Origin of the sequence: Mucilaginibacter sp. KACC 22773, from assembly GCF_028736215.1 — a bacterium.
Classification (GTDB): domain Bacteria; phylum Bacteroidota; class Bacteroidia; order Sphingobacteriales; family Sphingobacteriaceae; genus Mucilaginibacter.
The window spans coordinates 6,976,675-7,092,017 of sequence record NZ_CP117883.1 but is presented as its reverse complement, the minus strand read 5'-3'; the positions used below and the strand labels follow the sequence as shown (position 1 = coordinate 7,092,017).

Annotated in this window: 108 protein-coding genes, 2 tRNA genes and 1 riboswitch (2 of these 111 only partly in view); of the genes, 50 read left to right on the top strand and 60 right to left on the bottom strand. The window is 43.8% G+C overall.

Annotated elements, in window-relative coordinates:
- Positions 1–270, bottom strand: partial view of an L-aspartate oxidase gene (gene nadB, locus PQ469_RS29460; RefSeq protein WP_274210851.1) — the 5' portion only. It extends 1,323 nt beyond the left edge of the window; the window shows 270 of its 1,593 coding nt (coding positions 1–270); its start codon is at positions 268–270; the stop codon falls past the left edge of the window.
- A gap of 407 nt (positions 271–677) precedes the next feature.
- Between nadB and nadA the strand changes: the two genes are divergently transcribed.
- Both nadA and PQ469_RS29450 read left to right on the top strand, forming a co-directional pair.
- Positions 678–1,670, top strand: coding sequence for a quinolinate synthase NadA (gene nadA / locus PQ469_RS29455; protein WP_274210850.1), 993 nt, complete (start codon positions 678–680; stop codon positions 1,668–1,670).
- A gap of 69 nt (positions 1,671–1,739) precedes the next feature.
- Positions 1,740–2,141, top strand: a complete 402-nt coding sequence (locus PQ469_RS29450) for a hypothetical protein (RefSeq protein ID WP_274210849.1) — start codon at positions 1,740–1,742, stop codon at positions 2,139–2,141.
- 136 nt (positions 2,142–2,277) lie between these two features.
- Here the strand turns inward: PQ469_RS29450 and PQ469_RS29445 are convergent.
- A tRNA-Gly gene (locus PQ469_RS29445) sits at positions 2,278–2,350 on the bottom strand.
- A gap of 76 nt (positions 2,351–2,426) precedes the next feature.
- On the opposite strand from PQ469_RS29445, the gene PQ469_RS29440 reads away from it, so the two are divergent.
- Positions 2,427–2,939 (top strand): gamma carbonic anhydrase family protein, encoded by a 513-nt coding sequence (locus PQ469_RS29440; protein ID WP_274210848.1) that lies wholly within the window; start codon positions 2,427–2,429, stop codon positions 2,937–2,939.
- Here the strand turns inward: PQ469_RS29440 and PQ469_RS29435 are convergent.
- The 5 genes from PQ469_RS29435 to PQ469_RS29415 all read right to left on the bottom strand — a co-directional run bounded on the left by PQ469_RS29435 (position 2,929) and on the right by PQ469_RS29415 (position 9,875).
- Positions 2,929–4,575, bottom strand: a complete 1,647-nt coding sequence (locus tag PQ469_RS29435; RefSeq protein ID WP_274210847.1) for an Ig-like domain-containing domain — start codon at positions 4,573–4,575, stop codon at positions 2,929–2,931. The genes PQ469_RS29440 and PQ469_RS29435 overlap by 11 nt on opposite strands.
- Positions 4,576–4,690: 115 nt before the next feature.
- Positions 4,691–6,553 carry a tRNA uridine-5-carboxymethylaminomethyl(34) synthesis enzyme MnmG gene (gene mnmG, locus PQ469_RS29430; protein ID WP_274210846.1) on the bottom strand — a complete coding sequence of 621 codons (1,863 nt, stop codon included), beginning with the start codon at positions 6,551–6,553 and terminating at the stop codon, positions 4,691–4,693.
- 553 nt (positions 6,554–7,106) lie between these two features.
- Positions 7,107–7,352, bottom strand: coding sequence for a CBU_0592 family membrane protein (locus PQ469_RS29425; protein WP_274210845.1), 246 nt, complete (start codon positions 7,350–7,352; stop codon positions 7,107–7,109).
- 1 nt (position 7,353) lies between these two features.
- Positions 7,354–9,222, bottom strand: a complete 1,869-nt coding sequence (locus tag PQ469_RS29420) for an ABC-F family ATP-binding cassette domain-containing protein (protein ID WP_274210844.1) — start codon at positions 9,220–9,222, stop codon at positions 7,354–7,356.
- The gene (locus PQ469_RS29415; protein WP_274210843.1) at positions 9,219–9,875 is read right to left on the bottom strand and encodes an NAD(P)H-binding protein; all 657 of its coding nucleotides are present in this window, start codon (positions 9,873–9,875) and stop codon (positions 9,219–9,221) included. The genes PQ469_RS29420 and PQ469_RS29415 overlap by 4 nt, the downstream gene beginning before the upstream one ends.
- A 322-nt stretch (positions 9,876–10,197) precedes the next feature.
- Between PQ469_RS29415 and PQ469_RS29410 the strand changes: the two genes are divergently transcribed.
- The 5 genes from PQ469_RS29410 to PQ469_RS29390 all read left to right on the top strand — a co-directional run bounded on the left by PQ469_RS29410 (position 10,198) and on the right by PQ469_RS29390 (position 14,741).
- A complete protein-coding gene (locus PQ469_RS29410; protein WP_274210842.1) occupies positions 10,198–10,908 on the top strand; it encodes a pirin family protein in 711 nt (236 codons plus the stop codon).
- 91 nt (positions 10,909–10,999) lie between these two features.
- On the top strand, positions 11,000–11,776 hold the full coding sequence (locus tag PQ469_RS29405; RefSeq protein WP_274210841.1) for an MlaE family ABC transporter permease: 777 nt from the start codon (positions 11,000–11,002) through the stop codon (positions 11,774–11,776).
- Position 11,777: 1 nt separating this feature from the next.
- Positions 11,778–12,569, top strand: a complete 792-nt coding sequence (locus tag PQ469_RS29400; protein WP_274210840.1) for an ABC transporter ATP-binding protein — start codon at positions 11,778–11,780, stop codon at positions 12,567–12,569.
- Complete coding sequence (locus PQ469_RS29395) at positions 12,566–13,354, top strand: MlaD family protein (RefSeq protein ID WP_274210839.1); 789 nt, start codon at positions 12,566–12,568, stop codon at positions 13,352–13,354. The genes PQ469_RS29400 and PQ469_RS29395 overlap by 4 nt, the downstream gene beginning before the upstream one ends.
- A 385-nt stretch (positions 13,355–13,739) precedes the next feature.
- Positions 13,740–14,741: a virulence RhuM family protein gene (locus PQ469_RS29390; RefSeq protein WP_274210838.1), complete on the top strand. Its 1,002-nt coding sequence runs from the start codon at positions 13,740–13,742 to the stop codon at positions 14,739–14,741.
- A 123-nt stretch (positions 14,742–14,864) separates the two neighbouring features.
- On the opposite strand, the gene PQ469_RS29385 is transcribed toward PQ469_RS29390, so the two are convergent.
- On the bottom strand, positions 14,865–16,289 hold the full coding sequence (locus PQ469_RS29385) for a DNA/RNA non-specific endonuclease (RefSeq protein ID WP_274210837.1): 1,425 nt from the start codon (positions 16,287–16,289) through the stop codon (positions 14,865–14,867).
- 348 nt (positions 16,290–16,637) lie between these two features.
- On the opposite strand from PQ469_RS29385, the gene thiL reads away from it, so the two are divergent.
- Together thiL and PQ469_RS29375 are read left to right on the top strand one after the other, a co-directional pair.
- Positions 16,638–17,684, top strand: a complete 1,047-nt coding sequence (gene thiL, locus PQ469_RS29380; protein ID WP_274210836.1) for a thiamine-phosphate kinase — start codon at positions 16,638–16,640, stop codon at positions 17,682–17,684.
- Positions 17,685–18,110, top strand: coding sequence for a hypothetical protein (locus tag PQ469_RS29375; protein WP_274210835.1), 426 nt, complete (start codon positions 17,685–17,687; stop codon positions 18,108–18,110).
- Positions 18,111–18,171: 61 nt separating this feature from the next.
- Here PQ469_RS29375 and PQ469_RS29370 read toward each other — a convergent pair whose 3' ends face one another.
- The 6 genes from PQ469_RS29370 to PQ469_RS29345 form a co-directional block, all read right to left on the bottom strand.
- Positions 18,172–19,824: a M28 family metallopeptidase gene (locus tag PQ469_RS29370; protein ID WP_274210834.1), complete on the bottom strand. Its 1,653-nt coding sequence runs from the start codon at positions 19,822–19,824 to the stop codon at positions 18,172–18,174.
- Between the two features lie 142 nt (positions 19,825–19,966).
- A complete protein-coding gene (locus PQ469_RS29365) occupies positions 19,967–21,379 on the bottom strand; it encodes a glycosyl hydrolase 53 family protein (protein ID WP_274210833.1) in 1,413 nt (470 codons plus the stop codon).
- 101 nt (positions 21,380–21,480) lie between these two features.
- Positions 21,481–22,821, bottom strand: coding sequence for an APC family permease (locus PQ469_RS29360; protein ID WP_274210832.1), 1,341 nt, complete (start codon positions 22,819–22,821; stop codon positions 21,481–21,483).
- 109 nt (positions 22,822–22,930) lie between these two features.
- Complete coding sequence (locus PQ469_RS29355) at positions 22,931–23,191, bottom strand: Txe/YoeB family addiction module toxin (protein WP_274210831.1); 261 nt, start codon at positions 23,189–23,191, stop codon at positions 22,931–22,933.
- The gene (locus PQ469_RS29350; protein ID WP_274210830.1) at positions 23,182–23,385 is read right to left on the bottom strand and encodes a DUF2683 family protein; all 204 of its coding nucleotides are present in this window, start codon (positions 23,383–23,385) and stop codon (positions 23,182–23,184) included. Before PQ469_RS29350 ends, PQ469_RS29355 begins: the two co-directional genes overlap by 10 nt.
- A 96-nt stretch (positions 23,386–23,481) precedes the next feature.
- Positions 23,482–25,284: a M61 family metallopeptidase gene (locus PQ469_RS29345; RefSeq protein WP_274210829.1), complete on the bottom strand. Its 1,803-nt coding sequence runs from the start codon at positions 25,282–25,284 to the stop codon at positions 23,482–23,484.
- 70 nt (positions 25,285–25,354) lie between these two features.
- On the opposite strand from PQ469_RS29345, the gene PQ469_RS29340 reads away from it, so the two are divergent.
- From PQ469_RS29340 to PQ469_RS29315, 6 genes are read left to right on the top strand one after another with little or no spacing between them, the layout of a single operon-like run.
- Positions 25,355–25,861 (top strand): MarR family winged helix-turn-helix transcriptional regulator, encoded by a 507-nt coding sequence (locus tag PQ469_RS29340; protein WP_274210828.1) that lies wholly within the window; start codon positions 25,355–25,357, stop codon positions 25,859–25,861.
- Positions 25,862–25,874: 13 nt separating this feature from the next.
- Complete coding sequence (locus PQ469_RS29335; RefSeq protein ID WP_274210827.1) at positions 25,875–26,954, top strand: efflux RND transporter periplasmic adaptor subunit; 1,080 nt, start codon at positions 25,875–25,877, stop codon at positions 26,952–26,954.
- A 4-nt stretch (positions 26,955–26,958) separates the two neighbouring features.
- Positions 26,959–30,087, top strand: coding sequence for an efflux RND transporter permease subunit (locus PQ469_RS29330; RefSeq protein WP_274210826.1), 3,129 nt, complete (start codon positions 26,959–26,961; stop codon positions 30,085–30,087).
- A 5-nt stretch (positions 30,088–30,092) separates the two neighbouring features.
- A complete protein-coding gene (locus PQ469_RS29325; protein ID WP_274210825.1) occupies positions 30,093–31,412 on the top strand; it encodes a TolC family protein in 1,320 nt (439 codons plus the stop codon).
- Between the two features lie 44 nt (positions 31,413–31,456).
- Positions 31,457–31,837, top strand: a complete 381-nt coding sequence (locus tag PQ469_RS29320; protein ID WP_090637883.1) for a response regulator — start codon at positions 31,457–31,459, stop codon at positions 31,835–31,837.
- On the top strand, positions 31,834–32,688 hold the full coding sequence (locus PQ469_RS29315) for an N-acetylglucosamine kinase (protein ID WP_274210824.1): 855 nt from the start codon (positions 31,834–31,836) through the stop codon (positions 32,686–32,688). Before PQ469_RS29320 ends, PQ469_RS29315 begins: the two co-directional genes overlap by 4 nt.
- A 679-nt stretch (positions 32,689–33,367) precedes the next feature.
- Here PQ469_RS29315 and PQ469_RS29310 read toward each other — a convergent pair.
- Together PQ469_RS29310 and PQ469_RS29305 are read right to left on the bottom strand one after the other, a co-directional pair.
- Positions 33,368–33,883 (bottom strand): DinB family protein, encoded by a 516-nt coding sequence (locus tag PQ469_RS29310; RefSeq protein ID WP_274210823.1) that lies wholly within the window; start codon positions 33,881–33,883, stop codon positions 33,368–33,370.
- Entirely contained in the window at positions 33,858–35,066 is a 1,209-nt protein-coding gene (locus PQ469_RS29305; RefSeq protein WP_274213851.1) for a sensor histidine kinase, read from the bottom strand. The genes PQ469_RS29310 and PQ469_RS29305 overlap by 26 nt, the downstream gene beginning before the upstream one ends.
- Before the next feature lie 182 nt (positions 35,067–35,248).
- On the opposite strand from PQ469_RS29305, the gene gltX reads away from it, so the two are divergent.
- A complete protein-coding gene (gltX, locus tag PQ469_RS29300; protein ID WP_274210822.1) occupies positions 35,249–36,769 on the top strand; it encodes a glutamate--tRNA ligase in 1,521 nt (506 codons plus the stop codon).
- A 112-nt stretch (positions 36,770–36,881) separates the two neighbouring features.
- Here gltX and PQ469_RS29295 read toward each other — a convergent pair whose 3' ends face one another.
- The 3 genes from PQ469_RS29295 to PQ469_RS29285 form a co-directional block, all read right to left on the bottom strand.
- Positions 36,882–38,573 (bottom strand): DUF3863 domain-containing protein, encoded by a 1,692-nt coding sequence (locus PQ469_RS29295; protein ID WP_274210821.1) that lies wholly within the window; start codon positions 38,571–38,573, stop codon positions 36,882–36,884.
- A 149-nt stretch (positions 38,574–38,722) separates the two neighbouring features.
- Positions 38,723–39,145, bottom strand: coding sequence for a hypothetical protein (locus PQ469_RS29290; RefSeq protein WP_274210820.1), 423 nt, complete (start codon positions 39,143–39,145; stop codon positions 38,723–38,725).
- Positions 39,146–39,175: 30 nt separating this feature from the next.
- A complete protein-coding gene (locus PQ469_RS29285; protein WP_274210819.1) occupies positions 39,176–39,736 on the bottom strand; it encodes a cytochrome c oxidase subunit 3 in 561 nt (186 codons plus the stop codon).
- Between the two features lie 149 nt (positions 39,737–39,885).
- On the opposite strand from PQ469_RS29285, the gene PQ469_RS29280 reads away from it, so the two are divergent.
- Positions 39,886–43,152 (top strand): S41 family peptidase, encoded by a 3,267-nt coding sequence (locus PQ469_RS29280; protein ID WP_274210818.1) that lies wholly within the window; start codon positions 39,886–39,888, stop codon positions 43,150–43,152.
- Between the two features lie 110 nt (positions 43,153–43,262).
- Here PQ469_RS29280 and PQ469_RS29275 read toward each other — a convergent pair whose 3' ends face one another.
- From PQ469_RS29275 to PQ469_RS29240, 8 genes are all read right to left on the bottom strand, one after another.
- A complete protein-coding gene (locus PQ469_RS29275; protein ID WP_274210817.1) occupies positions 43,263–43,676 on the bottom strand; it encodes a YeeE/YedE family protein in 414 nt (137 codons plus the stop codon).
- A complete protein-coding gene (locus tag PQ469_RS29270) occupies positions 43,673–44,233 on the bottom strand; it encodes a YeeE/YedE family protein (protein WP_274210816.1) in 561 nt (186 codons plus the stop codon). The genes PQ469_RS29275 and PQ469_RS29270 overlap by 4 nt, the downstream gene beginning before the upstream one ends.
- A 38-nt stretch (positions 44,234–44,271) precedes the next feature.
- A complete protein-coding gene (locus PQ469_RS29265) occupies positions 44,272–45,690 on the bottom strand; it encodes an MBL fold metallo-hydrolase (protein ID WP_274210815.1) in 1,419 nt (472 codons plus the stop codon).
- Between the two features lie 78 nt (positions 45,691–45,768).
- Complete coding sequence (locus tag PQ469_RS29260) at positions 45,769–46,569, bottom strand: sulfite exporter TauE/SafE family protein (protein ID WP_274210814.1); 801 nt, start codon at positions 46,567–46,569, stop codon at positions 45,769–45,771.
- A 711-nt stretch (positions 46,570–47,280) separates the two neighbouring features.
- Complete coding sequence (locus PQ469_RS29255; RefSeq protein WP_274210813.1) at positions 47,281–47,796, bottom strand: glutathione peroxidase; 516 nt, start codon at positions 47,794–47,796, stop codon at positions 47,281–47,283.
- A gap of 41 nt (positions 47,797–47,837) precedes the next feature.
- Complete coding sequence (ybeY, locus tag PQ469_RS29250) at positions 47,838–48,269, bottom strand: rRNA maturation RNase YbeY (RefSeq protein WP_274210812.1); 432 nt, start codon at positions 48,267–48,269, stop codon at positions 47,838–47,840.
- Positions 48,269–48,691, bottom strand: coding sequence for an ATP-binding protein (locus PQ469_RS29245; RefSeq protein ID WP_090637941.1), 423 nt, complete (start codon positions 48,689–48,691; stop codon positions 48,269–48,271). The genes ybeY and PQ469_RS29245 overlap by 1 nt, the downstream gene beginning before the upstream one ends.
- Before the next feature lies 1 nt (position 48,692).
- Complete coding sequence (locus tag PQ469_RS29240; RefSeq protein WP_274210811.1) at positions 48,693–52,022, bottom strand: DUF4175 family protein; 3,330 nt, start codon at positions 52,020–52,022, stop codon at positions 48,693–48,695.
- 256 nt (positions 52,023–52,278) lie between these two features.
- Here PQ469_RS29240 and PQ469_RS29235 point away from each other — a divergent pair.
- Positions 52,279–52,352, top strand: a tRNA-Pro gene (locus PQ469_RS29235).
- A gap of 146 nt (positions 52,353–52,498) precedes the next feature.
- Here the strand turns inward: PQ469_RS29235 and PQ469_RS29230 are convergent.
- A complete protein-coding gene (locus tag PQ469_RS29230; RefSeq protein WP_274210810.1) occupies positions 52,499–53,878 on the bottom strand; it encodes a voltage-gated chloride channel family protein in 1,380 nt (459 codons plus the stop codon).
- Between the two features lie 212 nt (positions 53,879–54,090).
- A riboswitch (Fluoride riboswitch) is annotated at positions 54,091–54,155 on the bottom strand.
- Positions 54,156–54,291: 136 nt separating this feature from the next.
- Here PQ469_RS29230 and PQ469_RS29225 point away from each other — a divergent pair.
- Entirely contained in the window at positions 54,292–54,771 is a 480-nt protein-coding gene (locus tag PQ469_RS29225) for a hypothetical protein (protein ID WP_274210809.1), read from the top strand.
- On the opposite strand, the gene PQ469_RS29220 is transcribed toward PQ469_RS29225, so the two are convergent.
- From PQ469_RS29220 to PQ469_RS29200, 5 genes are read right to left on the bottom strand one after another with little or no spacing between them, the layout of a single operon-like run.
- The gene (locus PQ469_RS29220) at positions 54,760–55,461 is read right to left on the bottom strand and encodes a 4'-phosphopantetheinyl transferase family protein (RefSeq protein ID WP_274210808.1); all 702 of its coding nucleotides are present in this window, start codon (positions 55,459–55,461) and stop codon (positions 54,760–54,762) included. The two genes, PQ469_RS29225 and PQ469_RS29220, sit on opposite strands and share 12 nt — an antisense overlap.
- The gene (locus tag PQ469_RS29215; protein ID WP_090637967.1) at positions 55,458–55,715 is read right to left on the bottom strand and encodes an acyl carrier protein; all 258 of its coding nucleotides are present in this window, start codon (positions 55,713–55,715) and stop codon (positions 55,458–55,460) included. Before PQ469_RS29215 ends, PQ469_RS29220 begins: the two co-directional genes overlap by 4 nt.
- Positions 55,690–56,991, bottom strand: coding sequence for a beta-ketoacyl-[acyl-carrier-protein] synthase family protein (locus tag PQ469_RS29210; RefSeq protein ID WP_274210807.1), 1,302 nt, complete (start codon positions 56,989–56,991; stop codon positions 55,690–55,692). The genes PQ469_RS29215 and PQ469_RS29210 overlap by 26 nt, the downstream gene beginning before the upstream one ends.
- On the bottom strand, positions 56,988–57,446 hold the full coding sequence (locus tag PQ469_RS29205; RefSeq protein ID WP_274210806.1) for a 3-hydroxyacyl-ACP dehydratase FabZ family protein: 459 nt from the start codon (positions 57,444–57,446) through the stop codon (positions 56,988–56,990). The genes PQ469_RS29210 and PQ469_RS29205 overlap by 4 nt, the downstream gene beginning before the upstream one ends.
- Before the next feature lie 20 nt (positions 57,447–57,466).
- Positions 57,467–58,282: an SDR family oxidoreductase gene (locus PQ469_RS29200; RefSeq protein WP_274210805.1), complete on the bottom strand. Its 816-nt coding sequence runs from the start codon at positions 58,280–58,282 to the stop codon at positions 57,467–57,469.
- A gap of 312 nt (positions 58,283–58,594) precedes the next feature.
- Here PQ469_RS29200 and PQ469_RS29195 point away from each other — a divergent pair, with 312 nt between their 5' ends.
- The 11 genes from PQ469_RS29195 to PQ469_RS29145 all read left to right on the top strand — a co-directional run bounded on the left by PQ469_RS29195 (position 58,595) and on the right by PQ469_RS29145 (position 68,559).
- Entirely contained in the window at positions 58,595–59,107 is a 513-nt protein-coding gene (locus tag PQ469_RS29195; RefSeq protein ID WP_090637980.1) for a hypothetical protein, read from the top strand.
- Positions 59,107–60,009, top strand: coding sequence for a hypothetical protein (locus PQ469_RS29190; RefSeq protein ID WP_274210804.1), 903 nt, complete (start codon positions 59,107–59,109; stop codon positions 60,007–60,009). The genes PQ469_RS29195 and PQ469_RS29190 overlap by 1 nt, the downstream gene beginning before the upstream one ends.
- A gap of 8 nt (positions 60,010–60,017) precedes the next feature.
- On the top strand, positions 60,018–61,166 hold the full coding sequence (gene darB, locus PQ469_RS29185; RefSeq protein WP_274210803.1) for a dialkylresorcinol biosynthesis protein DarB: 1,149 nt from the start codon (positions 60,018–60,020) through the stop codon (positions 61,164–61,166).
- A gap of 18 nt (positions 61,167–61,184) precedes the next feature.
- The gene (DarG, locus tag PQ469_RS29180) at positions 61,185–61,592 is read left to right on the top strand and encodes a flexirubin biosynthesis protein DarG (RefSeq protein ID WP_274210802.1); all 408 of its coding nucleotides are present in this window, start codon (positions 61,185–61,187) and stop codon (positions 61,590–61,592) included.
- Positions 61,582–62,592 carry a BtrH-related acyltransferase DarH gene (darH, locus tag PQ469_RS29175; RefSeq protein ID WP_274210801.1) on the top strand — a complete coding sequence of 337 codons (1,011 nt, stop codon included), beginning with the start codon at positions 61,582–61,584 and terminating at the stop codon, positions 62,590–62,592. The genes DarG and darH overlap by 11 nt, the downstream gene beginning before the upstream one ends.
- A 2-nt stretch (positions 62,593–62,594) precedes the next feature.
- Positions 62,595–63,341: an ABC transporter ATP-binding protein gene (locus tag PQ469_RS29170; protein WP_274210800.1), complete on the top strand. Its 747-nt coding sequence runs from the start codon at positions 62,595–62,597 to the stop codon at positions 63,339–63,341.
- Positions 63,341–64,624 (top strand): ABC transporter permease, encoded by a 1,284-nt coding sequence (locus tag PQ469_RS29165; RefSeq protein ID WP_274210799.1) that lies wholly within the window; start codon positions 63,341–63,343, stop codon positions 64,622–64,624. Before PQ469_RS29170 ends, PQ469_RS29165 begins: the two co-directional genes overlap by 1 nt.
- A 7-nt stretch (positions 64,625–64,631) precedes the next feature.
- Entirely contained in the window at positions 64,632–64,895 is a 264-nt protein-coding gene (locus PQ469_RS29160) for a phosphopantetheine-binding protein (RefSeq protein ID WP_090638009.1), read from the top strand.
- A 13-nt stretch (positions 64,896–64,908) separates the two neighbouring features.
- On the top strand, positions 64,909–66,099 hold the full coding sequence (locus PQ469_RS29155) for a beta-ketoacyl-[acyl-carrier-protein] synthase family protein (protein WP_274210798.1): 1,191 nt from the start codon (positions 64,909–64,911) through the stop codon (positions 66,097–66,099).
- Positions 66,099–67,157 carry a beta-ketoacyl-[acyl-carrier-protein] synthase family protein gene (locus PQ469_RS29150; RefSeq protein ID WP_274210797.1) on the top strand — a complete coding sequence of 353 codons (1,059 nt, stop codon included), beginning with the start codon at positions 66,099–66,101 and terminating at the stop codon, positions 67,155–67,157. Before PQ469_RS29155 ends, PQ469_RS29150 begins: the two co-directional genes overlap by 1 nt.
- 340 nt (positions 67,158–67,497) lie before the next feature.
- Positions 67,498–68,559, top strand: a complete 1,062-nt coding sequence (locus tag PQ469_RS29145; protein WP_274210796.1) for a serine hydrolase domain-containing protein — start codon at positions 67,498–67,500, stop codon at positions 68,557–68,559.
- A gap of 23 nt (positions 68,560–68,582) precedes the next feature.
- On the opposite strand, the gene PQ469_RS29140 is transcribed toward PQ469_RS29145, so the two are convergent.
- From PQ469_RS29140 to PQ469_RS29110, 7 genes are read right to left on the bottom strand one after another with little or no spacing between them, the layout of a single operon-like run.
- Positions 68,583–69,356: a polysaccharide deacetylase family protein gene (locus PQ469_RS29140; RefSeq protein WP_274210795.1), complete on the bottom strand. Its 774-nt coding sequence runs from the start codon at positions 69,354–69,356 to the stop codon at positions 68,583–68,585.
- Complete coding sequence (locus PQ469_RS29135; RefSeq protein WP_274210794.1) at positions 69,350–70,393, bottom strand: beta-ketoacyl synthase chain length factor; 1,044 nt, start codon at positions 70,391–70,393, stop codon at positions 69,350–69,352. The genes PQ469_RS29140 and PQ469_RS29135 overlap by 7 nt, the downstream gene beginning before the upstream one ends.
- Before the next feature lies 1 nt (position 70,394).
- Positions 70,395–71,600, bottom strand: coding sequence for a beta-ketoacyl-[acyl-carrier-protein] synthase family protein (locus tag PQ469_RS29130; protein ID WP_274210793.1), 1,206 nt, complete (start codon positions 71,598–71,600; stop codon positions 70,395–70,397).
- Between the two features lie 22 nt (positions 71,601–71,622).
- Positions 71,623–72,243: a beta-ketoacyl synthase N-terminal-like domain-containing protein gene (locus tag PQ469_RS29125; RefSeq protein WP_274210792.1), complete on the bottom strand. Its 621-nt coding sequence runs from the start codon at positions 72,241–72,243 to the stop codon at positions 71,623–71,625.
- 42 nt (positions 72,244–72,285) lie between these two features.
- A complete protein-coding gene (locus tag PQ469_RS29120; RefSeq protein WP_274210791.1) occupies positions 72,286–73,416 on the bottom strand; it encodes a beta-ketoacyl synthase N-terminal-like domain-containing protein in 1,131 nt (376 codons plus the stop codon).
- A gap of 32 nt (positions 73,417–73,448) precedes the next feature.
- Positions 73,449–74,327 carry a lysophospholipid acyltransferase family protein gene (locus PQ469_RS29115; protein WP_274210790.1) on the bottom strand — a complete coding sequence of 293 codons (879 nt, stop codon included), beginning with the start codon at positions 74,325–74,327 and terminating at the stop codon, positions 73,449–73,451.
- Positions 74,328–74,585 carry an acyl carrier protein gene (locus tag PQ469_RS29110; RefSeq protein ID WP_274210789.1) on the bottom strand — a complete coding sequence of 86 codons (258 nt, stop codon included), beginning with the start codon at positions 74,583–74,585 and terminating at the stop codon, positions 74,328–74,330. It lies immediately after the preceding gene.
- A 565-nt stretch (positions 74,586–75,150) separates the two neighbouring features.
- Here PQ469_RS29110 and acpS point away from each other — a divergent pair.
- Positions 75,151–75,525, top strand: coding sequence for a holo-ACP synthase (gene acpS, locus PQ469_RS29105; protein ID WP_274210788.1), 375 nt, complete (start codon positions 75,151–75,153; stop codon positions 75,523–75,525).
- On the top strand, positions 75,522–76,811 hold the full coding sequence (flxY, locus tag PQ469_RS29100) for a flexirubin biosynthesis putative acyl-CoA ligase FlxY (RefSeq protein ID WP_274210787.1): 1,290 nt from the start codon (positions 75,522–75,524) through the stop codon (positions 76,809–76,811). The genes acpS and flxY overlap by 4 nt, the downstream gene beginning before the upstream one ends.
- Here the strand turns inward: flxY and PQ469_RS29095 are convergent.
- The 13 genes from PQ469_RS29095 to flxA all read right to left on the bottom strand — a co-directional run bounded on the left by PQ469_RS29095 (position 76,792) and on the right by flxA (position 87,403).
- A complete protein-coding gene (locus tag PQ469_RS29095; protein WP_274210786.1) occupies positions 76,792–78,252 on the bottom strand; it encodes a cation:proton antiporter domain-containing protein in 1,461 nt (486 codons plus the stop codon). The two genes, flxY and PQ469_RS29095, sit on opposite strands and share 20 nt — an antisense overlap.
- A complete protein-coding gene (locus PQ469_RS29090) occupies positions 78,249–78,614 on the bottom strand; it encodes an ApeI family dehydratase (protein ID WP_274210785.1) in 366 nt (121 codons plus the stop codon). The genes PQ469_RS29095 and PQ469_RS29090 overlap by 4 nt, the downstream gene beginning before the upstream one ends.
- A 140-nt stretch (positions 78,615–78,754) precedes the next feature.
- On the bottom strand, positions 78,755–79,387 hold the full coding sequence (gene lolB2 / locus PQ469_RS29085; RefSeq protein ID WP_274210784.1) for a flexirubin biosynthesis protein LolB2: 633 nt from the start codon (positions 79,385–79,387) through the stop codon (positions 78,755–78,757).
- Complete coding sequence (lolA2, locus tag PQ469_RS29080) at positions 79,350–79,991, bottom strand: flexirubin biosynthesis/transport protein LolA2 (RefSeq protein WP_274210783.1); 642 nt, start codon at positions 79,989–79,991, stop codon at positions 79,350–79,352. Before lolA2 ends, lolB2 begins: the two co-directional genes overlap by 38 nt.
- Positions 79,992–80,125: 134 nt before the next feature.
- Positions 80,126–80,371 carry a phosphopantetheine-binding protein gene (locus PQ469_RS29075; protein WP_274210782.1) on the bottom strand — a complete coding sequence of 82 codons (246 nt, stop codon included), beginning with the start codon at positions 80,369–80,371 and terminating at the stop codon, positions 80,126–80,128.
- A gap of 19 nt (positions 80,372–80,390) precedes the next feature.
- Positions 80,391–81,641: an NAD(P)/FAD-dependent oxidoreductase gene (locus PQ469_RS29070; RefSeq protein WP_274210781.1), complete on the bottom strand. Its 1,251-nt coding sequence runs from the start codon at positions 81,639–81,641 to the stop codon at positions 80,391–80,393.
- A 109-nt stretch (positions 81,642–81,750) separates the two neighbouring features.
- Positions 81,751–82,173 (bottom strand): acyl-CoA thioesterase, encoded by a 423-nt coding sequence (locus PQ469_RS29065; protein ID WP_274210780.1) that lies wholly within the window; start codon positions 82,171–82,173, stop codon positions 81,751–81,753.
- Between the two features lie 101 nt (positions 82,174–82,274).
- Entirely contained in the window at positions 82,275–82,937 is a 663-nt protein-coding gene (locus PQ469_RS29060; RefSeq protein ID WP_090638102.1) for a hypothetical protein, read from the bottom strand.
- Between the two features lie 17 nt (positions 82,938–82,954).
- Positions 82,955–83,377 (bottom strand): hotdog family protein, encoded by a 423-nt coding sequence (locus PQ469_RS29055; RefSeq protein ID WP_274210779.1) that lies wholly within the window; start codon positions 83,375–83,377, stop codon positions 82,955–82,957.
- 85 nt (positions 83,378–83,462) lie between these two features.
- A complete protein-coding gene (locus PQ469_RS29050) occupies positions 83,463–83,720 on the bottom strand; it encodes a phosphopantetheine-binding protein (RefSeq protein ID WP_090638111.1) in 258 nt (85 codons plus the stop codon).
- A gap of 21 nt (positions 83,721–83,741) precedes the next feature.
- Positions 83,742–84,959 (bottom strand): beta-ketoacyl-[acyl-carrier-protein] synthase family protein, encoded by a 1,218-nt coding sequence (locus PQ469_RS29045; protein ID WP_274210778.1) that lies wholly within the window; start codon positions 84,957–84,959, stop codon positions 83,742–83,744.
- A gap of 103 nt (positions 84,960–85,062) precedes the next feature.
- Positions 85,063–85,791 carry a flexirubin biosynthesis SDR family reductase FlxB gene (flxB, locus tag PQ469_RS29040; protein WP_274210777.1) on the bottom strand — a complete coding sequence of 243 codons (729 nt, stop codon included), beginning with the start codon at positions 85,789–85,791 and terminating at the stop codon, positions 85,063–85,065.
- A gap of 43 nt (positions 85,792–85,834) precedes the next feature.
- A complete protein-coding gene (flxA, locus tag PQ469_RS29035; RefSeq protein ID WP_274210776.1) occupies positions 85,835–87,403 on the bottom strand; it encodes a flexirubin biosynthesis tyrosine ammonia-lyase FlxA in 1,569 nt (522 codons plus the stop codon).
- Between the two features lie 380 nt (positions 87,404–87,783).
- Between flxA and PQ469_RS29030 the strand changes: the two genes are divergently transcribed.
- A complete protein-coding gene (locus PQ469_RS29030; protein ID WP_274210775.1) occupies positions 87,784–89,136 on the top strand; it encodes a BamA/TamA family outer membrane protein in 1,353 nt (450 codons plus the stop codon).
- Between the two features lie 424 nt (positions 89,137–89,560).
- Here the strand turns inward: PQ469_RS29030 and PQ469_RS29025 are convergent, their stop codons facing one another.
- Complete coding sequence (locus tag PQ469_RS29025) at positions 89,561–90,697, bottom strand: acyltransferase family protein (protein ID WP_274210774.1); 1,137 nt, start codon at positions 90,695–90,697, stop codon at positions 89,561–89,563.
- A gap of 217 nt (positions 90,698–90,914) precedes the next feature.
- Here PQ469_RS29025 and PQ469_RS29020 point away from each other — a divergent pair, with 217 nt between their 5' ends.
- Both PQ469_RS29020 and rbp read left to right on the top strand, forming a co-directional pair.
- Positions 90,915–91,367, top strand: coding sequence for a 3-oxoacyl-ACP synthase (locus tag PQ469_RS29020; protein WP_274210773.1), 453 nt, complete (start codon positions 90,915–90,917; stop codon positions 91,365–91,367).
- Positions 91,368–91,916: 549 nt separating this feature from the next.
- Complete coding sequence (gene rbp / locus PQ469_RS29015) at positions 91,917–92,300, top strand: RNA-binding regulator (protein WP_090638138.1); 384 nt, start codon at positions 91,917–91,919, stop codon at positions 92,298–92,300.
- A 142-nt stretch (positions 92,301–92,442) separates the two neighbouring features.
- Here rbp and PQ469_RS29010 read toward each other — a convergent pair whose 3' ends face one another.
- Positions 92,443–93,663, bottom strand: coding sequence for a GAF domain-containing sensor histidine kinase (locus PQ469_RS29010; RefSeq protein ID WP_274210772.1), 1,221 nt, complete (start codon positions 93,661–93,663; stop codon positions 92,443–92,445).
- Positions 93,664–93,827: 164 nt separating this feature from the next.
- On the opposite strand from PQ469_RS29010, the gene PQ469_RS29005 reads away from it, so the two are divergent.
- The 12 genes from PQ469_RS29005 (at position 93,828) to PQ469_RS28950 (ending at position 107,403) form a co-directional block, all read left to right on the top strand.
- On the top strand, positions 93,828–94,472 hold the full coding sequence (locus PQ469_RS29005) for a (2Fe-2S)-binding protein (protein WP_090638148.1): 645 nt from the start codon (positions 93,828–93,830) through the stop codon (positions 94,470–94,472).
- Positions 94,469–95,449, top strand: a complete 981-nt coding sequence (locus PQ469_RS29000) for an FAD binding domain-containing protein (RefSeq protein ID WP_274210771.1) — start codon at positions 94,469–94,471, stop codon at positions 95,447–95,449. Before PQ469_RS29005 ends, PQ469_RS29000 begins: the two co-directional genes overlap by 4 nt.
- Positions 95,450–95,456: 7 nt before the next feature.
- A complete protein-coding gene (locus tag PQ469_RS28995; RefSeq protein WP_274210770.1) occupies positions 95,457–97,607 on the top strand; it encodes a xanthine dehydrogenase family protein molybdopterin-binding subunit in 2,151 nt (716 codons plus the stop codon).
- Positions 97,608–97,745: 138 nt separating this feature from the next.
- The gene (locus PQ469_RS28990; protein WP_274210769.1) at positions 97,746–98,594 is read left to right on the top strand and encodes a dienelactone hydrolase family protein; all 849 of its coding nucleotides are present in this window, start codon (positions 97,746–97,748) and stop codon (positions 98,592–98,594) included.
- Between the two features lie 82 nt (positions 98,595–98,676).
- Positions 98,677–99,651 (top strand): lysylphosphatidylglycerol synthase domain-containing protein, encoded by a 975-nt coding sequence (locus PQ469_RS28985; protein ID WP_274210768.1) that lies wholly within the window; start codon positions 98,677–98,679, stop codon positions 99,649–99,651.
- A gap of 85 nt (positions 99,652–99,736) precedes the next feature.
- A complete protein-coding gene (locus PQ469_RS28980) occupies positions 99,737–100,768 on the top strand; it encodes a glycosyltransferase family 2 protein (protein WP_255369733.1) in 1,032 nt (343 codons plus the stop codon).
- 95 nt (positions 100,769–100,863) lie between these two features.
- Complete coding sequence (locus PQ469_RS28975; protein WP_274210767.1) at positions 100,864–102,063, top strand: ABC transporter permease; 1,200 nt, start codon at positions 100,864–100,866, stop codon at positions 102,061–102,063.
- A 38-nt stretch (positions 102,064–102,101) separates the two neighbouring features.
- Positions 102,102–103,340: a PP2C family protein-serine/threonine phosphatase gene (locus tag PQ469_RS28970; RefSeq protein WP_090638168.1), complete on the top strand. Its 1,239-nt coding sequence runs from the start codon at positions 102,102–102,104 to the stop codon at positions 103,338–103,340.
- A 190-nt stretch (positions 103,341–103,530) separates the two neighbouring features.
- Positions 103,531–104,127: a ribonuclease HII gene (rnhB, locus tag PQ469_RS28965; protein ID WP_274210766.1), complete on the top strand. Its 597-nt coding sequence runs from the start codon at positions 103,531–103,533 to the stop codon at positions 104,125–104,127.
- A 69-nt stretch (positions 104,128–104,196) separates the two neighbouring features.
- Positions 104,197–105,414: a glycosyltransferase family 4 protein gene (locus PQ469_RS28960; RefSeq protein ID WP_274210765.1), complete on the top strand. Its 1,218-nt coding sequence runs from the start codon at positions 104,197–104,199 to the stop codon at positions 105,412–105,414.
- A gap of 101 nt (positions 105,415–105,515) precedes the next feature.
- Positions 105,516–106,595 (top strand): glycine cleavage system aminomethyltransferase GcvT, encoded by a 1,080-nt coding sequence (gene gcvT, locus PQ469_RS28955; RefSeq protein ID WP_274210764.1) that lies wholly within the window; start codon positions 105,516–105,518, stop codon positions 106,593–106,595.
- An 88-nt stretch (positions 106,596–106,683) separates the two neighbouring features.
- Positions 106,684–107,403: a 2-phosphosulfolactate phosphatase gene (locus PQ469_RS28950; RefSeq protein WP_274210763.1), complete on the top strand. Its 720-nt coding sequence runs from the start codon at positions 106,684–106,686 to the stop codon at positions 107,401–107,403.
- A 24-nt stretch (positions 107,404–107,427) separates the two neighbouring features.
- On the opposite strand, the gene PQ469_RS28945 is transcribed toward PQ469_RS28950, so the two are convergent.
- From PQ469_RS28945 to dtd, 4 genes are all read right to left on the bottom strand, one after another.
- Complete coding sequence (locus PQ469_RS28945) at positions 107,428–108,306, bottom strand: DUF4349 domain-containing protein (RefSeq protein WP_274210762.1); 879 nt, start codon at positions 108,304–108,306, stop codon at positions 107,428–107,430.
- Positions 108,307–108,426: 120 nt separating this feature from the next.
- Entirely contained in the window at positions 108,427–108,753 is a 327-nt protein-coding gene (locus PQ469_RS28940; RefSeq protein ID WP_090638190.1) for a nucleotide pyrophosphohydrolase, read from the bottom strand.
- A gap of 130 nt (positions 108,754–108,883) precedes the next feature.
- Positions 108,884–109,258 carry a GxxExxY protein gene (locus PQ469_RS28935; protein WP_274210761.1) on the bottom strand — a complete coding sequence of 125 codons (375 nt, stop codon included), beginning with the start codon at positions 109,256–109,258 and terminating at the stop codon, positions 108,884–108,886.
- Positions 109,259–109,424: 166 nt separating this feature from the next.
- Positions 109,425–109,883 carry a D-aminoacyl-tRNA deacylase gene (gene dtd, locus PQ469_RS28930; RefSeq protein WP_274210760.1) on the bottom strand — a complete coding sequence of 153 codons (459 nt, stop codon included), beginning with the start codon at positions 109,881–109,883 and terminating at the stop codon, positions 109,425–109,427.
- A gap of 226 nt (positions 109,884–110,109) precedes the next feature.
- On the opposite strand from dtd, the gene PQ469_RS28925 reads away from it, so the two are divergent.
- Positions 110,110–111,348, top strand: coding sequence for a cystathionine gamma-synthase family protein (locus PQ469_RS28925; protein WP_274210759.1), 1,239 nt, complete (start codon positions 110,110–110,112; stop codon positions 111,346–111,348).
- A 70-nt stretch (positions 111,349–111,418) separates the two neighbouring features.
- Here the strand turns inward: PQ469_RS28925 and rsgA are convergent, their stop codons facing one another.
- Positions 111,419–112,339 carry a ribosome small subunit-dependent GTPase A gene (gene rsgA / locus PQ469_RS28920; RefSeq protein ID WP_274210758.1) on the bottom strand — a complete coding sequence of 307 codons (921 nt, stop codon included), beginning with the start codon at positions 112,337–112,339 and terminating at the stop codon, positions 111,419–111,421.
- 620 nt (positions 112,340–112,959) lie between these two features.
- Between rsgA and thrA the strand changes: the two genes are divergently transcribed.
- Positions 112,960–115,343, top strand: the 5' portion of a protein-coding gene (gene thrA, locus PQ469_RS28915; RefSeq protein WP_274210757.1) for a bifunctional aspartate kinase/homoserine dehydrogenase I. Its footprint extends 67 nt past the window's final position; only the first 2,384 of its 2,451 coding nucleotides appear in the window; the start codon lies at positions 112,960–112,962; the stop codon falls past the right edge of the window.

The following is a 115,343-nucleotide window of genomic DNA, read 5'->3' as shown; positions in this document are numbered from 1 at the left end:
CCGCTCGGGGCCTTCTTTAACAACGGCTTCTACAACTTCGCGGTCGCAAAGGCCGTCGCCGCTTATTAAGGTGTCTTCGATGTGTTTTTCAAAAGAATCTTCCTTTTTATCAACAACTACTGCTACACCGCCCTGGGCATACTTAGTGTTCGATTCGTCTTCGTTTGATTTTGTAACTATCAGCACCTTACCGTGTTTGGCTGCCTTAAGGGCAAAACTTAATCCGGCGATGCCTGATCCTACGATCAGAAAATCAACATTTCGGGTCATATTTTATGTATATATGTGTAAAAGTACACTTTGTGTTAATAACGGGTATAAAAGATGTTAATTTCGTGTAAACAAATAGCTAACAAATAATCAAAGTGTGGAGAACTCCATTTTTGATGCTGAAAGTGAAAAAATTTTCAGCGACTTTTGCGCAGTTTAAACACTAAAGCTAACATTTTACAGGTTACCTAATTATTAACAAATAACTTTTTAAATTAATATTTGATTGTCATACAAATCACAGGATCAACTCAATAGAAAATAAAAACCTGTGGAAAACTGTTAATAAAAAGTGAAAAATAACTTTTATAGCATTTTTTTAAATGACTTTTGCACATAACTAACACCATAACAAACAATAGTTTTATTTATATATAAAATTAGTTGTTATTAATTGATTTGTTGAAATGGATATCTTCGAAGAAATAAATGTGACAGGATTTGTGGACGAATACATCGACCCAACCCTTGACTTGTTTGATGAAATTGAAAAACTCAAAAAGGAAAAAAATGCCGTCATTTTGGCCCATTACTACCAGGATCCCGATATACAGGATATTGCAGATTATATTGGCGATAGCCTTGGGCTATCGCAGCAGGCTGCCAAAACCGATGCCGACGTTATCGTTTTTGCCGGGGTACATTTTATGGCCGAGACTGCCAAAATACTTTCGCCTGCAAAGAAGGTATTACTACCCGACGTAAAGGCAGGATGCTCATTAGCAGATAGTTGCCCTCCACATTTATTTAAAAAGTTTAAAGAAAACTATCCGGATCACCTGGTGATCACCTACGTAAACTGTACTGCAGAACTGAAAGCTTTAAGCGATATTGTGTGTACATCGAGCAACGCAGTGCAGATTGTAGAAAGCTTGCCGAAAGATCAGAAGATCATCTTCGGCCCCGATAAAAACCTTGGCGCGTACGTAGCCAAAAAAACAGGCCGCGACCTGGTATTGTGGAACGGGGCCTGCATGGTGCATGAAATTTTCAGCCGCGAAAAGATAACCAAACTGAAGGAAAGGCACCCCGGCGCAAAGCTGTTGGCGCATCCCGAATGTGAAGAAGTGATATTGCAAATGGCCGACTATATAGGCTCTACAACGGGTATTTTAAAGTACGCGGGTACTCGCCCCGAAAAAGAGTTTATAGTGGCTACAGAGGCCGGAATACTGCACCAGATGCAAAAAGAGAACCCGGATAAGATATTCATCCCGGCGCCACCAAACAACAGCTGTGCCTGCAACGATTGCCCGCACATGAAACGCAACACACTGGAAAAATTGTACCTGTGTTTAAAGAATGGATTACCAGAGGTTACCGTACCTGAGCATATTATTGAAAAAGCAGTGAAGCCGATTGAGAGGATGCTGGAGATATCGGCGAGGCTGGGGTTATGATTTGGGATTACACTGATTTTTTGATTTCACCAATTTTTGGAGAAATTAGTGTTGGGGATAAGATAATGGATGAAAAAAAGTGGTGGAAGTTTTGGTAATATGACTCGGCTTATGTCAGTGTATTTGGTAGGTATCATGTATCACGATACTGAAAGTTATCATAGATGGAATAAGGGATTGATGGAGGATTATGAATCATCTACAGGAATTTTTATAACTGCGGAATCCGAGGCAGATGCTTTAGCTTGGGGTAATCAAATTTCGGCTATGCTTTTTAAGAAAATAAATCCGGATGAAACGGCTGATTGGAAATCATTTGGATATGATTCTTGGATAGAAAATATTGAAGACAGCCATTGGAAGCAGAACTACGGTTTCTTCCAAAGGGTGAACTATGGAGAATTGCCAAATTTCGACTTGATGGGCGATGAAGCTTATGAAAAATGGATACTTAACAGGAATAAAGAATAACTTTATTTTAAGAAATATTTCTGCGTTAGGGATCGTCACGGATACCGGCCAATTGTGGCTAAGGCCTGTGCAGTATGAGCAATGAGCCCGACCATCGCTTCTATCAGCAGTGGTAACGCCGTTATGAAGCTATAAGAGCGGAAAACGGGATTCGAACCCGCGGCCTTCAGTTTGGGAAACTGATGCTCTACCAGCTGAGCTATTTCCGCTTAAATTTGTCCTCAAACATAAATAAAATTTAAATCACTAATTCACCAAATCGCTAATTCACTAATTTTTTAAATTATGCCGCTGATATTACCTGTAAAAGATAAAAGCCCAATCTGGGGCGAAGATTGTTTCATCGCCGAAAACGCTACCATTGTTGGCGATGTAGTTATTGGCAGTAATTGTTCGGTTTGGTTTAATGCGGTTATCCGGGGCGATGTGCATTATATCAGGATAGGGGACAATACCAATATCCAGGATGGCGCGGTGATACATGCTACCTATTTAAGGGCGCCTACAAATATTGGAAGTAATGTATCTATCGGCCACAACGCCCTGGTGCATGGCTGTACGCTGCATGACCATACCCTGGTGGGCATGGGCGCTATCGTAATGGATCATGCGGTTGTTAACCAGTTTGTGATCATTGCTGCCGGCGCGGTAGTATTGGAAAATACGGTTTGCGAATCGGGTTTTTTATATGCCGGTATGCCTGCAAAAAAAATAAAGCCTTTAACAGATCAGCAAATAGAGCTGCTTAAGCAGCTTCCAAAAAACTATATCATGTATTCGGGTTGGTTTATGGAGTAAGTGGCTCCTTGGGCACTACAATAGGTTCCTCGGCCTCCCAGTTGGGCCTCAGGGTAATTTCTTTTTCGTTTACCCAGGTATTTTCGGGTTGCTTTTTTAAGTGCACGTTACCACTATCCCAACGGCCATTTTTATTTTCGTCGTAAATTACCCTGATGAAGTATTTGCCGGTTAAAATAGTTTTATAGGCAACAGGCCCGCTTCGCCTTATGGGGGTTGTCTCTAATACAACTTTTTGATCATTAAGCAACTCAATAACATAGGCTTTTGAGGTATCGGGCAATGTAACTTTCAACGTAAGCGAACTATAGTTTTCGGGCTTATCAGGCTGGAATTTTTTTGAAGCGTATTTATTTTTGTCACCATATATATCCGTAAATGCGCCGGGGTTAAAAATAAGCTCGTATTTGGCGTTTTGCCGCCAGCGGTATTTAAGTGTTAAGCTCTTAACATTTCCGGTATCTTTTTGTAAAGTATAATCGGATGAGCCCAGCCCGATAGAATCTTCCTTCAGCGTGATCTGAGAATTGTCAATAGCATCTACGGGCAGGTTGCTGGTAATTTTAAGATCGGTACCTGGTTTAAGCTTATCGTTGGATATATTGTATTTGAAGTTGAATACCCGGACGAAGTTTTCTTTTTTCTGTTTTAGCAGGTAGGTTGTGTCAACCGGTTTATTGTTATCATAAACGGCTACCCGGATGGAATCGAAGTTCATGTATTTTACAAATACCGATGCGGTATCTTTAGTTTTACTAAATTCTACAAACTTCTGGTTATTGATATCTGCCGGGTAAATTATTTTTAGCGATGGGTTTTGCAAAGCCTTATTAAATACCAGCAACATTTTTCCATCAACGTCAAATCGTTTTTCGGAGAATCGGAATTTTTCGGGGAATTGCTTAAAAAGGTTTAGTTTGATATTTGCTGTATCGGATTTAAGATTGATGGGTTTCTTTAAAAAAGCGATGAGTTCATTATCGTTGTTAAAAATTTTATCCGGGCTTGCTTCTTTTAACGCGTAAATACGATACTGGTCTTCATGTAAATTATTTAAACTAAAATTTCCCGATGAATCGGTGGTGGTAAAAATGGATGGCTTCTTTTTACCAAACAGGAGAGAGTCTTGTTTCAGTGGGAAAAGCATTACCGTTACATCTTTTTCATTTTCCCTGGTGAGGGTATTGGTAACCGTTCCCGAAATGCTCAGCGAATCGATATGGGGGCCGGTTGAAAAAACGTAGGTGAAATTTTTCATCACGTTACTTTCGTTTACATCCTGGATGCCTTTTCCAAAATTGATAACGTAGGTTGTATTTTTTTTAAGGGTGTCTTTGAAAACTATACGCAGGTGTTTTTTATTAGCCGAATACTCCGGTTGTTTTTCCATGGTTGGGCTCATGGTAATTTCGGTGTACTGGTTGGCCAGTTTTATAAACTCGTCAAATTCCAGGTTAATTTCTTTGGCGGCAAAATTGCGGGTCTTGTTGGCCGGCAAGGCCTTCACCAAAACCGGGGGTGTTACGTCTCGCGGGCCACCCTGCGGTTGTTGCTGGGCTGCGCAGCCCAAAATGACCAAAGAGACAAAAATATAGAAGAAAAAATTGTAAAAATTAGCCGGTTTTTGATTTAACATAGTTTTTAGGCGATATAAGCGATTTTTATATTTTTACGAATCCTACTATTAAAAATCTAAAATAATTGATTTAAAAAGACTTTTTGTAAACTATTAATTATCAGTTAGTTATAATCTATCGGGACACATGAACCATCAAAACCGAAATATCCGACGGCGAAACGCCCGAAATTCGGGATGCCTGGCCTAAAGTGCGTGGTTTTATCTTCATCAATTTTTCGCGGGCTTCTTTTGATAACGAAACTAAAGTGTGATAATCGAAATTTGGATTGATCTCGCGGTCTTCCATTTTTTTCATCCGGTCAACAATTTCCATTTCTTTTATAAAGTAACTCTCATATTTGATTTTTATTTCAGCCTGCTCAATTGTTTCTTTGTCGTAGGCCGATAATAATTCTTCCAGCCCGGTGTCGGCTTTTTTAAGATCATTAAAGCCAACCTGCGGACGGCTTAACAAATTGAAAAGTTTGGCGCCCTGGTTAATGGCCGATGTACCCAACTCCTCAAGCAAACCATTTACTACAGATGGGTCGATAGATTTGGTGCGGGTGTAGGCAACAATATCATCGGAGTTTTTAATCTTCTGTTTTACCTTATCCAAACGCTCGTCGCTTATCAGTCCTAAATCATGGCCCATAGGAGAGAGGCGGATATCGGCATTATCCTGGCGTAATAATAAACGGTGCTCTGCCCTTGAAGTAAACATGCGGTATGGTTCTTCGGTGCCTTTGGTTACCAGGTCGTCAATCAATACACCGATATATGACTCCGATCTTTTCAGGATCAGTTCATGTTTATCATTGATTTTTTGATGCGCGTTGATACCTGCTATGAAGCCCTGCGATGCTGCTTCCTCATATCCGGTGGTACCATTGATCTGTCCGGCGAAGTACAAGTTGCTGATCAATTTGGTTTCCAATGTTAACCCTAACTGGATAGGTGGGAAGTAATCATACTCGATGGCATAACCCGGGCGGAACATTTTGGCGTTCTCGAAACCGGGTATTTGAATCAGCGCTTTATACTGTACATCTTCGGGCAGGGAAGTTGAAAAACCATTTACATAAATCTCTACCGTGTTCAATCCTTCAGGCTCAACAAAAATCTGGTGACGGTCGCGCTCTGCAAAACGGTTTATCTTATCTTCAATAGACGGGCAATACCTTGGGCCTAATCCTTTGATGCGGCCGGTAAACATGGGCGATTTTTCGAAGCCTTCTTTTAATGTTTCGTGTACGTTGGTATTGGTATAAGTAATCCAGCAGCAGCGTTGCTGTTGTATCATTTCAACATCGGTGTAGGAGAAACGGCCGCGTTCTTCGTCGCCCCATTGTTCTTCCATCAACCCATAATTTAGGCTGCGTCCGTCAATGCGGGGAGGGGTGCCGGTCTTCATCCGGCCGGCATCAAAACCTAATTCAATCAGTTGTTCGGTTAGGCCGGTTGCCGATTTTTCGCCGGCCCGGCCACCACCAAATTTCTTTTCGCCTATATGGATAATGCCGTTTAGAAAGGTACCATTGGTCAATACAACGGCGTCGGCTTCTATCTCGACACCTAAGGAGGTACGTACCCCTGCGATGGTATTTCCTTTAATTAAAAGGGATGAAACAGTATCCTGCCAGAAGTCGACATTGGGCGTACGCTCCAATGCTAAACGCCATTCTTCGGCAAATCGCATACGGTCACTTTGCGCTCTTGGGCTCCACATAGCGGGGCCTTTCGACTGGTTGAGCATTCTGAATTGGATGGATGTTTTATCGGTGATGATACCCGAGTAACCACCTAATGCATCAATCTCGCGCACTATCTGTCCCTTGGCAACGCCGCCCATAGCGGGGTTACAACTCATCTGTGCAATCACACCCATATTCATGGTGATGAGTAAAACAGACGACCCAAGGTTGGCAGCCGCAGCCGCAGCTTCACAGCCCGCATGCCCTGCACCAACCACAATAACGTTATATTTCTTAAACATTTTATACCTCCATGTTCCACGTGGAACAATCAAAATTTTCACACTAATTGTTGCGAATTTTTTCGAATTGCACGAATAAAACTCAAATAATCTTTACGCTGCAATTAGTTTCAATCGGTGCCGATTAGTATCTATTTAAACTATAATTATTACTGTCTTTGTTAATTTATCACACTAATTGTCTCGAATTTTTTCGAATTACACGAATAAAATCCGAACGGTTTATATACTACAATCAGCTTTAATCGGTGCTAATTACTATCTATTTAAACTGCAGTTATTACTGCTTTTGTTAATGTCGCTCTAATAGTGGTATCCTTTTCATGTTCCACGTGGAACATGAAAAGATGCTAATTAAACTGAATATATAATAACAGGATGGTTCTCTTTTGCTATTTACGTTCCACGTGGAACGTTTTTTAAGCCACCTATATATTCCTTGTAACTTTTTGTATTTCTTTGAAATTTATTGTATTATAATGTAACTATATTGTTAATTATTAGCCGTTCTTTATAGTTGTTTCGTGTTTAAATAGCTATAAATAGACTCTTTTTATACCGACGTTCCACGTGGAACCCGCAATAAAGATACCAGTGCCACAGTGCCCCAAACACCCTCTAAAACAACAAAAGGGTAGAAACTTACCATGTACGATGCATAGCAACAAGTACCTGCACCTATAAAATTCAACAGCTTGTAAACCCTGCTTTCTGATGAAAGTTTATTTAATAAATTAAGTACAAAGGCTATCAATAAAATGATAACACCGATAGATGCTATGATATCTGATAGTTTCATTTTATGCCTCGTTTAACTCCGTTAATTCCATCCAACGGGCGCTTTTTGCATCCAGTTTTTTATTTAAATCGGCTATCTGCGCTATGGTTTCATTAAGCTTTGCCAACTCAATACCGACTTTGTTTAACTCGTCGGTTTTGGCTTTAATGCTGTTTTCTATAACGGTTATTTCGGCTTCTATAGTCTCCAATTCCTTAGCTTCTTTAAAGCTCAATTTGCTTTTTTTGGCTACAGGAGCAGCAACAGGGGTAGGGGCAGTATTGCCTTTTTTATTCTGTTGTTTGGCTTCATCCAGCTCAACCCGGTATGATGAATAGTTGCCGTTGTATATACGCACCTTACCTTGCCCTTCCATAATAAATAGCTGGTCGGTTAGTTTATCAAGCAAATACCTATCGTGCGATACCATCATTAATATACCCGAATAGTTGGTTAAAAACTCTTCCAATACATTCAGGGTATCAATATCCAAATCGTTGGTAGGCTCATCCAGGATCAGGAAGTTAGGGTTCTTCATCAGGATACTCATCAACTGCAAACGTTTCTTTTCGCCACCACTTAGTTTGGATATAAAAGCATACTGCTTGGCAGGAGGGAACAGGAACAAAGTGAGCAGGGCCGAGGCCGAAATCATTTTGCCATCGGCCATAGTGATGAATTCAGCTACATTTTTTACCACATCTATCACGCGGTCGTCCTCTTTAAATAAAATTCCAGATTGATGAAAGTAGCCGATAACCGTGGTTTCGCCTTTTACAATGGTTCCTTTATCGGGCTGTAAGCCTCCGGTGATTAAATTTAGCAAGGTTGATTTGCCTGTACCATTTTTACCGGCTAAGCCAATTCTGTCGCCTTTTTTAAATACGTAGCTAAAGTTTTCGATATAAGTATTGCCATTGAAACCCTTATAAAGGTGCTCCATCTCCATAATTTTATTGCCCTGGCGTGCTGTTTTTACACTTAGTTCAACCTTATCTCGGGCGCCGCCCTGTTTGGTCTTCTCTTCCAAATCATAATAAGCATCAATACGGGCTTTTGATTTGGTACCACGTGCCTGTGGCTGGCGGCGCATCCATTCCAATTCTTTCCTTAAAAGATTACTGTTTTTCTGGAACGATGCTTCGTCTGCCGCATCCCGCTCGGCTTTCTTTTCAAGGTAATAGGCGTAACTGCCATTATAGGGTACTATCTTACCACGGTCAATCTCCAGTATCTCGTTACAAACGTTATCCAGGAAATACCTGTCGTGCGTAACCATCAGGATGGTTTTTGATCCATCGGTCAATAACTTTTCCAGCCACTCTATGGTATCAATATCCAGGTGATTGGTAGGCTCATCTAAAATATAAATGTCAGGGTCTTCAATCAATAGCTTGGCCAAAGCCAAACGTTTCTTTTGGCCGCCCGATAGGGTGTTGATGTGCTGGTTAAGATGATGGATATCCAACCGGCCCAAAATAGTTTTTATTTTGTACTCATACTCCCAGGCATCAACCTCGCTCATCTCTTCCATGATCTTTTCCAGCGCCTTGGCGTTGTCAGGATCGTTTTCCAGCAATTCTTCGTATTTACGGATCATTTGCTGTTGTACGTCATCGGCATGAAAAATATAATCGCTGATGGTTACGGCATCTTTAAAGCCGGGATCCTGTTCCAGGTAACCCATATTCAGGTCGCGCGCCTGCACCACCTTGCCTTCGGTCGGTTTAATATAGCCGGCCAATAATTTTAATAAAGTTGATTTGCCGGCACCGTTAACACCAACCAATGCAACCCTGCGGCCGCGGTTAATGCCTATGGTTATATTTTTAAATAACCAGTTGTCATGAAATTGATGGCCAAGGTTCTCGGCAGATAGATAAGTACTCACGATAGTTGCTTTATTTGATCAGACTCGTATATAAACGTGCCAGTATTGTTTTTTGTTGATTGTTTGTACATGGCCATAGCCACCGTTTCGCCGGCTATGCTCCGGTATTTCTTCCAGCTGCCAAATAACAGGGGATCTATTATTTTATAGAAAGCGATCAGCGCTTTTTCCATTGATCGTTTTTCCTGTCTGTTGCCTGTTAGCATCGATGGGCGGTAAATATATAACTTAGGTAACCCTAATTTCCGGATATCAGCCTCTGTTTCGCCCTTAGTTTTGGTGTAAAAAAACGACGAACCAGGATCAGCACCAATGGATGATACCAAATGATACTGCCCGATACCATTCTTTAACGCCAATTGCGCCAGTTGAACAGGATAATCATGATCGATATGCCTGTAAACTGTTTTGTCCGGCGTTTTGGCATTGGTTGTACCGAGGCAACTGAATAAAGCATGCCCCGTTAGTGTATCGGCATAGCTATCCAACTGGTCGAAATTGACCACCAGCTGCGTTAATTTTTTATGATCGAAATCTATTTTTTTCCTCACAAGGATCAAAACTTCGTCGTAAAAGCTTTCGCGCAGCAAAATTTGGAGCAATTTACTGCCAATAAGTCCTGTTGAACCTGCAATAATAGCTTTATTTGCCATTGATACTTAATTTTTTGCAAAAGTACACATAATTAAATCAGTGTAAATATAAAGCGGTTTGAACGGCGGTGAAGACTCACCCGACGAGGCTGCGCCCGTCACCCTCTCTTCGGCTTTGCCGGAAAGAGGGGGCTCGAATACGGATAAATTACCGGCAATTAGTAATAGTAGTTAATATTCAAGCCCCTCTTTCCACCCGCAGGGTGAAGAGAGGGTGACGGGCGCAGCCTCGTCGGGTGAGTCTTCGTCGCCATATTAACACGCCAGGCCAGCCTCTTGGCACGCCTATTGATGTTTAAACATATAAAAAGGAACTATAACAATGAAAACAATATTTTATCCCGAAAACGAACGTGGAAAAAATGATATAGGCTGGTTAAAGGCAAATTTCTCTTTCAGCTTTGGCCCTTACTATAACCCCGAACTGATGAGTTTTGGAGCTCTTCGGGTTTTAAATGACGATATAATAGCCGGGGGCAAGGGTTTTGGCCTGCATCCGCATGATAATATGGAAATTGTTACCATCCCGCTGGAAGGTGGCCTTGAACACCAGGATAATATGGGCAACAAAGGCGTTATTAATGCCGGCGATGTACAGGTAATGTCGGCCGGAACCGGCGTTTATCATTCAGAATATAATGCATCTAAAACAGATGCCGCTAAAACATTACAGATATGGTTGTTTCCTAAAGAGCGAAATGTAGCACCAAGATACGATCAAAAGAGTTTTAGTGGTCAGTTTAAGTTAAATGAACTAACCGTGCTGGTATCACCGGATAAAAGCGAAGGCAACCTTTGGCTGCACCAGGATGCCACTTTCAGCATGGGTACTTTCGAAGCTGGAAAGGCCTTAAATTATGCTATAAACACACCCGGTAACGGCGCTTATGTGTTCCTGTTGGATGGCCTTGCTAAAATAAATGGCACCCTACTAAACAAACGGGACGCTATAGGTGTTTATGATAGTAGTTCACTTACAATTGAAGCCCAAGAAGAATCCCGTTACCTGATCATTGACGTACCCATGTCATAAATCCTGCAAGCCGACCGCCAAGAGCCGATTTTTTCTGAACTGCAAAACATTTTGACAATACGTTGTTGTATGTCAAATTATAACCTAATATATGGCAGAACAGGTAATTACCGGCTGGCGAAGGTGGATGCTAAACATTGGCGAACAATGTGTCTTCTTCGGCAGATTTTTCAGAAATATTTTTGCAGGCGGCTTCGAATGGTCGGAGTTTGTGCGGCAATGTTATGAAATTGGCTACAGGTCCCTGATGTTGGTGGGCATTACCTCCTTCATCATGGGCTTTGTACTAATTCTTCAGCTCAGGCCATCGCTGGTCTCGCTTGGTGCGGCAAGTATGCTGCCTAAAACACTCGCTGTATCGTTTGTGCGCGAAATGGGCCCTGTTATTACCGCCATTATTTGCGCCGGTAAAATAGCCTCCAGTATTGGCGCCGAGTTGGGCAGCATGAAGGTTACCGAGCAAATAGATGCCATGGAAGTATCCGGCGCCAACCCTATACAATACCTGGTGGTAACCCGCATTATAGCAACCAGTTTAATGGTGCCATTATTATCGGTAATTGGTGATGTAATAGGCTTAGCGGGTGGTTTCCTGGCCCTTAACATCAACGATAAAATAAGCTTCACCCTGTATTTTCAGAAATGTATTGGCTCGCTTGATTTTTCAGACTTTTTACCAGCTGTAGTTAAAACAGTATTCTTTGGCTTCGCGATAGGCTTTGTGGGATGCTACAAGGGCTATCATTCCAATAAAGGGACCGAAAGTGTGGGCATAGCCGCAAATTCTGCCGTGGTAACCGCTTCGCTTTGGATCTTCGTTATCGATGCTATTGCTGTACAAATCACCAGTATGTTATATTATAGGTAAGATGGCAGTAGTAAAGGAAAATATTGAAAAGGCGGAAAAATCAACGACAGCAAAGGATGAGGTGGTTATACACGCCAAAGGGATAAAGAAGTCGTTCGGGGAGAAGGAGGTATTAAAAAATATCACTTTCGACCTGAAGAGGGGCGAGAATATGGTTGTGCTGGGCCGATCGGGTCAAGGCAAATCGGTTACCATACAATGTGTGGTTGGCATGCTAAAGCCCGATGGTGGAGAATTAATGGTTTTTGACGACGAGGTAGCCGAAATGAGCGACGAAGAGCTTAAGCAACTGCGTATTAAAATAGGTTTCCTGTTCCAGAGCGGTGCTTTGTATGATAGCATGACCGTACGCGAGAACCTCGAATTTCCACTCACCAGGGTACTTAAACTAAAAGACCAGGCCGAGATTGACAAAAAGGTAGAAGAGGTGTTGGATAACGTGGGATTGCTTGATGCGATTGATAAACTGCCCTCTGATCTGTCGGGTGGGATGCGGAAAAGGGTGGGCCTGGCCCGTACGCTTATTGTGAACCCCGAGATTATGTTATACGATGAGCCCACCACCGGATTAGACCCCATAACTTCCCGCGAGATAAGTGAGCTGATACTCCACATGCAAAAAAAATATAAAACATCATCCATCATCATTACCCATGACCTGCAATGCGCCCGCATTACGGCGGACAGAATTATGATTATGAACGACGGAGAATTTATAGCCGAAGGCAGCTGGGCAGCGCTCCAAAAATCAGAAAACGAACTTGTCCGATCATTTTTTAACAAAACATCATGAAAACCACATCATCACAAAAAATAAAAATCGGCCTTTTTACATTTCTTGGCCTTGTAATACTGGCACTCGCCGTATTTTTCATCGGGAGCCAGAAAAGTATGTTTAACTCCACCTTTACTGTTTATGGTACCTTTAAAAACGTAAACGGATTGCAGGTGGGCAACAATGTACGCTTTGCCGGTATTAACGTTGGTGTGGTTCAATCCATCAACATCATAACCGATAGCTCTGTACGGGTTGATCTTACCCTGAACGATAAGGTAAGGCAATTTGTAAAAACCGACTCGAAACTGAGCATCGGCAGCGATGGTTTAATGGGCGATAAGCTGGTTGTTTTGGCTCCCGGCGGTATCGCCAGTAACCAGCAGGTTGCCGATGGTGGCCGGCTTGCTTCAGTAAACCCGGTTGATGTGGATAAAATAATAACCAAACTAACTAAGGTGGCCGATAATGCCGAAGAGATGACCGGCGACTTAGCTGAAATTGTAGGCAAAATAAACAGTGGAAAAGGGAGTATTGGCCGGCTATTAAATAATGATAACCTATCCAGGAGCCTGGAAAGCACTGTTGCCCAGGCCCGTACAACTATGAAAAATGTGCATGCTACCACAGGCACCTTAAATGAGGATCTGAAAGCTGCGCAATCAAACTTTTTATTAAAGGGTTTTTTTAACAAGAAAAAGAAACGCGAAAAAGCCAAACAGGATTCCATCAAAAAAGCGCAGGAAAAATTGCAAAAGGGCCAGGATAAGGCCGCGAAAGATAAGGCAGACGATAATAATTAAAAATATTCCGTTAAAGGGCTGTGTTATACTGAAAAATACATTAATTGGGAAGGAATCGACTTCAGATATGTTGAGGCAATCGGAACGGGTGTTATAGGCAGGGAAATCGCGTTTAGGATTTCGGCGGCGATTTCTATAGCATAATTGCACGATATCGGATTTGATATTAAGTCGGTTATTTTTTCTCGCGCAAAGACGCTAAGAAAAATAAGCAAATCTCTTTGCGTCTTTGCTTCTTACCGTCTTTGCGTGAAATAAAGTATCCTTTTTATGCTCTTTTTTGTTTGAGCTATTTAAAAGCGAATCATGGTGTTATAGCTAAAAGCCTTTACAATGCTATTGTTTTTAGTATCTTCGTTTAAACCTTGAACGGAGATACTAATTCATGGACGATAGCAATATTATCATATATCAAACCGAAGACGGCAACACCAAAATTGAAACCCGCCTGGAAGATGAAACTGTCTGGCTTACCCAAGGTCAATTAGCAGAACTTTTTCAAAAAGCTAAATCTACGATAAGTGAACATATAAAAAATATTTTTGAAGAAGCCGAACTGGATGAAAATTCAGTTGTTCGGAATTTCCGAACAACTGCCGCAGATGGTAAATATTACAACACTACTTTTTATAACCTCGACGTAATCATTTCCGTCGGCTACCGTGTAAAAAGTCACCAGGGTACCAAATTTCGTCAATGGGCCACTGCCAGGCTAAGGGAATACATTGTAAAAGGTTTTACAATGAACGACGATATGTTGAAGCAAGCCGGAGGCGGAAACTACTTTGAAGAGTTACTTGCCCGCATCCGCGATATCCGGTCGTCCGAAAAGGTATTTTGGAGTAAGGTACTTGATATTTACGCTACCAGCATAGATTACGATCCCAAACTCGAAATATCAGTCCTCTTTTTCCAAACGGTACAAAATAAAATGCATTGGGCTGCCCACGGCCATACCGCAGCCGAAATTATTTATCAGCGTATTGATGCCCAAAAAACAAACCTTGGCCTTACCCATATCAAGGGGAACAAACCAACACGGCAGGAAATAGAAGTTGCAAAAAACTACCTTAACGAAAATGAATTGAACGTACTTAACCGCATGGTAACAGCCTATTTAGAATTGGCCGAGCTGCAGGCGCTTAACCGGAAACCCATGTACATGAGTGATTGGATAGCACGTTTAGACGAATTTGTAAGAATGACCGGTAACGACATTTTACAAAATGCCGGCAGTATCAGTCACGATCAGGCCTTAAAAAAAGCGAAAGAGGAATTCGAAAAATATAAAGAGCAAACCAAAAATGGCCTTTCTGAAGTCGAAAAGCATTTTTTGACCCAGATTGACAAGACCATTAAAAAAATAAAACCTAAAAAAACCGGATAAGCACGGTGTTATCCAATTAAGGTATGCAAACAAACCCGCTTTTATTTTCAATTAAAAAAAGGGCCCATCCTTTATACTATACTGTTAGTTAAAGTAGGCCCTCTTTTGTGTTTGTGGATATTGTTACAGGTTATCCTTTTTAGTTTCTACGGCATCCTGTACCGCTTGCGGCAGGTTTGATAGCAGATTATAACCGGTAGCCTTCTCAATGTCCCTTACAGTTACCCGGTATTGCTTCCAATCGGCATTAATGGTGTTAATATTGGGGGTATTAACGGCTATTACCCTTGTGGTTGCTGTAATCCTGTTAACATCGCCATCGCCGGTTGGCACAACAACAGCTACTTTCCAAACGTTGCTTGGCACCGTTACATGGCCGCTGGTAATAGTACTCACAGACCCATTTGAACCCGTTCCGCCGGTTCCGTAACTCCCCATTATTATGTATACTTCATTCCCGGCAACAACTTGCTCGCGTAGGTAATTTTCAAGGTTTGCCCACGTTTGCTGGTTGTTTTGCGGCGCCTGTGGTATCATATTGGTCATCAGGAATGTAGCCGAATTGGCATTAACAGAGCTTGTACGGTCGGCCGAAGGACAATTATGTCCCCTATCAAACCCGGAGCCCGAATAGCTGTTGCTTTCTACTTCGTAAAAGCCCGTGGGCAAGCCGTTAAAACCGGCAAAGTTATCCAGGCGGGCTGTTGCATTGGTGATATTGGTAGCGTCAAGGTGCCAGCTTACCCAGTTTGGTGTACCGCGGGTACTGTTATATGATTCTTCGTAATATTTTTGGTCAATGAGGTAGTTATTGGCCATAACAATAGCCGGTTGCGCGTCTGAGGGGTTGCCCAGCAAAATGTTACTATTGTCGCCGGTTGCTGGCTGTGCGTCGGTGCCGGCAATAACGCCTCTGTCGGGCGCGGCTGTACCGGTGTTGCCTGTAGTATCGCTACCGCCGGTATCGGGCGGGCCAACAATAATTCCCGGATCGCCAAGGCCTTTAAAGGTTATATCATCAATGTTAATGCGGGTTGTACCCAGTTTCCTGATCTGGAAACGCACTTTTGCTGTAGTGGTCACTTTAAATGAGTCGGTAACCAGGCTGGTGCTGTTTTCGGCAATGTCTGTACCCAGTTGCGTAAACGTGGCGCCGCTATCTGTCGACATCATCAGTTGCCAGGTTGATGCTGCGTCATTACCATATTTGGCATGTTTGATGCTGATTTGCTTTAAACCCTTCACGTCAAATTTCATAGTGATATCGCCTGCGCGTAGCCTTACTGCTTTATTGCCGTCTTTAACATCAGCAGCCAGGCTACCGATCAATGCGTCGTTGAAACTCCACAAACCGGTACTTAGCTGGACGTTTGCAATGGCATAGGCCGTTTTGCTGCCGTTTTCAAAATTCTCAACAACGGTATAAGGCACAGGCTGTTGTATAACCGTGGTATCACCGGGCGGGATGTGCGGATTTTGAAGGTCTTTTTTACAGCCGGCCATAGCCAGCATTAAGCCAATGCAGATAAATAAATTTCTTAATTTCATAGGATAGTTTTTAATGAGGCAAAAATCAGTTATTTATATTAACTAAATATTAATAAACTATAGTAATGCTATAGTTGCGAGTTGTCTACCGAAATAATCACAAATTCAAGGCCGTAATATTTCTATGCGCTTAAATTGCGTAAAGCATCACTTTAGTGTTAACCATGAAAAACAATAAAATATTGATAATTAAGTCTTTGTAAAAGATTTTACTTGAAAAGTGTTAAGTTATGTTAACCCAATTTAGATGCGTTTGCCCTGAAACCCTTACCTTCTATCGCTTTACCTAATGGGAATAATTGTATTTTTGCTGATTGATGGCAAGATGCCGGCGTAATTACAAAAAACATGTTTGAAAATCAGGAAAGAACAAATCTGGAAGAATTAGGCGAATTTGGCCTGATAAGCCATTTAACCAAAAATATAAAGTTAACACAGCCAAGTACCAATAAGGGAGTAGGGGACGATGCCGCTGTGCTTGATTTTACAGGTAAAAAAGTGCTGGTGAGCACAGACATGCTGTTGGAAGGCATTCATTTTGATTTGGCTTACACTCCCTTAAAGCATTTGGGCTACAAGGCAATACAGGTTAACCTGAGCGATATTTACGCCATGAATGGTACGGCTTCGCAGGTTACGGTGTCTATCGGCCTGTCGAGCAAGTTTCCTTTAGAAGCAATTGAAGAACTGTACGAAGGCATTTACATAGCCTGCGAAAAATATAACGTGGATTTGGTTGGCGGCGACACCACATCATCAAAACAGGGGCTGGTAATTAGTGTAACATCAATAGGTTATGCCGACGAAGCTGATGTTGTTTACCGCAATGGAGCCGGCGAAGGTGATTTGATTTGCGTATCAGGCGATTTGGGCGGCGCTTACACCGGCTTGCAATTACTGGAACGCGAAAAGCTGATTTATTTGGAAAACCCCAATATTCAGCCTGACCTTGAAGGCAAGGATTACATCGTAGAGCGCCAGCTAAAGCCGGAAGCCCGCCGCGATATAGTGGAGCTGCTTAAAAGCATCGAGGTAAAACCTACGGCGATGATAGATGTATCTGACGGCCTTGCTTCTGAGATACTGCACATTTGCAGGCAAAGCGATAAAGGCTGCAATATTTACGAGGAAAAGATCCCGCTTGATCCGATGACCTACGAAACAGCCCGCGAGTTTAACCTTGACCCAACAGTTTGTGCGTTAAGCGGCGGCGAAGATTATGAACTGCTGTTCACCGTAAAACAATCTGATTACGATAAAATCAAGTTTAAAATGGATATCACCATTATTGGGCACATCACCGAGGCATCTGCAGGCTGTAACCTGATTACAAAATCCGGAAATTCGCACCCCCTTAAAGCACAGGGATGGAACGCCTTCAAAAAATCAGAATAAATGTTGGGCAGGCTTTTAAATAGGTTTTATTTAAACAATCACCCCGAGGGTAATGTACCTGTAGCCGTAAAAAGGGGCGTAGCATTGCTTTATTTAGCATTGATTATTCAAATGGCCAATAACTCGCTTGATCATATCCACCTATTTGAATTTATTACCGAATTGCTTTTGGCTATCTATATCATATTTGCTACAGGCGAGGGTCGCAAATGGGCCAGGATCGTAACATTGATTTTTATTGTTTTTAATTTACTATCGTTCATATGGGCTGCCATAGTTTTCTTTCAAAAAAATCCGGCTGTAAAATTAAGTCCGGTAGTAATGGGATTGTTTTTAGCAGAGATCCTGTTAGAAGTTACTGCCATCACCTTGCTTTTTTCAAAGGGCGCGTCCGTTTGGTTTAACAGGCCAAGGGTTGCCTTATAAATATAAAATGGCCGGATGCTATTGCGCCCGGCCATTGTATGTTGCTTTAAGCCTTTCGAGCTTATTTAGCCATAGTTTTATCCCTTATCGCTTTAAACTCCGAACCAGGCTTCCAGCCAGGGAAGATGATTTCATTACCCAATTTGGTACCTATCCTGAAAAGAATATCGGCAATTTGGGCCATACCTGTTGCGTCCATATCCGGCATGTAATTATCGGCCTGCTGATGGTAGCGGTTTTCGTTATAATCTTTTTCTTTATCGGCGCCATAGGTACCATCATGTAACTTGCTGATGCTACCTATATTAATATCAAGCGCAGGCACACCCAGTTTGGCAAAATTGAAATGATCTGACCGGTAATAGCTTCCGGAGCCGGGTGTACGGTCGCCAACCGTAGTTAGCCCGTCCTGCTGTGCGATATCACCTACGTAGTCCTCCAGTTCATTTTGCCCTTTACCGGTTATGGCAATGTCCTTGGTTTCGCCATAATCGCCAATGGCGTCGATGTTTAAATCGGCAACGGTTTTGTTAAGGGGATAAATAGGATGGGTTGCATAATACTCAGATCCTAACAAGCCTTGTTCTTCACCCGTAACCGCTAAAAATACAATGGAACGCTGCGGTTTTGCCGCCGATTTTTTAAACGCGTTGGCTATCCCGATAATGGATGCCACGCCATCGGCATTATCAATTGCCCCGTTGTAAATGCTATCTCCCTTCGCGTTAGGTTTGCCAATTCCCAAATGATCCCAATGGGCGGTATACAACACGCACTCGGTTGGCCTGGCGCTACCTTTTAAAATGCCAATGACGTTATGAGATGTAGAATATTTTAGTTTGGTGTTAACGGTTAAGTTAACAGCCCTGTTAAGCGGAATAGCCTTAAAGTTTTTATCGCGGGCAATGGCGCGAAGATCTCCATTGATGCCGGCATCTGCGAAAAGCTTTTTGGCGGCGTCTTCTGTAATCCATCCCTCAACTTTACAGCGGTTCATATGCTTGTCGGGTTGTGTTAAATAAAGTTTTGCTCCCGAGTTACTGTTTGAAACAACATTCCAGCCATAGCTTGCCGGCGCTGTTTGGTGAACTATGATAACCCCCGCGGCACCCTGGCGGGCGGCTTCTTCAAATTTATAGGTCCAGCGGCCGTAATAGGTCATGGTATCGCCTTTAAACAAATCTTTCCGGCCCGATTTAAAGCCCGGATCATTCACCAGCACCACTACCGTTTTTCCTTTTACATCCAGCCCAGCATAATCATTCCAATGGTATTCGGGTGCTACAACACCATATCCGGCAAAAACCAAAGGAGAGTTTTTAAGCTCAACAGTAGCCACCTCGCGGCGGGTGAAAGCTACAAAATCGCTGGTAACATGCAGGCTTAACGGCGATTTGCCTCCGCTGATCTCCATGGTTGGCGATGGCGTACTGGTAACCTCAACCATAGGAACATCCTGGTAGTAACTGCCATTATTTCCTGGCGCTAACCCTGCTTTTTTAAACTCAGATGAGATGTAGGCAATGGCTTTGTTCTCTCCGGCGGTAAAAGGCTTGCGGCCCATCATCGAATCGGCTGCCAGTACCGCTATTTTTTCTTTGATTTCTTCGGGGCTGATGGCCTTGGCTGCCTCTTCCGTTTTTTTATCGTGTTTACAACCCGTAAATACAACGGCGCCGAATAATAATAAAAAACAAGATTGTTTAATATTCATATAGGTGGTGTTTTGTCAAATGTAATTAATTGGGGTTGATTATAAAAGCCGCCCCAATTGTTGTATCAACGATGAATTGACGGATTGTATTTAGCCCAAAGCCCTAAGTGCAAATTCAAAAAAATCAACTTTAGACTTACCACTATTGCTTAATGCCGTATTTGCGCGCAATTTGCGGGTACACATCAATCAGCGCGTTTGATTTTCCGTCCCTGTCAAAAATCTGTTCCCAGGTGCTCAGCGGTTCCCATATAAATGAACCGATACCTTTTCCGCCAGGTACAGTAAATGCAATATCGTTAACTTCTTTTTTTAGTTGAGTATACTCGGCAACCATAACCTGTTTATGATAACGAAGGGCCATATCGGCCATGTTGGCTTTCAAATCATCCGGGGTGCCATGCCATTTGGGATAGTATGACAGCCCTATCACATCAAACGGCAAATTTCTCGCCGCCATGTTATCCATAAAAAAGCGGGACTCGAGGTTTTGACCGCCCAGGGCAATATGCACCATGATGATGGTTTTCGGGCTAACGGCCTTTACGCCTTTTATCCCGGCATAAATGAGCTGCGCCAGGCTATCCAGGTTGTTGATTTGCCCGTCGGGCCAAATCATACCATGGTTAATTTCGTTGCCAACCTGTACCATATCGGGCGTGGTGTGTTGGTCTTTCAGTTGCTGCATTACCATAGTGGTATAATCCTGCACCGATTTTTTTAGGACGATAAAATCCTGCCCAACCCAGGCTGCCGGTTTGTTTTGCTGCTGCGGATCGGCCCAGTAATCGCTGTAATGAAAATCGAGCAGTAGCTTCATACCCGCAGCTTTTACGCGTTTAGCCATTTGCCTGGTATGCTCCAGATCGCAAAATCCTTTTGTTGGCGAATATCCTTTGGGCCCGGCAGGGGCATTAAAAATACGCAGCCGGATGTAGTTGAAGCCATGCTCCTTCAATATCTGAATGGCATCTTTTTCAACGCCTTTATCACTGAATTTAACCCCTTTTGCTTCCAGCTCGGGCAGGAAAGATATATCTGCACCCAATATTTTGTCTGTCACGGATTGGGCGACATACTTATTATTGGTTACCCTGTGTGGCCTTCCGGGCTGCACGGTATGTATTTCGGTTGATCCGGTCCATAAACTGTCGCTTTTCGCTTCAAACTTTATACGGCCACGGGTACTACCGGCAATAAGCTTTACCCAGAGCTCGCCGTTTTTCATGATAGCCCGAGCCGATGTATCAGTTATTGTAGCTGCAGCATCGGCTTTGCCGGACGTTATTATCGCCGCTATCCGCGCATCACCCTGTACCGAAAAACGGATAAGGTTACGGGCCGTTTTTACTTCGTCGCCTTTACTATCAATTACCACCACTTTAATCATTACGTCGTCGGTACCATTGGCAATAACTGTAGTTTTATAAGGGGTAATTTGTACCTCGGCCGGCTGACCGGCGGCCTTCACCTCCCGGCGACGCTGGCCAAACGAAGCAGATGCTAATAAAAGCAAGGAACCAATGATAATAAAAGAGAAAGAGGATCTTAACATAACTTTATAAATGGTTAATAAAGATAATGCTTTACAGGTGTCGATGTAAAACTATCGGCAATGGATAACATGATCTTTACAAAGGCTATGTTCGGATTGTTTTATGACCAGTTTCTTTTGTACCATCGTTTTAGCCTGGCGAAAAAGGCAATGCGCTGCCAGGCAACCTCGGCACTAAGCAGGGCGATGATTGCGAATACAGACGCCTTTATGGCATCGCCCTCTGAAGAGAAGGTTCCGGCCAGGGCTATCACATATACCAGAACAGGAAGTATTAAAAGGATACAAAGCCCCGGCACACCCAAAGGGATCTTGAATGGCCTTGCCCTGTCAGGTTCTTTTATGCGCAGTTTTACCAGCGAAATATATTCTAATGAAAGACCTGCCCCATACACGGTTACGTCGATAATAAACAATTCGCCCAATTTCCATAATATCATAAAACTTACCACCAGCGAGCAAATAATGATGGATACAAAGGGCGTGTTAAACCGTTTATGTAAACGGTTGATTCCTGCCGGCAGCAGCTTGTCCTGGGCCATTACGTGCGGCACCCGCGAAACAGATAACAGCACAGCGGCGTAAATACCTAAGGAGCTTGCCATACCGCCTACTGCAACTACAACGCCGAGCCAATGTCCGGCTATTAACACGCCCAGGGCCGGCATTCCTTCATCGGTAAATTTGGTATGATTGATGCCCGATTGCTGGGCTACCCAGGTTATAAAAAAGTAAACCACTATAACCAGCGTAAACGCGATGATTATGGATAGAATATAGGAGCGTACCGGCCGCTCTACCTCTTCGGCATAGGTTGTCACGTTGTCCCAGCCCAGGCAATTCCACATCACGGTATACAATGCCATCCCGAATGATGGAAAAGTAAGGGCCTTAAAAGATGGTGCATGCAGCGTTAATGGCCCGCTATAGTGATGAAGGGCCAGCACAATTACTATAACCACGGGAGCCAGTACAATGGCGCTTAAAAATAAGCTTGCTTTGCCCACAGGTACAATACCCAATATATTTAAGCCCGCTGATGCCCAAATGACAATTAAACAAACCTGTATTTTATATTGGGCCAGTTCGGGGTAAAAAAAGGAAGCATACATTACAAACAACACGGGGTAAATGGCCAGGTCTACAAATGTATAAAGCCAGGTCCACCAGCCTTCATAAAAACCCCAGCGGATGCCAAGTGCGTGTTTTACCCATTTATAATAACCGCCATTAACGGGCATCATACTGTTTAATTCCAATACGGTTAATATGGCAGGCACATCCCATAAAAGCGGCGTAATTAACAGGATAATCAATGCGGCATGATCGCCGGCATAGCTTAACAAAGGTTCCAGGCCATAAGGCCCACCGGATACGGTAAAGAAGATAACAGCAATAAGCTGTATGGGCCTTATCTTTTTTAATGCGGCGGGTGATGGCATAGGGTATAAAAATATAACTTAAGCGGTAATAAGCATATTTTTAACTACAACTTCTATCTAAAAAATAAAAATGAACGAGTTTTAATCCTCTGGTAAGAAAAGAGCCCGGTTATTCATAATGGCCACGAAGAGAATATATATTTATAATTTCATCCACCACATCGTATATTATTCGATGTTCGGAGTTGATGCGTCTTGACCACCTGCCGGATAGTTTATATTTAAGGGGCTCTGGTTTTCCGATGCCCTCAAAAGGATGAACTTTCATGTCGGCCAATATCTGTTGAATCTTTTTCTGAACAGCTTTGTTGCCAGACTTTTTCCAATATTCAAAGTCCTTTATGGCTTTTTCATATAAATCTATTTCCATAGATTATCGGTGTCGATCCTAACGCCCTTTTTTCCGGCTTTCCTCGCAGCTACACCTTCCAGTACTTGTTCTACAAAAACTGGATTGTAAGTGTCTTTATCATGTTTCTCAAAATTAATTTTGAGGGCCTTTAAAAACGCCTTGATTGCTGCAGATTGCTCTTTGTTTTCGGGATGCACAACAATTGTTTCCATAAACAAATTTAGCTAAATTAATATGTAAATACCAGTCAGGTATAACACAAAAAAAGCCCCGATATCCCGGGGCTTTCAACAATCTAAATTGCGTAATTACAAACTCAGCCACTTCTTGCGCACGGCCAGCTGCTGTGCCGATGGGCTGTCAACAGGTACTATTTTATATTTTACCCTGTTGCTTTTCAACAGCGTTACCGGCAAGGTAACAGATTGCCCGTCGCGGTTAACGGTTACCTGTATTTTGTCGCCTGGTTTTTTGCCGGTTATCAGGTTTGAGCCATCGGATATCGGGTTGTCGTCAATTGCGGTTATTTCGTCGCCAACGTTAACCCCATCTATATATGCTGCAGTGCCACGGGTTACGCTGGTGACCATTACTTTTTTGGCTGCGGTGGTGCCGGTGGTAATACCCAGGGCTGCATCATTGTTATCGGCCAGTTCATCAACTATTTTGTATCCGGCGTAACCCAGGTATTTGTTGTAGTCAACAGGGTCAAGGCCGTTTATGTATTTTTTATAAAAATCATCCAATTTTTTACCTGCAAACATTTCAAATCCTTTTTTAAACTCAGCATCGGTATAGCCACGTTTTTTGGTTTTGTAATAGGTTACATACATGTACTTCATTACATCGTCAAGATTGTGTTTTTGGGCCGAGTTGTTAATGATCTCCAAATCCAGCATCATGCCAATTATTGCGCCCTTGGTGTAATAAGAAATGGTGGTATTGTTTGAGTTTTCGTTGGGGCGGTATGCTTTTATCCAGGCATCAAAACTCGATTCGGCTACGGTTTGCACGTTTTTGCCGGGCAGGTTTTCTAATACGTTAAACTCGTTGGCAATTTGTTCCAGGTAGTTTTCGGGGGGATAAAGATTGGTGCGACGAACGGCTACCTCCTGGTAATATTCGGTAAAGCCCTCGGCAATCCATAGGTTTGTGGTATAATTTTCATTGTCGTAATCAAATGGGCCTAATACTATCGGGCGCAAACGTTTCACATTCCAAAGGTGAAAGTGCTCATGCGCTACCAGCCCCAAAAAACCCTGGTATCCTTTTTCGTTACCGTAATTATCGCGGCCAATACCCAAAACAGTCGACGCAAGATGCTCTATGCCGCCTCCGCCACGCAAATGATTGTGTATAATAAAAGTGTAATGCTTATTAGGGTTTTCGCCAAATATGGCCGCTTCCTGCTGAATAATTGCATGCATGTCTTTTTTAATGCGCTCTTTATCATAGTTGCCGCCGCCGTACATACATACTTCATATTTAACGCCGTCAACGTCAAACCCAAAAATGTCCTGGTTGCCCACTTCAATAGGCGAATCGAACAAAATATCAAAATTTGGCGAGTGGCGTACAAAAGGGTTGCCGTTAACCATCTCCAAACTGGATGAAACTTTTGCCCAGTCACTATAGGGTGTTATGGTGATGCTTGCCGGCGAGTGCAACATATTGGCAGGATAAATAAATATCCCGGATGTTGATAAAAAAGCGTGTGTTACATCAATATAACTGGTGCGAACCGACACCTCGTTGGCGTAAACGCGGTACCTGATGGTAACGGCGGCTACACCTTTGGTAGTAATGCGCCAGGTGTTTTTATTGATTTTGGGCGAGGCTACTATTTTGCCGTTGATGCTGGCGCTAAAGGCCTCGATGTTTTTGGCAAACTCCCTCACCAGGTATGAGCCGGGTGTCCAAACGGGCATTTTCAGGTCAAGGGTGGTTTGCTTAAGCCCGGTGATATTCATCTCTATTTCGGCATAATGGGCCTGGGCTTCGGGGAACGAAACGGTGTACGATATATTTGTTTGGGGTTGCGCCTTACTGGCGTTTACATTCATAAAAAGTAAAATTAATGATACAGTCGCGGTCAGCTTAATTGGTTTCATGCGTGCAAGTTATAAAAATTATAGTTTTTTAAAATATCGGGCTGTTTTACACTTGTAAAATGGTTGATACATGCAACTAATTAACGCGGTGGCTCAGTATGTTTGCTGCCGCTTATTTAAAATGCAGCTGATAGAACCCATATCCCGAAAACTGATACGTTTAGGTAAGTTATATCTTAACGTGCTGGCAAAGCATACCGCACACCTGGATGTTACCCGGTATCATTTCATTCTATCGCTTATATATTACCATGACGGGCAGCTTACCCAGAACGCACTGGCGCAAATACTGGATAAGGACAAATCGGCGATGGTAAGCATTATTAATATGCTTACCGCGAAAGGCTTTGTGTACCGCGAAAGCAACCCGAATGACCGCCGCGAGCATTTGCTGCGGGTTACCGAAAAGGCAAAGCTGGCAGTGCCGCAGATTGTGGAAACTTTTGAGCAGATCAACGCGGATATTACCAGGGGTATATCGGCCCATGAAATGAAAATATTTGAAAGCGTATTGCAAAAAATGCAGGCGAACATAAAGCCAAGTACAACCGAACCCAATTTAAAAATCACAAAATGATTGTTGATTAAATATGAAAGCAAAATATATCATTTACACGGCGCTGGCCTTGCTGGTTGCTTACTTGGTTTACAACAAATTCTTTAGCAAAAGCGCTAAAGAAAGCGCGGCTGCCCAGGCTGGGGGCAAAAGCGGCAAAAAAAAGAACGGCCCGGTAAACGTTAACATCATGATTGTGAAGGATACCACCGTAAACAATATTATTGATGTAACCGGCAGCATTGATGCCAACGAAAAAGTGAGTTTGGTAAGCCAGACTGCAGGCAATATCACCAGCATTTATTTTAATGAAGGCAGCAAGGTGCAAAAAGGACAGCTACTTGTTAAAGTATACAACCAGGATTTAGAAGCATCATTGGCCCAAAACCAATACCAGGTAACACTGGCCAAACAGGTGGAATACCGTAATAAGGTATTGCTGCAAAAGGAAGCTATAAGCCAGGAAGAATACGATACTTCGTTAACTTCACTGAACTCATTAAAAGCGGCGGCCGACGTAATTAAAGCACAAATATCCCGTACCGAAATCAGGGCGCCGTTTTCGGGCACCATTGGTTTAAGGAATGTGAGCCCTGGCAGCTATTTGTCGCCGGCATCGCCTATTGCGCAGCTGGTAAATATCGATCCGGCAAAAATCACATTCTCAGTTCCTGAGCGATACCTAACCATACTCGGTGTAGGCAGCAAAATAAGGTTTAATACCGAAAGTTCGAGGGAAAACTTTACCGGAACAGTGTACGCCATCGAGCCATCTATTGATGTAAACTCGCGCACCATTACCGTACGGGCGAAAGCGCCAAACCCCAAAGGCTTATTAACCGCGGGCGGTTTTGCTAAAATTAATTTAACACTCGACCAGATTCCCAAAACCATCCTGTTACCAACGGAAGCCGTTATTCCTGATCTGAAAAGCAGTATTGTATATGTTGCCCATAACGGCATTGCTGTAGCAAGACCGGTAAAAACCGACATGCGGACAGACACTAAAATACAGGTTATTGATGGTTTAAAGCCTGGCGATAGCGTAGTGGTTTCGGGCTTGATACAGATGAGGGCTAAAGTTCCTTTAAAAATTATTAAAGTAATAAAGTAACGCCATGAGTTTATCCTCAGTTAGTATAAAACGGCCGGTATTGGCAACAGTAATGTCGGTAGTTATTGTTGTGTTTGGTATTATCGGCTATAAATTTTTAGGAGTGAGGGATTTTCCCTCGGTCGATCCGCCAATTATTTCGGTATCTACCAGTTACTCGGGCGCCAATGCCGATGTAATTGAATCGCAGATAACCGAACCGCTGGAAAAATCAATCAACGGGGTACCGGGTATCCGTAATATTTCATCAACCAGTTCGGTTGGATCAAGTAATATTACGGTGGAGTTTGACCTGGATGCCGATCTGGAAACTGCCGCTAACGATGTACGTGATAAAGTATCGCAGGCGCAGCGCCAGCTTCCGCAGGATATTAACGCCCCGCCGGTGGTTACCAAAGCTGATGCCAGCGCCGACCAGATCATCACCCTCACGGTAAGCAGCGACAAACGTAATATTAACCAGCTGGATGATTATGCCGAAAACGTATTACAGGAAGGCTTGCAAACCATCCCCGGCGTAAGTACCATCAATATCCAGGGCCAGCGCCAGTACGCCATGCGCTTATGGATAGATCCAAATAAATTATCAGCGCTCGGTTTAACTGCTACAGATATTGGAGCCGCATTAGCCAAGGAAAATGTTGAATTACCAGCCGGTAAAATTGAGGGCAATAATACCGAGGTGACTATCAGGGCGCTTGGCAAGCTATCAACCGAAAAAGATTTTAACAACCTGATCATTCGTGCCGATAGCAGCCGGGTTATCCACCTGAGTGATATCGGTTACGCTGTTTTAGGCTCGGCAAATGAAGAAACGATATTCAAGGAATCTGGGGTGCCTATGGTGGGCCTGGCTATAGTACCGCAGCCCGGAGCTAACTACGTGCAAATAGCCAAAGATTTTTATGCCCGGTTAAAACAGATCCAGAAAGATTTGCCGCCCGATATTAAGGTAAAAGTGGCCCTGGATAATACCCGGTTTATTAACCAGTCAATCACCGAGGTGCAGGAAACCTTAATTATTTCCTTTGTGTTAGTGGTTATTATTATTTACCTGTTCTTCCGCGATTGGCTTATTGCCTTCCGCCCGCTGATAGATATCCCGGTATCATTGATCGGTGCCTTTTTTATCATGTACGTGTTTGGCTTTTCAATCAATATTTTAACCCTGCTGGGTATTGTACTGGCCACGGGGCTGGTGGTTGATGATGGTATTGTGGTGACAGAAAACATCTACAAAAAAGTAGAGGCGGGCATGGCTATCCGCAAAGCCGCCTTTGAGGGTTCGGCCGAGATCTTCTTCGCGGTAGTATCAACTTCGGTTACTTTGGCGGCTGTGTTTTTACCCATTGTGTTTTTGCAAGGCTTTACAGGCAGGCTGTTCCGCGAGTTTGCGGTAGTAGTGGCCGGGGCGGTTTTAATATCGGCCTTTGTGTCGTTATCGTTAACACCCATGCTGAATGTAAAGCTGATTCGTAAAAACAATAAAAAATCGAGGTTTTATGAAAAAACCGAACCGTTTTTTGTTAACATGACCACTTCCTATACCGAAACGCTGGTTAAATTTATGAAAGTGCGTTGGGTTTCATTTGTTATACTGGCGGTATCGCTGCTTATAATTGGGGTATTGGTGAAAGTTATCCCATCAGAACTGGCCCCGCTTGACGACAGAAGCTTATTGCGTTACAGCGTAACCGGATCTGAAGGCGCGACATATGAGTACATGACCCGGTATATGGACAAGGTATCTAACATGGTAGCCGATTCTATCCCGGAAGCCAATATTAACCTCGAGATCGTTTCGCCTTCGTTCGGTGGCGGCGGCGCGTCAAACACCGGTTTCGGGCGTGTTGGTTTGGTGCCGCCAGATCAGCGTACCCGAACTCAGCAGCAACTGGCCGACTGGATGAACAAAAAATTAAGCAAAATGCCCGATGCCCGGGCCATTGTAGTGCAGGAGCAAACTATAAGCGGCGGTGGCAGCGGCGCACGTACATCGTTACCGGTGCAGTATGTTATACAAAACCAGGATTTTGAAAAGATAAGAAAAGTACTGCCCAAGTTTTTTGCCGAGGTATCCCGTAGCCCTGTTTTTCAGGGAACGGATGTGAACCTTAAATTTACCAAGCCCGAATTAAGGGTGGTTACAGATCGTGACAGGGCGCGCGATTTAGGGGTTTCTGTGGATGATATAGCGCAAACCCTGCAGTTGTATTATAGTGCCGGCCGTTTAGATTACTTCCTCATTAACGGCAAGCAATACCAGGTAATAGCCCAGGTTGACAGGGCCAACCGCGATCAACCGCTCGACCTGAAATCGGTATATGTGCGCAGCACCAAAGGCAACCTGGTACAATTAGATAATGTGGTGAAAATAACGGAGGGCGCTACGCCGCCGGCCATTTACCACTTTAACCGCTATAAATCGGCCACCATACAGGCAGGCCTGGCGCCGGGCAAAACGGTTGGCGATGGTATTGCCGAGATGGACCGGATTTCCAAAAGCCTGCTCGACGAGACATTCAGTACCGCCCTTAGCGGTCCATCGCGGGATTATGCCGAAGGATCATCAAATATCTTATTTGCTTTTGGCTTTGCCCTTTTGCTGATATACCTGGTTTTGGCGGCCCAGTTTGAAAGCTTTATGGATCCATTCATCGTGATGCTTACCGTGCCGCTGGCAATCTCCGGGGCGTTTTTATCATTATGGTTGTTCAATCAAACGCTGAACATTTTTAGCGAGATAGGGATCATTACCCTGGTTGGACTGGTAACCAAAAACGGGATCCTGATAGTAGAGTTTGCCAACCAGCGTATGGAACATGGCATCGCTAAATATGAAGCCGCTGTTGAAGCCGCCACAGCCCGCCTGCGCCCGATATTGATGACCAGCCTGGCCGTAGTATTAGGCTCGGTGCCAATTGCTTTCGCGTTGGGCGCCGGTGCAAAAAGCAGGGTGTCATTAGGGATTGTTATTATGGGGGGGATGTTGTTCTCGCTGGTATTAACACTTTATATTATCCCATTAATGTACGTGATCTTCGCATCAAAAACCCGCCGCGACCCTGAAGAAGAGCCGGAGGAAGAAACAGCGCCAGAAAAAAAAGAAATAAAATTGATTGAAAACCTTTAAGCGATATGATCATTAAAAAAACAGCTTTCCTGCTTTTTTGCTGCATCCTGCTGCGGATGTACACCAGCGCGCAGGAAGCCCCGATGCTTACGTTAAAAGAAGCGGTGGAAATAGCGTTAAAAAACAATTATAATATAAAGCTTTCACAAAATAACAAAACCATCGCGGCCAATAACGTCACATTGGGCAACGCAGGAGTTTTGCCAAAGGTTAACGGTAATTTTGCATCAACCAACAGCCGGTTAACTACCAAACAAACCCGTACAGATGGTACGGTTAATAATATTCACAATGCCCCCAACACAGGTATCAACTACGGTGTTGCCCTTAACTGGACAATTTTTGATGGTTTTAACATGTTTGCCACGTACGACCAGTTGAAGCAACTTGATCAGCTGGGTGCACTACGCTTGCAGGATACCATTCAGCGCACCGTGGCCAGCGTGATTACCATTTATTATGATCTCATCAGCCAAAACGAGCAGATTAAGGCTTTGAAGGGCGCGATAGATATTTCGCGCACCCAGCTGCGTTATGCCAACGATAAATTTCATGTAGGGCGGGCCTCACGGCTTGATGTTTTAAACGCCCAGGTAAACTTAAATACAGATACAGCCAACCTGGTTAACCAATACCAGGTTTTTAAAACAACCAAAATCCAGCTTAACCAAATCCTCATTCGCGATTTGCAAACTGATTTTTCTGTTGCCGATACCATTGTGGTTGATGACAAATTGTTGCTGGGTAATATTTTAAGCAGCGCGCAATCGCAAAATCCAACCATATTATCCGCCCAGTTAAACCGCCGCCTTGCCGAAATTAATCTTAAGCAGGTAAAATCAACCCGCTATCCGCAGATGGCCGTAACAACAGGATATACTTTTAGTGATAATAAAACGCCGGCTGGTTTTACTTTACAGCAAAACCAGCATGGGTTAAATTATGGCCTTACCGCAACCATTAATATTTTTGATGGCTTTAATCAAACCCGCAGGGAGCGGAACGCCAAAATCCAGATAGATAATGCCAACATTAACGCTAAACAGGTGCAGCTTAATATCGAAGCCCAGGTAAATAGTTTATATGCTTCATACTTATCGGGCCTTGATCTGATGGCTTTAGGCCAGGCAAACGTGGTTATCGCGAAGAAGAATCTCGACATATCCTTAGAAAAATATAAGCTGGGAAATATCACTCCGCTCGAAATCCGCGAGGCACAGCGCAACTATCTTGCCGCCCAATCAACTTTTTTTGCCGCCCAGTATCAATCAAAACAAGCAGAAATCACGCTAAAACAGATAACCAGCAGTATAAATATTCAGTAGCGGATTATTTTATTTTAAATATAAAAACACATATATTTGAAAACATGTCAAATCCCTACAAAACCTGTCTGTTGATTGACGATAACTACATCGACAACTTTGTTACGCGCAAGGTTTTGGAGGCAAGTAACTTTGCCGAAACGATAGTTGTGCGCCAATCGCCAACAGAAGCGATTGATTCCCTGAGATTTGGTATTGTTAAGCCCGATGTGATTTTTCTTGATATCCGGATGCCCACAATGAGCGGGTTTGAATTTTTAAAGGAGTTTGATTTGTTGGATATTGATAAAAAGGGCATTAAAATATTTATGCTTTCATCGTCACTTGACCCTGTTGACATGAAACAATCAGCCAATAACAAATATATTACCCAGTTTATCCATAAGCCATTAACTTTAAAGGCCCTTGAAGAACTTAGTGCATGATTTTAGTAGCCGATAGCGGATCGTCAAAAACAGACTGGTTACTACACATTCCTCAACAGCAACCGGTATCATTTAAAACAGCGGGGCTAAACCCGTACTTTTTGGGCGAAAAAGAGATAGCCAAAATAATTGCCGACCAGGCGCCTGCAATGCTGGCTTATGAGGATGCAATTGAAGAGATTTATTTTTTTGGTGCCGGCTGTTCCAGCCCAGACAGGCATGAGATTGTTTCAAATGCTATCAGTCAGTATTTTCCCAAAGCTTATGTATCCGTTGATAGCGATCTATTGGGCTGTGCTTATGCAACCTGCGGCCACGAGAAGGGAATTTGTTGCGTAATGGGTACCGGATCAAACATCTCGTTTTTTGACGGGGAAGAGATTTTTGAGGGCCAGCATGGCTTAGGCTACGTTTTGGGCGACGAAGGGTCGGGCACCTGGTTTGGTAAAACCCTGATTACTGATTTTTTATATGGCCGTATGCCTGCCGAAATCAACGGGAAGTTTGAAAACGCCTACCACCTTAATAAAGATATCGTTATAAAAAATGTATATCAAAAGCCCAACGGCAATACTTATCTGGCGTCGTTTTCAAAATTTGTAAGCGAGATAAAAGCAACACCTTACGGGCAGGAGATATTGGAGCGCGGCCTGTTGGAGTTTATCGAAACTAATATCAAATCGTACCCCGAATACCACAAATATAAATGCCATTTTGTGGGATCAATAGCGTACTTTTTTAAAGACGAGCTTGCCGCGCTCTGCCATTCGCATGGCGTAAAAACAGGCAAAATCATTAAACAGCCTATTACCGACTTGATGGCCTTTATTTTAAAAAGGAACGAAGGGTAGAAGTGCAAATATGAGGCAAATGTGCAGATTTAAGATTACAGATGTGCAGATGGCCGGGCCGTGAAAGATTGAATTATCTTTATTTATCGGTCTTTAAATGACAATCAAATAATTTACGCTTAAGGTTAGTTACCATTAATACTTTTTCACAGTTGAATAAAAATCGCGTTTTTTGGTAAAGAAGACTGCACAATAAAACCGCGCTTTATATTTTGAATAATCAACAAAGTGTGTGTACCGGTACGGGGTGGTACGCCCTGACACACCCTGGTACGGCCTGAAACACCCTGGTACGGGGTGGTACACCACCGATAGTTAATTTTTGTAATTCAAATTAAAAAATCCATTTCGCACAAAGAAGGTGAAAGGCAAAGCAGCTTCTTTTTTTGCTTCTTAGCCTCCGTATAAATTTGGTTTACTAATGTTTTATACTTCTAATGAAGGGACAACGGCGTAACTCGCATGTCGGCTACAACTCACCCCGGCTACGCTGCGCTGGCCGACCCGCTCTTCGGCTTACGCCGCAAAGAGGGTAAACTTCATCTTTTATTTTTTCGCCTCTCTATGCGGCGCAGTCGGATAGGAGGGGCAGACGGGCGCAGCGTAGCCGGGGTGAGTTGTAGCCGCCATGCGATATACCCCCTTCAGCATTTCGCCGGTTTTACCACTCTTGGCAAGGTTACGCAATGCCGTACCTATCCCTAAAAATATTCAGGTGATGCAACTCGTGCCCGGCCAGCATATATACAAAAGCCCGTACGGTAAATCGGCTGCTGCTGGCAATGCCATCGCGCAATAGCTGCTCATCACTAAAACCCTTAATCATGTAAAGGTTTGACAGGCGGGTAGCCCTAAACTCTTCGGCCAGGTTTTTAACGCTAATGTTGTTTACATCGTGATTTGCAACGTAAATATCCTGGTCAAAACCAGGCAACTCAATATGGTTGCGCGAAAAAACCAGGGCGCGGTATGCAAAAGTGCGCTCGGTATCAATCATGTGGCCAAGCGCTTGTTTAACTGTCCATTTGCCGGGAGCATAGGTGTACGCGCCCTGTTCTTCGGTGAGGCCGCTAAATAACTGATAGCTTGACACCATTAGCTGTTCAAGCTTTTCAATTACATTTTCATCGGGTACCAGCCCTATATAACCGGCCGCGAATGGCGAATATTCATCGCTCTTTGGTCTGCTTATCATTGCGTGTGTTTTTTAATACAATCCTAAAAGTTGTGCCTTTGCCCAGTTCCGAGTCTTTTACAAATATCTGCCCGTTATGGTAGTTATCTATCATCCTTTTGGTGAGCGAAAGGCCCAGGCCCCAGCCCCGTTTTCGGGTGGTGTAACCCGGTTGAAATACGGTGTCGAACTTGGAACGGGGAATACCTTTGCCTGTATCTGTTACATCAATAAACACCTGGTTTTTTACTTTATTACCGCTTATTTCCACTTTAATGGTGCCTTTGCCATCAATAGCGTTAACGGCATTTTTTAGCAGGTTTTCAATAACCCAGTCAAACAACGGGATATTAATGCCGGCCTTCAAATGCGGATTTCCGCTCATTTCAAAAGTGATATTTTTACTTACACGTACCCTAAAATAATCAACAAAATCTTTAACCACGGCGTAAACGCCATGCTCTTCAAGTACAGGCTTCGAGCCGATTTTTGAAAAACGGTCGGCAACAATTTCCAGTCGCTTCACATCGTTTTCCATTTCGGCAACCAGCACGTCATCCTCGGCGTTAAACTTCTCTTTCATCAACTCAATCCAGGCCATTAGTGAGGATATCGGGGTACCTAATTGATGAGCTGTCTCTTTGGCCAACCCCACCCAAACCTGGTCCTGTTCCGATTTACGCGACGAGCTGAACGCGGTATAAGCCATCAGCAAAAACACGGCAATAACAGATAGCTGTACATATGGAAAAATCTTGAGCTGCGTTAAGAGTGCCGAATCTTTATAATAAACAAAGTTTTCTTCGCCCAATATTTGCAGCCTGATAGGCTCGTGCTGCTTTTTCATATATTCCAGCTCATCCTTAAAATATTGCAGGTCGTATTTTTTACCGGGCGAAGGTAGATCGATGTAGGCTTTGGTGGTATCCAATCCCCGGGACTGCACGATGTCTCCTTTGGCATCGGTTATAATAGCCGGTACATTCAGGCTGTCGCGAACGGCAATGGTATATTTTAAAAAGTCGTTATCGTCTGAATTAAGTAATTGCCGCATGCTCATGGCCCAAACCTCCGCACGGGTGCGCTCAGATTTTGCTATGTTTTTAACCAGGTAACTGGTGTAAAATAACGAACCACTGGCAATAACAGTCGCGAACGCGAGCAGTAAATACTTCCACCTTTTTTTTTGCTGATACGGGTTTATACTGGCCACGGTTCAAATAACGGGATTTTTTTAGATTTCAGATGTGCAAATTTCAGATATGCAGATGAAAGAACGGTTTTTAGGCATTTTTCATATTACTATATACCAGGCAGTATCAAAAAAATCTGCACATCTGAAATCTGGAATTTGCACATCTAAAATAACCTTATCTTTGCCCAACTATGACCGATAAAAAAGTAAGAGTACGTTTTGCGCCGAGCCCTACAGGTGGTTTGCACCTGGGTGGCGTACGCACCGTGTTGTTTAATTATTTGTTTGCCAAAAAACACCGCGGCGATTTTGTTTTGAGAATTGAAGATACAGACCAAACGCGTTATGTGGAAGGTGCCGAAGAATATATTTTAGATTGCCTTAAATGGTGTGGCCTGCAGCCCGACGAGAGCCCCGTTGTTGGCGGCCAATATGCCCCTTACCGCCAAAGCGAGCGCAAAGCCATTTACCGCGAATATGCCGAACGCCTTGTAATGCAGGGCCACGCATACTATGCATTTGATACCGCAGAAGAGCTGGACAAAAACCGTAAGGAAATCCCCAACTTTCAATACGGGCAGGCGTACCGGGATACATTACGAAACTCGGTATCGTTGCCCCAGCATGAGGTAGATGCACTGTTAGATGCGCATACCCCGCACGTGATCCGCATAAAAATGCCGGCCGATGAAACGGTAAGCTTTACCGATATGATTCGCGGACATGTAAGCTTCGAAACCAACCTGGTTGATGATAAAGTATTACTAAAAGCCGATGGCATGCCAACCTACCACCTTGCGGTGGTGGTTGATGATTACCTGATGAAAATTTCGCACGCTTTCCGCGGCGAAGAGTGGCTGCCATCTGCACCGGTGCATTTGCTGCTTTGGGAGTATTTAGGCTGGAAAGCCGACATGCCGCAATGGGCGCATTTACCGCTGATATTAAAACCGGATGGCCACGGCAAGTTAAGTAAGCGCGATGGTGCCCGCCTTGGTTTCCCGGTTTACGCTATGAGTTGGTTTGATGCCAAAACGGGCGAATTAACACCGGGCTTTAGGGAACTTGGTTTTTTGCCCGAAGCGTTTTTAAACCTGCTGGCTACCCTTGGCTGGAACGATGGTACCGGGCAGGAGTTATTTACCCTGGATGAACTGGTAGAAAAGTTTTCTATAGAACGTGTGAGCAAAGCCGGCGCTAAGTTTGATTTTGAAAAGGCCAAATGGTTCAATGCCGAGTGGATAAAAAGGCTGAAAGCTGAAAGCTTAAAGCCGAAAGTCAAAGCAGTGCTGGCCGATAAAGGCATTGTTGTTACAGATGATGCTAAGCTGGAAACGGTTATAAATTTAATAAAAGACCGTTGTGTGGTATTGCCTGATTTTTACCAGCAGGCGGGTTACTTTTTTGAGCAGCCGAAAGAATATGACCTTAACGCTGTAAAGCCTAAATGGACAGATGCTAAAACGGAATTTTTTAACGCGCTGATTACTTTATTGACAGCCGAAGCCGGTATTGAAGCCCATGATTTTGAAACCAAATTTAAAGCCCTTGCTGAAGAAAAGGCGCTGAAGGTTGGGGATGTAATGTTGCCATTTCGCATTATGCTGGTAGGCGGTAAATTTGGTCCGCATGTATTTGATATCGCGGCCTTGTTGGGAAAGGAAGAAACGATTGGCAGGATTGAGAAAGCGTTGGCGGCGTTTACCCTGTAAGTGCCATCGTCACCAATAAACGCAGGTTACTAACCGAAATTAGTTGTCGAGATCCAGACTTACGAAGTTTTTAAAACTTCGTAAGTCTTTTCCGGGCCATTAAGCTTCATCTCTATGGCCGTGTAAGATTCCCCAAATCCAGCACAATTGCATCCCCTTCTGGTGTTAAGCGCCAGGCAGAACCGTTGGCCGGTTTCGAAAGCTTTCCTTGCAAAGCCTTTAATTTATAATTTGTTTTTTCAAACCTGCAGTTCAGTTGTTTCGGGTTGATGTTAATATAGGGTGTTGCAGCACCGGGAGCTACATCCATATCCAAACACCAATTATAGCTGGCCTTGTTATCCATGTATATTTTAATTTGCTTCTCGGTCAAATCAATTTCCAGCATGCCGCCTTCATTCAGCCGCCATGATATGTGCATGCCGCTTTTTCCGGTATTTGTAAACACCGGCGAATATCCTTTTACCAGGACTTCCTTTCCATCCACCATTTTTTTCAGCCTTAAGCCGGCAATATGATCGGGCTTGCTCCAAATGTAGCCATCCACAACAGGCAGGGTAAAAAAGGTGCATTCGTTTGATGTCGCAGCTTTGGTTTCGTATACCGATGGAAATTTTTCGTCAAACAGATGAATGTCGCGAATGCGCAGACTGCCATCTTCCCACAGCATATTGATACGATAAAAGCGGCTGTTGTACCAAACGGTTTTCAAATCGCTGCCCGGGATGTCGTTGCTTACTGTAAATGAGGTTGCCGGGGTAACCGGGTATTTCTTTTTAAACCAGCGGCCCGATTGCTCCAGGGTTTCAACCCTCACTTTATGCTCATCGCGTAGTTTGGCAATCAGTGGCATCTGTATTTCTAAGCCTTTGGCCATGGCATCCCAGGTAAAAGAGTTTTCCTGTCCGGCCTGGGTATAATTAAAGCCGAGCGAAGGATCATCGGTAAATGATTTGAAAAACCAGTTTACCCAGGTTGAATCGCCGCCGCCAAATTTGTAAACGGGCTCCAATGTAACAACGCCTTGCCGGGTTGTACCAAGGCCGTTATCGTACTGCCGTACCGGATCGCTGCCCAGCATCCGGAAGATGGGAACAGGGATCTGGTTCTGCGCGTGCTGGGCGGGCATATAAGAGTTTATTTTGCTTGGATAATAGGCCTGGTTCCAGTAGCCGCCCCACAAGGTATACCCGTCGGTGCCATACTGATCTTTACAGTTTGCCGAAGCCACGATATGGTATTTTTGATACATATAGTTAATGCTGTAGGCATCAATAAACCACGAAGCCACCGATTGGGGGTAATAGCCAAAAATCTTTTTAAAATCGTGGAAGTATACATCTATCAGTTTTTCACGCTCCTTAGGTGTATACCCGGTAGAAAAGCCAATGTTGGCCCGCCAATCCCAGGGATAACGGCCGCGCCATTTAAGGCCTGCGTTTTCCACCATAGGCTGCGGTATCTCCCACCAGGCGCCAATCTCAAAAGCTCCTTTTGGCAGGGTTGCCAACAGTTTTTGATATCGCTTATCCATTAGCGCATCATATTGTAAAAGGAATGTGCCACCCAGGTGATATTTTTTCATGATCTCTATCTGTTTTACCACTGTTTGGTACAATACGTCTTCGGTAATTGCCGGATCCCGTGGCTCCAGCAGGCGAATGAAGTTAACGATGTTAACAATCTTAGGCGTACTATCGGTGGGTATTGGTTTTTTATTTTGGGCGATTGCGGTTATCGCCATTGAAATAAATAAAGCGCAAAAAATGAATTTGCAGGCAGCATTAGCTTTTGTAAAAATCATAGGGTAGGTAATGTATGGTCAAATTGGAAATCAACTCACTAACGTAGTAAATTGATTGGCGTTTGGCATCCTTATCTGTCTGATGGTGGAAAACAGTTATATATGAGAGAGTAACGTTCAGCTGCCGGCTAAGGAAATATGTAACCGGTTTATATAAAATCAAAATAGCCCCTTTTGAATATAACTACTGATTGAGGAATAGCATTTTCTTCGTCAGGATCGTCAATTGTATTAACACCGATACCATATTTAAGAGAAGTAAATTCATCGTAGTTAATTGTTAACTCAGGATCGAAACGTTGAAAGAGGGAGACCAGATCACGGTAGTGCGTTTCTAAAAGATTAACATTATTAAAAATGGGATTGGGCTTGAAATACTCAAATGCGTTTATATTTCCTTTTTCATCATAGTAAACAAATAATTCGCTTTGCTTAAAGTAATCGTAATAATCCTTGTAGTTATCTTTCCCCTTAACGCCCGACGTGAATTTTTCATTTAGTTTTTTCCTTACATCTTCTCTGGTATCAGAAAAATGCAAGCTGCCAACCGATTTAAAAGGAATAATTATCATAACTCAGCGAATTATTTGCAATCGAGTTTATCATTTCAACACCAAAAACAAATAAAGATACACCCACAAAATATCTATAAAATGCCAAAAGGTGGTGCTCATTTCCATGCGGTACAAAATCCTGTAACGGGGTTTGTTTTTTAACGAGCCGGATAGGGTGTAGCCCAGCAGCGCAATGCCGGTTATGATGTGTAAAAGATGAACGGCCACAAAAACATAAATAAACGATTGATAGCTTTTATGCATATCAAAATAAACTTTTTGATGAAGCAAAATACCCCAGGCAACAGCCTGCAGTAACATAAACAGTAGCCCCAACACCATCGTAATTTTTAGGTACAGGTGGAATTTTGCATTTTGCAATTGCTTTAAACTTTTGCCGGCTACATGTAAAGTGCCACTGCTACCAAGTATAACAACGCTACTAATGATAAAAACAAACGGCAATTGAGTATGTATGACATCGCCTGCCGAGGTTGATATCAGGAACACGCTGGTTAGTCCGGCAACCAACATAAACGAAGATGCTATGGCTAGCCAAACCATAAACTTGCGGGCATTCAGGTTTTGTATATCCTTGCGTTCATCCATGCCGAAAATTAGCGAATTGTTGTGTTAAAAGTGCAATTGCCGGCGTATTTTCCGCAACTGGCATTAAACAGGCCGGGTACTTTTACGCGTAAAATCAATCAAATTGCTTTTGAGGTGTCCATTATTTATATTTGGTAAAAAAGCTACTTATGCGTACCAAACTTATCGCTCTAACTGTGTTAACACTCAGTTTTTCATTTGCTTACAGCCAGCAAAAAGGATATTACAGAACGCCCTGCATCAGCAAAAACACCGTAGTATTTACTGCCGAAGGAGACCTTTGGAAGTACGACCTTACCAGTAATGAATCAACCCGGTTAACCACCAATGCCGGGGTTGAACAAAACCCGGCTATATCGCCGGATGGAAAGCAGCTGGCATTTACAGGGCAGTATGAAGGTGTTGCCGAAATTTACCTGATGGATATTAATGGCGGCGTGCCTAAACGACTCACTTACGACTATGACGGCCGCAATGAATTTATTTCTGGCTGGACAAAAGAGGGCGATATTTTATACCGAACCACAGCTATAAGCGCGCTGCCCAATCCGCAGATGGTAAAGCTGAACCCGGCTACAGGCAAGAAACAGATTATACCGCTATGGCAGGCCTCGTTGGGGTGCTATGACGACAATGGCGTGCTTTATTTTACCCGTTTCCCTAACCAGGGCAGTAAAACAAAACGATATAAGGGCGGCCTGATAGAGCAGGTGTGGAAGTTTGATGGCAGGCAGGAGGCCACAAACCTCACAGGCGATTTTGACGGAACCAGTACCAGCCCCATGTACTACAATGGCCGCATCTACTTTTTATCAGATAGAGACGGCACCATGAACTTATGGTCGATGGATACCGGCGGCAAAAATTTAAAACAGCAAACTTTTTCAAAGGGCTGGGATTTGCAAACGCCGGGTATTTACGAATCGAAAGTGGTTTACCAGAAGGGGGCCGATATTTGGCTGTACGATATTAATACCAACCAGGAAAAGCTACTGGACATTAACCTCACCTCCGATTTTGATCAGCGCAAACCCCGCTGGATAAAAGGACCGGTAAACAGTATCAGCTTTTCAGATATCTCGCCAAATGGTAACTATGTGGCTATCGTAAGTCGTGGCCGTGTGTTTGTATCGCCGGCTAAAAGCGATCGCTGGGTGGAGATCAACCCCAAAAGCGGCATCCGGGCAAAGGATGTCCATTTTATAAATGACAAAAGCATCGCTGTACTATCCGACCAGAACGGCGAATTTGAAGTGTGGAAGATGAGCGCCGACGGCATTGACAAGCCGGTGCAGATGACCCAGAAAAGCACCACCACCATCTCTGTTTTCAGGGTATCGCCTAATGGTAAGTTTGTGGCCTACAGCGATAAAAACGAAGTGCTGCGGATAGCCGATGCTACAACAGGCGAAATAAAGTTTACTTACGATAAGACTTACGGAGGCATAGCTGAGCTTTCATGGTCGCCGAATAGCTTGTTGCTGAACGTTACTGAAAGCATTGAGAATACCAACATGCAGATAAGCATGGTTGATACGCGCACCATGAAGATGAAAGCGGTTACCACAACCCGGCTTAACAATTATAGCCCGGCCTGGTCGGCAGATAATAACTGGTTGTATTTTGTGAGCGAGCGCAATTTATATTCAAAAACCCGCAGTCCCTGGGGACCGCGCCAACCTGAGCCGTATTACACACAAACCGCCGGCATTTACGCAATGCCGTTAGATACCGGCGCCAAATTTCCCTTCCTGCAAACAGATTCATGGCTTACCGATTCGGTTTTTACGGCGATGGACAAAAGGAAGATGGAGAAAAAAGCCGATAAAAAAAGCAAAGGTGTGGTAGCGCCATCTAAGGTTTATGACTGGGCCACGGCCATGCAAAGCGTTTACCAGGTGCCGGTAAAAAGCGGCAATATAGCATCGGTAGCTATTGCCAACGGATTTTTGTACTGGCTGGATAGCGGCCCCGACGGTGAGAACGATGGCGGCAAAATATTCGCGCTGAAAATTGAAGAAAGTAAAAAGTACGAGCCTACCGAGGTGGCATCGTTTGTACGGGATTTCAGCGTATCGGCCAATGGCAAAAAAATACTGATCCAGTTTACCAATAAATCGTTGGCTGTAGGCGACGCCAACGGCCAGAAAATGGAACTGGAAAAAACCAAAGTTGATTTGGCTAACTGGAGTTTTTCCATCAATCCGCAGGAGGATTGGAAAGAGATGTTTGACGATGCGTGGCGCATGATGCGCGATTACTTTTACGACCGTGATATGCACAAAGTAAAATGGGCCGACGTGAAAAAGCAGTACGAGCCCTTGCTGGCGCGCGTAACCGACCGTTATGAGCTTGACGACCTGCTTGGCCAAATGGTGGGCGAGCTATCGGCCTTGCACACTTTCGTGTATGGCGGCGATAAACGTACAGCCGTAGATAAGATACCCACGGGCTTTTTGGGTGCTACATTTAGCAAAGTTGCAGCGGGTGTTAAAATAGAACATATTTATAAAGCCGACCCTGACTATGCTTTTTCTTCGCCGCTGGATAAGCCTGAATTGAAAATTAAAGAGGGCGACATCATTACCGCGGTTAATAACATACCGCTTACCGGTGTAAATGATATTGGCGAGGTTCTGGCCGATAAGGTGGGCATCCCTGTTAAACTAAACCTTTTAAGCAGGAGCAAAAAGCCGTACGAGCAGGTAGTGAAGCCATTTTCTGCAAACGATGCCTACAAATTGCGTTATGACGAGTGGGAGTATAATACCCGCCAAAAGGTAGATAGTGCAAGCAATAATGATATTGGCTATATCCACCTAAAAGCCATGGGGGGTGATGACATGGACGCCTTTGTAAAACAATTTTATCCGATTTTTAACCGCAAGGGACTGATACTGGATGTGCGCCAAAATTTTGGCGGTAATATAGATAGTTGGCTACTTGAAAAACTGTTACGTAAAGCGTGGATGTACTGGCAGGGCCGCGCGGGCGGGCCAACCTGGAACATGCAGTATGCGTTCAGGGGCCATATGGTATTGCTTTGCGATCAGCAAACCGCATCAGACGGCGAGGCTATCAGCGAAGGTTTCCGCAGGTTGGGCCTGGGCAAAGTAATAGGGATGCGCACCTGGGGCGGCGAGATTTGGTTATCAAGCGATAACAGGATGGTTGATGGCGGTATAGCATCTGCTGCCGAGATGGGCGTGTTTGGTCCCGAAGGTAAATGGCTGATAGAAGGGCACGGCGTTGATCCGGATATAGTTGTGGATAACCTGCCTAATGAATCATTCAAAGGAAAAGATGCGCAGTTAGAGGCCGCGCTGGCTTACCTGAAAAAACAAATAGCCGATAAGCCTGTAGAAGCGCCAAAGGTACCACAACACCCGGATAAATCATTTATATATAAACAATAACGGGTTAGTTTTAGGGTTTAACTTAACCGTTAAAAAAGCCTTCGTTTATTAATGGCATTAAAAGCCAATAAGCGAAGGCTTTTTTGCGGCAGTGCCCTTATAAACGAGGTTTAGTGCGGCAACCTATCCCTTACCAAACCATAAAGGTAAGTGCCGCCCAGCGCCGCGATAACCACGATGATAAAGGATACATACCCGTAGCCGATATTTACAAACATAGGGCCGGGGCATGCGCCGGTAAGCGCCCAGCCAAGGCCGAATACCAGGCCGCCGATGATATACTTTGCCCGGCTTTTTTCTTTATCGGCAAATATGATAGGGTTGCCCTGCGAATCTTTGATGTGGAACTTTTTAATGAGGTAAACAGACAATGCGCCTAAAACTACAGCGGTGCCAATAATGCCATACATATGAAACGACTGGAAGCGGAACATCTCCTGGATGCGGTACCAGGAAACAGCCTCAGACTTGGTCATGATGATGCCGAAAATGACACCGGCGATAATAAATCTTAATCCTTTCATATCGATAATATCAGCGGTAATAAAAAGTGTGTCATGATAAGTCCGCCGGCAAAAAAGCCAATGACCGCTATTAATGAAGGCCATTGCAGGTTCGACAGGCCACTAATGGCATGCCCCGATGTACATCCGCCCGCATACCTGGAACCAAAGCCCACCAGTAACCCACCGGATAACAGGATGACAATGTTTTTGAAAGACAAGCTATGAACCCCAAAAAGCTGTGTGGGATTTAGCTGACCGTCAAAATTTATACCGATAGTTTTAAGATCGGTAACGGTAGAGGCGGCCAGTTTTAATGGCGCGTCGTTTTTTAACAGGGTCGCGGATATCAATCCGCCTAAAACCGAGCCCAGCAAAAACAGCAGGTTCCATTTTTGTGCCCGCCAGTCGAAATCAAAAAGCGATACTTTTTTACCCGCGCCGGCCATGGAGCAGATGGTACGCAGGTTGGATGAAAAACCAAATGATTTTCCGAAATAAAGCAATAGAACCATGATAGCTGCAATTGCAGCCCCAGAAGTATACCAGGGCCAGGGTTGTTTGAGCAAATTAAGCATCGTTATATATTAGTCCTTATTATTAATTTACAAATTAATCAGGGCATTGTGCTTGGACACACATACGCGCTTATATTAAACCTGCCTGAATCTTTTATGGCTTTAAAGCCGCCCTGAACATCAACAAGGTTAGCAAAGCCCCGCGCCCTCAGCATCGAATTAAATATCATTGAACGATATCCTCCGGCGCAATGCACATAGTAAGTCTCATTTTTATCCAACCGGGCCATATTGCTGTTGATGTCATCCAGCGGCAGGTTTTCGGCGTCTAATATATGTTCGGCATAGTACTCTGGTGCTTTACGCACATCAAGAATTTTTACCAGGCTATGGTTGCTTACTTTATCTGCAAGTTCATCAGCAGTTAAAGATACAATGCTGTCTGTTTCGTTACCGGCAGCCTGCCACGCCGCAATGCCGCCCTTTAAGTAACCAATGGCATGGTCATAACCTACACGGGCCAGGCGGGTAACTACCTCTTCTTCGCGCCCGTCTTCGGTAATCAACAAAATTTGCTGGTTAATATCCGGCACCAACGCGCCAACCCATGGGGCAAAGCTCCCGTCTATGCCAATATTGATGGAGTTAGGCACAAAGGCCTTTGCAAAAACCTGGGGATCGCGCGTGTCAAGCAAAATGGCGCCGGTGCTGTTGGCCGCGGCTTCAAACGCGTCGGGGGTTAATGGCTGGGTTCCCTGGCTCAGTACTTTTTCAAAGCTTTCGTAACCCTCCCTGTTCATTTTAACATTTAATGGAAAATATACCGGCGGGGCGGTTAATCCACGGGTAACCTCAGTTATAAATTCTTCACGCGTCATGTTGGGGCGCAAGGCGTAGTTGTATTTTTTTTGATTGCCTAAGGTGTCGGTGGTTTCCTTGCTCATGTTTTTGCCGCAGGCAGATCCGGCACCGTGGGCGGGGTAAACGATAACATCATCGGGCAATGTCAGGATGCGGGTGCGCAACGAATCGAACAAAATACCTGCCAGGCCTTCCTGTGTCAGCCCCGATGCTTTTTGTGCCAGGTCGGGACGGCCAACATCGCCGATGAATAAAGTATCGCCAGAGAACAACGCGGTTTCTTTGCCAAATTCATCGATTAAAAGGTAACAGGCGGATTCCATGGTATGGCCGGGTGTGTGCAGCACTTTTATGGTGAGTTTGCCAACTTTAAAGGTTTCGTTATCTTTAGCTATATGCGCTTCAAAGCCGGTTACTGCATTTGGCCCATAAACAATCTGCGCACCGGTTTCCCGCGCCAGGTCGATGTGGCCCGATACGAAATCGGCATGGAAATGAGTTTCAAAAACATACTTGATGGTGGCGCCGGCCGCTTTGGCTTTAGCTATGTATGGCTCCACCTCCCTTAAGGGATCAACAATGGCAACCTCATTTTCTGATTGGATGTAATATGCACCCTGGGCCAGGCATCCGGTATATATTTGTTCTATATGCATGATATATTCTTTATACTTTAACAAAGTTGCGGTTTCGTACGCAAACAGATGGTAACCAAAGTCACCGCCGCATTAAATTTACTTAAAAAACAGTTCTTTGGCCAGTATATAAATACCCATTACCAATACAAACCAGCCAAAGGCTTTTTTTAATTTGTTGGCATCAACCCGGCGGCTAATTAAGCCCCCTGCAAATATACCGGCGATGGCTATCGCGGTTATTTTTATCAGAAATGCCCAATCTATAGTAAAATGACCCAGGTCGCCGGTAAAGCCAATCAGCGAATTCATGGCGATAACGAGCAGCGAGGTACCAACAGCCTCTTTCATGGGCAAGCCAACCAGTAAAACAAGGGTTGGGATAAGCAAAAAGCCGCCGCCTGCCCCTAAGAAGCCGGTGGCCAACCCTATGGCTATACCATAAAGTAAAAGTTTGGTAATGTTGCTTTTTTTTTCGCCCGTGTTTTGTGGCACTTCCGTCTTACTGCCGCTTTTAATCATTGCTGTTGCCGCGGCCACCATCAACAGCGCGAAAAGCACCATGGTAAGGATATTTTCGGTGAGTTGAAATGAACCTATCTGTAAAATGTTATGGGGTATTAAGGGCAACAGGAACTTACGGGCGATAAAAACCGTGCTGATAGATGTTAAACCAAAAAGCAACGCTGTTTTCACATTCACCAGTCCCTTGCGGTAGTTGGTAAAAGCGCCAACCAAACTGGTTGAGCCAACAATAAACAGGGAGTAAGAGGTGGCTAAAAGCGGGCTGGCGCCAAAAAGGTAAACCAGCACCGGAACCGTCATGATTGAGCCGCCCCCACCAATCAGGCCAAGCGAAATTCCGATTAAAGCAGATGCGAGGTAAGCGAAAACGTGCATGTTTAAAACTAATTATTAACACAAAAGTAAATGATTTGCCCACCTGCTGCGGTGACTTATGTCACCACGGATTTTTATTTTTTCCAATGCAATCCCGATATGCTTCCGGGATAGGACGCAAAGAGGTAATGATATTTTCAAACCAGGAGGTAAATCGAAAGGGGTTATTTTATTGCGGTTAAAAGGTGCCGGATACTATGGGTTGCCAACATGCGATAGCCCGAACCCGGTTTTATAGTAAATTAACCAGGCCGGGAAAAATAAAAAGCGCCGCACTCCGAGCAGGCGCTGATTAATTAACTATTAACTGAAAGTATCTTCTTAACAAGTATGAAGAAACAAGTAAAGAACGACAAGAGTACGATGATTTGCCAAAGCAAACCTCCCTTTGGGATTATAGTAGTAGTTTATTCATGCATTATTAAAATAACCGTTTTAATTTCATGGATGAAAATAGGCTAAAACATCTCCGTCAGCATATAAATATCGGTAGACGGCCTTTTTATATCGATGAATAGCGTTCCCCAGGTAGCCGATAGCGCCGATAAGCAACATTAGCTATAACAAGTAATAAACAGGGCGAAAATATGTTAGAGGCAGAAGCCCTTTAATTTCGCAAAAAATTTAACGCGGGCCCCGGCAGCGGATAAAAACAAAAAAGCCCCGGTAAAAACCGGAGCCCCTGGAGTATCTGTATTATCTAAAATCTAATTAAAGATATTTAGTAATATCTTCAGACATTGGTGTAGTTGCCGACCTGAAACGGTGGATGAGTTTGCCATTTTCGTCGATCAAAAACTTTTCGAAGTTCCATTTAATGTCGCCTGTAAAATCAGGATTTGGCGCTGTTGTAAGATATTGGAACAATGGGTCGATATCTAAACCTAAAACGCTAACTTTTCCGCTCATCGGGAACGTTACGTTAAAATTGTCATGACAAAAGGTCTTAATGTCCTGATTAGTGCCCGGTTCCTGGCCGCCAAAGTTGTTGGCAGGAAAGCCAACTACAACCAGTTTGCCTTTGTATTTTTCGGCCAACGCTTCTAAATCTTTGTATTGTTTGGTAAAGCCGCATTTTGAGGCTGTGTTTACAATTAATACCTTTTTGCCTTTGTATTTGGCAAGCGAAAAGTTATCCCCGTCGATAGTTTTCAGTTTAAAATCGTAAACCGACGATGGAGCGGCCGTCATTAAAACGAAGCCCAATATTAAAGAAAGTAATTTCATGGTTTTGAATAATTGATGGTTAAACAAATATGCAGGTAAAATTAGCCAATAAAACTACGCTTAGCTAAATACTCATCCTCTTTTTGTGTCATTTTTTTCTTTGTAACAACACTTTTATCTGTATAGCCCAACAGGTGCAATGCGCCATGAATAATTACGCGATGAAGTTCTTCTGTTTCTGAATGGCCAAACTTAACGGCGTTTTCACGGATCCGCTCTATCGATATAAAAATATCCCCCACAATATCGCCTTTAACCTCGCTGTTATCAAAAGTGATGATATCGGTGTAGGTATCATGATCAAGATATTGCTGGTTAAGCGTAAGCAGGTAAGCATCAGAGCAAAAAATGTAGTTTAGCTCTTTCAATTTAAAACCCTCGGCAACAATGGTTTCTTTAATCCACTGGCGCACAAGGGCTTTATTTTTTAGCTTATAGTTAATGTCTTCTTCAAAAAAACTGATGGCGGGCATTATATTTTAAAATGTAGTTCAATTTCGTTACCCGCTGCGTTAAAAATGCATTGGTCGGCCAGGTGTTTAATAATAAAAACGCCACGGCCGGTAAGGCTCTCCAGGTTTTCCGGCGCTGTTGGGTCGGCCAGGTGATTATAATCAAAGCCTTCACCTTCGTCGGTAACCGTCCATATAACGCGCTTTGGGGCAACATCGGCATTAATAATTACCTTTTTGGTTGCATCAAGTTTGTTGCCATGTATAATAGCATTTATAGCGGCTTCGTTTAAGCAAGTCATCATGTTGGCAAAAGTATCATCTGCAACATGGTATTTATCAGCAATCTCTTCTATCAGCGCTTCAAGCTGCGTTATGCTCTCCGGGTTCGACGGTAGCTGTAACGTGAATAATTCGCCGGTTTGAACATTTGCCTGTTCCATATTATTTGGCATTAAGTTGATCAAAGTAAGATTTAATTTTTTGCTTGTAATACAAATTAAGTGCCGGAGATACTGTTTTTACCTGTTCTGTCTGTTTTGCCCGTTGTTGCTGGTAACCCTGCAACGCTTTTATGTATCCCGGAGGTATATTTTTGCCGGCCTGGCTTTCTCGCTGCTGATCCTGCTCACGCTCCTGTTGCGCTTTTTCAGCTTCCAATAACCGGCTTTGTATTTGTTGTTGCCTCTTTAACGCCTCGTCTGTAATCTTCTTGTTTACGAGATCACGCTCAGTTTGTTCCATTTCTTGCGAAATTTTATCTAAATTACCTAATTTACCTGTACCATTGTTATTTTCTTCACGATTTATCTGCTCCAGCTGTTGTCTTATCTGTTGTTGCTGGCGCGCCATACGGGCCAATTTTTCGCTCATGTTGCCTTGCCCGGGTTGGCTCTGTCCTGGTTTATTGCCCTGTTGCTGCATTTGCTCCCGTGCTTTTTGCATGTTTTTGTTTAACTGCTGTTGCATTTTGTTTAGTTGTGATATTGACTGCGGCTTGCCTTTGCCGCTTTTGCTTTTATTCATCATTTTTTGCAGTTGGTCCAACGCTTCGCTCAACATCAGGGCAAGGTTGTTCATGGATGTCATAGCATATTGTTGGTTGCGGTTGGCTTCGGCCGTGCGCCTATCGCCCAGGTTATCCAGGGCCTGGTCTATATGGGTGTTTATGCTGCTTATCTCGGTATTAACGGTTGATTGAATTTGCGGGATGCGCCTGCTAAGTGCGTACAAGCTATCTTCGGCCGTTTTAAGGTTATCTTTAATGTCCTTTTGGCTTTGCGAGAGGGTAACGTAAGCCGGATCTGTGGGGCTGGTAGTCTTTAGTGTTTGCATCAGCTTTTCCTGGCTAAATGAACTGTTCACCAGGTTTTTCAACAACTCGCGTAGCTGCTGGGCATCAACCGTGTTTTCTTTGCTTTCGCCCTCCTGGTCTTGTTGCTGTAACTTGCTTGCCAAATCCTTCATTTCATCAGCAGCCTGCTTTTGCGATTTACTGGCTTTGTTTTTGTCGTTTTTTTGTAAATCGCCGGCGCTTTGTTCCATTTTTTGCGTTATGCTTTGTGTTTCCTTTTCGGGATTCTGAAAATCGCTTTTGTGCTCGGTTTGTTCATTTGTTTTTTGCAGATCGTCAAATCCTTTTTTTACATCGTCAAATTCCTTTTTCAGGTTATCCTGCTCCTGCTGCAATTGTTTTTTATCGGCACCCTGTTGTTGTGTTTGTTCAGACAGTTTTTGTTCCTTATCAGCAAGTTTATTCAACTGATCAATCTGCTGGTTTAGTTTCTGATCAAACTCCAGCTTTTTATACAGCTCCAGCATCCGGTCAAGTTCCTTTTTTAGCGATTTATTGTCCATCTGCATTTTAGACAATTCATCACGGGTGGCATCTTTTTGTTGTTCGTTTAGAAGCTGTTGCAGGTTTTGCAAAAGCTCCTTTGTTTTTTTATCAAGTACGTTGTTAAATAAATCTTCAATTTGTTTTTGTTTGGCCAGTATCTCTTCATTTTGCTGCTGACTTTCCTGGCGGTTGTACAGATTTTTTTTGTTATCGTCCTTTATTTCCTTCACAAGGTCTTCCAGGTCTTTTCGTTTTTGCAGCAAATCTTCTACCTGTTTCTTTTCGTCAAACGAAAGGGTGTTTTTGTTCAGCAGCATCTGGTTCAGCTTCTGCGACTCTTTTTCAACCTGCCCCGCCAATTTAATGGCCGATTGCATTTTTTGTTTGATGGCCTGCGTGCCTGCATTCAATTGCTCCGTTACTTCGTTGGCATCCGGCACATGAAGGCTGCGTTCGGGAGTGCGGGCTTTTTTGGGCCCGTTTATGCCATCATTATCTGCCACTTCAAAAAAATAGGTAACCTGGTCGCCCGGTTTAATGCCCATATCTTTTAAATTCCAAAAATAAAAGAAATCGGCCTGCGCTTGTCCCATATCAGCCGCCACATGTTTTACAAATGTTTTTGGGTTGCCGCTATTGCCGGGTGATTGTACATTGTAATGGAAGCTCAAAGCAGAAAAACCATGATCATCCTGAATTTTGCCATTAAAATATAACGATTTCATACTTACCGAGTCAGGCTTCTCTTCAACACTTATTACCGGTGGCTCATCCAAAATTACGTTAATATGATAAGTGGCCGGGTCGGTGTGGCTTACCTGGGTGTTTATTGGGGTAAGGCTGTAAGCCGCATTTTTGTAAACTTTTTCGCTATGCTCAAATAATCCGGCACCGCCGGCTATGGCCAGGCGAGGTTCATTGTCCATAAAAAACCGCAGCCCGGTTGCATATTGGGTATGCAACAGCCACCTGACGGCCGTTCCTGCGGGTATTACCAAATCGCCGGCATTTAAAAGTGTTTCGTTTTTTTTATGCAGGTAGGCGGGATAATTTAATTCCACATCAAAGTGAAGTAAAGCCGGTTTCTGGCTTACCTTAATCTCGTACGGTGCCGATGTAAAACCATTGCCAATGAGCCTGAATTTGGTGTTTTGCTGCAAATTTGTAAATTGATAATGAAAACGGCTGATATTCTCTTTATCAAGCTTAAACGTGTTGTTGGCGGTTTCTACATATACATCAGCAGGCAATTTATCCCCATCCAGCTTCAACTCCAATTTCAGGTCATCGCCCTGAACTGCCGAAAGGGTTTTATTGAGCACATTAAATTTGAAGGGCGCCGCAGGTATAAAATACTCATTATGCCTGATGAGCCTTTTGGTACTTTCGGTTAATACGGATGGTGCGGCCAAGGCGATAACCACAATAACGGCAACCGGCACCAGGATATACCTGAGGTATTTCGCATTCTCGCGAATGTTAATAGCCGATGGAAAGCTCACCGGTTTTAATGATTCGATTTTTTGATTGATGCTGGCTTCGATAAGTGCACGGTGGCTTTCATCGGCCGCGGCCAGTTTTTTTAGCTGCAGGGTGTTCAGCAGTTTATCATTTACACCCTGAAAATGTTTGCCTATAATTTCGGCGGCCTCGTCGTGGCTTAACGACTTGCCCAATTTAAGCCATGATAGCAGCGGCGGCAATATAAGCCAACATACCAGGCCCGCGTTGAGCAGGATAAAAAAATAAAAAAGGATAGTGCGGAAAAGAATATTAAAATTTCCAAAATATTCGCTCAGCGTAATTATTACATAAGCGCTAAACAGGCCGGCGCCCAAAAATATCAACCCACGCAAAAAATTATTAAAATAATACTTCCTTATAAAGATATTTATCTTTTCAATGAGTAATTCATAATTCCCGGCAGCTGACATAGTTCGGCGCTAAAGTATCAAATACATAATTAAACGGAAAATATTGGCGATATTATATTTATCGAGGGTGTTAAGATAAAAAATCAAAACCGAATAAAAAGCAACGTTATAATATTTAACAATATAATGGCCGAAACCCCTTTATCTGGGTTGCATAACGGCTGACAGCTTTTCTTTTGACGGAAAAAGGATTGTATTTAATTTACAGTTTTGAATTAAATCTGCAAATTATATATTTGCACTCCCTACATTATTTCGGGATGTAGCGTAGCCCGGTATCGCGCCAGCATGGGGTGCTGGAGGTCGGAAGTTCGAATCTTCTCATCCCGACTTGAAGAAGAAGCAATAGAGAGCATATCATAGGTGGTTTTGGCCTTATATGATGTGCTCTTTTTTGTTTGTTGCTCCCTTGTGTTTCCCAAACACGGTTATAAAAACCGACGCTACAGTACAAAACCCCTAACAACCCGCCAACGCTATTTTCCCCTTAGCCTATACTTTGCCAATTTCTGCCGCATATATCCTCGCCTGCGTTTATCTGCCTCGGCCAGCGTTGCAGCATCGGCGTAGCGGCCCGGTGTTTTAGCAATGCCTATGCGTTGCGAACCATAAATGCCCGTATGCCCGCTAAAAAAATAGGCCGTAAAACAAGCTACCGCGAAAAACAACGCATACTGGCTGCCAAAAAGCTCAATCCCCATAAAAGTACAGGCCAGGGGGGTATTGGTTGCGCCGGCAAATACTGCTATAAAACCCAGGGCAGCAAATAGGCCGGCCGGGGCATCCATTAAAACCGATAAGGTATTGCCCAGGGTTGCCCCGATGTAGAACAATGGCGTTACCTCGCCGCCTTTAAAGCCGCTTGCAAGGGTAACGGTTGTATAAATGGTTTTCCAAAGCCAGCTCCAGGTATCGGCCCCACCAGCGTTAAATGCCGATGGTATGGTGATTGCGCCAGTATGTTCAGGGTCGACCCCGAGGCCCAGGTAATCTGGTTTGCCCACCAGGATGGTAAGGCCAATAATGATCAATCCGCCAAGGACGGGGGTAAGCCAGGGTTTTGGAACAATAGCTGCAAAAAAAGATTTTAAGCCATGCACCAGGTATGCAAACAGGTAACTGGCCAGGCCAAAGGCTACCGAAGCTAAAACGATTTTACCCAGCAATAAAAAATCAAAGGCCGTATAAGTAGCGTACCAGCGCGGCACGTTTGCAAAAACATCAATATGGTAAGCGGTATGGTGAATGCCCCAGGCGGCAACAGTAACATCGCCAATAATACTGGCCATTAAGCAGGGCAGCAAGGCATTGTATTGTATGCGGCCGATGGTTAAAACTTCCATAGCAAATATGGCCCCGGTAACAGGTGTGCCAAATACAGCGCCAAAGCCCGCGGCTATGCCGGCAATAAGTATGGTGCGGGTATCGGCCGGGTTTAGTTTAAACCATTTAGCAAAGGCCTGCGCAATGCTGCCCCCAATTTGTACCGCCGTACCCTCGCGCCCGGCCGATCCGCCAAATAAATGGGTGATAACCGTGGTAAGCAAAACTACCGGTGCCATCCGTTTGGGCACACCGCAATCGGGCTGGTGGATTTCGTCAATAATGAGGTTGTTTCCCTTTTCGGCCGATTTTCCGGCCAGTTTATATATGAAATGGATAACAACGCCGGCAACAGGCAATAAATATAAAAGGTAAGTATGGGCAAACCGGAAGTGCGTTGCCCAGCTCAGCAGCCATAAAAATAAAGCCACCATACTGCCGATAACTATGGCAATGGGGATGATGATAAGTGTCCACCTCAGCAGGTTTTTCACTATCGAAAAATGTTCGGACGTAAAAAGGTTATCGTTCATTTTATAGCGATGCTAATTTAGTTTTTAAAATTGATGGATTGTAAACGATGAAGCAAAACAACACCATAATAGCATTGATGCTTACCGGTTGATGCGCAGATATATTATACAAAGGGAATACGGGCCGTGAGCAGCGGCCTGTTTTTGAATGGGATTTGATCTGAAAAATTTTCACCTGCAAAAAATTAGCGCGGAATATCGTTCCACGGGTAATTAACGCAGGCGCCATCAGCTTTTTAGGGCGGTTGAGTAGGAAGACACCATTTCCTTTGCAACAAATATAATCACAAAGCATTTAAAAAGGATGTAGCTTTTAGAATAATTTAACCAACTTTGTATGTCAAAGTGCTTTTATTTATAGATTAATCGCTTGGCGATTTTCATTTCATTTAAAAATAAATTGAACACCCATCATGCAAACCGAACCTCAACTACGCAAAAAAGTAAAAACCTGGATCATTGTATTTATTATAGGGCTGGTATTAAGCGGGATAACCGCCTTCCCGATAGAAACCGAGCTGGCATTCCTGGCCAGCGTAAATATATTCCCGGTTTTTATCCACAATTGGATTGCACAGGTTTACCTGGCCGTAAAAACAACCAATCAAAACTACCCTTACTTAAGCTACGGAACCGATTGGCTGGCATTTGGGCACCTGGTTATAGCCACTGCTTTTATTGGCGCGCTGCGCAACCCTGTAAAAAACATCTGGATAATACAGTTTGGAATGATAGCCTGCGTTATGGTTTTTCCGCTGGCATTTATTGCCGGCCCCATACGTGGTATCCCCATTTATTGGCGCTGTATTGATTGTTGTTTTGGAATTTTTGGGTTTATACCGCTATACATCTGTTACCGCGATATCAAAAAGATAGAGGCCTTAGCTAATTGAGTGCCCGACAGCATCCGGTGCATTGGCTAAATGGAATGCATAGGCTACGTAACGCCCATGGTGCGCCAGTGAAACAGGTATAGTTGTTTCGGTCAATCCATTATATAAAATTGGGCAGCCTAATGGTGTTTTAATGATATTCAGATGGCCTGTTTCAAAAATAGGCCCGAGTTTTTTTAGTATAAACCCGCGTACTTGTATTGATTGATATGCGGGGCTGCTATTGTCAATAGGCTTAACACCCCAATACATATTCCCGAAATTATCGCTGTTGTTAACCACAGTTACGATATAACAGTTGGTAATTATCGACCGGGAATAAAATGTATGCCCGTTAAAAGCGATGGTGCTGTTATAACAAAGCTGCATATCAAAGCCTTCGCCTTCAATTGCCTCGCAGGCAACATCAGCACACGCCGTACTCAAAGGGGGATTAATATGCCCGACAATAATTTTTGAGGGAGAAAAAACAAGATCAGGGTTATGCCTTTGTTCAAATTTGTAAACCGACTCTTTAACCGACCATAAAAGCCACACAAAATGCTCAGTTGGCATTCCAGCCAGTTCGGGCAGGCTGCGTAATTCAATTTCGGGGCCGGTAATGAATTTGCTGTAAAACCTGGGGTCGCTTGTCCGCGCGGTGTCGATGGCCTGGAGGTCTACAATATCATTACCGGCGCTTATTGTCATGTTTGCTGGTTAGTCTTTTCTTCAATCACATCAATACAGCCGCCCACGTTCACCATTTTATCAGCAGCATCGTAATCTATTTCGATATTGTATTTGGTTTCCGCATCAATAATGATATCAACAAGATTGGCCGAATTGATTTTCAGGTCCTTAATAAGATCGGTGTTTTCGTCTATGCCGGCCAGGGCTTCTTTATCAAGGGTATATGGCGATAAAACTTTTTTTAGTTCAATTAAAATCTCTTGTCGTGTCATTAGGGTTAAATTTAGAAAATATTAAGCAGGAATTGACGTCGCCGAAACCAAAATTAGCTTTAGCAACGATATTGATGTCTTTTTTGACTATCGAAACAGGCAAACGGTTTAAATTGATGTAGTTGCCTATTTCGGGATTCGGATCATCCAGGTTTATATTGGGGTGAACAAATCCATGTTCCATTTGCAATATTGATGCCACAGCTTCGATAGACCCCGCCGCGCTTAAGCAATGGCCGATCATCGATTTAAGCGAATTCATCAGCGGGAAATCGTCACCGCCCCGGCCAAGCGCTTTGCACCAGTTTTGAATTTCCTGCATGTCGGCATTGGTGGCAGTCAGGTGGCCGCTGATGAGGTCGATATCATTAGGGCTGATATTTGAGTTGACTATGGAATCTTCAATGCATTTGATAACACCCTGCGGGTTAGCCGCCGTCATGGAGCCGCCCATGCGCTGGCCGCCGCTATTGGTTGAGCCGCCCAAAACCTCGGCGTAAATTTTTGCGCCCCTGGCCAAAGCAAATTCCAGGTCTTCCAAAACAAGGGCGGCCGAACCGGAGCCCGGTACAAAGCCACCCGCCGATATACTCATCGGCCTTGATGCCTTTTCGGGCTGATCATTATATTTACGGGATAACACACGCATAGAATCAAACGAGCCAAATACATAGGTGTCAACATATTCGCTGCTGCCAACCAGCATTCGTTTGGCGTAGCCATCTTTAATGGTTTCGTAGCCCATTAAAATAGCCTGTGTGCCGGTAGCGCATGCCGCCGAGTTAGTAATTACTTTATTACCCAATCCTAAACGGCCCGATACATAGGAGGTAACCCCGCTGTTCATGGCTTGCTCCACCACACGCGAGCCTAATTTTTTGGCTTCTTTGTTATCAACGCGGGTTATTACGTTTTTCATGGCCTCTGTATCAGATACGCTGTTGCCAAAAATGCAGCCGGTTTCCCAACGGGGTTCGTCGGTATCATATTCCAGCCCGGCATCAGCCCAGGCATCAAGCGCGGCCATAAGGCCATAACCAATATTGGTGCCCTTAAGGCCGTGAAAAACAACCTCGGATATGTAGTTTTTGGTTTTAAGATCTTCCAGTACAAAATCGGGCTTGCCCGCAACATGACAGCTAAATTTCAATTCCTCATACAAGGGCTGAAATTTAATGCCCGACACGCCGTTTTGTATAGCCTCAAGGAACGTGCTGATCCCGATGCCGTTTGGCGATACCACCCCCATACCTGTAACAACAACGCGCCTGCTCATTTTAAGTCAAGATGTTTAATAATGCCGGCAAATGTACCCCTTGCAACAATTTCCTTTTCGCAGTTCAGCATCTCCACAATGCATTTTAACTTACCAAAACGAAAATATTGTTTTTTAGAAATAACCGTCACCTTTTGGCCAGGTAAAACCATTTTGTAAAAAGAAACATCGGTTGAGGTAAGCACCGGGTACAGCGATGTATCGCTGGTAAAATCATTGCCGGGCTCTTTCATAATCAAAAATATACCCAGCACAACCAAACCAATCTGGGCCATAATTTCGGTAATGATAACGCCGGGTGTTACAGGATTACCTTCAAAATGATCTTCATAAAAAAAGGCATCCTGTTTAAGCGTAAAATCGCCGGTAACCCCGTTTTCATTTAATGATGTAATGTTATCAATAAAGCGGAAAGTAGATTTGTATGGTAAATGATTAAGTATATGGTTATTCATGTTTCTAAAAATCAATATAGTTACAAACAATGTTCGCCACCGTCAACATGAATCAATGCACCATTTATCCAAAAGGCTTCGTCGGTACAAAGCATATATATTACGTTTGCAACATCTGCGGGCTTTGTTAACCGGCCCATCGGGTTGTTTGCAGTGGCCAGTTCAATTAATTTATCGCTGCCCGGTATTCTTTTTAATGATGCCGTTTCGGTAACCCCGGCCTGTATCAGATTGGTTTTTAAACCAAAACGGCTGAATTCAACAGCCATGTATTTTGCAAGGCTTTCTAACGATGCCTTGGCGATAGATACCGCCGCGTAGCTTTCCCAATATTTATGCGCCCCATCGCTGGTAAGGCCTATAATACGGGCATCGGCGTTAAAAAGCCCGGCGTTAAGTAACAGTCTCGTCCAGTCAAGTAAACTATTGGCCATGGCATAGCTTGTGGCTTGTATATCGTCAGTTGAAAGAACAGCAGTGCTGTCGGCGTTTTCTGATTCGGTAGCCAGCGGTTTTAAATTGCCCCGGGCTATTGAATGCAGTAATAACTTAACACAATGTTTATGTACAGCAACTTCGGTAAATTGTTTTAAAAATAAATCGCGCCCGGTTTGTTCAAGCGCATTTATGTTAAACGGCAGTATGGTTACCCCATTTGCTTCAGCAATCTGCCTAAGTTTTATTTTGAGTGGTTTTTCGGTAATGGAGGTTTCACGGTACAAAACCGCTACGTTCATACCATGTGCGGCAAGCTTTTGCAAAGCCCCAAACCCGAAGCCGCCAGACCCCCCTAAAATTACAGCCCATGAACCCGAAAACTGTTTAGTTTTATCCATGTAAATTGCTGATAGTTAATATTGTCATTTATGGTACGGAAGATAGTGTAAATTATTTCGCTATTAAATTTCCGAAAAAAATTCAAACCCCAAAGTAAGCGAAAGAAAACCGGATTTTAATGGTGCAACCGCTATTAATTGGGCGTGGTTAAACCATTACAGGCAAAAAGCATCATATACAGTGACACATGGGTTTAAGTTATTAAAAAAATTTAAAACTAAATGAAGCAAAAACGGTTGCGCTTATGCTTTATGAGTAAAGAGCAAAGCTGTTTGCAGGGCACGTAATATTTATTACATTTGGTAAGCTTTATGAAGAATTATATTGAAAAGCGCATTGCTTTTGTTTGTTTTGTGCTGATAATTATGGCGGGTAGTAACACCACGCTTTATGCGCAGAAATTAGAAAAAGCTGCTTTTTATAAAGCAATGGCAAGCGATAATATTGACGAAATTAACCAGGAACTGGCCACATTTGCTGATGCCGGAACCGAAACAAAAAGCGGCTATGAGGGCGCTTTATTAATGAAAAAAGCCAGCCTTGCCGGCAAGCCCAAAGATAAGCTAAGCTTTTTTAAAGCCGGCCGAATTAAGCTGGAAACAGCCCTGCTGGCCGAGCCCGACAATACAGATCTGCATTTTTTACGTTTGGTTATCCAGGAAAAAGCACCCAAAATTGTGCATTACCGTACAGATATCGAAAAGGATAAAACTGTGGTAATAAAAAACTTTAAAACCTTGTCGCCTGTAGTACAGCGTGCAATAGTTGATTATACCAAAACATCTAAAGTTTTGCACACTGAAGACCTTAAACCTGCTGAATAATGAGTAAGAAGATCTTAGCTATTTACTACACCCAATCGGGTCAAATGCGCGATGTCATCGACTCGTTAACACAGCCTATTATTGACGCAGGGGCATCGGTTGAAAAGGTAGAGATAAAAATGGTAAACGGCTATAATTTTCCATGGACAGGTTCAAGCTTTTTTGGGGTTATGCCCGACTGTGTTTTAGGCGTACCCGCTCAAGTGGAGCCATTTTTATTAAAGGAAACCAAATACGATTTGATTATTGTTGGTTACCAGCCCTGGTTTTTATCGCCCAGCATCCCATCAAATTCACTGCTTAACCACCCCGACTTTATTAAAGTAGTACAAGATACGCCTGTTGTAACCATCAGTGCTGCCCGTAATATGTGGCTAAACGCCTTTGTGCGGGTGCGCAAATCTATTCAGGATGCCGGCGGAAGACTGGTTGGTAACATTGCCCTGGTTGACAGGCACCTTAACCCAATAAGTTTTGTTACTATTTTTTACTGGATGCTTACCGGTAAAAAAGAAAGCTACCTGAATATATTCCCCAAGCCAGGTGTTGATGAGCAGGAAATAAAAGACACCAGCAAATTTGGCAGGGTTATAGCGGCCAGGCTTAATATGGTTGACTATTGGGATAGCCTGCAGGACGAGCTAATGCACAACGACGCCGTAAACATTAAATACCCCCTGATGTTTATAGAAGGGAAGGCCAGGATTATATTTTCGGTTTGGGCAAAAATTATTTCCAAGCGCAAAAATAAGGGGGCATGGCTTGCAGCTTTTAAATATTATCTTTTTTTTGCCCTGTTTATTGTTGCCCCTATAGCCTTAACGGTTGATATGATTTTAATACGTCCGTTTTTTGGTGACAGGATACAGGAGAAAAAGAACTTTTACTTACAACTAAATTAAAAATATACATGTCTTTTAATCAGGTTTATATAAACGCCACAGCTGCTTTTCTGCCCAACGAACCCGTTGCAAATGATGATATGGAGCAGTATCTGGGTTATATCGACAATAAACCCTCTAAATCAAAAAAAATAGTACTGCGCAATAATGCCATAACCACCCGGTATTATGCTTTAGATAAAAATAAAAAGGCTACGCATACCAATGCCGAGATGACTGCATTGGCCGTTAAGGAACTGTTTAAAAATACCGATGCTAAAATAGAAGAAACCGATATCCTATCATGCGGTACGTCATCGCCCGATCAAATGATGCCAAGCCACGGGGTAATGACGCATGGCTGGCTTCCCGAGGCAGGTCCGATTGAGGTGGTATCGCCATCGGGTGTTTGCTGCGCCGGGATGCATGCCCTTAAATATGCCTATATGGCCATTAAATCTGGCGAAGCCAGGCAGGCAGTGGCTGCCGGGTCCGAAAGATTTTCGGGCCTGCTGGTATCTGATGTGTTTGAAGAAGAAGCGCAAAAGCTAAAGGAACTTACCGAAAATCCGTATATCGCGTTTCATAAAGATTTTTTAAGGTGGATGCTTTCTGACGGGGCATCGGCATTTTTAATGACAGATAAGCCAAATGAAACAGGCCTGAGTTTGCGGGTTGACTGGATTGAAGGTGTATCATACGCCAACCAGATGGATGCCTGTATGTACATGGGGGCCGAAAAACAGCCGGATGGCAGCCTGAAAGGTTTTATGGACTTTACGCCCGAAGAGATTAAAAATAAATCCATCTTCAGTGTAAAGCAGGATATTGGTTTGCTGAGTGACAATATTGTGCCTTTGGGCGGAGCCAAGATTAAAGAGATTTTTGAACGACGTGGGTTAACCACCTTGGATATCGACCACTTTTTACCCCATATCTCCAGCGACTTTTTTAGGCCGAAAATTTATGATATGGTGGAGATTTACGGCGGCGGTATCCCTTACGAAAAATGGTTTATGAACCTTTATACCGTAGGTAACGTTGGCGCGGCATCTGTTTACCTGATGATTAATGAGCTGTTTCACAGCGGCAAACTAAAAGTTGGCGAAAAAATATTGTTGTTGGTGCCCGAAAGCTCCAGATTTTCATATATGTACGCTATGCTAACCGTTGTTTAATCGTTTTAGCTGTTTGTAATGAAAAAGGAAAACGTACCCCAGGACCTAAGTTCGCTTGGTAAAATTACCAAAGAGGTTTGCTATGCTACCGATAGCGACGGGAGGTATGTAACCCAGCTTAGTGATGGATGGGATGTAAAAATAACTGCGCTTGATGTTGCCTGGCAGGAAATTGATGGCCGCATTGCCAACGCTAAACAAAGGGTTTTAAATGGAGAGGCCAGTCCGCTGTTGTTTTTTATGGAGTTGCGATTGATGGATTTGAGTATTTTGGCCGATTATACCGGCTTTTGGAAATGGCAGATAAAACGCCACCTGAAACCCGGTGTGTTTAATAAACTATCGGAAAAGGATTTAAAAAAATATGCCGAGGCCTTTAATGTAAAGGTTGAAGAGCTAAAAAGTATGGATGTGCATGAAGATTGATTTTGAACACGGACAAGCTGCACATTGCGAATCGGGGGTTACCAGTAATTTATTAAAAAAGATCTCGAACGGCAAAATAACCGAGCCTCTGGCTTTTGGTATTGGCGCCGGGCTGTTTTTTGTATACGTACCGCTAATAAAAATAAACAATGGGCCGGCAATTGCTTTTCGCTCTATGCCCGGCTTTATATTTAACCGTACCTGTAAATCACTGGGGATTCCGGTGATACAGAAAAAATTCAGTTCCAAAGAAAAGGCCGAGGCCGCTTTAATGGAAAGCCTTGAAGCCGGGCAGCCGGTTGGCGCACAGGTTGGGGTTTATTATTTATCTTATTTCCCTAAGGAATACCGCTTTCATTTTAATGCCCACAACCTTATTGTTTTTGGCAAGGAGGGGGATAATTACCTGATTAGCGATCCTATTATGGAACACGCTACAACGCTTACCAGCTATGAGCTGGAGCGCGTGCGTTTTGCCAAAGGGGCTTTGGCGCCAAAGGGACAATTATACTATCCTGCCAATCAAACGGAAATTACCGACGACCAGATCAGGAGTGCTATTAAAAGTGGCATCAAAAAGAATGTTTTCAACATGCTCTCTATCCCCGGCCCATTTGCCGGGGTAAGCGGGATAAAGTATACCGGCAACAAAATTAAGCGCTGGCGCGATAAGCTGGGCCTTAAAACCGCGGGCTTGTACCTGGCGCAATTAGTGCGTATGCAGGAAGAGATTGGTACAGGCGGCGGCGGGTTCAGGTACATTTATGCCGCGTTTTTACAACAGGCTAATGATTACCTGCCAAACCCGGTGTTGCTACAGGCGTCAGAAATGTTTACCCAGGCCGGCGATATGTGGCGAACAGCCGCCGTACAGGCCGCGGGTATTTACAAAGGCCGCATAGGCAGCCAGGAAGATTTTAATGTGATGGGCAACTATTTGTTAGAAATTGCCGAAATAGAAAAGAAAGCGTTTGCGCTGCTGAAAAATATTAAATGGTAACCATGAAATCCCTCGCCGTAAATATCGAAAACCTCTGTTTTCATTATCCGGGCAACTCGGGGGTGACTTACGACGGCCTAAATTTGAGGATTGCTGAAGGCGAGCGCTTTGGTTTGTTTGGGCCGAATGGCGCCGGTAAAACCACGCTCATGAATTTGATGACCGGCCTGCTGGTTGCCGATAAAGGCACGGTTGAATTGCTGGGGCATAAAATAGGCAACAAAAGCAAGGCTGTAAATAAGCTGTTTGGTTTTGTTCCGCAGGATTTTTCCTTTTACCAGGAACTTAGCCCGATAGAAAACCTGGATTTTTTTGGGGCCTGGTACGGCTTAAGCCGCAAACAGATAGCCCATCGTTCGGCTGAATTATTGGAGATATTGGGGCTTACAGATGTAAGCCACAAAGCCGTTGAAAATTTTTCGGGAGGAATGAAACGCCGGGTGAATTTGGCCATAGGGGTTATTCATAATCCGAAGATTTTGTTTTTGGATGAACCAACTGTTGGTGTGGATGTACAAACTCGCCACGCTATCATTGATTATTTAAAACAGCTGAATAAACAGGGCACCACGTTGATCTACACCTCGCACCAGTTAGCCGAAGCCGAGGGCCTGTGCGAGCAGATAGCCCTGGTTGATAAGGGCGAGATTGTTAGGGAAGGAAAACTGGATAGCTTGCTGGAAGAGTATGGCCACCAGGACCTGGAGGAACTGTTTTTAAATTTAACAGGAAAGGATTACCGGAACTAATGTTTAAGCTTTGGGCCTCCATAGTAAAAGATGTAAGGATATTGCTGCGCGACAAAGTAGGCATATCGCTAATGTTTATCATGCCCGTTATTTTGGTTATTGTGGTTACGCTTATTCAAAACAGCACCTTTCAGCTGATGAACAAAAACAAGCTCACCGTAGTGGTTTCTAATAATGATGCCGGTAAGCTAAGCAAACAACTCACAACCACCATCAGCAAAATTGGCATGTTTAAAGTGGTGCAGGCAGAATCAAAATTAAACGAGCAGCAAATGGGCGATGCCATGCATAACGCCGACGCCATGCTGGCCATTACTATTCCGCCCGATTTTTCGGCAAAGATTGAGGCAAAAGCCAAATCATCATCCAACAAAGCATTAAAAAGTTTTGGCCTGCAGGCCGACTCAGCTAAAGAAGAAACGCTGACAGCACCTACGCCATTGATCTTACATTACAATCCTTCCATACCCGAGTCTATCCGCTTTTCGGTAAACGGAGCCTTAACCAGCGCCTTACAGATTGTGGAAAGCCGGGAAACACTGCGCACACTCTATTTTGCTATAAACGAAAAGGAGATGCCCGAGAAGCTGGAACAGGAAATGCTGAACGGTAAGGCCGAAATAAAACAGGTGCCGGTATCAAAGGGCGGCAGCATAACCGCACCAAACGCCACCCAGCACAATGTACCCGCCTGGACTATATTCGCCATGTTTTTTATCATCATGTCGTTAAGTGGCAGTGTGGTGAGGGAAAAGGTTAGCGGCAGCTTTATCCGTTTAAAAACATTGCCTACTAATTTTGCTGTAGGCCTGTTATCTAAGCAGATCACCTATCTGTGCGTCACCTTGTTCCAGGCTATGGTAATTTTTTCGTTGGGATTATGGTTTTTTCCGTATATTAATTTGCCCGCGTTAAACTTACCGGCAGATATCTTTGGTTTGATATTGGTAACAGTTGCCGTTGGCTATTGCGCGGTAAGTTACGCCATTTGTGTGGGCGTGTTTGCTCATACGCAGGAGCAGGCAAACGGCTTTGGAGCGGTATCCATAGTGATACTATCGGCTATTGGCGGCCTTATGGTGCCTTCATTTGCCATGCCGGGGGCATTAAAAACAATAAGCTCATTATCGCCATTGCATTGGTGTATTGAAGCCTATTATGGCTTATTTTTAGAGGGCGCGGGATTAAAGGATGTTGTTATCAGCATTATTCCGTTGGTTGGAATTACATTTGTATTCCAGGCGCTAACATTTATTGGTTTAAAAAGAAAGAATTTAATATAGATACCAAATGGAAACTACAGAACTAAAAGAGAAGTTAAAAGTTCAGATCATTCAGTTCCTGAATTTAACTGATCTTACCCCGGCAGACATTAAAGACGATGAGCCATTGTTTGGCGATGGCCTGGGGCTTGATTCCATCGATTCACTGGAACTTATAGTACTGTTAAAACGCGAGTACGGCATCAACATTCAAGACCCTAAGGAAGGCCGCAAGGTACTTGTAGACGTGAACACCATGGCAAGGTATATTGAGCAAAACGGTCAAAAATAAACACGGATAAAAATTGGACAGGATTGTAGTAACCGGGATTGGAGTGATCAGCGCTATTGGCCACTCGGTAGCTGAAAATCATACTGCATTGGTACAGGGCAAAACCGGAATTATTAAGGGAGGGGGCAATTTCCCTTCGCGCTATTCGGGACTTCTGCCTTTCGGCGAAGTATTGACCGGCACTCAGGAATTAAAAACAAAACTTGGCGTAACAGAACCGGGCGTTACCCGCACTACCCTGCTTGCCTTGCAGGCGTTTAATGAAGCTATTGCCGATGCCCGGTTAACCCAAAATGAATTAACGGCCGCCGATACCGCGCTTGTGGGTGCTACAACCGTAGGTGGCATGTGCCTTACCGACGAGTTATACGCCAATACCCATGGCGATGCCGAACATATTGAATACGTAAAATCATACGATTATGCATCGGTAAACCTATTCATACAAACGCGTTATGGGATAACCGGAGTAATTAATACCCTGAATACGGCATGCTCGTCATCAGCAAATGCTATTATGTACGGTTGCAGGCTGATTAAGAACGGACTGGCAAATCGTGTAATTGTAGGCGGGGCCGATAGCCTGGCCAAATTCACGGTTAATGGTTTTAACGCCCTGCGGATTCTTTCGGATGAACCTTGTGCCCCTTTCGATCAAAACCGTAAAGGCCTTAATTTAGGTGAAGGCGCAGCATTTTTAGTATTAGAGAAAGAGGCCGATGCGACAGGAAAAAAGATTTATGCCAAGGTGAGCGGTTATGGAAATGCCAATGATGCCTATCATCCATCTTCGTTATCCCCGGAGGGCGATGGCCCGTACCTGGCTATGAAAAATGCATTGGATAATGCCGGGTTAAAACCAGCAGATATCGACTTTATAAATGCCCACGGCACCGGCACCGAGAATAACGACGAGGTTGAAAGCCGCGCTATGCTGCGCCTGTTTAACACCCTGCCCGGTTTTGCATCTACCAAAGGCTTTACAGGGCATACGCTTGGTGCAGCCAGCGCTATCGAGGCGGTGTACAGCATTCTGAATATCGACAGACAGGAACTATACCCTAATTTGAATTTTAATGAACCGATAACTGATATTGGCCTTGAGCCCGTGCAGGCTTACAACACCGGCACTATAAAACATGTAATGAGTAATTCGTTTGGTTTTGGCGGGAATTGTACATCATTAATTTTTTCAAAAGCTTAATGATGAAGTTGTATATCCACAAAACCACCTGTATTTCGCCCCAGCAAACCTTTGGGGATAATATCGACATTGAAACGCTTCGCCCTTCGGTTGAAAACAAGCTGTATGCCATTGAGCCTGCTTATCCGCAGTTTAAAGGCAATGCTTTACGCCGGATGAGTAAAAGTACCCGCATCGGCTCGGGAGCCGCCCTGCCGCTGCTTGCAGATGCCGTACAGCCCGATGGCATTATCATAGGCACCCAGGTAAGCGGAATGGAGGAGAACGGCAAGTTCCTGAACCAGATTATTGAGTATAACGAGGATATGCTCACACCGGGTAGTTTTGTGCAGGGTACCCCCAATACCATATCATCGCAAATAGCCTTTATCAGCAATAACAAAAACTATAACCTTACCCATGTTCACCGTGGGCTGGCTTTTGAAAACGCGGTTATCGATGCAGTCATGCTGCTGAATGAAAACCCGGATAGTTGCTATTTATTGGGTGGCGTTGACGAAATTTCGTTTAACAACTATACCCTTGATACCCTTGCGGGCTGGTTTAAGAAAGAAGATTGCCTGAACAGCGACATGTACAGTTCTACAACCGATGGTAGTCTGTCTGGCGAAGGAGCGGCCATGTTTATGGTTAGTGGTAATAAACAAAACGCCATGGCGCAATTGAAAGCTATAACTACCATACATAGCGCCGATGTTGAGGTGATTAAAATCCGCATTAAAAAGTTTGTTGAAGAAAACCTTGCCGAAGGCGAAAAGCCAGACTTGCTGTTAACCGGCGAAAATGGCGATAAGCGCTCGCTCCCTTTTTATACTTCCTGCGATAGCTTGTTCGATAAATATACCACCATAGCCCGCTTTAAGCATATGTGCGGCGAGTATCCAACGGCATCGTCATTTGCACTTTGGCTGGCCTGCAATTTTGTTAGCGGGGCGTTAATCATGCCGCAGCATATGATAAAAAGAAACGGCGAAGCAAGTAGTTTTAAAAATATACTGATATACAACACCCATAAAGTTGGGCAACATAGTTGTATGCTGGTGAGTGTGCCCGCATAAATTTCTGTTTTTCTGTAGGAGACGCATAATTGCGTCTCCCGCGTGCAAATCACACATGCAAATCGGCCCTGAAAATCCTGAATGTCCTGCGGGAAGCGCAATTATGCGCCCCTATCACCTCCCTCGAGGTTAGCGTAGCGTAACTCGTGGGTTAACCTGGTTTAAGCCTCCGGCTTAGCTTCAGCTGAAAGCTGAAACCAGCGGTAGTCGCGAGTTAAAAACCCCGCGACAGATAAAACAATTTAAGATAATATAAAGATTCACTTTGCAACGCGCCAATATCCCATGCGTCTTATCTTCTGGATGATTTAACGTTATATCAGCCATTATCAACAGAAATATGCCGTCTCCAATAAAATACTTGGCCCTTATTTACTTCTTTCTATCCAATTGGGCACATGCGCAAACGCATGCTTTGTTAGATTCGATGACCCACGCCATCGAAAAGCAGGAATACACCGGCGTCCACAGCATATTGATATCCAAAGGTGGCAAACTAATTTACGAGCATTATTTTAACGGTTATACTGCCGATTCGCTGCACGATTCCCGGTCGTCATTTAAATCTATAACCAGCCTGCTGATGGGCATTGCCATTGATAAAGGCTTTGTGAAAAATGCAGATCAAAAGGTTTATGCGTTTTTCCCTGAGTATAAATCATTTGCCAATAATGATGCACGGAAACAGCTTATCACCATCAAAAACCTTTTAGAAATGCGGTCGGGCTTTGATTGTAATGAATGGGATGATGACGGTAAGGATTGCGAAACCGACATGGTAAAAACTAAAGACTGGGTTAAGTTTTCGCTGGATTTGCCTATGAAAAACGATCCCGGTACAGTTTGGAACTATACGTCATGTAACCCAATGATCATTAGTGGTATTATCAGCAATGCCTCCCATATGTCTGCTATGGCCTTTGCTAAAAAACATTTGTTTGATCCGTTGGGGATTACCAGCTACCGCTGGACAGTTGATCCCGCCGGACATGGCGCCACTGCCGGATCCTTTTTCCTGCTGCCAAAGGATATGATTAAAATTGGGCTGCTGGTAAAAAACAATGGCGTTTGGCGGGGAAAACGGATAGTATCGGCACAATGGCTCAGGGCATCAACCACAGCCACTATTTCAATTCCCGATTTTTCGTTTGTTAAATTGAGCAGGAATAAAATGGCCACTCCGCAGCATGCTTATTACGGCTATTACTGGTACAACGAAAAGGTAAAAACTCCGGGTTATACGGAAGACGTTGTTTTTGCCTCGGGCAATGGCGGCCAGTACATTATGATTATTAAAGATTTAGATTTGGTAGTTGTATTTACCCAGGGCAATTACAATAACTGGAAGGCCAAACGGGCTTTTGATTTGTTGGTAAAGTATATAATTCCGGGGTGTAAGTGAGTTTTTAACTAATAAATTCGAGATTACTGGTAGGCCGGGAGCCCAAGCATCTTATCAACCCGAACAACCCGATATCCCTTCGCCCTTACCTCCCCCAAAAAGTTTGGCAGCATAGCCACCGTAACCGGGCATCTGTCGTGAAATAAAAAGATTGCTCCAGGTTTCATTTGGAGGGTTACTTTTTGTAAAAGCACATCAGCATCTGTAGACATAGTATCGTACGACCGAACACTCCAGCCTATGGGCAAATAGCCGCCTTTAATAATCGCGTTTTTTAGGTTGGGGTTCATCACCCCGTAAGGCGGCCGGAAGAGTTTTGTTTTTTTACCGATGACTTTATCTAATTCGTTGTCCAGCTGCTGCATCTCGGCAAGCATTTTTTTTGAGGGGAAAAGATCGAACAAGGCAGCGTGTGTATAGCTATGGTTGCCGATGATATGGCCACTTGCATCCATTTGCCTTATGATGGCTTCATTGCCCGCAATACGTTCGCCAATGCAAAAAAAAGCGGCTTCGACGCTGGCATCTTTCAAAATTTGTAAAACCTGCGGAGTTCCTTCTGATACTGGGCCATCGTCAAAAGTTATCGCTATTACTTTATCGGTTGTTTTAGCCGAGCAGTACATCGGCATAAAAAAACCGGAGCTTACAAAATAGCAACCATAAGCAACAATAAGCGAGTATATAAATATGATTGCCCCATATGCCAGCCAGCTTACCCCATATGTTTTGTCGGCCCAGATGGTAACACCCAGCAGGATTAGGAATGCGATATTGGTGTTTCTGAATGTTAGCACGCCGATAGCAACATTAACGAATGACAGGTGTTTTGGTAATGGTTATAAACCAATATTTTTTTAATCGGGGTAATGGGTTCCGACCCCGGAATAGTATTTGTTTTAACAATTTGCGCCGCATACCATAACGCGAAGGCCGATGATGTGGGGTACTCGCCACACAGGTGTTTATACCTGGTAACATTACAGTAATTAAATAACGATCCCTCCAGGTAATCGTAAACGGCATCATTGTGGGCATCGCCGTTATTACCTGCTACCACCAGGCTGATATCATACATGCTGAGGTCCTGTACTGCCAGGAAAGCTTCAATTTGCTGTTCAACCGCTGCGTGGCTGCCCGGTTTATAAAACGTGGCTACTGCATCCAGCTTAGCCAGGTCGTTTCCCGATGCTTCATTGGTTAACAGGAAAAATGCCGAGCCTTCACCTGCAACGGTGCCTTTTGAATTGGCATTATAAAGGTCGGTATTGGAGATGGCGCTCCGTTTATACAGGCCAAACCTGCTCAGTATGCTGTGGCTGATATCGGTTATCTCGTCAATACCGCCTACCAGTACGTTTTGGGCTTCACCTTCCTGCAATAGCATCTGCGCGTCGAGCAGGGAGCACTCAAACGATGAGCCGCCATTTACAAACGTGTTATTGTAATTGTTGCAATGCAGCAGCAAAGCCACCTGCGCGCCAATGGTATTATGGGTTGATTGGATAAATGATGTTGGGGTAAGCAACTCTTCGCCGCGCTCAACCATTTTACTTAAAAATACGCCGGTATCTTCCAGGCAACCATAGGCTGTACCTGTAATAATGGCATCGGGATTGGTTACGCCTCCATCCTGCAAACAGGCCATGGCAGATGCCACGCCCATTTTAATAACCCGGCTCATGCGGCGGATAAGCTTTGGATCGATGAGCTCTTTATAATCGGGCGTTAGGCAGCTGAGGCGGTTGCCTTCATAGGCAACTACTTCATCCAGGAACGGAACATTTCCGAATGTTTTTTGGGGCGATATGTTTGCTGTTGAACGGATATACATATCAGGCCGGTAGTTTTGAAAATATTAATGACGAACAGTTACCCCCAAAACCAAAGGAGTTGGAAAGCACGTGGTTTAAATCTGCGTGTTGTGTAAAACTTGTTTCGGGCGCAAAAGGATGATCAGGAATCTGTGTCTCAAATCGCAGGTTGGGGTAAATAAATCCCTGTTGCGCCGAGAGCGCCGAAAACACAGCCTCGATACCCGCGCTTGCGCCCAGTGTATGCCCGGTGAATGATTTAGTCGAACTCATTTTAGGGAAGTGAGGTTCGAACAATCGTTTAATCGCCGTCCCTTCGGAGTTGTCGTTGTTTTGGGTACCTGTACCATGCAGGTTGATGTAGCCGATATCCTCCGGCTTTAACCCGCTCATTTTTAAAGCACCGTCCATCGCCATAAAAGAGCCTGTGCCATCAGGCGATGAAGCCGTTTGATGGTAAGCATCGTTGGCGTTGCAATAGCCGCTCAGCGTGCAGTAAGGGGCTTTTTGAAGCCCTGTCGCAACCCGTTCAGATACCAAAGTAATGTACCCGGCACCCTCGCCAAGGTTTAAGCCACGGCGGTTGGCGTCAAAAGGCTGGCAATATTGGGTATCCAATATCATGAGCGTATTAAAGCCGTTTAGCGTAAAGCGGGTAAGCGCATCGGTGCCACCGGCTATAACCACATCAAGTATGTTGTTTTTGATGAGCCTTGCGCCGTACATAATGGCATTGGCTGATGATGAGCAGGCTGTACTGATGGTACTTATATAATTTTTTATCCCCAATTCATCGGCTACCAATTCGGTTACCTTGCCGCACTCGTGGTTAACCACATTACGCAATTTACCTTTTGCCGGGTTGGCCATAAATTGTTCAAAAAAACCTTCGGTTTTATCCATGCCGCCCACGGTGTTGGCCGATATAAAACCCGTACGTAGCGATGCGAAATTTTGGATGCCTGCATCATTTTTTGCTTCCCTTGCCGCGATGAGGCTTAGCATAGCCGTGCGACTTATATCGGGGCCATAGCCTGATAATAGGGCCAATTCATCATTGCTCAATTTAACTTCGGCAACCGGGAAGGTATCTTGATGTACGGTTTGGAGGTATTTAATTTTATCGATGCCCGCGCGGCTGTTCCGGAGCGCGTTAAGGCATTCGGCGGTATTGTTGCCAATACCCGAAATTACACCTACACCCGCTACAAAAACAGTTTTGCTCATTATTATATCTGTTTGCCGGTTATTAAGCCGACAGGTAAATATTATTTAAATTTTCTGCACTAAACGGCGCAGATGTTAGGTCTGCATCCTTTTCTACCAGGCATAAAACAGCTTTGTAATCTTCCTGCAACACATCAACCCAGCCGCAAATGCAGGCTTGCAATATATTATTATTTAATAAATATGCCACGTACTGCTGTATAAATGCGGCATCAAAAGTTTCAAAGACAAAAAAAGCATTCTCCCCCTTAAACTTGTTTTTAATGCTGATCTCGCCGATAACAATATTGGGCAAAGTATACACAAACAAGGCGGGGCTGGCAATAGTTTTGGCCTGATCGTAATATTTAATGTCGGCATCCAGGCTGGAGTTGGAATTTGCTAAAACGATACCAACTTCCTGCTCTTTATATTTTTTACTGATATCGTTATCCTTCAGCAATACTTGCGATGCCAGCAAACCCAATTTGGACAGGTTATCCATTTTATAAAACTTGGGGTACTTAACCTCCAGAAATTGGTAGGCCGAAAGCAGGAATGCCCCGACATCACCCCCCTGATTTTCAAAAACAGGTTTGCCATTGCTGTAAACAACATTATTGCTGATGATGCAGTGCGATGTAATATGTAGTGCTTCTGTCAATCTTATATCTGTTATTTGCTTTTAGCTTTCCGCCTTATGCTTTCAGCTTTTTCGCAGTACAATTGCCGCGTTACAGCCTCCAAAACCAGATGCTGTTTTTAAGCAAGCGGTCAAAGGTATAGTTTGTATCTCTTTTGCCACGTTAAGTGGTTGGGTAACTCCCAACTCATGAAATCCCCTGGTGGGGATAATAATGTTGTGCTTTAATGAATGAGTTGCTATTATCGCCTCGATAAGTCCCGAAGCGCCAAGGGTGTGCCCGTAATATCCTTTTAAGCTGTTCACAGGAATATCCTGCATGCCCGCCAGGTTAATGGCTTTGGCCTCCATCTCATCATTATAAACGGTAGCAGTACCATGGGCCGATATAAAATCGATGGCTTCCGATTCAACTCCTGCGCTTTTCAATGCCGAGTTAATGGCATCAAAAAGTTCTTCACCGGTTTTTGACGGGCCCGAAATATGGTTGGCATCGTTACTAACCGAACCGCCCGCCAGTTGAATGTTTTCTGCTTTTTGTTGATTTGATGATAGGATAACCGTGGCGGCACCCTCGCCTAAATTAATGCCATCGCGGTTTAAATCAAAGGGTTTGCAAGGTTGAGCGCTGATAGCCTGAAATGACTGGAAGCCCGATAGCACAAACCGGGTGATCACATCGCCGCCAACCACAACGGCATTATCGTACTGCCCCGACTGGATCAGGCGCATCCCGGTAATCATAGCCATTAAGCCCGAGATACAGGCATGCGAAACTATCAGCGGCTTATTTACGAACCCAAACCTTTCGGCAACTAAATTTGCTGATGTTGGCAGCGCAATGCGATGGCTTAAGCCGGGGCTATCGGCATCTGTTTCCAGAATGCTGATATTGCCTTTGGTGGTGGAGATAATGAGAATTGTTTTTGGATCGGTGCTATCTATACCACTATCTTTTAAGGCATCAGTAATGGATGCTATCAATAACTGCTCAAATTTTGTGTAGTTGCCTGGTGCAGGTAAAAACTCCTGGCCATCATCAAATACGGACGCGTAAAAGGGAACCGCCGATTTATCGCCCGCCGGATGCTCCTTAATCCCTGAAATATTTTGGGTAAGCTTATCAAAATTTTCGGCAGAGGTGCTGCCTATGGGCGACAGGATATTATCGGCAACAATAAAAACGGACTTCATTACTTACAAACAGCTCCTCTCATCACTTGTTTTTATTGCCAAAAATTATAGTAATTATACCATTGCCCGGGATACTTTTTCACGTATTTTTCCATCTCGCCAACAAAATCATTGGTCATTTGCTCCATCCCGGCTTCTTTGCCCAAATGTAAATATTCCTTAATTGTGCTGGCGTAAAAATGATAGTGAAACTTAGTTTCTTTCATGGCAAAAACGTAGGCAACCGGAACCCTGAATTTTTGAGCCAGGATAAATGGCCCTAACGGGAATTTGGCATCCTCGCCCAAAAAGTTTTTGGTAATGGTTTTATTGCCCTCCAGGTACCTGTCGGCATGCATGCACACCAGTTCGTTATTCTGAAAAGCTTCATTGATTTTGAAGATGTGCGATATATCATCCTTAATTACAATAATATTAACGCTTAGTTTGCCGGTAACCCTTTCCATAAAGGCTTTTATCTGCTGGTCTTCGCCATCAAACATCACAATGTTAATGCGGGTGTTGATATGCTTCAGCAAATCGCCGGCTATTTCCCAGCTGCCAATGTGTGCGCTTAAAAGCAGGCCGCCTTTGCCCATGGCCGCAATTTGGTTCAGGTTACTACGGCCATCAAACTCAAAGGTGAATTTGTTGCGGATACCCGACATGACCACTACCTTATCAATAATGCTTTGGCCAAAAATGAAATAGTTTTGGTAAACCTTAAATAGTGCTTTAACGTGCCCATAACTAAGGCGCTTGTGGAAGTAGTAATAAATGCTTTTTGACGATTGGTACGAGAAAACTACGTAGTAAAACGATACAAACCGTAACAAAAAATAAGCGGGACTAACCCCGCCATATTTTAAAATAGCCAGAAATACCGAATAGCCCCAAGGCTTACCTTTTGATTTTCCTTTCCAGGACGACATTTAAACAAGCTCCTTCGGCTGTACTTTAGTTGCTACGTAATCGTAAAAATCCTGGAAGGTAACAATGCCGGTAAAATCTTCGGGCTGCACCTTAAACGCAAAATTGGTTTCAATAACAACCACCAGGTCGATATAGTCAAGGCTATCCAAACCAAGTGTATCTTTTAAAACGGCATCGGGTGTAATGGTATCAATATCTACCTCAAATTCTTCAGACAGGAAGGAATTTATTTTTGCAATGATCTCTTCAGTTTGCATAATGGTTTAAATTAATTAGCTAACATTTTGGATGAATCAGGGCGACACCCAAATGCTACGTAATAGGTTGTAAAAGTTTTTAAATATGTTATTTATTTAGTGTGCACGGATATACCTGTTAAAGGGCATTTCAAAAATAAAATAATTGTTGGTGTTTATAAAGAACGATTTAGGTTGTTACATTCGCTGTTGCTTTGGCTTAACCGGTGGCTTTAAACCTATTCCTGCACTGTATACATCACCCGCCCCCACCAATCCCTATATTTAGGAAAAAACAATAACGTTTAATTAATAAAATTAATTAAACAATTTTACAAAAATACAAAATAATAAAAACATTTACCCATCTTTTGTGTATCGGAACAATAAAATATTTTAAATGCCCGAACAGTTGACCAGTCACGCTATATATCGTAAATCCATAAATTTCATCAATTTTAAAGCGATTGCCCGGGCCTTCTTAAATATATAACCCAAATCACAAACCAAATATTATTTTTGTAGATGACGAGCGAACCTGCAAAAAGGTTACGGCGTTTAAAAACAACTTAAACAAAACTGATTGATGGTTGCCGGTGTTGGGATAGATATGATAGAGATTGACCGCGTGGCTGTCAAAATTGAAAAGGGCAGCGGCTTTCGCGAACTGGTGTTTTCGGAAAATGAAATAGCTTATTGCGAACGTAAGGCTGATAAGTACCAGCACTATGCAGCACGTTTTGCAGCCAAAGAGGCGTTTTTTAAAGCATTGGGCACAGGCTGGCTAAACGGTACAGCTTTTAACGAAGTGGAGATTAGCAACAATGCCGATGGAAAACCCGAACTTACGCTGATTGGCCAAACCGGCGAATTATTAAATGGTGACGGCCCAATGAAAATTTCTGTATCATTAACCCATCTTAAAACTATCGCATCGGCCGTTGTAATTATCGAAAAGTGACAGATCAAACCACATTTATATCGCAGGAACAAATAGTGACCATGCAGGAACAAAAACTGCAGGAATTACTGGCTTATCTTAACATTCATTCGCCTTTTTATAGGGAATTGTTTGATGCAAATAATATCAATATTGATGATATTAAAACGCTGGATGACCTGAAACTGATCCCCACAACCGTAAAGGAAGACCTGCAAAAGCGTAACGACGATTTTATGTGCGTTAGCCGCGACCAGATCATCGAATACAGCTCAACATCGGGCACATTGGGTAGCCCGGTTACTATTGCCCTTACCGAGAATGACCTTTTACGGCTTACCTATAATGAATATAGCTCCTTTACCTGCGCAGACGGAAAGCCCGAAGATGTGTACCAGCTGATGCTCACGCTCGACAGGCAGTTTATGGCCGGTTTAGCTTATTACTCTGGCATCCGTAAAATAGGGGCAGGCATTATTCGCCTTGGTCCCGGGGTGCCATCATTACAATGGGAAACCATTTTAAGGCTTAAGCCTACCGCTATTGTTGCGGTGCCATCGTTTATTTACAAGCTGATCCAATACGCCCAGGAGCATGGTATCGATATCAATTCAAGTTCGGTAAAAAAAGCGGTTTGTATTGGCGAGAATATCCGCAACACCGATTTTTCGCTCAATATCCTCGGTAAAAAAATAACCGATGCCTGGGATATCAAACTATACTCTACGTATGCATCAACCGAAATGCAAACAGCATTTACCGAATGCGGGTATGGCAGGGGCGGACACCATCAGCCCGAATTATTGATTGTAGAACTGCTTGATGAAAATAACCAACAGGTTGCCCCCGGCGAACCTGGGGAGGTAACCATTACCACGCTGGGCGTTGAAGGCATGCCTTTGTTGCGCTATAAAACCGGCGATATTTGCCTGTACGATGATAAGCCGTGTGAATGCGGGCGAACTACCTTACGTTTATCGCCAATTATAGGCCGTAAAAAGCAGATGATCAAATTTAAAGGCACCACGCTTTACCCACCATCGCTTTTTGATTTGCTGAATGGGATGGAGGAAATATTGGATTTTGTTGCCGAGGTTTACTCCAACGAGATTGGTATGGACGAAGTGCTGCTGCACATCCTGCCGGTAAATTATACCGATGAGTGCGACCGGAAGATCCGGGCCAATTTACAGGCAAGGTTAAGGGTAAGCCCACATGTTACCTACGTGCAGTACGATGAAATTCAGAAGATGCAGTACAAAGAATCGGGCCGCAAACCGTTTAAATTTATCGATCGCCGGAAATAAAAATATCCTCGGGCAATTCAGCCGGTAATTCATCTTCTGATGGCGATTTGCCGAAGATTTTATCCAGCAGGTTTAATATTGGTACGGTCATAAACGTGGTTACCAGTGCCATAATCACCAATATGGCAAATACCTCTTTGTTTAGTACGCCCAGGTCGTAACCAATATTCAGTACAATCAACTCGACCAGGCCACGGGTGTTCATTAACGCACCTATGGATAGGCTATCCTTCCAGCTTTGCCCCACAAATTTGGCTGCCGATGCACTGCCCACAAATTTGCCGGTAACGGCAACCAGTATGGTTACGACGCAAACTCCCCATAAGTATGCATCGTTCAGCAGGCCAATTTGCGTGCGTAAGCCGGTAAAAACAAAAAACAAAGGCAGCAATAAAAATAGGGCGACATCCTTAATGCGCTCCACAAACACCCCGCGAAAGGTAATGTTATCGGGCATTACAATACCGGCCATAAATGCGCCAAACAGCGCATGGATGCCGATGCTTTCGGTGGCGTATGATGAAATAATGAGCGTTAAAAAAAACATAGCTACCGGCATACCCACATAACCCGGCCTGATGTTGCGGCTGTAGATGCGTTTTAAAAGTGGTTTTACGCCTTTAAGCATAATTAACACATAGGCAATGGCCATCAGGGCGGTATAAACAAAACTCATTACCGAGCCCGCCTTAACCACTGCTATTACAACCGTAAGCAGGCACCAGGCAGTAATATCATCGGCAGCGGCGCAGGTAATTACCAGAGCACCAAGGCGTGTTTTGTTAATGCCTCTTTCCTGGCAAATGCGTGCCAACACCGGGAACGCTGTAATGCTCATGGAAATACCCATAAACAAGCCAAACGAAAAGAAAGGTACCCCTGCAGGGGCCAATGATTGATAGATAAAATAAGCCAGCCCTATACCCAATGTAAACGGAATGATAATACTGGCATGACTAATGACAATGGCATCCTTGCTTTTGCTTTTAATTGCGCGCAAATCAAGCTCCATGCCTATCACAAACATGAATATGATTAAACCAATCTGGCTCAAAAACTGCAACGATCCTAACGAAGCTGCCGGGAAAATAGCATGCGAAAACGCCGGGAAAAACCGGCCCACAAGCGATGGGCCTAAAGCTATCCCTGCAAATATTTCGCCGATAACGCGGGGCTGCCCCATTTTTTTACACACCCATCCTGCCATATTACCCGCTATTATTATCACGGCTATTTGCGCCAGTAGGGTAGCCAGGGGCCCGGTAATGTTTTTTATCAACCCATCGGTAAACTGGTGTACTGAGCTTTTGCTGCTTGCCGCCAGTTTTACGATGTTACGGCCTTTTTCAAGTTCGCTGCCGGCCGTTAATGCCAGGTATATTAAAAAGGAAAATCCGCCAATAAGGAGGATGTAAAAAAACACGTTCCTGAATTTCTTCATTTTTTAAATACCCCTTTAAATTTAAAAAAAGTGGAAGCCTCATGCTGAATGGTAGCATCTACCTTTAATGTATCATCATCGGCAGTGGTATAGGTTACCTGCATATCGGCGGTGCTGTTTACCTGCGGGTTTAATATGGCTAAAAACTTCATATCGCCGGCTTTAAGCAGTTTTGTTTTGGTGCCGACGATGTTTTCCAGCACTTCTTTCACCATTTGCATCATACAAACCCCCGGCACAACCGGCTGGCCGGGAAAATGACCTTCAAAAATCTGGTGACCCGCATTCAGGGTGATGGTAGTTTTTGAGGTATTACCATCGGTACTTGGCGCGGTAAATTGAAAAAACGATTCCTGGAGCATATGTATTTAGCTTAAAGCTCAACGCCGAAAGCTCAAAGCTTTTTGCTTTAAGCCAGGGGCTTTGTGCTTTTTATATTGTTAAAATTTCATTCGAAAGCCTTCAGCTTTGGGCTTTGAGCCTTCAGCCTTAGGCTTTCCACTCATCGCTCTATTTTTTTTAAACCGATGGTAAATTTAAAGTTTTTATGGTCGATACCTATAGTATCGGGTACGCCATTTTTGTAATTGGCCATGGTAGCAACCGCAACTGGTTTCCTTTTGGATGATTTTTCCATTCGTAAAAGGGCGTCGCCGGCCATATTGGTAATATAATAGTTGGCGCCTTTTTCCTGCGGAAGCACATAATATAAATGCGAGTTATCCTTAAGCATATAACGCTCATGGCTGCCCTCCTGGCGCATCAGTATCAAATCAAAATCCTTTCGCAATGTTTTAATTACCGGGCCTTTATCCATTTGCGGAATGATGGAATATACTTTAAAGCTACCATCTTTAAGAAATGCGAAATCAAAAAATTTTACGCCCATCTCGCTCGAGAATACAATGCGGGTACTGCTATCGGGCATCACCTTCATCAGCAGCAGGCCGCTTAAATGGTGGGTTGTTACGTTGATTTCGGCGTTATACAGCACAACCGAAAATTTGGGGCGAAACCGGTAGATATGATCGAAATTACCTGTAGCCGGCTTCAGGTTTTTATAAACCGAAGTGCAGCCGGCAAGTGCAACCAGGCAACTACTTAGCAGCAAAAAGCGCGTCAGGCAGGTTTGCATTAATCTCTTTATTTATAAAGTGGATGGTAGTATTATCGCCGGATGGCTCCTGCATATCAATATTGCTTACCGAGTTGTCTTTTTTATCAACCGAGATATTGATCGACTTAAAAAAATCTTTTATCCCTTTTGATAGCGGTGCCAGCTCGACCAGGTAGCTCCCCTTGTTTTCAAACACCTTTACTTTAAAATCGGGGTTGCTGAGGATTGATCCCTGCACACAATCGATAATGATCTTATTAATTTGCTGGAAGAGTTTGTTGGATTTGGTATTGATTTTATTTTCCTTTTGCTCATCCTTTACCAAAATATTGTCTTTGTTGATGATCATCAGGTATTTGGATGGTTGCATATATTCCATCCGCACCATGTTATCCTTTTTAAACCAGAATTTCCCTTTGGATGTAATCTTTTCTGACAGCATGCTCAGATTTTTCTCCTGCACAAAATCGCTTTTAATGCTGGTTGTTTTTTGTGCCGTAGCCGTAAACTGGGCTTTAAATGCCGACAGATCGGTAAGCTGGCTATATCCTGCATGCTGCGCACTGGCGGTAAATGCGGCGGCGAGCATGGCTACAGTAAGTATTAGTTTATGAGTTTTCATTATATAGACACGAATTACACGAATGGAACGGATTTACGCGGATCATTATTATTTAATTATTTAGCAGAATAGTGACCGCACCAATTCGTGAAATTCGCTTTAATTGTCGCCGCCCTGCAAATATTCGTGTTTATTTACGCTGCCTGGTTAGCTGTAATGTACTCGGCCATGGTACGTACTGATTGAAATACTTTGGGGCCATCCTCGGCTTTTGAAAGCTTAATTTTATAGATGGTTTGCATCAAAACTATCAGCTCCAAAACATCTATCGAATCCAATCCTAACCCATCGGCAAACAACGATTCATCATCGCCGATATCGCCTGGCTTAAGATCTTGCAGGTTTAATTGATCTATGATCTGTTCTTTCAGATCATTCATTAATTTGTCCATTTTATAACTATACAGGCGAGTTAATTTGGTCGCCTAACTTAATAATTCGTGCTAATTTTTTTATTGCCGTATCATGATGTTTAACATACGGGTTCTCCTGGTCCCACACATATCCTGCCAAAACAGAGCAGATCTGGTTTTTAATCTGGGGAACAAAAGTACCCGAAAAAAAGATGGTATCAAGCGTTCCTTCGTACCAGGCATTTACATATGAGCGGAAAACATCTACGCCCTGCATTACCTTTTCGGTGTATTCCTTTTCCCAGTCAATGTCTTCGCCGTTTAGCTTGCGGATAACCAATTTTGCTGCATTTTGACTGGATACAGTTGCCAGTGTAACACCCGATGAAAAGATGGGATCTAAAAACTCGGTAACATTGCCTGTAAGCACAAAGCCTTCGCCGTGAAAAGTATTGGTGGTGCTGCTCCAGGCCTGTAATATCCTTGGTTCAAAAACAAATTCAACATCTTTAAAGCGCTCGCTCAGGTAAGGCTCCGCTGCAATCAGGCTGCGCAGTTTACCTTCGTCATCAGCGCCTTCATAACTTGCAAAAAAATCCGGATCGCCTACAAAACCCAATGAGGTTACGCCACTGGAGAATGGAATGATCCAAACCCAAACGCCGGGTTTGTGTACCACAATGGTGATGCGGTTGGGTTCTTCAAACAGGTTGCGCTTTACATCTACTGTATGTGTAAATAAAGCCTTTCGCTGCGGCAGGCCCGATGGTTTGTCGAGGTTAAATAATTTGGGGATTACCCGGCCATAGCCACTGCCATCAATAATAAACCGGGCCTCAATTTGTGTTTGGTTGCCTTCAATATCTTCAACAGTTGTTATCGAATCAGATCCGTTAAATTTGATATCGGTAACCGTGGTTTCATAATGCACGGGGATACCCATTGTTTCGCAGGTATCGGCCAGGGTTTTATCAAACTCAGCGCGCGGCACCTGCCATGTCCAGTTCCAGCCATCAGTAAACTGATCGGAAAAGAAGTAATCGCAGATAACGCCATTTTTTACAAACTTGGCGCCAAATTTTTTCTGAAATCCTTTTGCCTCCACAGCTTCAACAAAGCCGGCATCGGTTAATGCTTCCATACAGCGGGGCAACAGGCTTTCGCCAATTACAAAACGCGGAAATTTTTGCTTTTCAACAATTTTAACTTTAAACCCTGCTTTATTCACAATAGAAGCAGCCACCGTACCCGCCGGGCCGGCGCCAATTACCAACACGTCAACTTTTTCTGTATTCATCAATTTATCTCTTTTGTGTTCATTATTCTGAGGCCTGGTTTCTGTGGCCTGTGGTCGGAGGTCTGTTTATTGTTTTCGACCTCGGGCCACAGGCCACAGAACCCACCCCTCAGAACCCATATTTCTTTTTCCACTCTTCAAAAAACACAGGGTTGGTTAACTGAAGCATAAAATTATCGCGTTGTAAAAACACCTGTACGGTTGAGCCGGTAACCACAACCTCGCCGGTTGCAGCGTTTAACAGCCTATAGTTAAAATTTAACCGCGCTGCTTCGCTTGGTATATATTCGGTTTCAATAATTACCCTGTCGCCGTAGCGCAAAACCTGTTTGTATTTGCAATCGATGCTTACAATAGGGGTTACGTATTGGTTATTGTAAACTGTAAGGTAGTCAATACCGTATGCTTTCCCAAAAGCTTCCCTGCCATCTTCAAAATAGCGTACATAGTGCCCGTGCCACACAATGCCCAGCGAATCAACCTCGCTAAACTTCACACTTATCTCGGTGGCATTTATCAGTGTTTTTTGCAATTCTTCGTTCTGTTTACCGCCAATACATTTATGCCGGCGTCATTTTTGTAAAGGATGCATCTATGCGGGTAAAGGCACAGATGCATCCTTGTTAGTACTTTTTATTTCCAGCTGTTATAATCAGATTTTACATCTTTCATTACGTTTAAAAACGCTTTTGCCCAGTAGTTTCTAAGGCCAAAACCCCCTGGTTTGCCTTCGTAATATTTGGTAAGCAAAACCGTTTTGGTTTTCATATCAACAAAGGTTATCCAAACACCGGCCTTATCAAGGCCTTTGTTCATGCCGCTTACAAAAAAGATATAGCCAATACCTTCCTTGCTCTGGAAATCATAATTTTTTACAATAGCCGTAATTTTTGCTTCATCCAATAATTTAAAATCGCTTGGATTATCGGTATAAAGTTTATCAAACTTTGCTTTGGCGTTTGAAGACTTAGCTACATCAAGGGCATAGTCAACAGAACTGTGGTGAATTGATTCGGCCACATCATATTTCTTTTGCTCGGTAACAAAAAGACGGTTCCATCCTACGGTATAGTCGTCTCTGAATTCTTCGGGCGTTATATCATCTTTTCTTCCAATGCCCATTACCTTGGCTTCGGCTGTGCCTATAAATTTTGTTTGTGTAAAATCAAGTCCTAACCAGGTAATTTTAGCACTGCCCGAAAAAATATCGGCTTTTGTGCTTTGCGCTACAGCAGGCAGGCTGCTTACAACTGTTAGTAAAAAGGCTATTAGCCAGGTGTTTTTTGTAGGTTTCATTTTGTAGATTAATTTATTTATTGTTGAATTATAAATACTTTCATCTGGCACTGCGCCAACGTTTCATCCCCACACTTCACCTTTCCCGATATCAGCGTTACATCAAATATTTGATTATCAATGATAATTTCCGTTTCTAAGATATCATTAATTTTAGGCAAAGAAAACACTTCCAGGTTTTTAATAGCGCCAATATAGCCTATGGCATCGGCTTTTTGGCTGTTTTGGGCCAAGTACCCGGCACGGGCGGCAGCTGTTTGGGCTATGTTTTCTACCAGTCCGCCTGCACTAAATTCACCGTCTTCAACCAATACATTATCTGCTTTTATACAAAATTGGCTGCGGCTGCTTTTTTCATCCGTCCAGGTCAAATGATCTATCATCACAAAAGGGAATTTTTGCGGGATAAGGTCGGGGGTATTGGCAGGTGGTGTAAACATATCAGCAGGTTTAATAGGTTTTATCAATGGTTCAGGTAAAATCAGTAAAACATTTTGTAGATAGGGCCAGGTATTGCCCCATTATTTATACCAATTCCCCGGCGTTCACCCGGGTATTAACATACTCATAAAAATCCTGGAAGCTGACTATGCCAACAAAATCTTCGGGCTGCACCTTGAAGTTAAAATTGCTTTCAATTACAACAACCAGGTCAATATAATCCAGGCTATCCAGCTCAAGGGTATCTTTTAAAACAGCTTCGGGGGTTATTTTGGCCACATCAATCTCAAATTCTTCGGCCAGGAACTCGTTTGTTTTTTCTATAATTTGGGCAAAATCCATAAGGTGGGGTTAGGTAAGGGTTTAATATTTTTTAATAATCAGCGACGAATTTGTTCCGCCAAAACCAAAAGAGTTCGACAAAAATACGTCGAAATCCCGTTCAATGGTGGTAGTAGCGATGTTTAACCTGGCCGAATCCTCGTCGGGGGTTTCGAAGTTAATGTTTGGTGCGATAAACGAATTTTGCATCATCAGCATTGAGTATACAATCTCGCTTGCGCCGGCCATCCAGCATTCATGGCCTGTCATGGATTTGGTTGAACTTACCAGCGGCTTGCTCGAACCGAAAACCTCGTGAATGGCTTTAGCCTCGCTGGCATCACCCGCGGGGGTTGATGTGGCGTGGGCGTTTATGTAATCAATATCGGCAGCGGTCATGCCGGCGTCTTTCAACGCCATAGCCAATGAGCGTACCGGACCTCCAACGGTTGGGTTGGATATGTGGCCGCCGTTTGACGAAAATCCGTAGCCAATAACCTCGCCTAAAATAGTGGCGCCGCGGCGTTGTGCCGATTCTAAACTTTCTAAAATTACGGTAGCCGCCCCTCCGCTTGGCACCAGGCCATCGCGGCTTTTATCAAAGGGGCGCGACGCTTTGGTCGGCGTACTTTCTAATGTGGAGAATGCCGAAAGCGCATCAAAACTGCCCATCGAAAAATGGTTAAGCTCCTGGGCGCCGCCGCAGATAATGCCTTCCTGTAAACCACTTTTGATAAGGTGATAGCTTAAGCCAATAGCGTGCGAGCCGCTTGCGCAGGCTGCACTAACAGTAAGGTTGATGCCTTTTAATTTGAATATAGTGGCCAGGTTCATGCTGACGGTGGAGTTCATGGTTTGGAAAACCGCTCCCGAGCCTACCAGCATGGTGTCTTTTTTTACGCGGATGATATCGGTACAATCAATAACCGGCTTGGCCGAGCTGTCGTTGCCGTAAAGGATGCCTATTTCGTTTTGATCAAGGTAATCCATATCGATGCCTGCCTGGGCCAGTGCCTCAATGGTGGCCATATAAGCATACTCACCCTGTTCTGGCAGCATAATGCGCGAACGCCTGTCGAGTTTTTCTTTTAAATTGGGTCTTTCTACGAAGCCGGTTAAGCCCGACCGGTAACCAAACTCCTTGCGCATAGAATCGAGCAGGATCCCCGATTTGCCGTGGAAAAGCGAGTCTCTTACCTCGTCCTGGGTTTTCCCAATGCACGAGTAAATCCCCATCCCTGTAATCACAACTCTGTTCATAACGCTAATACCGGCTTAATCATTTAACAATTCCCTTAAAACTAAATAAAATTATTTAATCCCGAAATATTTAGTGTGCTTGTTTATATGAACAAATGGTTAATTATGAATACAAACCGCCATTAACAGATATTACCTCGGCCGTAATATATGATGCCTCCGGCGATGCTAAAAAGCCCACAACGCTGGCCACTTCTTCGGGGGAGCCAAAGCGTTTAATAGGTATCATGGATTTAAGCTCTTTTTCATCCAGGCCTTCGGTCATATCGGTTTTAATAAAGCCGGGGGCAACTGCATTAACAGTAACGCCGCGGCGTGCAATTTCCTGCGCAAGGGCCTTGGTTGCCCCAATTACACCAGCCTTTGCTGCCGAGTAATTAACCTGGCCGGGCAAGCCTTTTAAGCCCGATAAAGATACCACGTTGATAATGCGGCCATATTTTTTAACCAGCATACCGTTTAAAACGGCCTGGGTTACATAAAAGAAACCGCCTAAACTGGTATTTAATACACTGTCCCACTGTTCGTCTTTCATCCACATCATCAGGGTATCATCCTTAATGCCGGCATTATTTACCAGCACTTCAATATATTTTTCGGTATTGGCTTCAACCCAGCCGCCCAATACAGCACGGATATCTTCTTTGTTGGCTACGTCAAATTTCATAACCTCGCCATCACCGCCGTTTTCTTTAATTGCAGCTAAGGTATTGTCGGCTTCCGCCTGGTTACTTTTGTAATTAATAAGCACGTAGTAGCCCATAGTGGCCAGTTTATAGCAAACGGCACGGCCTATTCCTCTTGATCCGCCTGTTACTAATGCACATTTCATCGTCCTGGTTAGTTAAATTGTTACGTAAAGAATATGCCTGCAATTATAAAATGTGGGAGTTTCTCTTTTTAATCAGGTGCACGTGCTCGGCTTTTTCAAAGTATTGCTTCACGTTCACCATATCCTTATACTTTGGCTTATCCTCAATAAACTTGGGGAATATAGCGCGCAGATCGGTATAAACGGTATGGGTTGTCGGCGAGAGCTTTTCGCTGCAATCCAGGTGATCAATAGCCTGTAAAATAGCCATCATTTGTATGGCCAGCACTTCAAAAGTATTATCTATAACGCGCTTGGTCATTAATGCCGCGTTGCAACCCATGCTTACAATATCCTGGTTATCATTGTTATTAGGGATACTGTGCAGGTACATGGGGTACGATAGGGTTTGGTTCTCGGCAGTGGTTGATGTAGCCGTAAACTGCATACCCTGCATCCCAAAGTTAAAGCCCAGCACACCCAGGTTAACAAAAGGCGGAAATTTGTGGTTCAGCTTCTCGTTAAGCAGGTAGTTTAACTGCCTTTCGGAAAGCATACACAGTTTGGTAATAGCTATTTTTAGTTTGTCCATAGCCAGGGAAACATAATCGCCATGGAAATTACCGCCGTGGAAGATGTTTTTGGCTTCGTGGTCAATAACCGGGTTGTCATTTACCGAGTTCAGTTCGTCGGTAACTACACGCTCAACCTCAAAAATAGTATCATAAACGGGACCCAAAACCTGGGTTACGCAGCGCAGGGAATAGTACTCCTGCACCTTATCTAAAAATACTTCCTGGTTAAGGTTATCCGGATTATACAGGTGTTCAGACCGGTCGCGAATCATTTTGCTGCCGGTAAGCACATCGCGCATAATGGCAGCCACTTCGTTTTGGCCGCGGTGGTGTTTTACCACGTTAAGCTCGTAAGAGTAATGGTCATCAAAAGCCTGCACCACTTCGTTTATCATGGACGATAGTACGATTGACCACTCCAGCAGTTTTTTGGCCTGGATGATGTTTACCATACCAATACCCGTCATGGCCGATGTGCCATTGATAATGGCCAAACCTTCGCGGATTTTTATAGATAAAGGCTCGATGCCCAGTTCTTTAAATAATTCGGCAGTGTCGTGTTGCTCTCCTTTATAGCTTGATTCGCCTTCGCCTATCAATACTAAAGCCAGGTGGGCCAGTTGCACCAAATCGCCGGATGCGCCTACGCCGCCATGTTCAAAAACATTGGGGGCAACATCTTTATTAATTAATTGGGTAAGCAGCTCGGGCAAATCGGTGTGTACGCCCGAACGGGCCTGCATAAAGCTGTTCAACCTGGCAATCATCAGGGCTTTAACCAGTAGGGGCTGCATTAAATTGCCGCCACCCGAGGCGTGGCTTCGGATAAGGTTATACTGTAACTGCAACAGGTTTTCTTCGCTTACCTTATACTGGGCCATCGGGCCAAAGCCGGTGTTGATGCCGTAAATGAGCTTGTTTGAAGAGAAACCCTGCAAAAACTGGTAATTAACCTCCACATTCTTAACAACCGATGCATCCAAGCCAACTTCCTCGCCATCAAACAGGATCTTAGAAAAATCATCGGCAGTAAGGTACCGCGCCCCTATATGTATCATGAACTAAAATTATTTATTATTAAAAAGAGAAATTCATTAAAAATTCACACAAAAAACGTCCGAAAATAGGATAAATATTTCAGATATGATACTATTTGACGTCTTTATTCCCGGTTTACAATAGGCAAATAATGTATGTATAAGTTATTAAGCCGCTTGTTCAAAATACGCAGACGCATATCAATAAAAAACGTTACAGGAATATTGTAGTGAGGTATTATGACAGGAAAAGTAACAACCGACAGGGAATAAAATCCCTGTGGATAAGCGTTGCCGGCTTAAAACATAAAACATTTCGGTGCTTTTCAGGTTTAAAAAACTGGCCCTGCATTTAAGGGCCAACATAATTAGTTGGAATTTAAATATTTATTATCCTGATAGTGCAGCAAAGGAACAGAAGTAGCCGGATTTATATATTAGCGAAGATTTTATTATGGCCTGTATTGGTAACCATACGAAGCTACGCTTACGGGCAGGAAGTAGTACCTCACGACACCTTGAAAACGGATTCGATAAAACACCATGCCGATTCGGTGAAGTTTCAGAAAAAAGCCAATGATGTTTCAAAACAGTATGATTTTGGCAACCTGGTAACAGATATTCTTCACCCAAAGAAGAAACCCGATTCGGTTTTCAAAAAGCCTTCGGGCATAACCGTTATCCCTAATATTGCATCTAACCCCAGCATCGGGTTTCAGTTGGGCATAAAAGCCGTAGCCGGCCGCAAATTGGGTAACGACCCCAATACATTATTATCGGTTGCAGCAACTTCGGTATCCTATACCACAAAAGGCATCCTTTATTTTTATATTAACCATAACATTTACACACCCGGCAACAAGTGGAATTTTCAGGGTAATATAGTGGCGGCCAAAAGTGTAACACCCGATTTTGGTTTGGGAATAGGTCTGCCAGATCCCGGTGGCAGCGCTGCCGACCAGGCGCTTGTTGACGCCGGCCGCAAAGGCCGCGCATATCATTCGATATATTTAAACCTGAGGGAAAAGGTATATAAGGAAGTAGAAAAAAACCTGTTTGTGGGCGCCGGGGTATCGTTTGATATCCGTACCAAAATTCAGGACAAGGCAGATACCACCAACCATTTAACCCCCTATAACATTTATAGTGATGAGCACGGATTTAAACGGGACAGTTACCGGGCCGATGGTTTGCTGTTTAACGTACAATACACCACCCGCGATAATCAAAACCGTGCTTATAAGGGAATTTATGCCGATGCCGGGTTCCGGGTTAACCAAACCTGGATGGGCAGCACCAAAAGCGCGGTGCAATTTACTACTGATTTCAGGAAGTATTTTAGCCTGTCGTCAGAAAACCCGGAGCACGTTATTGCAATCTGGAACTGGGGATCATACCTCATTACAGGCGATATTCCGTACCTTGAACTGCCGGGCACGGCTAAAGACGGTAGCTTTAGGAGCGGCCGAGGTTATACCACCGGCTATTTTAAAGGCACCCGGTTTAACTACAGCGAGGTTGAATATCGTTTCCCTATCCTCAAAAATAAATTCATCAGCGGGGTAGCCTTCTTTAGCGAACAAACCGCCAATGACGAAGCCGGAACTAAGCTGTTCCAAAAATTTCAGCCCGGCGGCGGCGGTGGCTTGCGGGTGCTGTTTAACAAAACTACCCGCACCAATTTATGCCTTGATTATGCCTTTGGCAAGTTTGGCTCCAAAGGTTTCTTTTTGGGTTTGAACGAGGCTTTTTAAAAGAGTATCGCGTTTGATTGGAGTGTGCTTTATCGACCAAGGTGCTAAGAAGCAAATAAAAAGATCATTATTGCTTCGTCCCTACACATCACGTATTGGAATTTATATACACATTCGTTTGAACGCTGGCGAAGACTCACCCGGTCGCCGGGCGTAGCCTCGACCGGGTGAGTCTTCGCCGACATGCGGAATACGTTGTTGTCCCTTCATTAAAAGCATAAAAACATTAGTAAGCCAAATTTAGACAGATGCTAAGAGGCAAAGAAAAAAAGTCGCGTTGTTTCTTGCCGTCTTTGTACAAAATGTTTTTTAATTTGAATTACAAAAATTAACTATTGGTAGTGTACCACCCCGTACCAGGGTGTTTCACCCCGTACCGGTACACACACTTTGTTGATGATACAAAATATAAAGCCCGGCCTTGTTATGCGGCCTTCTTTACCAAAAAACGTTTCCTTAGCCATTCGCGAACAGGCTCGTCATACAGTTTAAGGCAGGCATAAGCAATGGCAATACTGCTAACCAACACCAGGGTGCCAATGCAAAGGCTGTAGCCCATGGGCACTTTATTATCAATAACCCATGCGGTGTACCAATAAATTAGCGGGTAGTGGGTAATATAGATGGGGTAGGATATTTCGCCAAAAAACTTACACACTTTGTTGGCAGTTTTGCCGGTCAGCTCGCCGCCAGCCCCTATGGCAACAATCAGCGGGAACATGACGATGATAACAAATGCTTCGTATAAACCGTTCATCCAAAGATGATCGGGGCCGCCAATCCTGGGGATAGCCAGTACAATAAAAACAAGTATGCTGCATACCGCAAAAGCGCTTTTAATATGGATAAGTTTTCCTAAGCGCGAAAGCAGCACACCGGCAAAAAACGGGTAAAGCAACCGGATAAAGCCTATACTCAGCTGTTGTTTATTGATACTCCAGCCGCCTATAACATCGCCCTGTGGCCCCGTTACCAGGTAGTTGATAAGCAAGCCGGCAAATATGGCCACAAATATAGCAAGCACCGTTTTTGAAAACCGGCGAACTATTACCGCATACAAAATATTAGCTATATACTCAAAAAACAGCGACCAGGCCGGGCCATCCAGCGGATGCATTTCCTGCCAGCCGCGTATATCCATAGATATGGGTATCGGGATAAGCGTAAAGCCGATCACCATAACCAGCAGCATTTTCCAAACAGGTGTTGCGCTGATAAGCGGGAACACCGTGGGTGATGCCTGTAAATAAAAAAATATGGCCCCAATGATGCTGCCCATGATAACCATTGGCTGTAAGCGTACAAGCCTGCGTTTATAAAACTCCCATTGGCCCATTTTGCCCCAACGATCGTCATATGCGTAGGCTACCACGAAGCCCGAAAGCAGGAAAAAGAAATCGACAGCCAGGTAGCCGTGATTAATGATCTGGGCGAAGCGGCTGCCGCCATTATTGGCCTCCAAAACGTGGAAGGCTACTACCAGCAAGGCGGCTACACCACGCAGACCGTCTAAAATTTTATAATGACTTTTTGATTCAAGGTACGCAGGAGTTTGGTTCATTGGTTTAAATTGGCTAAAGGCTTTGTTGAGTGAGCCATAAAAATGGTTTATTTTATTGAAAAAACAAGGGCTGAAATACAATAATAGATTTTATTGCATAATGTAATGCCGGTTACATTGTATAACCCGAAACTGCGGGTGTTATTTTACCCGGCCATCAGCCAACATTTATTACTTTATTTGCATTTTACAAAATGCAGCTATTGTTGAGCGCAAAATGAACAATCTGAAAAAGGAATTATATGACCTGTGTGTAGCCCACGTTCGCAGGAGCATGGATGCCGCCGAACTGGCTATCAGCGAAGCGCAAAAATCATCAAACGACGATACTAAGAGCAGCGCCGGCGATAAATACGAAACCGGGCGCGAAATGGCGCAGCAGGAAACCAACCGCAACCTGGCCCAGCTTAACGAAGCCAACAAATTACTGGTTGCTTTAAACCGCATAGGTACCACCGGCACATCGGCCATAGCCGAAGCAGGCAGCGTGATCATTACCAATAATGGCAATTTTTATTTGGCTATAAGCGCGGGGGCGTTATTGCTTCATGGCAAAAGCTATTTCGCCGTATCGCCCGGTTCGCCGGTGGGCATTAAACTGAACGGGGCAAAAGCTGGCGACAGCTTTACGCTGAACGGGAAAACGTATGTGGTAGAATTGGTATATTGATATTAAAACGATGGTAGAAGAGGCATGATACCAGACTTGCCTGCCGGAGCCATGTTAATAACTATTAAGCAATGTTGCATTGCGGTATTAGTAATGTATCCGGGGGAAGGCATGCCCGTTTGTAAAGTGGCCCGGTAAGCGTTGCCCCGCTGTTTTGGTAAAACATTTAAAACCAAATAATATGCGCAGCCACGGCGGCGATGTCACATGACAAATATGCACAAGGGTAATTTTCAAGCTGTTGATAAGGTATTTGCAGTGAATTTATCAAATTTTATCGGCGCGGGGCTTTTTTAATAATAAACGATATTACTTTTATAAACTATGCCATATAAATAAGGCCTTATTTAATATCCGGCCCGGGCAAATTATATTTTAACGGTTAAAAAGTGCTGTTTTTAACCTAAAATCAATAAAAATCAACTTTTTTTTAAAATAAAACCATCCATTCATAAAATCATGCAGTAATCATCAAATATCTATTACTATATTTGATGTTAACAAAACTGGGCAAACAAAACAACCTTGCCTTTTATAAATTAAAGATTGATGAACATATTTGTAGGAAGCCTTCCTTTTCAATTAGAGGAAGCCGATTTAAAAGAGCTTTTTGAAGCGTACGGTGAAGTAAGCACTGTAAAAATTATTATTGACCGTGAATCTGGCAGAAGCAAGGGTTTCGGATTTGTTGAAATGCCTGATGATGAAGCTGCACAATTAGCAATCACCGGTTTAAACGGATCAGATGTTAGAGGCAGATCAATTGCTGTTAGCCAGGCTGAAGACAAAAAACCACGCGACAACCGTGGCGGCGGTGGTTATGGTGGCAACCGTGGCGGCGGTGGCGGCTATGGCGGCGGCGGTAACCGTGGCGGTGGCGGCGGTGGTTATTCAAAAGATAGCCGTGGCGGCGGCGGTGGCAGCCGTTGGTAAATTATAAATAAACAAAGTGCCGGGTATTGGTACCCGGCACTTTGCTGTTAATAATACATCTACTTACTGTACTTTGTGGGATTGGTTTAGCAGGTTTTTTTTACCTGCTGTGATAGTTCTATATCAAAAAACCATGCTTATGTTATTTTTCCGGCGATGACGCCTGCGGTAGCTTTACCTCAAATGTGGCCCCCTGTCCCGGAACCGAAAATATATTAAACGTTCCCTTAAGGCTTTCAACCAGGTGCTTTACAAGCGCCAGGCCAAACCCGTACCCATTTTCGCCGCCGGTACCATTTGTTGATGTGGCGTTGCCCTGCAATATATTGGCTATTCCATCGGCATCCAGCCCAACACCCGAATCGGTTACTTTTATCTGCAATACGTTTTCGTTTCTTTTTTCAATCAAATCCAGGTCAACAGTAACAGAGCCATTATTCGGGGTGAATTTGATAGCGTTCGAAATCAGGTTCCCGGTTATCTGCAGTAATTTATTTTTTGAAAAGGGAATGGTTTCTGATGCCGACGAGGTATTCACTCTAAACGTTATATGCTTGTTCATGGCCTGCGGCACATACAGTTTTTCCAGCTTGTCTTTAAATACCACCTGGTTAAATTCGTTTCCCTTTAATTCGGGCACTTTCTTCTCTTTTTTATCCGCACTCAAAATTTCATCTGCAAGCTCCAGTATCGATCGGCCGCTTCTGTGTATCAGGTTCATAAACTCCAATATCTCGTCCATCTGGTTTTCATCGCCCTGTTCACGAATAAGCTGTGCCAGGCCTATAATGCCACTTAATGGTCCGCGAATATCGTGCGCTACTTTTTTCTGTGTTTGTTTTGCTTCAGATAAATTGTTCCGCAGGTCATCAATTACTTTAATGTATTTAAGCCTGTTCACAATTTCGCCGGCAATTATCTTTAATAGCTCTATCTTTTCGGGGTTAAGTGTCTTTGGCGAATGCGCATCAACCACGCATAAGGCGCCAATGTTATGATTATCTACATTAAGTGGAATGCCGTAGTAATAGCGCAGGTGAGGCCCGCCGGTAACGTAGGGCCTATCTTTAAACCGCTCGTCGGCGCTCAGGTCGGCAATTTCCATATTTTCGTCGCTCATTAATACGTATTGACAAACAGATTCCTCGCGCGGCATTTGCTCCAGGTCCATGTTATGGGTCGAGATGGTCCATTGGGTATAGGAATCAATGAGGTTAACCAACGACATTTCGGTGCCGGCAACTTTGGCGGCAAGCTTGGTTAAATCTTTAAAACTATCGGCGTGGGCGCCATAGTCCAAATCAAATTCCGACAGGGTCATTACCCTGTCCATTTCATTTTCGGGGATTGGGGGAGTTAACATACAATCAATTAGTTACGGCTTTATACGGCAATATGCCCTCAATTGTTTTATAATAATACCCAATACGTGACCATGCACAAAATACAGATGTTGTAAAACATTGATTGCAGTTGCAGCATTTTATTAAAAATATGTAATTTAACATTCCTAAAAGCCGATTATTTATGGAAAGCAAAAAACCTTGTACCGGGGCTGATGAAGACCTGGATGTGAAGGATAGTTCGCGCAGGAATTTCCTGAAACAATCAACCCTGCTAACTGCCGTAGCCCTTACACCGGGCACTGCCATAAAAGCTGCGGCCAGCCATGTAGATGAGCAAATTGCCGCGGTTTTTGAAAAAATGCCTTTAAAAATGCAGGTAAACGGCAGGCAGCAAAACCTATCCGTTGAGCCACGATCAACCCTGCTGGATATATTACGCGAGCAACTGGACCTAACCGGCACTAAAAAGGGCTGCGACCATGGCCAATGCGGTGCATGTACTGTTCATGTAGACGGGCAACGGGTAAACTCCTGCCTTACCCTGGGCATCATGATGAACGGCAAAAAAATTACCACCATTGAAGGCCTTGCCAATGGCGATAAGCTGCACCCTATGCAGGAGGCTTTTATAAAGCACGATGGTTTCCAGTGCGGGTATTGTACACCGGGGCAAATCATGTCGGCGGTAGCCTGTATCCGCGAGGGACACGCCAACTCTGAACACGAAATACGCGAATATATGAGCGGCAATATTTGCCGCTGCGGCGCTTACCCCAATATAGTAAACGCCATACAGGAAGTAAAAGACGGGGGGATGGCCGTATGAAACAGTTTCAATACGTTAGGCCGGCAACACAGCAAGCAGTTTTAGATGCTGTGGGCAAACCCGGCAGCAAGATTATAGCGGGTGGTACAAACCTGGTAGACCTGATGAAACGGGGCGTTACTGCTCCGGATAAACTGGTTGATATAAACCAGCTGCCGTTAAAAAATATTGGTATTACTAAAAACGGACTTCACATTGGCGCCCTTGCACTCAACAGTGCGGTATCTGAAAATAATTTGGTAGCCCAAAACCAACCGCTTTTGGCCATGGCGCTTAAAGCGGGGGCATCGCCGCAACTGCGCAATATGGCAACGGTTGGCGGTAACATGATGCAGCGCACCCGTTGCGGGTATTTTTATGATACCACCATGCCTTGTAATAAACGTGTGCCGGGTACCGGCTGCGGGGCAATGCAAGGTATTAACCGGATGCACGCTATTTTTGGTGCAAGCCCCCAATGCATAGCTGTACATCCCAGCGATATGTGCGTTGCCCTTGCTGCCCTGGACGCGACAGTAGTTATAGCCGGAAAAAAGGGCGAGCGCCGCCTGCCTTTTACCGAATTCCATCGCCTGCCGGGAGATCATCCTGAACTGGATAACCGTTTGGCCAAAGATGAACTGATTGTTGGGGTAGAAATACCGGATAATAACTTTGCCAAAAACAGCTACTATTTAAAAATCCGCGACAGGCAATCATATGCCTTCGCGCTGGTTTCTGTAGCAGCAGCGCTTGAAATAGATAACGGGCTGATAAAAAATGCCCGGCTGGCTATGGGCGGCGTAGCGCATAAACCCTGGCGGCTTTTTGATGCCGAAAAATCACTTGTTGGCAAACCTGCAACCGAAGAGAGTTTTGCCAACGCAGCCCGGCTGGCTATGCAGGGGGCTATAGGCCATGGCGGTAATTCATTCAAATTAAAATTGGCACCGGCCACCATTACCGAGGCTTTAAAACATGCAGCAGGCTTAGTTTAACATCAACATGAAAACAGCGACAGACAAAACGATGCCCTCATCGGCAGAGGGCATGGGCCGGGTAGACGGAAGACTAAAAGTAACCGGTGCAGCAAAATACTCGGCTGAATATGCACCGGCGGGTTTAACTTATGGGGTACTGGTAGGCAGTACCATTACCAAAGGCAGCATTACTGCCATTGATACCAAAGCGGCTTTGAAAGCGCCCGGCGTATTAGCCGTACTTACCCATTTAAACGCCCCAAAAGTGCCCGGCGACCAGCCCGGAAAGGACAAGAAAGCAGGCGATAAGGGCGCTTTAAAGGTTTTTTATGATGATAAAATATATTACAACGGCCAGCCCGTTGCCATAGTAATAGCCGATACTTTTGAGCGTGCGCTGTTTGCAGCATCATTGGTAAAAGCAACATACCAGGCCGAAAAGCATATCACCAGCCTGCCTGATAACATAGAAAAAGGATTTCCTCCACATGGCGAAGGTATTTATAAACGAGGAGCCGAAGATGCCTGGAAAACTGCCCCGTTTAAACTGGAGCAGGAATATATTGTGCCTACGGTAACCCATAACCCTATGGAGCTGCATGCTATTATTGCCCGTTGGGATGCTGATAATAAATTAAGCGTTTGGGATAAAACCCAGGGCGTTAAAGATACCCAGCAGGATTTGGCGCGCCTGTTTAAACTCCCCAAAGAAAATGTACTGGTGCATTCGGAATTTGTTGGCGGGGCATTTGGCAGCGCTTTGCGAACATGGCCGCATGAAGTGGCCGCCATACTTGCTGCTAAAGTGGTAAAAAGGCCTGTAAAGGTGGTTTTAAGCCGTGCAGATATGTTTACATCAGTAGGTTACCGCCCGTTTACCTGGCAAAAGATTGGCATTGGCGCTACAGCCGATGGTAAGCTTACCGGTATTACGCATGAAGCCGCCGGGCAAACTTCATCGTACGAAAATTTTACCGAAGGGCCTACCGGCGTAAGCCAGAATTTATACGCCTGCCCCAATGTAAATACCAAATACAACATTGTTCCGCTTGATATTGCAACACCCACATGGATGCGTGGGCCTGGCGAAGCCACCGGCTCTTTCGCGCTGGAGTCGGCACTGGATGAGCTATCTTACCAGCTGAAAATAGATCCTGTTGAATTGCGGATCCGCAATTACGCCGAGAAAGACCCTGATAGCGGCAAGCCATTCTCGAGCAAGTTTTTGAAAGATGCGTACGAACTGGGGGCCGATCACATAGGATGGAAAAACCGTAAGCAAGAACCAGGCATGGTAAAAGAGCATGGCTGGTATATTGGCTATGGCATGGGCGGCGGCATGTTTGGAGCCTATAGGGATAGGGCAACAATAAAAGCTACTTTGAAAGCCAACGGAACCTTATTGCTGCAAAGCGCAGTAAGCGATATCGGCCCCGGTACAGGTACCGCCATGGTGCTTATAGCAGCAGAGCAAATGAACATGCCAGCCGAAAAGATAAAATTTGAGTTGGGCGATTCATCATTACCCAACGCACCTACGCAGGGAGGATCGGCCACGACGGCCAGTGTTGGCTCGGCAGTATATAAAGCCTGCGCCGATTTGAAAGAGAAGTTTCAAAAACTGATTGGCAATGGCGGCACCGATAACCCCGATTATGCGAAAATATTAAAGGAACACAACCTGGCTTCGCTGGACGTTATTACGGAGACGGATGGCGGTAACGGGATGCAAACGTATGCCATGAACTCCTGGTCGGTACATTTTGTAAAAGTTTTGGTGAACGCTGCAACCGGTGTTGTTAAAATTGACAAGGTTGCCTGTGTATCCGATTGCGGCCGCATTATCAGCCCTAAAACGGCTCGTAGCCAGGTAATAGGCGGCGCGATAGGGGGGATTGGAATGGCTTTGATGGAGGAGTCGGTTATTGATCATCGATATGGCCGGTATATCAACAATAACTTTGCCGATTATCACGTGCCTGTAAATGCCGATATCCCACAGATAGATGCCCTGTTTGTAAACAAACCCGACCCCATCATTAACCCGATGGGCGCCAAAGGCATGGCCGAGATAGCCCTCATAGGCATGGCCGCCGCGGTAGCCAATGCAGTATACAACGCCAGCGGAAAACGGGTACGGGAGCTTCCGATAACTCCGGACAAAGTGATGGGATAGCAAGCCCCATTTAACGTTCCCGGGAATGGAGGGCTCAAAAGCCCGGTCCCGTTTTAGCAGGGATATTTAAAAATGAGTTGACAACGCAAATCAATTAGCCAACGTAACTGTTATTGAAAATAACTCAAAACTCAACCCATGAAAAAATTAGCCTTATTTACGTTATTAATCGCTTTTGGCTCACTCACCTTTGCGCAAAACAAAAAGGTGGTTTGCTGTGCCAACCCTTCATCAACCCAGCGCTTTGCCATGCTGGCCTCAAATCCAATGTTCCGGATGGCACATTTAAAACCGCTGCCTATCCGTTTTCAAAGCAGCATAGGTACAAATATTATCTATAAAACACCCGATGGCAAAACAGCCGCCGCTTATGTGCTGAAAGCCCCAAAGCCTACTAATAACTATATACTGGTGATTCATGAATGGTGGGGGCTGAACGATTATGTAAAACGCGAATCGGAGAAAATTTATAATGATTTGGGGAATGTAAACATCATCGATCTTGACCTTTATGACGGCAAAGTAGCCACCGACCCTAAAGATGCCGGCAAATTAATGCAGGCCGTTGTTGAAGAGAGGGCCAAAGCCATCATCAACGGCGCTATTGCTTATGCGGGTGCTAAAGCACATATTGCTACCATTGGATGGTGCTTTGGTGGCGGCTGGAGCCTGCAAACCGGCTTGCTTGCAGGCAAACAACTGGTTGGCAGCGTTATGTACTATGGCATGCCCGAGCAGGATGTGGCTAAACTGAAAACGCTAAACGCCGATGTGCTGGCCAATTTTGCTAATAAAGACCAATGGATAAATCCTAAAGTAGTGGCTAAGTTTAATGATGATATGAAAGCTGCCGGCAAAAAACTGTACCTGCACCAGTATGATGCCGACCATGGTTTTGCCAACCCAAGCAACCCGGCCTATAACAGCGATGCAACTAAAGATGCCTATGCCAATACCATTGCGTTTTTTAAAGCAAGGTTAAAATAAACAAAAATGCTAAAGTTGCGTTATTGGGTGGCGAGTTAATCCTTGCTTCATTTTTTCGTAACATTGCATAAATTTTAACTACTTGACCACTTCTACCAAGAAAATAGTTTCCTATCTGCTTAAAGCCGGCATAGTTATAGTAGCTGCATTGTTTATTTACAGGCAGTTTTCTAAAAAAAACAATGACCTGAAGGAGTTTGAACTATTAGTTTCAAGCATTAGCGCTACCAGGGTGATAGTAACTATGTCGGTAGTATCATTGTTGATGTTTGTTAACTGGTTCCTTGAAGCTTTAAAATGGCGCTATGTGAGCAAAGCCCTCATCAACATTACCCTTTGGGAAGCTGTTGAAGCTGTTTTTTGTGGCCTTACCTGGGCCGTTACCACACCAAACCGTATTGGCGAATATGGTGGCCGTGTTATGTTTTTGCCAAACCGCAAGCGTATCCCCGGTATTTTCGCCATGGCTGTGGGCTCCTTTAGCCAGGCGCTGATAACCAATGTGCTGGGCATTGTCTCTATGGTGTGGTTTATTGCAAACTTTATTCATGAAAAAACCTGGGGCTATGCGGGGCTGGCCGTTATTTCAGCCGCTGTGGTTTTGGTCCAGCTCATCATTTACTTTCATATCAAATGGATAGTTAATGTTCTTGACAGGATTTCATTTATCAGAAAATTCCATCGCTTTTTTGAGGTTTTAGGCCGGTATAAAACACATGAACTGATCAGGATCATGTGCTTTAGTTTGTTAAGGTACATTACCTTCACCACGCAGTATTACCTCATTTTTCAGATGGTGGTGCCGCAAATGCAGGTTGGGCCCATGCTACTGGTGTTAATGTTATTTTTCTTTATAACATCTGCCTTACCATCTCTTGATCTTTTTGATATCGGTGTGCGCGGGTTTACCGCCGCCCACCTTTTTGTGTACATAACCGATCAAAAGCTGGCCGTTATTTCCTGTGTTTCATCAATATGGCTTATAAATTTATTTATTCCTGCTATTTTAGGTTCTTTATTTGTTTTTAAAATCAAATTCTTTGATCGCAACGCTTAGTATAATCTCGTTATTGTTTACAGCCTTTTACCTGCTGTTTTTAGTTTATATCATAAAGGGGTGGTTTAATATAAAACCCCCAACAGTGGTAAACAAAACATCTTTTAATACCCGGGTTACTATACTTATAGCGGCTCGTAACGAAGCCGAAATTATCCATTTAACCATCGGTGATATTTTGGCCCAGGATTACCCCAGGCATTTGCTTGAGGTAATTATTGTTGACGATCACTCTACAGATAACACTGCTGCAATTATCGGAAGTTTTGCAGACCAGGGTATTACGCTGTTAAAACTCAATGAAAACCAACCATTAAATTCCTATAAAAAAAAGGCCATAACTGAGGCAATCCAATTATCAACCGGCGAACTAATGGTAGCCACCGATGCCGATTGCCGGATGAACAGCAAGTGGATATCAACCATAGTAACTTACTACGAAACCGAAAACCCGGTGCTTATTTCGGCTCCCGTGACATTTTTCCAGGAGAAATCGGTATTTGAGCTGATGCAAACGCTGGAGTTCTCGTTTTTAATTGGTATTGGAGCGGCATTTATTGGTAACGGAAGGGCATCAACCTGTAATGGCGCCAACATGGCCTACCGTAAAGATGTATTTAACGAAGTAGGAGGGTTTAAAGGTATCGATCAGCTGGCATCGGGCGATGATGAATTATTATTGCAAAAAGTGGCGGTACGCTACCCCGGCCGCATTGGTTTTATAAAACAAACAGACGCCATTGTATATACTCATGCCAAGCCAAATTTAAAAGAGTTTATGCAGCAGCGTAAGCGTTGGGCATCAAAATTTACTTTATATAAGGATAAAAAGATTGTTCTTGTCGCTCTTATCTTCTGGCTTTTTAATATCTCCCTGCTATTGAATTTTTTCCTGGGATTGTTTTTTGCCGATATTTTCAAGCTTTTTTTGGCGCAGTTTTTACTTAAATATTTTTTTGAGGCTATTTACCTGATTCCTGTTACCTCGTTTTTTAAGCGCAGCTACCTGGTTAGCCTGCTTATAATTACCATACCGGTACACGTTGTTTACCTGGCCTACATGGGCTTAATAGGCAGCAATAAAAAGTACCAATGGAAAGGGCGGGAGGTTAAATAGCCCTGATGGTTTTTAATGTAAATGTAATTTGTACTCACGCCGATTGCTTATTGCATCTATTTAAGCGATATTTAGCCAAACGGAACTATTAACTATTGGCCAAGCTTACCCCCTCTAAACGTACCTGGAACGCATTTAAGCGTAATAAAATTGCCATGGCCGGGCTTGTTTTTATTGCGATAACCCTGTTAGTGGCCATATTGGGGTATTTGATAATGCCCGATAACACCCCGCAGGCCAACAACATGACTATACAATTGAGCATTAAAAAGCCTGGCGCCAAATTCATGATGTTGCTTATACGCAAAAGCGAACAGATAGATACGATAAGCTTTTTTAACAGGATGCTTTTTGGGCAGCCATCTTTTTACAGGGAAGTGCCTATTACAGGGTATTATTTTAAACAGGATTCCGTCCACGTAAGCGAATATATTGGCAATGAGGATAAGCCCGATCAAAAAGCCTATAATATTTTTGAAGTGGTAACGGGTATTAAACCACGATATCATTTTAATAAAGTGCTGCTAAACCCAACGCTCTCCTGCGAAAAAACGGCGGAGATATACCAGAATTTTACCAATAAAATTAAAGGCGAACAAATAATTACCAGGACCTTTTGGCTGGGTACCGACGTTTACGGGCGCGACCTGCTGAGCCGCTTGTTGCTGGGTACACGAATTTCATTGGCAGTAGGGCTGATGTCGGTGATAATCAGCATGTTTTTAGGGGTCGCCGTTGGTTCTGTAGCGGGGTATTTTGGCGGGTGGATTGACGGCGCCTTAAGCTGGATAATGAACATATTATGGTCGTTGCCTGCATTGCTGCTGGTTATTGCCATATCATTTGCATTGGGCAAAGGGCTTTGGCAAATATTTATTGCAGTAGGCTTATCCATGTGGGTTGAGGTAGCCCGGCTGGTACGCGGCCAGGTAATGAGCCTGAAACAGGTTGAATATGTAGAAGCAGCCCGCGCCCTTGGCTTTAATAACAGGCGCATTATTACCAAACATATTTTGCCCAACATAACCGGGCCTATCCTGGTGCTGGCATCGTCAAACTTCGCATCGGCTATTTTGTTAGAAGCAGGGCTTAGCTTCCTGGGTTTTGGGGCCCAGCCACCGATGCCTACCTGGGGCGGCATGATTAAGGAGCACTATGGCTACATCGTTATGGATTCGGCTTTCCTAGCTATTACTCCCGGCCTGGCTATTATGTTGTTAGTGTATGCTTTTAACCTGGTTACAGTAGGTTTACGTGATGCTTTCGATATAAAATCACAAAGTACGCGCATTTGAAAATATTTTTTTTACTTTAGTCATGCGACTAAAAACAAATGCAATACAAAGACGATAGTTCTGGCGAAGACGAATTAATAAGGCTGTTGCTTAAACGGCAATCCGAGTTGAATTCCTTATTGGAGATCACCAGGGCCATTAATAAGAATACTTCCACCCCCATACTTATACAAATGCTGGAGGTTATTCTGCAAAATTACCTGCAGGTTGGCAAGCTTCGTTTTCTGATAGAAAAGGAAAATAAGTTTATATGCATCTCTAAATACGGCGGCGAAATGGAATCGGCCATGGCATTAAGCAGGGCTTGTGATAAATTAAGCAAAGTTAAATCGCCTGTCGCGATAGCCGATCACCAGGATGTTACCCTGCGCAAGTACAATTATTTTATTCCCATATACCACAAAAGTAAGGCCCTGGCTTATGCGCTTATCGGCGATTTTGATACATCGGGCGAGATGCTAAGCAACGATCTTAACTTTATCCAGACGCTGATGAATGTGATCATAGTAGCGCTGGAGAATAAAAAATTATTTAAAGAGCGTTTACAATCAGAACGTTTTCAGCGCGAAATGGAGCTTGCCGTTGAAGTGCAGAATATGTTGATACCGCTCAGGATTCATAAAGATAATGCAGTAGAAGTTGGCGCCAAATACCTGCCCCATCAAAATATCGGGGGGGATTACTTTGACTTTATCCGCCTTAATGAGAGCGAATTTTTATGGTGTATAGCCGATGTATCGGGTAAAGGAATATCGGCGGCGTTGCTGATGGCAAATTTTCAGGCCAGCCTGCACGCCTGGGCCGCGGTGGAGGACGACCTGACCAACATTATTGACCGCCTTAATAAAATAGTACTTAACAACACCAAGGGCGAACGGTTTATTACCCTGTTCCTGGCACGTTATAACCAAAAGAAACGCAAACTGAATTATATAAATGCAGGGCATAACCCAACCATCCTTTTTGCTGACGGGGAAGCTATACCACTGAAATTGGGAACGACGATGATTGGCGTTTTTGAAGACCTGCCTTTTTTGAACGAAGGAGAGGTTGATATTGAACCAGGCAGTCTTATTGTAAACTATACCGATGGTTTGATGGACTTTGAATCAACCAGTACTAAGGTATGGAATGAAGATAAACTGCTTTCGTTTGTAAAAGCCCACGGTAACCTATCGCCCGATAATTTTAACGATTTGTTATTAGACCACCTGAGCCTTGGACATAAAAGCAAACCGATAGACGATATCACCCTGCTTACGCTGAAGATATTTTAGACACACAAATTTCACTAATTGAAGCGAATTTAATACACACGAATTTCACGAATCGAGGCGAATTTAATACACACGAATAGGCGCGAATTGAACACGAATTTCACGAATTCCTGTCTAATGGTGTTAATGAACTATTCTTCGGTCTTGATACTTGATACTAACTACTTGATACTTATTCTATCTTTGTAACATGTTAGCAGCAAGGTACCAGTATGAATTAATTGAGGCGGGATGTGATGAAGCTGGTCGCGGTTGCCTTGCGGGGCCTGTGTTTGCCGCAGCGGTTATTCTTCCTCACGATTTTGATCACGATTTACTGAACGATTCCAAGCAGGTATCCGAAGAAATACGGTATCGGTTACGCGCAGAGATTGAAGAAAGGGCTATTGCCTATGCTGTGGCATCGGTTGATAATTTTGAGATTGACGAGATCAACATTCTAAACGCATCTTTCCTGGCTATGCATCGCGCTATTGAAAAATTGCAAATAGCGCCACAGTTTTTAATTATCGACGGTAACCGGTTTAAAAAATATCCAAACGTTCCGCATGAATGCATTATTCAGGGCGATGGTAAATATTTCAGTATTGCGGCAGCATCAATATTGGCCAAAACCTATCGTGATGATTATATGTTGAAAATTGCGGCCGAACATCCCGAATACGACTGGCACACTAATAAAGGCTATCCAACAATAAAACACCGCGAAACCGTTATGAAAATTGGGTTTACGCCATACCATCGTAAAACTTTCAGGGTGACCGACCCGCAGCTAAGTATTTTTTAAAGATACTTTGGTTAGATGTTTTGATAACCCCTTTCTGGTTGGTATTTTTGTGACAAACCCATCAATCATTTGAAGATCCTTATTTTAACACATCGTGTGCCATTTCCGCAAAATGGCGGATATGCTATTGTGGTGTGCAATACCATAAAAGGATTAATTGCATTGGGGCATGATGTGTCGCTGGTGGCATTAAATGCCCAAAAGTATAACAGCAGTTATCACGAAAAGGACGAGCTGGAGGACAAAATAAATTACACCTCGTTTAAAATCAACATCAACATATCTATGGTTGATGCTGCCGTGAACTTGTTCCGCAAAAAATCAAACAATGTTGATAGGTATTACGATGCCGAGTTTGAAAAGCTGCTTATCCGTGAGCTGAAGCAAAATGCGTATGATATTATCCAGTTTGAGGGTTTGTTTGTTACCCCCTACCTGACAGCTGTCCGCAAGGTATCAAAAGCCAAACTTATTTACCGGTCGCATAATATTGAACACCAGGTTTATGAAAGACTTGCGTATCAAAAGAGCGACCTGCTAAAAAGGGGATATCTGCGCATGGTTGCCCGGCGGATTAAAGATTACGAATTACAACAGCTTAATAAGTTTGATGCGATAGCGGTATTTACCGCTGAGGATAAAAAAACCGTGCTGTCATATGGCGCTACCATTCCGGTAGAGATTTTCCCTGTTGGAATTGACCTTACCCGCTACCGGCCCGACTTTAGTAAAACAGAATTCCCGAGTTTGTTTTTCCTGGGTTCGCTGGATTGGCTGCCTAACCGCGAAGGGATAGAATGGTTTATTAATAATTTTCATAAAGACCTGACAGAAGGAGACCTGCGTGTTAAATTTTACGTGGCCGGGCATAATATTCCCGAGCGTTTTGATGACTACGAGGTAATGGGTAAAATATTTATCCAGGGCGAAGTTGATGACGCCTTTGATTTTGTAAACAGTAAAGCCATTATGATTGTGCCGCTTTTATCAAGCGGTGGTATGCGGGTAAAAATTGTTGAGGGAATGGCCATGCAAAAATGTATCATATCTACCGCCCTGGGGGCCGAAGGTATAAACTTTAGCAACGGAACCAATATTATGATAGCCAATGATCAGCGGGAGTTTTACCATGCTATTGAACGTTGCATATCCGATGAAGAGTTTTGCAAAAACGTAGGTCTTAATGCGCGTAAATTGGTTGAGCAGCAGCACGATGTGAATAAAGTAGCAAAAGATTTGGTTGAATTTTATAAAAGGCTGAGCGCTCCGCCCGTACTCTCTGCATAAGCAGCAGCTTAAAAAGTATCATTAGCCCTGGCGCGGGCATTACAAATGGGGCTCATTTTCTCTTCAAAATAATTACCTTTGCGGCTGATTGAACTGACCGCATGAAGAATACTGCTTTAACCGATGTACATATAAAAGCTGGTGCCAAAATGGTGCCTTTTGCCGGCTACAATATGCCCGTGCAATACGTGGGTATTAACGCCGAACACGAAACCGTACGCAAGGCGGTAGGCGTGTTTGATGTAAGCCATATGGGCGAATTTATTTTAAAAGGCGATAATGCGCTTGACCTTATCCAACGGGTTACAAGTAACGATGCTGCCAAATTATACGATGGCAAAGTGCAATACTCCTGCCTGCCAAACGAGGATGGTGGCATTGTTGACGATTTGTTGGTTTACCGTATTGACGAGAAAACCTACATGCTGGTAGTTAACGCATCAAATATTGATAAAGACTGGGACTGGATCTCCAGATACAATACCAGCGGTGTTGATATGAAAAACATATCTGACCGTACATCATTGCTGGCCATCCAGGGGCCCAAAGCTGCCGAAGCACTACAAAGCCTTACCGATGTTGACCTGGTATCCATGGAATACTACACCTTTAAAAAAGGAACTTTTGCAGGTGTTGACAATGTGCTTATTTCGGCTACAGGGTACACCGGCGCAGGCGGGTTTGAAATTTATTTTGATAACCAGTATGCAGAACAAATCTGGAATGCAATTTTTAAAGCCGGGGAGCCATTTGGTATAAAGCCAATTGGCCTGGGGGCCCGCGATACCTTGCGTTTAGAAATGGGCTTTTGCCTGTACGGGAACGATATTGACGATACCACATCGCCATTAGAGGCCGGCCTTGGCTGGGTAACCAAATTCAACAAGGAATTTACCAATGCCGAGGCTTTGCAGCAACAAAAACAAACAGGCGTAAGCAAAAAGCTGGTTGGTTTTGAAATGATTGACCGCGGTATCCCCCGCCATGATTACCCTATTGTTGATGCCGATGGCAATACCATAGGCAAAGTAACATCGGGCACGCAATCACCATCGCTACAAAAAGCCATTGGTATGGGTTATGTTGACAATGCTTTCGCTAAAGAAGGTACAGAAATTTTCATCAGCATCCGCGATAATAAAATCAAGGCTAAAATTGTAAAGCCGCCTTTTTACAAATAGTCATCGGTCATTAGTCATTGGTTATTAGTTGGTTTAACTGCTAATTGATCGGCGGCGTTTATGACCAATGACGAGTGACTAATGACTAATGACCAAGAATTTACAAGTTTGCCTTACACCCGCTTTGCTGCCACTTTTTAATGTGGAAGAATACATTGTAGTGGTTATTGATATTTTCAGGGCAACATCATCTATATGTTATGGTATTGAAAACGGTGCTGAGGCTATTATCCCGGTATCACAGGTTGAGGAGTGTTCCGCGTATAGAGAGAAAGGGCTGGATTACCTTTTGGCAGCAGAGCGCGACGGGAAAGTAGTTGAGGGTTTTGATTTTGGGAATTCGCCATTTTCATACACCGTCGAAAAAGTTGCCGGTAAAACAGTGGTGCTTACCACCACAAACGGCACCCACGCGCTGCATTTATCCCGCGCAGCTAAAAAAATTGTGATAGGATCGTTCCTAAACCTTACTGCGTTAAGCGATTGGCTCAAAACGCAGAACGAAAACGTGCTGCTGGTATGTGCGGGCTGGAAAAACAATTTTAACCTGGAGGATACCCTTTTTGCCGGTGCCGTAATCGATCAGTTAAAAACTTTCGGTTATGTTTTGGATGATGCCGCGCTGGCCGCCAATGATTTGTACCAGTTGGGCAAGCACGATATTAACGATTACCTTAAAAAAACATCTCACGGCGAGCGATTAAAAAAATTAGGCATCCAAAAGGACATCGATTTTTGTTTGCAGGTAGATATTACTACGGCTATCCCGGTTTTGGATGGGGAGCAGTTGGTTAAATTACAGCAATAAAATTAGCAGGCTATCAGCGCGCTTTTATTCGGCATCCTTCTCCAGTTTTCTTTTTCTTGCCCATCTTCTGAACCACCAAAACCCTATTAGTACTATAACTAAAACCGGCCAAAGTGTTATTACGGTAAAAAACAAGTCTTGTACAATATCCCAGCTTTGGGTTATTGCCTGCTTAAACCGGTAGCTAAAGCCATTTTCGTTAGTTGTACGTTCGCCATGTTTATTGTAAAAGGTGATATCGAGCGAACTGAAAGCAACCTGGCGGGTCATATAATTTAGTTGCCCCTGGGTCGATTCAATATCCGTGCGTATTTCGGCTATCTTGTCCTCTATCTCCAATAAGTCGCTTGTTTTTGTAGCCCTTCTTAGCAGGTCCAGGTATCTGCTTTCCAGTAACTGTTTGTTTTTTAGCCGTGTAGCAATGTCAATAAAATCCGAAGTAACATCTTTCCTGCGGATGTTTTTAGTGTCGATACTATCCCCGCTGGCTTGCAACGCATCCAGGAACCTGTCGAAATTTTTTGAAGGTACGCGGACCTTTAAATCAAACCCTTTCTGGCTGTTATCGCCGCCGTTGGTTTCAGTTTCTTCGGCTACATAACCGCCAAGGCTTTGTAATGAATTTACTATTTTTTGTTTTGCAGCGTAAAGGTTGCCGGTATGGAAACGGATTTCGCCTTCCTTGATGATTTTTTTTGAAGTATCTATTGTCTCTTTTTGAGGTGTTACACTTTTATCTGAGGCTGATTTAGCTAAAGAATTTGCACTGCCAATGTTCTTTTCTTCTGCCATTGGCGGTGCTGCCAACGTGACGTCCAAAGCCCTCAATTTTGATGGTTCGCTTTTCTTTTCGCAGGCGCAAAGTGTCAGCAATAAGGAAAATGTGATAATATAAGTTTTCATAATAAGGAAATTTAGTTTTGATAATAAACGAAATGTGCCTTATTAAATTATATAAAATTGATTTTTGACGAAATTAAATTTTGTTATTTAATTTAATTCGACACATAATTTTAAAAATCGTCATTTCAGCTTCTCGTTATTCTTATGCCGGTCGGCGTCACGGATGCTTTTCTTTTCCATATTCTTTTCCAGTGCATCCGTGAGGTCGATACCGGTTTGGTTAGCCAGGCATATCAGCACAAAAAGCACATCCGCCATTTCATCTGCCAGGTTAACCTCTGTATCCGATTTTTTAAATGATTGTTCGCCATACTGCCTCGCCATAATGCGGGCTACTTCGCCCACCTCCTCCATCAAAATGGCAGTATTGGTTAACTCATTAAAATACCGGATGCCCGTGGTATTTATCCACTTATCTACCAGATGCTGCGCTTCTTTAATTTCCATAACACGAATTTAAATAAACACGAATTTCACGAATTAAATCGAATTGTCGCGAAGGTTATGAAACACGAATTTCACGAATGTGGCGAATTACCACGAATGCTTTTGGGTGAATTTTTTCGAATTGGAATAATTATATGATTACTCTTTGATATTCTACCGAGGGGGCGCCGAAATTTATTACAATACCTAATCTCAGGCCCGAGGCTTTTAAATAGTTAAGTGTTTGTTTAATATAGGGATCGCCAATATAATTTCCCGCTTTTATTTCAAGAATGATCGTGTTATATAATACAAAATCTGCAACAAAAAAGTGTTTGAGTTTTTGCTCTTTGTAGAAAAGGGAATATGGTTTCTCTTTCTCGAATGGAAGACCTAATCGTTTAAACTCAAACTCCAGGGCATCTTTATAAACAACCTCCTTAAAGCCATGCCCCAATATCTTATGAACTTCAAAACAAACGCCAATTATTTTGTAGGATTCCTCTTTGAATAAAATATCAGTCATAAAAATGAAATGGACACGAATTTATTATTATACACGATTTTCACTAATTGAATATGATTTTCACTAACCCAGCGATAAATAAATTCGTGAAATTTGCCTAAATCTGTGAAAATTCGTGTTTATTCCATTCGTGAAATTCGATAAAATTAGAAAAATTGGTGTGCAATTAATGATTGTCTTTGTCCCTGGTATCCATCACAATAGTCACCGGGCCATCGTTCAATAAACTAATCTTCATATCAGCCCCAAAAATGCCCGTGGCTACCTTTTTACCGGTGATTGTTTGCAACGTTTTGATCATTTGCTCGTACATCGGTATTGCCTTATCGGGTTTTGCAGCCCGGATAAATGATGGCCGGTTTCCCTTTTTTGTTTGGGCAAATAAGGTGAATTGCGATATCAGCAATATGTTGCCATTGATATCGGCAAGGGCTTTGTTCATCAGGCCGTTTTCATCGCTAAAAACACGCATGCCTGCAATTTTATTGGCCAGCCAGTTTAGGTCCTCGTCAGTATCGGCATCTTCAATACCCAGCAATACCAGGAAGCCGGCGCCTATTTGCCCGGTTATTTCACCATCAACTTTGCAACTTGCTTCGGTTACCCGTTGTAATACTGCTCTCATATGCACACGAATGTCACGAATTGGATCGAATTTCACTAATTCAGGTGAATTAATTTATCCACGCTCATCAAATTAGTGCCTATTCGACCCAGTTCAGGAGATTGGTGTTGTCTATATAATACTTTATCTATCGGATTTGTGTTAATTCGACTTAATTGGTGAAATTCGTGTGCATAAAAATTCTTAAGTTCGCAACCGCTATTATTTTTTTACTGATAGGTTCAAAATGACTACTAAAAGAGGCTTTACAACTACCCTATTACATGCCGACCGCCTGGGCAAGCCAGAGCACGGGTCTTTACATAAACCAATCCATACTTCGGTTACTTACGGGCACGAGGATGTGCAGGATTTGGTTGATATTTTTCAGAACAAAAAGAAAGGTTACGCTTATTCGCGCCAGGGAAACCCTACGGTTACCGCATTGGAGTATAAAGTAACCCAAATGGAAAAGGGCTTATCTTCTATTGCGTTCTCTACCGGGATGGCGGCTATTTCGGCCACCATTATGGCATTGATAAAACATACAGATCATATAGTAGCCAGTTCGTTTTTATTTGGCAACAGCCGTAGTATTTTTCAAACGTATATCGACTTAGGTTTGGATATTACCTTTGTTGACGCTACAGATGTTGAAAACGTTCGCGCCGAAATAAAAGAAAATACCAAACTGGTTTTTGTTGAAACCATTGCCAACCCGGCCACCCAAATTGCAGATTTGGAGGGCATTGGTACACTTTGCAGCGAAAAAGGAATTTTATATGTGGTAGATAACACCATGACGTCGCCATACCTGTTTAATCCAATTGACGTAAAGGCAGGCCTGGTCATCAACTCGTTAACCAAATACATCGGCGGTCACGGCAATGCATTAGGCGGCAGTGTTACCGATACCGGCTTGTTTGACTGGAGCATATACCCCAACATTTTCCCGGGCTTTAAAACCCAGGTAAAGCCCGAGGCTTTGGGAATGACGCAGATTCGTAAAAAAGGACTTCGCGATGCTGGCGGCACTTTATCGCCCGAAGCCGCGCATTCCATATCTGTAGGTTCGGAAACATTGGCTCTCCGGTTAGAACGTGCCTGCAACAATGCATTTGCGCTGGCTACTTATTTTGAAAGCCATCCAAAAATTAAAAAAGTATTTTATCCGGGCCTGGAAAATCACCCCCAGCATGAGCGTGCCGGTAAGTTATTTGCCAAATTTGGCGGACTGATGAGCATCGAACTGGACGACAGTATTGATTGCCTTGCATTTTTAAATAAATTGCAGCTGGTAGTAAAATCAAGCAACCTGGGCGATACCCGTACCCTGGCTATCCCCGTAGCTCAAACCATATTTTTTGAGCTTGGTGCCGAGCGCCGTGCCGAAATGGGCATCCCCGAAAGCATGATCCGCCTATCGGTGGGGATTGAGGATTTGGATGATTTGGTGGAGGATTTTAAGACGGCGCTGGAAGGATAAAGAATTTTGGAGCAAGGATTAAGACTAAGCCCGTGAGCTTTTTTCTTAATTCTAATCTCTTGACTCTTCTTTAAGCCCTGGTATCATTCCCATTATAAATGCTCAAATAGCTTTCATAGCGCGATAATTCAATATCGCCCTCTTCCAAAGCTTCCAGCACAGCGCAGCCGGGTTCATTAATATGGCGGCAATTGTTAAAGCGGCATTGGTTCATGCGCGAGCGCATCTCTGGAAAAAAGTGACTTAGTTCGTTTTTTTCTATGTCGATGACACCCAATTCACGGATGCCGGGGGTGTCGATAATAAAACCTCCCTGTGGCAGTTCAAACATTTCGGCAAAGGTTGTGGTGTGCATGCCTTTGTCGCTCCACTCAGATACCATGTGGGTACGCAGGTCAAGGTTTGGCAAAAGGGCATTGATGAGGCTTGATTTACCTACGCCGGAGTGGCCGGAAAACAGCGTTACCTTATCTTTTAAAAGTTCCTGTACTTTATCAATATTGGTGCCCTCCAATGCCGATACTTCAAAGCAGGGGTATCCAATTTTTTCGTAAACGGCTTTCAGGTCGGCCAGTATTTCCAGGCCTTCGTCGCTAAACAAATCTACTTTGTTAAATATCAATCGGGCGGGGATATCATAAGCTTCGGCGGTAACCAAAAAACGGTCGATAAAACCTAATGAAGTGCGTGGCGAAGCTAAAGTAACTACCAACAACGCCTGGTCAAGATTGGCAGCTATGATCTGGGCCTGCTTGCTCAGGTTAATAGCCTTGCGGATAATATAGTTTTTACGCTGGTGCAGTTTGGTAATTACCCCGCTTTCCTGCTCGGGTTCCATTTCAAACTCCACTACATCGCCCACGGCCACGGGGTTGGTTGTGGTGATGCCTTGCATCCTGAATTTTCCTTTTATCCGGCAATCAATCCGTTGGCCATCGGGTGTTTGCACCTGGTACCAGCTTCCGGTTGATTTTATGAGTAATCCCTGCATAGTAATTAAGGTTCAAAAGTAACAAATACTATGCTTATATCACCATTAATGCCATAATGCTGCGGGGTAAATGCATCTAAATAGTTAACGGCGAAAAGCTGTTATTTAAGAATAAGCTTATGGTGTGGGGAAATGAGTAATCAAGCGATACCTTGTTTTTGTTGCCCGATCCTGGTTAAATGACAGAGGTACCCAAGTGACTTGTATTGGCCAACACCAGGCACAAATATTTGGACGCGGCTAAATTGCGCAATCAGTTTATCGTTAACCATGGTAAAGTATAAAGCATTGATTGTCAACCTATTGTAAGTGTTTTACCTGAAATATGTTAAGTTATGTTAACCCAATTAATTGCGTTTGCCCTGCATAATGCTGTTAATGAGGCATGAGTTTTTAAAAAAGTAAAATAAAGCTTGCTTATTATAAAAATATCTATTTACTTTGTCGACATTATAAGTATGACAATTAACAACACCATTATTACAACAATTATTACCACCGGCATAAAACTCGGAGGAAGATAATCGTATGGTGTAAAACATAAACAAAAGAAACCAAATGAAGCCTTCCTCCAAAAACGAGGAAGGCTTTTTTATTATTTATATTGCTAAAAACACAAAATGAAAGTTTTAAAATTCGGCGGCACATCCGTAGGTTCCGCCGCAAGTATCCAAACGCTTTTAAACATATTAAAAGGCGAAGTGAAAAATGAAGTTAAGCCGGTTGTTGTATTATCGGCGATGGGCGGGGTAACCAACCTGCTGGCCTCGATGGCCGAAGATGCCGCCAATGGTAAAGAGTTTACCGCTCAACTGGCCGAACTGGAAAGACGTCACTTTGATGTAGTAAAAACACTGCTCGATGTGCAAAACCAAAACCCCGCCTTCACCCGTTTAAAAATTCACTTTAACCAGTTAGAGGAATTACTGCAGGGCGTATTAACACTACGCGAGCTTACCCCCAAAACCCGCGACCAGGTATTAAGCTTTGGCGAACGCTGCTCGACCATTATGGTGAGTAAAATTGCCGCCCAGCATTTTAAAGACGTATTGTATGTTGACGCTGCAGATGTAATTAAAACCGACAGCGCTTTTGGCAATGCCAAGGTAAATACAGAGCTGACAGAGCTGCTTATTAAAACGTTACACCAGGAAAATAAAGACAAAATATTGTTTGTTACCGGTTTTATTGCAGGCAACGATGCCGGCCAAACAACCACATTAGGCCGCGGCGGCTCTGATTACACAGCTGCTATTTTCGGCGCGGCGCTTAACGCCAAAGAGATCCAGATATGGACGGATGTAAACGGTATGATGACCGCTGATCCGCGCATGGTTAAAAAAGCATTTTCATTAACCGAGCTTACCTATACCGAAGCCATGGAGCTTTCTTACTTCGGTGCCAAAGTGATCTATCCGCCAACCATGATCCCGGCTTTCCTGAAAAAGATACCTATTGTTATCAAAAACACTTTCGAGCCGGAATTTGAAGGTACCGTGATCCGTCATGATTGTAAGGCGTCAAGCCTGCCTATCAAGGGCATTTCGTCTATAAACAATATCAGTATCCTTAATTTAGAGGGTAGCGGCATGGTTGGTAAATCGGGTTTTAGCGGTCGTTTATTCTCGTTGTTGGCCCGGGAGCAAATCAATATCATCTTGATTACCCAATCGTCGTCAGAGCACAGTATCACCTTTGCGGTACAACCACAGGATACCGAAAAGGCCAAACAACTGATAGAACAGGAGTTTGAACTGGAGCTGTTGGCCAAAAAGCTGGAACACCTGGTTATTGAAAAAAAACTGGCCATACTGGCCGTAGTTGGCGAAAACATGAAGCAAACGCCGGGCATGTCGGGCAAGTTGTTCCATGCACTGGGTCGTAACGGAGTTAACGTGAGGGCTATAGCCCAGGGTTCGTCGGAGTATAATATCTCGGTTATCATTTCGGCCCAGGATCTTTCAAAGGCCCTCAATGCAGTACATGATGCTTTCTTTGTACAGCTAACTAAAACGCTTCACGCTTTCTGTTTAGGCACCGGCAATATTGGTAAAACCTTGTTTGCCCAGCTAAATGCCCATACCGATTATCTGAAAGGTAATAACGGCATCCAGGTAAAAGTTGCCGGCATCAGCAATACCCGTAAAATGACTTTTAACAGCGATGGTATCTCTTTAGATACCTGGCAAAATGACATAGAGGCATCACCATACAGTGCCGACCTGAAAGAGTTTATTGCCAGGATGAAGGCCATGAACCTGCCCAACTGTGTGTTTATTGACAATACCGCCAGCCCTAAGCCAATTGAGTTTTATGAAGATGTTTTTAAAGCCAACATCTCGGTAATCACCTGTAATAAAATTGGTAACTCGGGCAGCTACACGCAATACCGCACATTTAAAGATACCGCCCGCCGCCATGGGGTCGATTTCTTTTACGAAACCAACGTTGGTGCAGGCCTGCCTATCATCAACACATTGAAAAACCTAATGAACAGCGGCGATAGGGTGCAGCGCATAGAAGCCATCCTATCAGGTACTATATCCTTCATTTTTAATAATTTTAAAGGCGATGCCAATTTCCATGATGTGGTAAAAGAAGCCCAGGAAAAAGGCTATACCGAACCAGATCCGCGCGACGATTTGAGCGGTAAGGATTTTATGCGCAAAATGCTCATCCTGGCCCGCGATGCCGGTTATGCAATGGAAGAAGCCGATGTTGATATTGAAAGCGTATTGCCGAAAGCCAGCCTTGAAGCAAAATCGGTAGATGATTTTTATGCTACCCTTAAAACAGAAGACGCCCACTTTGCAAAACTTAAAGACCAGGCCGAAAAAGACGGCAAGGTGTTACGTTACATAGGCAAGCTTGAAAATGGTAAAGTAACCATCACCCTGCAAATGGTTGATGAAAACCATCCGTTTTACATGCTATCGGGCAGCGATAACATTATATCGTTTACAACCGACAGGTACAAAGAACGCCCGCTGGTAGTAAAAGGCCC

Bases quoted from the DNA above. Each gene is read 5' to 3' on its own strand.
- PQ469_RS29265 (WP_274210815.1), bottom strand. From the start codon at position 45,690: ATGCATATAGAACAAATATATACCGGATGCCTGGCCCAGGGTGCATAT.
- PQ469_RS29145 (WP_274210796.1), top strand. From the start codon at position 67,498: ATGCCGTCTCCAATAAAATACTTGGCCCTTATTTACTTCTTTCTATCC.
- PQ469_RS29385 (WP_274210837.1), bottom strand. From the start codon at position 16,289: ATGAAATTAAGAAATTTATTTATCTGCATTGGCTTAATGCTGGCTATG.
- rbp (WP_090638138.1), top strand. From the start codon at position 91,917: ATGAACATATTTGTAGGAAGCCTTCCTTTTCAATTAGAGGAAGCCGAT.
- DarG (WP_274210802.1), top strand. From the start codon at position 61,185: ATGAAAAAGGAAAACGTACCCCAGGACCTAAGTTCGCTTGGTAAAATT.
- PQ469_RS29130 (WP_274210793.1), bottom strand. From the start codon at position 71,600: ATGAGCAAAACTGTTTTTGTAGCGGGTGTAGGTGTAATTTCGGGTATT.
- PQ469_RS29225 (WP_274210809.1), top strand. From the start codon at position 54,292: ATGCAAACCGAACCTCAACTACGCAAAAAAGTAAAAACCTGGATCATT.
- PQ469_RS29405 (WP_274210841.1), top strand. From the start codon at position 11,000: ATGGCAGAACAGGTAATTACCGGCTGGCGAAGGTGGATGCTAAACATT.
- PQ469_RS29070 (WP_274210781.1), bottom strand. From the start codon at position 81,641: ATGAATACAGAAAAAGTTGACGTGTTGGTAATTGGCGCCGGCCCGGCG.
- PQ469_RS29190 (WP_274210804.1), top strand. From the start codon at position 59,107: ATGAGTAAGAAGATCTTAGCTATTTACTACACCCAATCGGGTCAAATG.
- PQ469_RS29370 (WP_274210834.1), bottom strand. From the start codon at position 19,824: ATGAATATTAAACAATCTTGTTTTTTATTATTATTCGGCGCCGTTGTA.
- PQ469_RS28990 (WP_274210769.1), top strand. From the start codon at position 97,746: ATGAAAAAATTAGCCTTATTTACGTTATTAATCGCTTTTGGCTCACTC.
- darH (WP_274210801.1), top strand. From the start codon at position 61,582: ATGAAGATTGATTTTGAACACGGACAAGCTGCACATTGCGAATCGGGG.
- PQ469_RS29290 (WP_274210820.1), bottom strand. From the start codon at position 39,145: ATGATAATTATTCCTTTTAAATCGGTTGGCAGCTTGCATTTTTCTGAT.
- PQ469_RS29345 (WP_274210829.1), bottom strand. From the start codon at position 25,284: ATGAAACCAATTAAGCTGACCGCGACTGTATCATTAATTTTACTTTTT.
- PQ469_RS29050 (WP_090638111.1), bottom strand. From the start codon at position 83,720: ATGGATTTTGCCCAAATTATAGAAAAAACAAACGAGTTCCTGGCCGAA.
- PQ469_RS28995 (WP_274210770.1), top strand. From the start codon at position 95,457: ATGAAAACAGCGACAGACAAAACGATGCCCTCATCGGCAGAGGGCATG.
- PQ469_RS29090 (WP_274210785.1), bottom strand. From the start codon at position 78,614: ATGCTCCAGGAATCGTTTTTTCAATTTACCGCGCCAAGTACCGATGGT.
- PQ469_RS29285 (WP_274210819.1), bottom strand. From the start codon at position 39,736: ATGGATGAACGCAAGGATATACAAAACCTGAATGCCCGCAAGTTTATG.
- PQ469_RS29395 (WP_274210839.1), top strand. From the start codon at position 12,566: ATGAAAACCACATCATCACAAAAAATAAAAATCGGCCTTTTTACATTT.
- PQ469_RS29055 (WP_274210779.1), bottom strand. From the start codon at position 83,377: ATGTTTACACCACCTGCCAATACCCCCGACCTTATCCCGCAAAAATTC.
- PQ469_RS29135 (WP_274210794.1), bottom strand. From the start codon at position 70,393: ATGTATATCCGTTCAACAGCAAACATATCGCCCCAAAAAACATTCGGA.
- mnmG (WP_274210846.1), bottom strand. From the start codon at position 6,553: ATGTTTAAGAAATATAACGTTATTGTGGTTGGTGCAGGGCATGCGGGC.
- PQ469_RS29450 (WP_274210849.1), top strand. From the start codon at position 1,740: ATGAAAAAAAGTGGTGGAAGTTTTGGTAATATGACTCGGCTTATGTCA.
- PQ469_RS29270 (WP_274210816.1), bottom strand. From the start codon at position 44,233: ATGCTTAATTTGCTCAAACAACCCTGGCCCTGGTATACTTCTGGGGCT.
- PQ469_RS29045 (WP_274210778.1), bottom strand. From the start codon at position 84,959: ATGAACAGAGTTGTGATTACAGGGATGGGGATTTACTCGTGCATTGGG.
- PQ469_RS29120 (WP_274210791.1), bottom strand. From the start codon at position 73,416: ATGAAGTCCGTTTTTATTGTTGCCGATAATATCCTGTCGCCCATAGGC.
- PQ469_RS29440 (WP_274210848.1), top strand. From the start codon at position 2,427: ATGCCGCTGATATTACCTGTAAAAGATAAAAGCCCAATCTGGGGCGAA.
- PQ469_RS29160 (WP_090638009.1), top strand. From the start codon at position 64,632: ATGGAAACTACAGAACTAAAAGAGAAGTTAAAAGTTCAGATCATTCAG.
- PQ469_RS29390 (WP_274210838.1), top strand. From the start codon at position 13,740: ATGGACGATAGCAATATTATCATATATCAAACCGAAGACGGCAACACC.
- PQ469_RS29000 (WP_274210771.1), top strand. From the start codon at position 94,469: ATGAAACAGTTTCAATACGTTAGGCCGGCAACACAGCAAGCAGTTTTA.
- PQ469_RS29355 (WP_274210831.1), bottom strand. From the start codon at position 23,191: ATGGAAATAGATTTATATGAAAAAGCCATAAAGGACTTTGAATATTGG.
- darB (WP_274210803.1), top strand. From the start codon at position 60,018: ATGTCTTTTAATCAGGTTTATATAAACGCCACAGCTGCTTTTCTGCCC.
- PQ469_RS29010 (WP_274210772.1), bottom strand. From the start codon at position 93,663: ATGTTAACTCCCCCAATCCCCGAAAATGAAATGGACAGGGTAATGACC.
- PQ469_RS29425 (WP_274210845.1), bottom strand. From the start codon at position 7,352: ATGAAACTATCAGATATCATAGCATCTATCGGTGTTATCATTTTATTG.
- PQ469_RS29350 (WP_274210830.1), bottom strand. From the start codon at position 23,385: ATGGAAACAATTGTTGTGCATCCCGAAAACAAAGAGCAATCTGCAGCA.
- PQ469_RS29075 (WP_274210782.1), bottom strand. From the start codon at position 80,371: ATGAATGATCTGAAAGAACAGATCATAGATCAATTAAACCTGCAAGAT.
- PQ469_RS29320 (WP_090637883.1), top strand. From the start codon at position 31,457: ATGTCAAATCCCTACAAAACCTGTCTGTTGATTGACGATAACTACATC.
- PQ469_RS29340 (WP_274210828.1), top strand. From the start codon at position 25,355: ATGCAACTAATTAACGCGGTGGCTCAGTATGTTTGCTGCCGCTTATTT.
- PQ469_RS29410 (WP_274210842.1), top strand. From the start codon at position 10,198: ATGAAAACAATATTTTATCCCGAAAACGAACGTGGAAAAAATGATATA.
- PQ469_RS29110 (WP_274210789.1), bottom strand. From the start codon at position 74,585: ATGCAAACTGAAGAGATCATTGCAAAAATAAATTCCTTCCTGTCTGAA.
- PQ469_RS29275 (WP_274210817.1), bottom strand. From the start codon at position 43,676: ATGAAAGGATTAAGATTTATTATCGCCGGTGTCATTTTCGGCATCATC.
- PQ469_RS28950 (WP_274210763.1), top strand. From the start codon at position 106,684: ATGACCAAGAATTTACAAGTTTGCCTTACACCCGCTTTGCTGCCACTT.
- PQ469_RS29230 (WP_274210810.1), bottom strand. From the start codon at position 53,878: ATGAACGATAACCTTTTTACGTCCGAACATTTTTCGATAGTGAAAAAC.
- PQ469_RS29210 (WP_274210807.1), bottom strand. From the start codon at position 56,991: ATGAGCAGGCGCGTTGTTGTTACAGGTATGGGGGTGGTATCGCCAAAC.
- PQ469_RS29335 (WP_274210827.1), top strand. From the start codon at position 25,875: ATGAAAGCAAAATATATCATTTACACGGCGCTGGCCTTGCTGGTTGCT.
- PQ469_RS28940 (WP_090638190.1), bottom strand. From the start codon at position 108,753: ATGGAAATTAAAGAAGCGCAGCATCTGGTAGATAAGTGGATAAATACC.
- PQ469_RS29310 (WP_274210823.1), bottom strand. From the start codon at position 33,883: ATGATAAGCAGACCAAAGAGCGATGAATATTCGCCATTCGCGGCCGGT.
- PQ469_RS29115 (WP_274210790.1), bottom strand. From the start codon at position 74,327: ATGTCGTCCTGGAAAGGAAAATCAAAAGGTAAGCCTTGGGGCTATTCG.
- PQ469_RS29295 (WP_274210821.1), bottom strand. From the start codon at position 38,573: ATGATTTTTACAAAAGCTAATGCTGCCTGCAAATTCATTTTTTGCGCT.
- flxB (WP_274210777.1), bottom strand. From the start codon at position 85,791: ATGAAATGTGCATTAGTAACAGGCGGATCAAGAGGAATAGGCCGTGCC.
- PQ469_RS29325 (WP_274210825.1), top strand. From the start codon at position 30,093: ATGATCATTAAAAAAACAGCTTTCCTGCTTTTTTGCTGCATCCTGCTG.
- PQ469_RS28945 (WP_274210762.1), bottom strand. From the start codon at position 108,306: ATGAAAACTTATATTATCACATTTTCCTTATTGCTGACACTTTGCGCC.
- acpS (WP_274210788.1), top strand. From the start codon at position 75,151: ATGGTTGCCGGTGTTGGGATAGATATGATAGAGATTGACCGCGTGGCT.
- PQ469_RS29365 (WP_274210833.1), bottom strand. From the start codon at position 21,379: ATGTTAAGATCCTCTTTCTCTTTTATTATCATTGGTTCCTTGCTTTTA.
- PQ469_RS29360 (WP_274210832.1), bottom strand. From the start codon at position 22,821: ATGCCATCACCCGCCGCATTAAAAAAGATAAGGCCCATACAGCTTATT.
- PQ469_RS29400 (WP_274210840.1), top strand. From the start codon at position 11,778: ATGGCAGTAGTAAAGGAAAATATTGAAAAGGCGGAAAAATCAACGACA.
- PQ469_RS28970 (WP_090638168.1), top strand. From the start codon at position 102,102: ATGCAATACAAAGACGATAGTTCTGGCGAAGACGAATTAATAAGGCTG.
- PQ469_RS28935 (WP_274210761.1), bottom strand. From the start codon at position 109,258: ATGACTGATATTTTATTCAAAGAGGAATCCTACAAAATAATTGGCGTT.
- PQ469_RS29415 (WP_274210843.1), bottom strand. From the start codon at position 9,875: ATGGCAAATAAAGCTATTATTGCAGGTTCAACAGGACTTATTGGCAGT.
- gcvT (WP_274210764.1), top strand. From the start codon at position 105,516: ATGAAGAATACTGCTTTAACCGATGTACATATAAAAGCTGGTGCCAAA.
- PQ469_RS29330 (WP_274210826.1), top strand. From the start codon at position 26,959: ATGAGTTTATCCTCAGTTAGTATAAAACGGCCGGTATTGGCAACAGTA.
- lolB2 (WP_274210784.1), bottom strand. From the start codon at position 79,387: ATGCAAACCTGCCTGACGCGCTTTTTGCTGCTAAGTAGTTGCCTGGTT.
- PQ469_RS29200 (WP_274210805.1), bottom strand. From the start codon at position 58,282: ATGGATAAAACTAAACAGTTTTCGGGTTCATGGGCTGTAATTTTAGGG.
- PQ469_RS29375 (WP_274210835.1), top strand. From the start codon at position 17,685: ATGTTGGGCAGGCTTTTAAATAGGTTTTATTTAAACAATCACCCCGAG.
- PQ469_RS29170 (WP_274210800.1), top strand. From the start codon at position 62,595: ATGAAATCCCTCGCCGTAAATATCGAAAACCTCTGTTTTCATTATCCG.
- PQ469_RS29195 (WP_090637980.1), top strand. From the start codon at position 58,595: ATGAAGAATTATATTGAAAAGCGCATTGCTTTTGTTTGTTTTGTGCTG.
- PQ469_RS29020 (WP_274210773.1), top strand. From the start codon at position 90,915: ATGAACAATCTGAAAAAGGAATTATATGACCTGTGTGTAGCCCACGTT.
- PQ469_RS29280 (WP_274210818.1), top strand. From the start codon at position 39,886: ATGCGTACCAAACTTATCGCTCTAACTGTGTTAACACTCAGTTTTTCA.
- dtd (WP_274210760.1), bottom strand. From the start codon at position 109,883: ATGAGAGCAGTATTACAACGGGTAACCGAAGCAAGTTGCAAAGTTGAT.
- PQ469_RS29165 (WP_274210799.1), top strand. From the start codon at position 63,341: ATGTTTAAGCTTTGGGCCTCCATAGTAAAAGATGTAAGGATATTGCTG.
- ybeY (WP_274210812.1), bottom strand. From the start codon at position 48,269: ATGCCCGCCATCAGTTTTTTTGAAGAAGACATTAACTATAAGCTAAAA.
- lolA2 (WP_274210783.1), bottom strand. From the start codon at position 79,991: ATGAAAACTCATAAACTAATACTTACTGTAGCCATGCTCGCCGCCGCA.
- PQ469_RS29205 (WP_274210806.1), bottom strand. From the start codon at position 57,446: ATGAATAACCATATACTTAATCATTTACCATACAAATCTACTTTCCGC.
- PQ469_RS29260 (WP_274210814.1), bottom strand. From the start codon at position 46,569: ATGCACGTTTTCGCTTACCTCGCATCTGCTTTAATCGGAATTTCGCTT.
- PQ469_RS28925 (WP_274210759.1), top strand. From the start codon at position 110,110: ATGACTACTAAAAGAGGCTTTACAACTACCCTATTACATGCCGACCGC.
- PQ469_RS29245 (WP_090637941.1), bottom strand. From the start codon at position 48,691: ATGGAACAGGCAAATGTTCAAACCGGCGAATTATTCACGTTACAGCTA.
- PQ469_RS29435 (WP_274210847.1), bottom strand. From the start codon at position 4,575: ATGTTAAATCAAAAACCGGCTAATTTTTACAATTTTTTCTTCTATATT.
- PQ469_RS29220 (WP_274210808.1), bottom strand. From the start codon at position 55,461: ATGACAATAAGCGCCGGTAATGATATTGTAGACCTCCAGGCCATCGAC.
- nadA (WP_274210850.1), top strand. From the start codon at position 678: ATGGATATCTTCGAAGAAATAAATGTGACAGGATTTGTGGACGAATAC.
- PQ469_RS29215 (WP_090637967.1), bottom strand. From the start codon at position 55,715: ATGACACGACAAGAGATTTTAATTGAACTAAAAAAAGTTTTATCGCCA.
- PQ469_RS29025 (WP_274210774.1), bottom strand. From the start codon at position 90,697: ATGAACCAAACTCCTGCGTACCTTGAATCAAAAAGTCATTATAAAATT.
- thiL (WP_274210836.1), top strand. From the start codon at position 16,638: ATGTTTGAAAATCAGGAAAGAACAAATCTGGAAGAATTAGGCGAATTT.
- PQ469_RS29315 (WP_274210824.1), top strand. From the start codon at position 31,834: ATGATTTTAGTAGCCGATAGCGGATCGTCAAAAACAGACTGGTTACTA.
- PQ469_RS29150 (WP_274210797.1), top strand. From the start codon at position 66,099: ATGATGAAGTTGTATATCCACAAAACCACCTGTATTTCGCCCCAGCAA.
- rsgA (WP_274210758.1), bottom strand. From the start codon at position 112,339: ATGCAGGGATTACTCATAAAATCAACCGGAAGCTGGTACCAGGTGCAA.
- PQ469_RS29255 (WP_274210813.1), bottom strand. From the start codon at position 47,796: ATGAAATTACTTTCTTTAATATTGGGCTTCGTTTTAATGACGGCCGCT.
- gltX (WP_274210822.1), top strand. From the start codon at position 35,249: ATGACCGATAAAAAAGTAAGAGTACGTTTTGCGCCGAGCCCTACAGGT.
- PQ469_RS29060 (WP_090638102.1), bottom strand. From the start codon at position 82,937: ATGAAACCTACAAAAAACACCTGGCTAATAGCCTTTTTACTAACAGTT.
- flxA (WP_274210776.1), bottom strand. From the start codon at position 87,403: ATGATACATATAGGGGCGCGGTACCTTACTGCCGATGATTTTTCTAAG.
- rnhB (WP_274210766.1), top strand. From the start codon at position 103,531: ATGTTAGCAGCAAGGTACCAGTATGAATTAATTGAGGCGGGATGTGAT.
- PQ469_RS29240 (WP_274210811.1), bottom strand. From the start codon at position 52,022: ATGTCAGCTGCCGGGAATTATGAATTACTCATTGAAAAGATAAATATC.
- PQ469_RS29095 (WP_274210786.1), bottom strand. From the start codon at position 78,252: ATGAAGAAATTCAGGAACGTGTTTTTTTACATCCTCCTTATTGGCGGA.
- PQ469_RS29005 (WP_090638148.1), top strand. From the start codon at position 93,828: ATGGAAAGCAAAAAACCTTGTACCGGGGCTGATGAAGACCTGGATGTG.